The sequence below is a fragment of the Gordonia sp. NPDC003950 genome (assembly GCF_053605205.1).
Genome location: NZ_JBSGIT010000019.1, coordinates 1 through 112,986 on the forward strand (window position 1 = coordinate 1; position 112,986 = coordinate 112,986).

Annotated in this window: 102 protein-coding genes and 4 pseudogenes; 52 read left to right on the plus strand and 54 right to left on the minus strand. The window is 65.7% G+C overall.

What is annotated here, in order from left to right:
• The 4 genes and pseudogenes from ACWETB_RS16700 to ACWETB_RS16715 form a co-directional block, all read left to right on the plus strand.
• Positions 1–518: pseudogene (locus tag ACWETB_RS16700) on the plus strand (hypothetical protein); the annotation flags it as partial.
• A 196-nt stretch (positions 519–714) separates the two neighbouring features.
• Entirely contained in the window at positions 715–2,502 is a 1,788-nt protein-coding gene (locus tag ACWETB_RS16705; RefSeq protein WP_452212361.1) for an oleate hydratase, read from the plus strand.
• Positions 2,503–3,047: 545 nt separating this feature from the next.
• Positions 3,048–4,328 (plus strand): lipase family protein, encoded by a 1,281-nt coding sequence (locus tag ACWETB_RS16710; protein WP_452212457.1) that lies wholly within the window; start codon positions 3,048–3,050, stop codon positions 4,326–4,328.
• 32 nt (positions 4,329–4,360) lie between these two features.
• Positions 4,361–5,089 (plus strand): mycothiol-dependent nitroreductase Rv2466c family protein, encoded by a 729-nt coding sequence (locus ACWETB_RS16715; protein ID WP_449741726.1) that lies wholly within the window; start codon positions 4,361–4,363, stop codon positions 5,087–5,089.
• Positions 5,090–5,164: 75 nt separating this feature from the next.
• On the opposite strand, the gene ACWETB_RS16720 is transcribed toward ACWETB_RS16715, so the two are convergent.
• Both ACWETB_RS16720 and ACWETB_RS16725 read right to left on the minus strand, forming a co-directional pair.
• The gene (locus ACWETB_RS16720; RefSeq protein WP_449741727.1) at positions 5,165–5,401 is read right to left on the minus strand and encodes a hypothetical protein; all 237 of its coding nucleotides are present in this window, start codon (positions 5,399–5,401) and stop codon (positions 5,165–5,167) included.
• A gap of 74 nt (positions 5,402–5,475) precedes the next feature.
• Entirely contained in the window at positions 5,476–6,666 is a 1,191-nt protein-coding gene (locus ACWETB_RS16725; protein ID WP_452212364.1) for an MFS transporter, read from the minus strand.
• 176 nt (positions 6,667–6,842) lie between these two features.
• Here ACWETB_RS16725 and ACWETB_RS16730 point away from each other — a divergent pair, with 176 nt between their 5' ends.
• Complete coding sequence (locus ACWETB_RS16730; protein ID WP_452212366.1) at positions 6,843–7,931, plus strand: alpha/beta hydrolase; 1,089 nt, start codon at positions 6,843–6,845, stop codon at positions 7,929–7,931.
• A 207-nt stretch (positions 7,932–8,138) separates the two neighbouring features.
• Positions 8,139–12,473: an amino acid adenylation domain-containing protein gene (locus tag ACWETB_RS16735; RefSeq protein WP_452212368.1), complete on the plus strand. Its 4,335-nt coding sequence runs from the start codon at positions 8,139–8,141 to the stop codon at positions 12,471–12,473.
• An 11-nt stretch (positions 12,474–12,484) separates the two neighbouring features.
• On the opposite strand, the gene ACWETB_RS16740 is transcribed toward ACWETB_RS16735, so the two are convergent.
• Positions 12,485–12,721 carry a CDGSH iron-sulfur domain-containing protein gene (locus tag ACWETB_RS16740; RefSeq protein ID WP_452212370.1) on the minus strand — a complete coding sequence of 79 codons (237 nt, stop codon included), beginning with the start codon at positions 12,719–12,721 and terminating at the stop codon, positions 12,485–12,487.
• Between the two features lie 26 nt (positions 12,722–12,747).
• Here ACWETB_RS16740 and ACWETB_RS16745 point away from each other — a divergent pair, with 26 nt between their 5' ends.
• Genes ACWETB_RS16745 through ACWETB_RS16755 form a run of 3 tightly spaced genes read left to right on the plus strand, consistent with a single transcriptional unit; the run spans position 12,748 to position 14,723 of the window.
• A complete protein-coding gene (locus ACWETB_RS16745) occupies positions 12,748–13,767 on the plus strand; it encodes an iron-containing redox enzyme family protein (protein WP_452212372.1) in 1,020 nt (339 codons plus the stop codon).
• On the plus strand, positions 13,752–14,342 hold the full coding sequence (locus ACWETB_RS16750; protein ID WP_452212374.1) for a hypothetical protein: 591 nt from the start codon (positions 13,752–13,754) through the stop codon (positions 14,340–14,342). Before ACWETB_RS16745 ends, ACWETB_RS16750 begins: the two co-directional genes overlap by 16 nt.
• A gap of 39 nt (positions 14,343–14,381) precedes the next feature.
• Entirely contained in the window at positions 14,382–14,723 is a 342-nt protein-coding gene (locus ACWETB_RS16755) for a DUF1801 domain-containing protein (protein WP_449741734.1), read from the plus strand.
• Between the two features lie 246 nt (positions 14,724–14,969).
• Here the strand turns inward: ACWETB_RS16755 and ACWETB_RS16760 are convergent, their stop codons facing one another.
• Complete coding sequence (locus ACWETB_RS16760) at positions 14,970–15,485, minus strand: MarR family winged helix-turn-helix transcriptional regulator (protein WP_452212376.1); 516 nt, start codon at positions 15,483–15,485, stop codon at positions 14,970–14,972.
• Positions 15,486–15,613: 128 nt separating this feature from the next.
• Between ACWETB_RS16760 and ygiD the strand changes: the two genes are divergently transcribed.
• The gene (gene ygiD, locus ACWETB_RS16765; RefSeq protein WP_452212459.1) at positions 15,614–16,390 is read left to right on the plus strand and encodes a 4,5-DOPA-extradiol-dioxygenase; all 777 of its coding nucleotides are present in this window, start codon (positions 15,614–15,616) and stop codon (positions 16,388–16,390) included.
• Positions 16,391–16,456: 66 nt separating this feature from the next.
• Here the strand turns inward: ygiD and ACWETB_RS16770 are convergent, their stop codons facing one another.
• Positions 16,457–16,693 (minus strand): hypothetical protein, encoded by a 237-nt coding sequence (locus ACWETB_RS16770; protein ID WP_449741736.1) that lies wholly within the window; start codon positions 16,691–16,693, stop codon positions 16,457–16,459.
• Positions 16,694–16,764: 71 nt separating this feature from the next.
• Positions 16,765–17,418, minus strand: a complete 654-nt coding sequence (locus ACWETB_RS16775; protein WP_452212379.1) for a winged helix-turn-helix transcriptional regulator — start codon at positions 17,416–17,418, stop codon at positions 16,765–16,767.
• A 60-nt stretch (positions 17,419–17,478) separates the two neighbouring features.
• Between ACWETB_RS16775 and ACWETB_RS16780 the strand changes: the two genes are divergently transcribed.
• A complete protein-coding gene (locus ACWETB_RS16780) occupies positions 17,479–18,390 on the plus strand; it encodes an alpha/beta fold hydrolase (protein WP_452212381.1) in 912 nt (303 codons plus the stop codon).
• 4 nt (positions 18,391–18,394) lie between these two features.
• On the opposite strand, the gene ACWETB_RS16785 is transcribed toward ACWETB_RS16780, so the two are convergent.
• Positions 18,395–19,228: an SDR family NAD(P)-dependent oxidoreductase gene (locus ACWETB_RS16785; RefSeq protein ID WP_452212383.1), complete on the minus strand. Its 834-nt coding sequence runs from the start codon at positions 19,226–19,228 to the stop codon at positions 18,395–18,397.
• Between the two features lie 331 nt (positions 19,229–19,559).
• Positions 19,560–20,003: a cupin domain-containing protein gene (locus ACWETB_RS16790; protein WP_449741896.1), complete on the minus strand. Its 444-nt coding sequence runs from the start codon at positions 20,001–20,003 to the stop codon at positions 19,560–19,562.
• A 157-nt stretch (positions 20,004–20,160) separates the two neighbouring features.
• Between ACWETB_RS16790 and ACWETB_RS16795 the strand changes: the two genes are divergently transcribed.
• Together ACWETB_RS16795 and ACWETB_RS16800 are read left to right on the plus strand one after the other, a co-directional pair.
• On the plus strand, positions 20,161–21,171 hold the full coding sequence (locus ACWETB_RS16795) for an acrylyl-CoA reductase family protein (protein WP_449741740.1): 1,011 nt from the start codon (positions 20,161–20,163) through the stop codon (positions 21,169–21,171).
• Between the two features lie 95 nt (positions 21,172–21,266).
• Positions 21,267–22,148 carry a formate/nitrite transporter family protein gene (locus ACWETB_RS16800; RefSeq protein WP_452212386.1) on the plus strand — a complete coding sequence of 294 codons (882 nt, stop codon included), beginning with the start codon at positions 21,267–21,269 and terminating at the stop codon, positions 22,146–22,148.
• A 12-nt stretch (positions 22,149–22,160) separates the two neighbouring features.
• On the opposite strand, the gene ACWETB_RS16805 is transcribed toward ACWETB_RS16800, so the two are convergent.
• Together ACWETB_RS16805 and ACWETB_RS16810 are read right to left on the minus strand one after the other, a co-directional pair.
• On the minus strand, positions 22,161–22,637 hold the full coding sequence (locus ACWETB_RS16805) for a glutathione peroxidase (protein WP_348807367.1): 477 nt from the start codon (positions 22,635–22,637) through the stop codon (positions 22,161–22,163).
• Positions 22,638–22,977: 340 nt separating this feature from the next.
• On the minus strand, positions 22,978–23,460 hold the full coding sequence (locus tag ACWETB_RS16810; protein WP_452212462.1) for a GAF domain-containing protein: 483 nt from the start codon (positions 23,458–23,460) through the stop codon (positions 22,978–22,980).
• 106 nt (positions 23,461–23,566) lie between these two features.
• On the opposite strand from ACWETB_RS16810, the gene ACWETB_RS16815 reads away from it, so the two are divergent.
• On the plus strand, positions 23,567–24,703 hold the full coding sequence (locus ACWETB_RS16815) for a metallophosphoesterase (protein ID WP_452212388.1): 1,137 nt from the start codon (positions 23,567–23,569) through the stop codon (positions 24,701–24,703).
• Here the strand turns inward: ACWETB_RS16815 and ACWETB_RS16820 are convergent.
• The 7 genes from ACWETB_RS16820 to ACWETB_RS16850 form a co-directional block, all read right to left on the minus strand.
• Entirely contained in the window at positions 24,675–26,189 is a 1,515-nt protein-coding gene (locus ACWETB_RS16820) for an APC family permease (RefSeq protein WP_449741743.1), read from the minus strand. The two genes, ACWETB_RS16815 and ACWETB_RS16820, sit on opposite strands and share 29 nt — an antisense overlap.
• Before the next feature lie 61 nt (positions 26,190–26,250).
• The gene (locus tag ACWETB_RS16825; protein ID WP_449741744.1) at positions 26,251–26,754 is read right to left on the minus strand and encodes a flavin reductase family protein; all 504 of its coding nucleotides are present in this window, start codon (positions 26,752–26,754) and stop codon (positions 26,251–26,253) included.
• Entirely contained in the window at positions 26,751–27,248 is a 498-nt protein-coding gene (locus ACWETB_RS16830; RefSeq protein WP_449741745.1) for an NAD(P)H-dependent oxidoreductase, read from the minus strand. Before ACWETB_RS16830 ends, ACWETB_RS16825 begins: the two co-directional genes overlap by 4 nt.
• Before the next feature lie 5 nt (positions 27,249–27,253).
• On the minus strand, positions 27,254–28,441 hold the full coding sequence (locus ACWETB_RS16835) for an LLM class flavin-dependent oxidoreductase (RefSeq protein ID WP_449741746.1): 1,188 nt from the start codon (positions 28,439–28,441) through the stop codon (positions 27,254–27,256).
• 140 nt (positions 28,442–28,581) lie between these two features.
• Complete coding sequence (locus ACWETB_RS16840; protein WP_452212391.1) at positions 28,582–29,658, minus strand: LLM class flavin-dependent oxidoreductase; 1,077 nt, start codon at positions 29,656–29,658, stop codon at positions 28,582–28,584.
• A 92-nt stretch (positions 29,659–29,750) separates the two neighbouring features.
• Positions 29,751–30,761 (minus strand): zinc-binding metallopeptidase family protein, encoded by a 1,011-nt coding sequence (locus tag ACWETB_RS16845; protein ID WP_452212393.1) that lies wholly within the window; start codon positions 30,759–30,761, stop codon positions 29,751–29,753.
• Positions 30,762–30,909: 148 nt separating this feature from the next.
• The gene (locus ACWETB_RS16850) at positions 30,910–31,773 is read right to left on the minus strand and encodes a sulfurtransferase (RefSeq protein WP_452212395.1); all 864 of its coding nucleotides are present in this window, start codon (positions 31,771–31,773) and stop codon (positions 30,910–30,912) included.
• 94 nt (positions 31,774–31,867) lie between these two features.
• On the opposite strand from ACWETB_RS16850, the gene ACWETB_RS16855 reads away from it, so the two are divergent.
• Positions 31,868–32,158: a hypothetical protein gene (locus ACWETB_RS16855; RefSeq protein WP_452212397.1), complete on the plus strand. Its 291-nt coding sequence runs from the start codon at positions 31,868–31,870 to the stop codon at positions 32,156–32,158.
• 108 nt (positions 32,159–32,266) lie between these two features.
• On the opposite strand, the gene ACWETB_RS16860 is transcribed toward ACWETB_RS16855, so the two are convergent.
• Together ACWETB_RS16860 and ACWETB_RS16865 are read right to left on the minus strand one after the other, a co-directional pair.
• On the minus strand, positions 32,267–33,130 hold the full coding sequence (locus tag ACWETB_RS16860) for an SDR family oxidoreductase (RefSeq protein ID WP_452212399.1): 864 nt from the start codon (positions 33,128–33,130) through the stop codon (positions 32,267–32,269).
• Positions 33,131–33,168: 38 nt separating this feature from the next.
• Positions 33,169–33,666 (minus strand): MarR family winged helix-turn-helix transcriptional regulator, encoded by a 498-nt coding sequence (locus tag ACWETB_RS16865; protein ID WP_449741749.1) that lies wholly within the window; start codon positions 33,664–33,666, stop codon positions 33,169–33,171.
• 116 nt (positions 33,667–33,782) lie between these two features.
• Here ACWETB_RS16865 and ACWETB_RS16870 point away from each other — a divergent pair, with 116 nt between their 5' ends.
• Entirely contained in the window at positions 33,783–35,294 is a 1,512-nt protein-coding gene (locus ACWETB_RS16870; protein ID WP_452212401.1) for an MFS transporter, read from the plus strand.
• 130 nt (positions 35,295–35,424) lie between these two features.
• On the plus strand, positions 35,425–36,240 hold the full coding sequence (locus ACWETB_RS16875) for an SDR family NAD(P)-dependent oxidoreductase (protein ID WP_452212403.1): 816 nt from the start codon (positions 35,425–35,427) through the stop codon (positions 36,238–36,240).
• A gap of 8 nt (positions 36,241–36,248) precedes the next feature.
• On the opposite strand, the gene ACWETB_RS16880 is transcribed toward ACWETB_RS16875, so the two are convergent.
• From ACWETB_RS16880 to ACWETB_RS16900, 5 genes are all read right to left on the minus strand, one after another.
• A complete protein-coding gene (locus ACWETB_RS16880; protein WP_449741752.1) occupies positions 36,249–37,355 on the minus strand; it encodes an ABC transporter ATP-binding protein in 1,107 nt (368 codons plus the stop codon).
• Between the two features lie 49 nt (positions 37,356–37,404).
• Positions 37,405–38,292, minus strand: coding sequence for a carbohydrate ABC transporter permease (locus ACWETB_RS16885; RefSeq protein ID WP_449741753.1), 888 nt, complete (start codon positions 38,290–38,292; stop codon positions 37,405–37,407).
• Complete coding sequence (locus ACWETB_RS16890; RefSeq protein ID WP_449741754.1) at positions 38,292–39,251, minus strand: carbohydrate ABC transporter permease; 960 nt, start codon at positions 39,249–39,251, stop codon at positions 38,292–38,294. The genes ACWETB_RS16885 and ACWETB_RS16890 overlap by 1 nt, the downstream gene beginning before the upstream one ends.
• Positions 39,252–39,253: 2 nt before the next feature.
• Positions 39,254–40,579, minus strand: coding sequence for an ABC transporter substrate-binding protein (locus ACWETB_RS16895; protein WP_449741755.1), 1,326 nt, complete (start codon positions 40,577–40,579; stop codon positions 39,254–39,256).
• Positions 40,580–40,641: 62 nt separating this feature from the next.
• Complete coding sequence (locus ACWETB_RS16900) at positions 40,642–41,649, minus strand: sugar-binding transcriptional regulator (RefSeq protein WP_348809931.1); 1,008 nt, start codon at positions 41,647–41,649, stop codon at positions 40,642–40,644.
• 129 nt (positions 41,650–41,778) lie between these two features.
• On the opposite strand from ACWETB_RS16900, the gene ACWETB_RS16905 reads away from it, so the two are divergent.
• From ACWETB_RS16905 to ACWETB_RS16920, 4 genes are read left to right on the plus strand one after another with little or no spacing between them, the layout of a single operon-like run.
• Positions 41,779–42,819: an NAD(P)-dependent alcohol dehydrogenase gene (locus tag ACWETB_RS16905; RefSeq protein ID WP_348809952.1), complete on the plus strand. Its 1,041-nt coding sequence runs from the start codon at positions 41,779–41,781 to the stop codon at positions 42,817–42,819.
• Positions 42,816–44,282, plus strand: a complete 1,467-nt coding sequence (locus ACWETB_RS16910; protein ID WP_348809930.1) for a mannitol dehydrogenase family protein — start codon at positions 42,816–42,818, stop codon at positions 44,280–44,282. Before ACWETB_RS16905 ends, ACWETB_RS16910 begins: the two co-directional genes overlap by 4 nt.
• Complete coding sequence (locus ACWETB_RS16915) at positions 44,279–45,670, plus strand: FGGY family carbohydrate kinase (protein ID WP_449741756.1); 1,392 nt, start codon at positions 44,279–44,281, stop codon at positions 45,668–45,670. Before ACWETB_RS16910 ends, ACWETB_RS16915 begins: the two co-directional genes overlap by 4 nt.
• A 5-nt stretch (positions 45,671–45,675) precedes the next feature.
• Positions 45,676–45,990, plus strand: a complete 315-nt coding sequence (locus ACWETB_RS16920) for a hypothetical protein (protein ID WP_348809928.1) — start codon at positions 45,676–45,678, stop codon at positions 45,988–45,990.
• A 33-nt stretch (positions 45,991–46,023) separates the two neighbouring features.
• On the opposite strand, the gene ACWETB_RS16925 is transcribed toward ACWETB_RS16920, so the two are convergent.
• Positions 46,024–46,746 (minus strand): GntR family transcriptional regulator, encoded by a 723-nt coding sequence (locus ACWETB_RS16925; protein ID WP_452212407.1) that lies wholly within the window; start codon positions 46,744–46,746, stop codon positions 46,024–46,026.
• Positions 46,747–46,872: 126 nt separating this feature from the next.
• On the opposite strand from ACWETB_RS16925, the gene ACWETB_RS16930 reads away from it, so the two are divergent.
• The 5 genes and pseudogenes from ACWETB_RS16930 to ACWETB_RS16950 all read left to right on the plus strand — a co-directional run bounded on the left by ACWETB_RS16930 (position 46,873) and on the right by ACWETB_RS16950 (position 51,089).
• Positions 46,873–48,054, plus strand: a complete 1,182-nt coding sequence (locus tag ACWETB_RS16930; RefSeq protein ID WP_452212409.1) for an acyl-CoA dehydrogenase family protein — start codon at positions 46,873–46,875, stop codon at positions 48,052–48,054.
• Positions 48,055–48,118: 64 nt separating this feature from the next.
• Positions 48,119–48,865 carry a 3-oxoacyl-ACP reductase FabG gene (gene fabG, locus ACWETB_RS16935; RefSeq protein WP_449741759.1) on the plus strand — a complete coding sequence of 249 codons (747 nt, stop codon included), beginning with the start codon at positions 48,119–48,121 and terminating at the stop codon, positions 48,863–48,865.
• Between the two features lie 78 nt (positions 48,866–48,943).
• Positions 48,944–49,294: pseudogene (locus ACWETB_RS16940) on the plus strand (acetyl-CoA C-acyltransferase); the annotation flags it as partial.
• Between the two features lie 19 nt (positions 49,295–49,313).
• Positions 49,314–50,462 (plus strand): CoA transferase, encoded by a 1,149-nt coding sequence (locus ACWETB_RS16945; protein ID WP_452212412.1) that lies wholly within the window; start codon positions 49,314–49,316, stop codon positions 50,460–50,462.
• Between the two features lie 102 nt (positions 50,463–50,564).
• The gene (locus ACWETB_RS16950) at positions 50,565–51,089 is read left to right on the plus strand and encodes a low temperature requirement protein A (protein ID WP_452212464.1); all 525 of its coding nucleotides are present in this window, start codon (positions 50,565–50,567) and stop codon (positions 51,087–51,089) included.
• A 3-nt stretch (positions 51,090–51,092) separates the two neighbouring features.
• On the opposite strand, the gene ACWETB_RS16955 is transcribed toward ACWETB_RS16950, so the two are convergent.
• Entirely contained in the window at positions 51,093–52,157 is a 1,065-nt protein-coding gene (locus ACWETB_RS16955) for a Glu/Leu/Phe/Val family dehydrogenase (RefSeq protein ID WP_348809923.1), read from the minus strand.
• Between the two features lie 111 nt (positions 52,158–52,268).
• Here ACWETB_RS16955 and ACWETB_RS16960 point away from each other — a divergent pair, with 111 nt between their 5' ends.
• The gene (locus ACWETB_RS16960; RefSeq protein ID WP_449741763.1) at positions 52,269–52,703 is read left to right on the plus strand and encodes an Lrp/AsnC family transcriptional regulator; all 435 of its coding nucleotides are present in this window, start codon (positions 52,269–52,271) and stop codon (positions 52,701–52,703) included.
• Positions 52,704–52,996: 293 nt separating this feature from the next.
• Positions 52,997–54,562 (plus strand): annotated as a pseudogene (locus ACWETB_RS16965) (APC family permease).
• 191 nt (positions 54,563–54,753) lie between these two features.
• Here the strand turns inward: ACWETB_RS16965 and ACWETB_RS16970 are convergent.
• Together ACWETB_RS16970 and ACWETB_RS16975 are read right to left on the minus strand one after the other, a co-directional pair.
• Positions 54,754–55,071, minus strand: coding sequence for a putative quinol monooxygenase (locus tag ACWETB_RS16970; RefSeq protein ID WP_348809921.1), 318 nt, complete (start codon positions 55,069–55,071; stop codon positions 54,754–54,756).
• An 87-nt stretch (positions 55,072–55,158) separates the two neighbouring features.
• Entirely contained in the window at positions 55,159–55,956 is a 798-nt protein-coding gene (locus tag ACWETB_RS16975; RefSeq protein ID WP_348809920.1) for a sulfite exporter TauE/SafE family protein, read from the minus strand.
• 98 nt (positions 55,957–56,054) lie between these two features.
• On the opposite strand from ACWETB_RS16975, the gene ACWETB_RS16980 reads away from it, so the two are divergent.
• Complete coding sequence (locus ACWETB_RS16980; protein WP_452212415.1) at positions 56,055–56,693, plus strand: DUF1345 domain-containing protein; 639 nt, start codon at positions 56,055–56,057, stop codon at positions 56,691–56,693.
• A gap of 3 nt (positions 56,694–56,696) precedes the next feature.
• Here the strand turns inward: ACWETB_RS16980 and solA are convergent, their stop codons facing one another.
• Together solA and ACWETB_RS16990 are read right to left on the minus strand one after the other, a co-directional pair.
• Positions 56,697–57,833: an N-methyl-L-tryptophan oxidase gene (gene solA / locus ACWETB_RS16985; protein WP_452212417.1), complete on the minus strand. Its 1,137-nt coding sequence runs from the start codon at positions 57,831–57,833 to the stop codon at positions 56,697–56,699.
• Positions 57,830–58,978 carry a tyramine oxidase subunit B gene (locus tag ACWETB_RS16990; protein WP_348809917.1) on the minus strand — a complete coding sequence of 383 codons (1,149 nt, stop codon included), beginning with the start codon at positions 58,976–58,978 and terminating at the stop codon, positions 57,830–57,832. The genes solA and ACWETB_RS16990 overlap by 4 nt, the downstream gene beginning before the upstream one ends.
• Before the next feature lie 156 nt (positions 58,979–59,134).
• Here ACWETB_RS16990 and ACWETB_RS16995 point away from each other — a divergent pair, with 156 nt between their 5' ends.
• Positions 59,135–59,737: a TetR/AcrR family transcriptional regulator gene (locus ACWETB_RS16995; RefSeq protein WP_348809916.1), complete on the plus strand. Its 603-nt coding sequence runs from the start codon at positions 59,135–59,137 to the stop codon at positions 59,735–59,737.
• 13 nt (positions 59,738–59,750) lie between these two features.
• Here the strand turns inward: ACWETB_RS16995 and ACWETB_RS17000 are convergent, their stop codons facing one another.
• On the minus strand, positions 59,751–60,437 hold the full coding sequence (locus tag ACWETB_RS17000) for a helix-turn-helix domain-containing protein (protein WP_348809915.1): 687 nt from the start codon (positions 60,435–60,437) through the stop codon (positions 59,751–59,753).
• Complete coding sequence (locus tag ACWETB_RS17005) at positions 60,434–61,942, minus strand: APC family permease (RefSeq protein ID WP_449741766.1); 1,509 nt, start codon at positions 61,940–61,942, stop codon at positions 60,434–60,436. Before ACWETB_RS17005 ends, ACWETB_RS17000 begins: the two co-directional genes overlap by 4 nt.
• A gap of 239 nt (positions 61,943–62,181) precedes the next feature.
• Between ACWETB_RS17005 and ACWETB_RS17010 the strand changes: the two genes are divergently transcribed.
• A complete protein-coding gene (locus tag ACWETB_RS17010; RefSeq protein WP_452212420.1) occupies positions 62,182–63,663 on the plus strand; it encodes an APC family permease in 1,482 nt (493 codons plus the stop codon).
• 51 nt (positions 63,664–63,714) lie between these two features.
• Entirely contained in the window at positions 63,715–65,628 is a 1,914-nt protein-coding gene (locus ACWETB_RS17015; protein ID WP_348809911.1) for a primary-amine oxidase, read from the plus strand.
• A 154-nt stretch (positions 65,629–65,782) separates the two neighbouring features.
• Here ACWETB_RS17015 and ACWETB_RS17020 read toward each other — a convergent pair whose 3' ends face one another.
• A complete protein-coding gene (locus ACWETB_RS17020) occupies positions 65,783–66,934 on the minus strand; it encodes an acyl-CoA dehydrogenase family protein (protein ID WP_348809910.1) in 1,152 nt (383 codons plus the stop codon).
• Between the two features lie 3 nt (positions 66,935–66,937).
• Positions 66,938–68,131 carry a thiolase family protein gene (locus ACWETB_RS17025; RefSeq protein ID WP_452212423.1) on the minus strand — a complete coding sequence of 398 codons (1,194 nt, stop codon included), beginning with the start codon at positions 68,129–68,131 and terminating at the stop codon, positions 66,938–66,940.
• Between the two features lie 172 nt (positions 68,132–68,303).
• On the opposite strand from ACWETB_RS17025, the gene ACWETB_RS17030 reads away from it, so the two are divergent.
• Together ACWETB_RS17030 and ACWETB_RS17035 are read left to right on the plus strand one after the other, a co-directional pair.
• Entirely contained in the window at positions 68,304–68,912 is a 609-nt protein-coding gene (locus tag ACWETB_RS17030; protein ID WP_348807032.1) for a TetR/AcrR family transcriptional regulator, read from the plus strand.
• Between the two features lie 95 nt (positions 68,913–69,007).
• Entirely contained in the window at positions 69,008–69,892 is an 885-nt protein-coding gene (locus ACWETB_RS17035; RefSeq protein ID WP_449741770.1) for an oxygenase MpaB family protein, read from the plus strand.
• A 42-nt stretch (positions 69,893–69,934) separates the two neighbouring features.
• On the opposite strand, the gene ACWETB_RS17040 is transcribed toward ACWETB_RS17035, so the two are convergent.
• The 3 genes from ACWETB_RS17040 to ACWETB_RS17050 form a co-directional block, all read right to left on the minus strand.
• Positions 69,935–70,567 (minus strand): TetR/AcrR family transcriptional regulator, encoded by a 633-nt coding sequence (locus ACWETB_RS17040; protein WP_449741771.1) that lies wholly within the window; start codon positions 70,565–70,567, stop codon positions 69,935–69,937.
• 122 nt (positions 70,568–70,689) lie between these two features.
• The gene (locus ACWETB_RS17045; RefSeq protein ID WP_452212466.1) at positions 70,690–72,315 is read right to left on the minus strand and encodes an MFS transporter; all 1,626 of its coding nucleotides are present in this window, start codon (positions 72,313–72,315) and stop codon (positions 70,690–70,692) included.
• A gap of 276 nt (positions 72,316–72,591) precedes the next feature.
• Positions 72,592–72,978, minus strand: coding sequence for a MarR family winged helix-turn-helix transcriptional regulator (locus tag ACWETB_RS17050; protein ID WP_449741902.1), 387 nt, complete (start codon positions 72,976–72,978; stop codon positions 72,592–72,594).
• A gap of 298 nt (positions 72,979–73,276) precedes the next feature.
• Here ACWETB_RS17050 and ACWETB_RS17055 point away from each other — a divergent pair, with 298 nt between their 5' ends.
• The 5 genes from ACWETB_RS17055 (at position 73,277) to ACWETB_RS17075 (ending at position 78,213) form a co-directional block, all read left to right on the plus strand.
• The gene (locus ACWETB_RS17055; protein ID WP_449741772.1) at positions 73,277–74,428 is read left to right on the plus strand and encodes a diguanylate cyclase; all 1,152 of its coding nucleotides are present in this window, start codon (positions 73,277–73,279) and stop codon (positions 74,426–74,428) included.
• A 393-nt stretch (positions 74,429–74,821) separates the two neighbouring features.
• Positions 74,822–75,901 carry an ABC transporter permease gene (locus ACWETB_RS17060; RefSeq protein WP_449741773.1) on the plus strand — a complete coding sequence of 360 codons (1,080 nt, stop codon included), beginning with the start codon at positions 74,822–74,824 and terminating at the stop codon, positions 75,899–75,901.
• Complete coding sequence (locus ACWETB_RS17065) at positions 75,898–76,734, plus strand: ABC transporter ATP-binding protein (RefSeq protein WP_449741774.1); 837 nt, start codon at positions 75,898–75,900, stop codon at positions 76,732–76,734. The genes ACWETB_RS17060 and ACWETB_RS17065 overlap by 4 nt, the downstream gene beginning before the upstream one ends.
• Positions 76,731–77,594, plus strand: a complete 864-nt coding sequence (locus ACWETB_RS17070; protein ID WP_449741775.1) for an ABC transporter ATP-binding protein — start codon at positions 76,731–76,733, stop codon at positions 77,592–77,594. The genes ACWETB_RS17065 and ACWETB_RS17070 overlap by 4 nt, the downstream gene beginning before the upstream one ends.
• Positions 77,595–77,598: 4 nt before the next feature.
• On the plus strand, positions 77,599–78,213 hold the full coding sequence (locus tag ACWETB_RS17075) for a TetR/AcrR family transcriptional regulator (RefSeq protein ID WP_452212427.1): 615 nt from the start codon (positions 77,599–77,601) through the stop codon (positions 78,211–78,213).
• Between the two features lie 141 nt (positions 78,214–78,354).
• Here ACWETB_RS17075 and ACWETB_RS17080 read toward each other — a convergent pair whose 3' ends face one another.
• Both ACWETB_RS17080 and ACWETB_RS17085 read right to left on the minus strand, forming a co-directional pair.
• Positions 78,355–79,209 (minus strand): aldo/keto reductase, encoded by an 855-nt coding sequence (locus ACWETB_RS17080; RefSeq protein ID WP_449741777.1) that lies wholly within the window; start codon positions 79,207–79,209, stop codon positions 78,355–78,357.
• 20 nt (positions 79,210–79,229) lie between these two features.
• On the minus strand, positions 79,230–79,625 hold the full coding sequence (locus ACWETB_RS17085) for a (R)-mandelonitrile lyase (RefSeq protein ID WP_452212429.1): 396 nt from the start codon (positions 79,623–79,625) through the stop codon (positions 79,230–79,232).
• Positions 79,626–79,746: 121 nt separating this feature from the next.
• Between ACWETB_RS17085 and ACWETB_RS17090 the strand changes: the two genes are divergently transcribed.
• The gene (locus ACWETB_RS17090) at positions 79,747–80,421 is read left to right on the plus strand and encodes a TetR/AcrR family transcriptional regulator (RefSeq protein ID WP_449741779.1); all 675 of its coding nucleotides are present in this window, start codon (positions 79,747–79,749) and stop codon (positions 80,419–80,421) included.
• Here ACWETB_RS17090 and ACWETB_RS17095 read toward each other — a convergent pair.
• From ACWETB_RS17095 to ACWETB_RS17110, 4 genes are all read right to left on the minus strand, one after another.
• The gene (locus ACWETB_RS17095) at positions 80,354–80,650 is read right to left on the minus strand and encodes an IclR family transcriptional regulator domain-containing protein (RefSeq protein WP_449741780.1); all 297 of its coding nucleotides are present in this window, start codon (positions 80,648–80,650) and stop codon (positions 80,354–80,356) included. The two genes, ACWETB_RS17090 and ACWETB_RS17095, sit on opposite strands and share 68 nt — an antisense overlap.
• A gap of 34 nt (positions 80,651–80,684) precedes the next feature.
• The gene (locus tag ACWETB_RS17100; protein ID WP_449741781.1) at positions 80,685–80,879 is read right to left on the minus strand and encodes a helix-turn-helix domain-containing protein; all 195 of its coding nucleotides are present in this window, start codon (positions 80,877–80,879) and stop codon (positions 80,685–80,687) included.
• Positions 80,880–80,940: 61 nt separating this feature from the next.
• The gene (locus ACWETB_RS17105; protein ID WP_452212432.1) at positions 80,941–82,125 is read right to left on the minus strand and encodes a 4-hydroxybenzoate 3-monooxygenase; all 1,185 of its coding nucleotides are present in this window, start codon (positions 82,123–82,125) and stop codon (positions 80,941–80,943) included.
• Between the two features lie 438 nt (positions 82,126–82,563).
• Positions 82,564–83,436: a universal stress protein gene (locus ACWETB_RS17110; protein ID WP_452212469.1), complete on the minus strand. Its 873-nt coding sequence runs from the start codon at positions 83,434–83,436 to the stop codon at positions 82,564–82,566.
• A 193-nt stretch (positions 83,437–83,629) separates the two neighbouring features.
• Between ACWETB_RS17110 and ACWETB_RS17115 the strand changes: the two genes are divergently transcribed.
• Together ACWETB_RS17115 and ACWETB_RS17120 are read left to right on the plus strand one after the other, a co-directional pair.
• Positions 83,630–84,283, plus strand: a complete 654-nt coding sequence (locus tag ACWETB_RS17115) for a TetR/AcrR family transcriptional regulator C-terminal domain-containing protein (RefSeq protein ID WP_449741783.1) — start codon at positions 83,630–83,632, stop codon at positions 84,281–84,283.
• Positions 84,280–85,959 carry an acyl-CoA dehydrogenase family protein gene (locus ACWETB_RS17120; protein WP_452212434.1) on the plus strand — a complete coding sequence of 560 codons (1,680 nt, stop codon included), beginning with the start codon at positions 84,280–84,282 and terminating at the stop codon, positions 85,957–85,959. The genes ACWETB_RS17115 and ACWETB_RS17120 overlap by 4 nt, the downstream gene beginning before the upstream one ends.
• A 42-nt stretch (positions 85,960–86,001) precedes the next feature.
• On the opposite strand, the gene ACWETB_RS17125 is transcribed toward ACWETB_RS17120, so the two are convergent.
• Positions 86,002–86,898, minus strand: coding sequence for a LysR family transcriptional regulator (locus tag ACWETB_RS17125; RefSeq protein WP_452212436.1), 897 nt, complete (start codon positions 86,896–86,898; stop codon positions 86,002–86,004).
• A 921-nt stretch (positions 86,899–87,819) separates the two neighbouring features.
• Between ACWETB_RS17125 and ACWETB_RS17130 the strand changes: the two genes are divergently transcribed.
• Entirely contained in the window at positions 87,820–90,213 is a 2,394-nt protein-coding gene (locus ACWETB_RS17130; protein WP_452212438.1) for an acetyl-CoA acetyltransferase, read from the plus strand.
• Positions 90,214–90,304: 91 nt separating this feature from the next.
• Here the strand turns inward: ACWETB_RS17130 and ACWETB_RS17135 are convergent, their stop codons facing one another.
• The gene (locus tag ACWETB_RS17135; RefSeq protein WP_452212440.1) at positions 90,305–91,672 is read right to left on the minus strand and encodes an FAD-binding oxidoreductase; all 1,368 of its coding nucleotides are present in this window, start codon (positions 91,670–91,672) and stop codon (positions 90,305–90,307) included.
• A 129-nt stretch (positions 91,673–91,801) separates the two neighbouring features.
• On the opposite strand from ACWETB_RS17135, the gene ACWETB_RS17140 reads away from it, so the two are divergent.
• Both ACWETB_RS17140 and ACWETB_RS17145 read left to right on the plus strand, forming a co-directional pair.
• Complete coding sequence (locus tag ACWETB_RS17140) at positions 91,802–92,230, plus strand: nitroreductase family deazaflavin-dependent oxidoreductase (RefSeq protein ID WP_449741787.1); 429 nt, start codon at positions 91,802–91,804, stop codon at positions 92,228–92,230.
• 82 nt (positions 92,231–92,312) lie between these two features.
• Positions 92,313–93,221, plus strand: a complete 909-nt coding sequence (locus ACWETB_RS17145; protein WP_449741788.1) for a serine/threonine-protein kinase — start codon at positions 92,313–92,315, stop codon at positions 93,219–93,221.
• A gap of 212 nt (positions 93,222–93,433) precedes the next feature.
• On the opposite strand, the gene ACWETB_RS17150 is transcribed toward ACWETB_RS17145, so the two are convergent.
• Positions 93,434–94,555: an amidohydrolase family protein gene (locus ACWETB_RS17150; RefSeq protein WP_452212443.1), complete on the minus strand. Its 1,122-nt coding sequence runs from the start codon at positions 94,553–94,555 to the stop codon at positions 93,434–93,436.
• Between the two features lie 184 nt (positions 94,556–94,739).
• On the opposite strand from ACWETB_RS17150, the gene ACWETB_RS17155 reads away from it, so the two are divergent.
• Positions 94,740–95,891: an FAD-binding oxidoreductase gene (locus tag ACWETB_RS17155; RefSeq protein ID WP_452212445.1), complete on the plus strand. Its 1,152-nt coding sequence runs from the start codon at positions 94,740–94,742 to the stop codon at positions 95,889–95,891.
• A 50-nt stretch (positions 95,892–95,941) separates the two neighbouring features.
• Here the strand turns inward: ACWETB_RS17155 and ACWETB_RS17160 are convergent, their stop codons facing one another.
• The 8 genes from ACWETB_RS17160 to lon form a co-directional block, all read right to left on the minus strand.
• The gene (locus tag ACWETB_RS17160; protein WP_452212447.1) at positions 95,942–97,123 is read right to left on the minus strand and encodes a hypothetical protein; all 1,182 of its coding nucleotides are present in this window, start codon (positions 97,121–97,123) and stop codon (positions 95,942–95,944) included.
• 148 nt (positions 97,124–97,271) lie between these two features.
• Positions 97,272–97,682, minus strand: a complete 411-nt coding sequence (locus tag ACWETB_RS17165; RefSeq protein ID WP_452212449.1) for a heat shock protein transcriptional repressor HspR — start codon at positions 97,680–97,682, stop codon at positions 97,272–97,274.
• A gap of 3 nt (positions 97,683–97,685) precedes the next feature.
• A complete protein-coding gene (dnaJ, locus tag ACWETB_RS17170; RefSeq protein WP_452212451.1) occupies positions 97,686–98,900 on the minus strand; it encodes a molecular chaperone DnaJ in 1,215 nt (404 codons plus the stop codon).
• 112 nt (positions 98,901–99,012) lie between these two features.
• Positions 99,013–99,666, minus strand: coding sequence for a nucleotide exchange factor GrpE (gene grpE / locus ACWETB_RS17175; RefSeq protein WP_452212453.1), 654 nt, complete (start codon positions 99,664–99,666; stop codon positions 99,013–99,015).
• Positions 99,663–101,516, minus strand: a complete 1,854-nt coding sequence (gene dnaK, locus ACWETB_RS17180; RefSeq protein ID WP_449741795.1) for a molecular chaperone DnaK — start codon at positions 101,514–101,516, stop codon at positions 99,663–99,665. Before dnaK ends, grpE begins: the two co-directional genes overlap by 4 nt.
• A gap of 384 nt (positions 101,517–101,900) precedes the next feature.
• Complete coding sequence (locus tag ACWETB_RS17185; protein ID WP_449741796.1) at positions 101,901–102,257, minus strand: hypothetical protein; 357 nt, start codon at positions 102,255–102,257, stop codon at positions 101,901–101,903.
• A 238-nt stretch (positions 102,258–102,495) separates the two neighbouring features.
• Positions 102,496–104,016, minus strand: a complete 1,521-nt coding sequence (locus tag ACWETB_RS17190; protein WP_449741797.1) for a catalase — start codon at positions 104,014–104,016, stop codon at positions 102,496–102,498.
• A 253-nt stretch (positions 104,017–104,269) separates the two neighbouring features.
• On the minus strand, positions 104,270–106,606 hold the full coding sequence (gene lon, locus ACWETB_RS17195; RefSeq protein WP_449741798.1) for an endopeptidase La: 2,337 nt from the start codon (positions 106,604–106,606) through the stop codon (positions 104,270–104,272).
• Positions 106,607–106,785: 179 nt separating this feature from the next.
• Here lon and ACWETB_RS17200 point away from each other — a divergent pair, with 179 nt between their 5' ends.
• From ACWETB_RS17200 to ACWETB_RS17225, 6 genes and pseudogenes are all read left to right on the plus strand, one after another.
• Positions 106,786–107,511 (plus strand): TnsA-like heteromeric transposase endonuclease subunit, encoded by a 726-nt coding sequence (locus tag ACWETB_RS17200; RefSeq protein ID WP_006369927.1) that lies wholly within the window; start codon positions 106,786–106,788, stop codon positions 107,509–107,511.
• Entirely contained in the window at positions 107,508–109,517 is a 2,010-nt protein-coding gene (locus tag ACWETB_RS17205; protein WP_079931101.1) for a helix-turn-helix domain-containing protein, read from the plus strand. Before ACWETB_RS17200 ends, ACWETB_RS17205 begins: the two co-directional genes overlap by 4 nt.
• Positions 109,514–110,587, plus strand: a complete 1,074-nt coding sequence (locus tag ACWETB_RS17210; RefSeq protein ID WP_006369929.1) for an ATP-binding protein — start codon at positions 109,514–109,516, stop codon at positions 110,585–110,587. The genes ACWETB_RS17205 and ACWETB_RS17210 overlap by 4 nt, the downstream gene beginning before the upstream one ends.
• Positions 110,553–111,035: pseudogene (locus ACWETB_RS17215) on the plus strand (TniQ family protein); the annotation flags it as partial. The gene ACWETB_RS17210 and the pseudogene ACWETB_RS17215, both read left to right, overlap by 35 nt.
• A 159-nt stretch (positions 111,036–111,194) precedes the next feature.
• Positions 111,195–112,247, plus strand: a complete 1,053-nt coding sequence (locus ACWETB_RS17220; protein ID WP_020169780.1) for a hypothetical protein — start codon at positions 111,195–111,197, stop codon at positions 112,245–112,247.
• 296 nt (positions 112,248–112,543) lie between these two features.
• Positions 112,544–112,894, plus strand: a complete 351-nt coding sequence (locus ACWETB_RS17225) for a hypothetical protein (RefSeq protein ID WP_010844931.1) — start codon at positions 112,544–112,546, stop codon at positions 112,892–112,894.
• Positions 112,895–112,986 lie beyond the last annotated feature (92 nt).

Consider the following 112,986-nt stretch of genomic DNA (forward strand, 5'->3'; position numbering starts at 1 on the left):
TGCTCCTCCTCGGCGCCGACGCCACCACCACCTCCACCATCCGCCGACTCTACGTCCGACCCGCCGACGGCACCCTCGTCTCCATGGACGCCCGCAGTCGCTGCTTCCCCAAAAACCTGGCGCACTTCATCTCCCTGCGCGACCAGCGATGCCGCGTCCCCTACTGCGACGCCCCCGTCGAACAGATCGACCACGCCGACCCCCACCGCCGCGGCGGTGCCACCACCGCCATCAACGGAGACGGCACCTGCGGTGACCACAACCACTCCAAGGAAGCCGACGGCTGGACCTACACCGTCCTCGCCACCACCGACGGCCCCCACACCCTCGACATCCGCACCCCCACCGGCCACACCTACCGCAGCATCGCACCACCGCTCATCAGACCCCAACCACCCGCACCACAACCACCACGCCCCCACCCACCGATCCGACGACGACCACGCCGAACCACCCGCAACCGCACCGCCATCCGCAACCGCACCACCACCCGCAGACGACTCCGATCACCAATGTGACCGCGCAACAATGCGACCACGCGAGAACAACCAAAACATGCCGGACCCGAACTCGATCCGCGACATTCGACGCCCATGTACACAACCGTTGACGCACCGGCGCATGCTGGAAGTTGTGGCTGATGTGTCGCCGGCGTGGTCCACCGCCCGCACCTTCCGCCCCTGGAGATTGGGTACTACGGGAAGGTGACCCCAAATGCATTACGACAGCGGCAACTACGAGGCGTTCGCACGTCCCCGGAAACCTGCAGGTGTCGACGACAAGACCGCCTACTTCGTCGGGGCGGGACTCGCCTCCTTGTCCGGCGCGGCCTTCTTGATCCGCGACGGTCAGATGGCCGGCGACAAGATCACGGTTTTCGAGCGTCTCAAGCTGCCCGGCGGCGCTCTCGACGGCATCAAGGAACCGAAGAAGGGGTTCGTGATCCGTGGCGGGCGCGAGATGGAGAACCACTTCGAGTGCCTGTGGGATCTGTTCCGCTCGATCCCCTCGATCGAGGTGGAGGGCGCCAGCGTTCTCGACGAGTTCTACTGGCTCAACAAGGACGACCCCAACTTCACGATGCAGCGAGCCACCATCAATCGCGGGCAAGACGCCCACACCGATGGCAAGTTCAGCCTGAGCGACAACGTCCAGAAGGAGCTCGCGGCGATTTTCCTCGCGACCCGCGAGCAAATGGAGAACAAGCGTATCGAGGAGGTGATGAGCGAGGAGTTCCTGGAGAGCAACTTCTGGCTCTACTGGCGCACCATGTTCGCCTTCGAGAACTGGCACTCGGCACTCGAATTCAAGCTCTACCTGCACCGGTTCATCCACCACATCGTCGGCCTGCCGGACCTGTCGACGCTGAAGTTCACCAAGTACAACCAGTACGAGTCGCTGGTGCTGCCGCTCTACACGTGGCTGCTCGACCAGGGCGTCACATTCCGTTTCGACACCGAGGTCCTCGACGTCGACTTCTTCATCACTCGCGAACACAAGCAGGCGTCGAAGATCTACCTGCGTGAAGGTGGAGAAAGTGGCGAGACCAGCGAGATCGAGCTCACCAAGGACGATCTGGTGTTCATGACCATCGGTTCGCTGACCGAGAATTCGAACACCGGCGACCATCAGACCGCGGCGAAACTCGATGAGGGACCTGCACCCGCCTGGGACCTCTGGCGTCGGATCGCGGCTAAGGACCCGTCATTCGGTCATCCCGATGTGTTCGGCGGCGACATCACCAAGACGAAGTGGGAGTCGTGCACCGTCACCACTCTCGATCACCGCATCCCCGAGTACATCAAGAAGATCTGCAAGCGAGATCCGTTCAGCGGCAAGGTCGTCACCGGTGGCATCGTCACCGCCAAGGACTCGAACTGGCTGATGAGCTGGACTGTCAACCGTCAGCCACACTTCAAGCAGCAGCCCAAGGACCAGATCGTGGTGTGGGTGTATGCACTGTTCGTCGACAAGCCCGGTGACTACGTCAAGAAGACGATGTCGGAGTGCACGGGCGAGGAGATCGTCTCCGAGTGGCTGTACCACATGGGAGTTCCCGAGGACGACATCGCCGACCTCGCCGCGACCGGCGCCAAGGCGGTCCCGTGCATGATGCCGTACGTCACGGCGTTCTTCATGCCACGGCAGGCGGGCGATCGTCCGGATGTGGTGCCCGAGGGTTCGTTGAACTTCGCCTTCATCGGACAGTTCGCCGAGACCGGCCGCGACTGCATCTTTACCACCGAGTACTCGGTGCGCACCCCGATGGAGGCGGTTTACACGCTGCTCGACATCGAACGCGCCGTTCCGGAGGTGTTCGGTTCCACCTACGACGTCCGCAAGCTGATCTACGCAACCAGTCGCCTGCGTGATGGCGCGCCGGCCGAGCTCCCCGGACCGCAGTTCCTGCGGGAGAAGTTGATGGAGAAGTTCGAATCCAACGAGGTCGGGGAGATTCTCGCCGAGTTCGAGCTCATCGACGTGGTCGGCAAGAAGAAGTAGCACCACCTGCGTCGGGCGCGACGTCGTGGTCTGTCCCGAGACCGCGACGTCGCTATCTATCACGCCGTCGCAGCGTGGGGTGCAATGTGGGCCAAGCGAATTCACTCCTCGGTCGGCCAGATGACGCTCGATCGCCGACTGGCAACGGAAGCCGACCTCGCCGTGATCTCACAAGCCTGGACCGACTGGGCCGAGCACCCGGACGGGTGGATCATCATCCCGCACAGCAGGATCGTCGCCCGTGCAAAACCCGGGCTCAACCCACGGATAAATCACCAACCAGCAACGGCACGGTATCCAAACGCTAACAACACTCCCAGGTGAGTCAATCGACCCACTTCGGGCTCCTATCGTGCGACTCAGCGGAACATCGGTCGGGGATGCTTCGCTCACCATCGGGAGGTGGCACGGTGACACGAAGGCAACCGCGACAACGACTGCGCTCCTTGCGTTCACGTGACGTCACGCTCGTCCCGGCGGCCGCGGCCGTGGCTCTCGCGGTGACGCTCACCGCAACACCCGCCACCGCCGACCCCCCGAACTTGATGGGGATCAACCCCCAGATCCCGCAGGCGATCAACGAGGTCATCGGCCCACCGCCCTATCCGCGCCTGGAAACGATCCCGCCGCGCGCGAAATCACCGGGCTTCCCGCGGCGCGTCGAGGAACTCCGCGAGGCCACACTGCCCTCCCCCACCGGCGATCCGCTCTTCGATCGGTGGCCGAGCGACCTCGACACCATGGCACCGGGCACCGTCATCGCCGTCCGCGACGTCACGGCCACCGCAGCTCCGGTCGTCACCGCGCCGATCACCTCGGCGCGTCTGATCAAGTTCCGCAGCACCGACGCCGTCGGCCGACCGAGCTACGGCACCGCAACACTCATCGTGCCGCGCGCACCATCACCGACGCCCGGACCGCGTCCCATCCTGGTGAACAACCTGCCCATCGACTCGCTCGGTTCCGCATGCACACCCGGTTACACACTGGCCCATGGGTTTTCCATCGCCACCGGACCCACAGACATCATCCCGCCGACGACGGCCCTGGCGTTGTCCCACGGTTACGCCGTGCTGATCCCCGATCACCAGGGCCCGCGGATGGCCTACGCCGAACCGATCGTCGCCGGACATGTCGTCCTCGATTCGGTGCGCGCAGTCGCCGCACTGGACCCGAAGCACTTCGCCGGCAGCCGAGTTGCGATGACCGGCTACTCGGGCGGCTCGATCGCCACCAACGGCGCCGCGAAACTGCTCGGCAGCTACGCACCCGAACTGGCACCGCGATTCGTCGGGGCCGCCATGGGCGGTGTACCCGCCGACTTCCGGATACTGGTGGGCAGCATGAACGCCAACCTCGCGACCGGGCTGTTCCATGCCGCGACATTCGGTATCGCCCGGGAACGGCCCGAGATCCTCACGATGGCCAACAACCCCGCGCTGTGGATCGCGACATCGCCGCTGAAGAATGTCTGCTTGATCCCCGAGGCGCTGGCCGGTCAGACCTTCATGCCGATGCAGTTGCTGGCCAACGTCGGCGACCCGTTCCATTCACCGGTCGCCGAGCACATTTATCGGGTGACAAAGATGGCCGACAAGAAATCGGTTGTGCCGCTGTACATTTACAACGGCGCCCAGGAATGGTGGATACCGGCGGCCGGAGCGCGGAACCTCTTCGCCGAGCAGTGCCGGTTGGGTGCCACCGCCGTCTACCATGAGTATTTCGGCGAACACATCACCACCATGTTCACCGGTTTCCCGGGTGCGATGACGTGGCTTGACGCCCGGCTGCGCGGCATCGCGGCAGCCAACGGATGCCCGCACTGATCGACGGACACCTCCCGGAGGACAATGGCCCCATGAGCGATGCGGACATTCACTTCTACTTCGACCCGGTCTGCCCGTTCGCGTGGCTGACCAGCAAATGGGTCCGGATCGTGCAGACCCAGCGCGACTATTCGGTCGACTACCGCTTCATCTCACTGCGCCTGCTGAACGCCCATATCGACTACGCCGCACACTTTCCGCCGGAATACGAGGCGGGGCACTCTGCCGGGTTGCGCCTGTTGCGCGCGGCGGCGAGTGTCCGGCGCGAACACGGTCGCGACCTGATGGGGCCGCTGTACGAGGCGTTCGGCACGCGGATCTTCGATTCGCACACGGGCACATACCTCGTCGACGAGCGAGACTTTCGGGGCACCGAGCAGTTCCTCGGGCCGATCCTCGATTCCCTGCGCCTGCCTCGACATCATGTATCGGCCCTCGACGACGAGTCGTGGGACACCGAGATCCGATCCGAGACCGACGAGGCCCTCGCACTGACCGGCCGCGACGTCGGTACACCGATCATCCATTTTCAGCCACCCGGCGGCGTCGCATTCTTCGGTCCGGTGATCTCCCGGCTTCCCGCGGCCGAAGACGCGCTCGAGTTGTGGGATCACGTGGTCGGTCTCGCCCGCTTCCCGGGGTTCGCGGAACTCAAGCGCAGCCTCCGAGAAAAGCCCCAACTCAAGGCGTTCGGTGTCGACGTCGACGAGGTGGGGGTGGCCGAAGACTGGCATGGCGGCAGCCGACGCGCGAAGCACTGAACCGGTAAGTGGCCACGTGCGGTGTCCCGTCCGCAGATACCGATACTGTGACCGAATGACGACTGGCTGACCCGCTCAGTCGTCCGCCAGCGCGGCGAAGTCCCGCTGCGCCTTGCGGTACCACCGCATCCCCGACACCGGGCGGCGCCATCGACCGGCCATCGCTTCGGCAGCCTCGCGGTGGGAACCGTCGCCGGCGGCAACTGCCTCCTTGAGATGACGGTCCTGGGATTTGATGACCTCGTTGGCATCTCGTCCCTGATGTGCCATATCGCACGGACCGCCGAGTTCGCGGCATGTCATCGTCTTCATGTCAGATCTCCTTCCGATCGGTTTCGACGGCCCTCGACCGTCGGATGACTCGAATCTAGGACGGGACAAGCGCGCTACGCTTCTCGATTCCTGACCGATGACGGTCCGCTCCGGTCGACCGCTCCGTGCACCACCGCTCCCAACACCACCGCGCCGGCCACGACGGCCGCCAGGCCCGCGAGAGCCGCGGGGGTGTGCACCGCCGCCACCAACGCACCCGCGGCCAGACCGACCTGCTGCGCCGCCCCCACCTGCGCAGCCCTGCCCATCGACCGGTCTTGCGCGGACGCCAGGCTTCCGTGGTTGACCAACGGAAAGACGAGACCCACCCCCAGCCCGACCGGGATGGTGGCGGCAACGGCCCACCCGGCCGAACGCGCGGCGACCGCCACCGTCACACAACCCAGGACGAGGAAGACGAAACCGACAAGCAGGGCGCCGCGAGCTGCCGACGGAGATCCCGTCCGCGCGACGACGACGGTACCGATCGCGGCGGCGGCATTGAGCACCAGGAAGCCCCAACCGGTTTCGGCGGCGGACCATCCATACTCCTGCTGCAAAAGAAAACTCGTGTTGATCACCGTGGCGGCGAGCACTGCGTTGGCGCCGATCACGGCAGCGAGCGAGCGGCGTGTTTCCAAATCGATACCGCACCGCCGCCGATCCTGCGCCGGGGCGGTCACCCCGGCCCCGACAACGCGAGGCACCGCGAACACCCCCCACGCCAGACCACCGATGACAGCAGTGATCCCGATGGCCCAGAAACACCACCGCCATGACAAATCCGCCAGCGGTCCGATGACGATCAGTGCAGCGACAGCACCCGACCCCGACATCAGCGAGAACCCGGCAAACGCTCGTAGCCTGCGCGGGTCCTTCCGAGTGAGCACATGGAGACAGGCGAGCACGCTGGTGGTCACAACGGCAGCCGAAAGTCCCTGTACCACAAGGGTAAACACCAGCCATCCCACCGTCGGGACAACTGCGCCCGAGGCGGCTCCGACGCCGAAGAACAGCGCCGCGGGCATCAGAACGCGGCCTGGATCGAACGTGCGCATCGCCAACCCGGCCAGCGGTAGCCCGCAGACGAAGGCAATCGCGAACGGGGTCACGAGAATCTGGCGCGCACTGGCCCCCAGCGAGAACTCGCGTGCCATCGCCGGGGCCAACAGCGCGACACCGGTCTCGTCGACGACGATCACGAACTGAACACAGGCCAAGATCAGGACGAGAACGACGAAGTTCCGGAACCGGCCTTCACCCATGTCACCTCCCGCGGCGTCCAGGATTGTGTTCGTCGCCCGCCGACATGTGTGCCACTATGGCAGAACTGTCAGCGATCCCGGGGTTTCGTCCGCCCCGCGCGAGCACACCGGAATTCGGTCAGTCCACCCCGAGTTCCGTGGAAATACGACGGTCGGGGACGACACCGGAGGTATTCATGCGCCCCACCGTGCTCAGAGTCGGCGGAAAGATCGCGGCGACCGGCGCAGCACTTCTCGTCGCGGCCGGCACGCTGGTCGCCGTCGGCGGGTCGGCGCAGGCCGACACCCTGTTCGGTATTCGCTACGCGCCCGCGAGTGCCGATCATCCCTATCGGGAAACACGAATGTCAGGACGCCGTTCTCTGGTGTCGGTGTGGTCGCCGGCCATGCGTACGCAGGTCCCGATGCTGGTGCAGTCGCCAGCCAACGGGAATCCGTCCGCGCCGGTGATGTACATGCTGAACGGTTCAACCGGCGGCGAGGAGGGCGACGACTGGACGCACGCCACCGACGCCAACGCCTTCTTCGCGGGTAAGAACGTCTGGACGGTGACCCCGATCGGCGGCGCCGCCAGCTACTACGCCGATTGGCGCCGAGTCGATCCGGCCGCAAATTTCCGATTCGGCGTGAAGACCAATCGTCCGCTGCGGTGGGAGACCTTCCTGACCTCCGAGTTGCCGCGGACCTTCGAGAATGCGCACGGCGGGTGGAGTCCGGGCCGCTCACGCGGGATTTCGGGCATCTCGATGTCCGGTACCGCGGTCATCAGACTGGCCGAGAATCATCCGGGGCTCTACCGGGCGGTGGGCGCGTACTCGGGATGTGCTGACACCGCCTCCCCGTTGGGCAACCTCATCGCCCGCACCGTGGCGTTCTTCCCCGGCGGCGCCGACGCGAGCAATATGTACGGCCCTCCCGGTGACCCCGAATGGGCTGCGCAGGATCCGGTCATCAACGCGCACAAGCTGGCCCGGCGTACCCCGGCACTGTGGATCAGCGCAGCATCGGGCCTTCCGGGCGCACACGACACCCTGAGCGATCCGCACATACGCGGCAATGCGGGCGAACTCGCCTCCCAGGTGACCATCGGCGGACTCGACGAGGCGGCCTCCCAGTACTGCACCGCCTCCCTGACGCGACGGCTCTCCGACCTGCGAATCCCGGCGCATGTGCATTTCCGTCCCAACGGCACACACTCATGGGCCTACTGGCAAGACGAAATGCACCGGACCTGGCCGGTTTTCGCCAGCGCACTCGGCGCCTGATCTGTCCACCCTCCGACAGGACACGATGGGTTCCCGAATCTGGTGCCACCGCCTCGTCCGGCGCCATCACCTGCGACTTCAGCGTCCTTTCAACTCTGGAGTCCTACGCTCGCGGAATACGCAATCTGGGCTTGGGAGGTCTCCTGGCGAGGTCGGTACGGTCGGGGCGAGGTCGGTACGGTCGGGTTCGGTACGGGTGAGTGATCTATGACCCTCACCCGACGCTCCCTCTGGCTCGCGCAGCTGATGCATCCGCAGACCTCGTACGTGATCGCGTTCAGCGTGGATCTGACCGGGCCGCTGGACATCTCACGGTTGCATCGGACGGTCGACGAGGTGCTTCGCCATGTCGGCTGGCACGACGTGCACATACCACCGCATCTTTCGCCCGCCGACCCCGACTGTGTCGATCCGGTCCGCGCCGCGCACTCCGGGCAACCGCCGATCATCGGGCTCGACTTCGGCGATCACCCAGATCCGGACACAGCGAGTCGCCTGCGCGCTGAGCATTTCGTGGACTCACCCGACGGGGCCGACCTCACGAAACCGCTGTGGGCCAGCGAACTCCACGTTCTGTCCGACCTGAGGCATCGATGGGTCGTGCGCCTGCATCACGCACTCACCGACGGGGCCGGCGCGCTACGCATCATGCGCCACATCGGAGAGGTGTACGCAGGCAACTCCGGCTCCGATGACCTCCGGGTACCGAGCCCCGCCGACCTGCAGACCGCCGACACGCACTATCTCGACTCCGCGCGCTACCGGTCGGACGAGCGGTTCTGGAGCGACACTCTCGATCTGCATCAGCCCAGCTTTTTGTCCGGCGCCCCGGTCGAGGCGACCTCGGATCTGACGCGGATCACCCGTCGACTCGACGTGCCGCGGCCACCGACCACCGCCGAGATCCTCGCAGCCTTCGCCGGACTCTGCGCACGCCTTCTCGACACCGCAGACGTCGGACTGTCACTGCCGGTGGCCACCCGCACCACGCATCTCCGCAGACAAGCACTTGCCCCGTTGTCCAATGTGGTGCCGATGAGCCTGCCGGGCATCGGGGACCGGACCGCCGAGGGCGCCGTGGAAGACATCGGTACCGCCGTGACCCGAACGCTGCGCCATCAGCTCTTTCATCGGGAAGACATGCTCCGCAGACGCGACGACATCGCGGGATTCGGGGCGGTCGCCAATCTGCTGCCGGCATTCGATCCGCCCACCGACACCGGACTCCACTGGTCGGTCGAGGTGATGCGTACCGGCCCCACCGGTGACGTGACGATGACGCTGCATCCGGACGACCCGACCGGTGGCCGGGCGGTCAGTTGGGAAGCACCGAGCCGCAGCCTCGGTCGCGATGCGCTCGAGGCCCTCTCATCTCGCTTCAACGGCTACCTCGGCGCCTTCCTCACCGAGATCGACACCGGCCGAACCGTACCCGACGACGCGGTGTTCCTCGACGGCGAATGGGCCCGCTCCGCATCGCGATCGGGCCCACCGGCACCCGAATTCACCCCCACCGCAGCACTCCTCGACGAAGTGTGCACCGACGATCCCGGGGCTCCGGCGCTCATCGACGGGCAGATGACGCTGAGCAGGACGCAGCTACGGGCGTGGGCCGACCACGTGGCGCGGCGACTGATCGGTGCCGGTGTAGCACCCGGCGATCCCGTCGGGGTGTGCATCCCGCGTTCGGCGGCCTCGGTCGTCGCGTTCTGGGCAGTCCTGCGCGCCGGCGCGGTGTGGGTGCCCGTCGGCGACCCGTTCTCACCCCAGAGCAGAACTCGAGACATTCTGCAACGCACCGGAATCAAGGTGGGACTGAGCTCTCGGGGCGCGCGTGCGAGCACTCTTCCCGAAGGCGCCGTCGAGTGGCTCGACCTCGACCTCGCCACCGACATCCCCGCGAGAACCACCTCGCCCCTCGACTCCGCGGAGATCACCCCGTCCGCCCACCACCCGCCCGGTCTGGATCGGGGCCCCGACGACCGCGCCTACATCCTGTTCACCTCGGGTTCCACCGGCACCCCGAAGGGCGTGGACATGCCGCACCGCGGGATCCCCTCACTGGTCGCCGAGATCCGCGAACACTACGCCCTCACACCCGCTTCGCGGATGATGCATGCGTCGGCACCCACATTCGACACCGGCCTCGTCGAACTGCTGTCGGCAGTTTCCACCGGCGCGGCCCTGGTGATCGCTCCGATGTCGATACGCGGCGGCGACGAGATGACCGAACTGATTCGGCGGCATGACATCACGCACATCATCGTCACCCCATCGGTACTCGACACCCTCTCACCCGACCTTGCCGATCAGCTGGTTCAGGTGGTTCTCGGCGGTGAGCCGGTGACCAGCGGACTGGTGGCCCGCTGGGGTGACCGGGTGTCACTGCGAAATGCGTATGGGCCCACCGAAACCCGCTGCAGTATCAACTTCTCGGGACTCGTACCCGGCCGGCCCGTCACAGTGGGCGCACCGATGACCGGCGTCACCGAGGCCATCCTGGACCGACGCGGCCGACCTCAGCCGCCGGATGCCCTCGGCGTCTTGCACTGTTCCGGACCGCAAGTGGCCGACGGATACCTCGACGCACCGGAGTTGACCGCCGAAGCGTTCTCCGGCTGCACCTTTTCCGACGACCCGGTGATGTACTGCACCGGCGATCTGGCCACCTGGACCGACGACGGGGAGGTCCGGGTACTCGGACGCCGGGACGGTCAGATCAAGTTGCGCGGCCTGCGAATAGAACTCGGCGAGGTCAACGCGGCGCTGACACGCAGCACTTCGGTCCGGCAGTGCGCAACCGTGATGCGCGACATGCCATCCGGACGTAGGGCATTGGTCTCCTACGTGGTGGCCGCGGATCACGACGCTGCGCTTGATCCGACGGCGCTGCGGCACGAGGTGGCGGCAATTGTCCCGAGCTATATGGTGCCGTCGATCATCGTGCCGGTCGAGGCCCTACCCCACACCGCCAACGACAAACTCGACACCAGGGCCCTGGCCGCGCTGCCACTGCCCGATCGTCGGGGCGCACGTCGCGCGCGCGACGACGGCGAGGAACTGCTGATGCGTGCGGTCGCGGAGGCCCTGACTCTCGACACCGTCGATCCCGATGCAAGCTTCCTTGACCACGGCGGCGATTCGCTCGCGGTCATGGCGGCCGCGCGCCTGATGGCAGCGGCCGGACATCCCGAGGTCACCGCCAACGACCTCCTCGTCGGCGAAAGCCTCGCCGCGGTGGCAAGTGCGATGACATCCGGCCGGCCACCAACTGCAGCGGCGCACGATTCACCGCAGTCACACATGGACCGACGGCGCGCGACAACCCCCGAAACACCGTTGTCGGCGGCACAACGGACCGTTTCCCGCGAGCCCGGCGATCCGTGCGCACAATTGATTCGGCTCGCCTGGCTGCCGACCTCCGGACCGGCCCCCTCGCCCACCGAGATCCGCAGGGCGGTCCAGTCCCTGGTGGATCGCCATCCGTCGCTGCGCTCAACCTTCCCCGACACCCCATCGGGTCCGATTCGTCGTGTGGCGCACCCACTTTCGGCGGACGCCGTCGTCAGCGTGCACCCGGTGGAGCACCCGCCCGACCGCGAGAACCTGCGCACCTGGGCCCGTCGGATGAGCGGTCGCCTCGACGTCCGCTCGGGGCCGCCGATCGCGCTGACGGTCCTCACCACACCCGACGGCCACACCGCCGCAGTCATTCTGGTCCTGCACCATATCGCCGTCGACGGGCACTCTCTCGCAGTGCTGGCCGCCGGCATGGCCGAGAGTCTGTCGGCATCTGCATCTGCATCTGCCACAGTTGCCGCCACGCCGGTGGCAGCGCCCGTTGCGCCGGGCATTCTCACACCGGACGGTGAGCAGTTCTGGCGTGATCTGCTGTTGGCCGAACCCGAGTCGGCCTGGACCCTGGCCGGTATCAAACCGGCCGAGGTGAATCCCGGTTCTCCGCAACGCCGTTCACACACGATTCCACTCGAGGTGGCCAGGCGGTTCCGCGCGGACGCCGCGGCCGCTGGTGTCACGGGTTTCGAGGCATTCGAGTCGGCGGTGGCCAACGCACTTCACGATGTCACCGGGGACTCCCGGGTGGTGTCGGCGACGCCGACCTCATGCCGCCCACCCGATGCGTCGGAGGTCGTGGACGATTTCATCCTGTCGACGATCATTCCGCTGGCCGTTCATCGGGAGGCCGGCGAGGGCGCCCGCCTCTCCCGGCGGTGCGTCGAGGCCGCGGCGGTCCCGATGGAGGACATCCTCGATCTGATCGGCCGTCCCGCGTCAGCACAACGACTGTTCCCGGTCCCGGTGATGCTCGGCTGGTCCGATGCCCCGGCCGATCTCCACGCCGCAGGATCGGTCCATGTCTTCGGGCCGGACAAGACCCGGTGGCTACTCCAGATCGAGGGTACGTCCCTGGCGTCCGGCGCATTGACCGTCGCGGTCACCGGCGTCGCAGGGGGCCTCGGTCACCGCCGGATCGAACAGATCCTGACGGCCGTGGTCGAGCAGATCTCGAGGCCGCGATGACAGCCGCCGTCTCACTCGTCGCGGATCGGCGACCGACCGAGCGCGTGACTGCCGTCGCAATACGGCTGGATACTCGACCGCCCGCACCGACACAGCGCAATGGTGGCGCGACGTCGCGGGATCGGCGCTCCGTCGACGTCGACGAGTTCGACGTCGCCGCGCACCACCAGCGGACCTCCAGGGGTGACGGTGATACTCGCAGGCACGCCGTTGGCGGAGTGGGACCGGCGGGGCTCCGGAGTGGTCATTTCACCATTGTGCGTGACGGGAGGCGATGATGGGGCGACCCACCGTCTCGACGACATGCCCAAAGCTCCCGCCGGTCGGCGAACTCGGCGCGGCCGTCGATGAATTGCTCGCCGGCGACCCGACCGCGCGGCACGGTTGGACACCCGACGTCGAGGGCCCGCTCACACGGCTACCCCACGGCATCGACCTGCTCGCCCACCTCGACGCCCAGCGCACCTGGTTCCTGCTCTGCGAACTCGACGGACGCGGCGTGACCGGTGTCGACGAGCGCTGGACCGAGCATCCGGCGGTCGCGCTGCTACGGAGCAGGCTGGGAGACGCGCTGGAGCACGCCGTCCGCGACCGCGTCGGGCCGGTGTCCCCCTGTGCTGCAACGGATCTACCCGAGCGGGTACGGCTCGAGCTCGACTCCACCGACGCTCCGCCACTGTCCGGGCATCTGCGCAGCACGGGAACCGTGGACCAGTATCGAGAGTTCCTGCGACACAGGTCGGTCTATCACCTCCGCGAAGCCGATCCACACACCGCGGCAATCCCCCGACTCGCCGGGCGCGCGAAGGCGGGTCTGGTGGAGATTCAGAGCGACGAGTACGGCGGAGGAAGGTTCGAACGCATGCACTCGACCCTGTTCTCGTGTGCCATGAACGCCGTGGGCCTCGACACCTCCTACGCCGCCTACGCCGCAATGCTGCCGGCGACGACGCTCGCATGGATCAACGCACTGACACTATTCGCGTCGCGGCGCAGGCTACGCGCCGCTGTGGTCGGGCATCTGCTCGCCATCGAATGCACCTCCTCGCTGCCCAACAAGCGCTACGCACAGGGACTTCGGCGACTGGGATTCGGCGAGAACGCGACACGATTCTTCGACGAGCACGTCGAGGCCGATGCCGTCCACGAACAGATCGCCCTCTACGACATGGCCATGCCGCTGTTGTCCGATGAACCGGGGCTGTCGGTCGACCTGCTCACCGGGTTCCGCGCGGCCCTGGTGCTCGATGCCGATGTGGGTCGACTCCTCCTGCGGTCGTGGGAGAATCGGTAACGATCGTCCGACGCACGACGATCACACCGGTACCGAAGCAGCGCACCCCACCACCGAAGGGCGCCGAGATGACCTCCTCCCATCAGAAGTCGGAAACCTCGAACATCGACGCGCGTATCCAGCGACGCCGCCACCCGATCCGATGGTGCGTGATCGCGGTGTCGTGCCTCCTGCTCGCCGCGATACCGGTGACCGCGAAAGCCGAACCCGTCAACCGCACCGTCCTGGCCGGCCCCTTGTGGACGGTGGCCGACGGCCCGCTGTGCGGCGGGCGGGTCGGTCTGCTCGCAGCGCCCAGCGCACCGGGCACCGCCTCCATCCAGGTGGTCGGCGGATTCTTCGGCATCTCGGGTACCTCGCTGCCGTGCAGCGTCGGGGTGAGCGTTCACTGGCGAAACCTGAACACCGGAGCACACGGTGTGACCACCGGATGGGTATCGGGCACCATGCTGCCGTCGGCGCCGACGCACGTCCTGCACGCCGATGTCCGGACCGGTCCCGGTCTGATCGACCTCCGGATGGACCCGCACCGTCCGAATGTGCCGATCCCATCGGTACGTCTGCAGGTCCCCTGACCGCTGTGCCGCCCGCCTGTCGCGGGTTACTGTGAGCACATGACGACCGACTGGCGAACCGAACGTGCCGACGAGGTCCGCGCACTGATTCTGGCCGCGGAACCCGACATCACCGAAGAGGTCAAGTGGCGCAAGCCGTCGAATCCCGATGGTGTTCCGACGTTTTCGCTCGACGGTATCGTCTGCACGCTGGAGACCTACAAGGACAAGATCAAAGTCACCTTCGCACAGGGCGCGTCATTACCCGATCCGGGAAGGGTGTTCAACGCCAGTCTCACCGCAGGCACTCGTCGCGCGGTGGACATCAAGGACGGCGACGCGCTGGACTCCGATGCCTTCAGCGAACTCATTCGGGCAGCCGTAGCACACAACCGCACGTAGCCGACGCGACGAACCCCGAGCGACGGACCCCGCAGCCGACATCCGGCACACCGTGGTCGACGCCGCTGACGATCCACTTCTTGATCGGACCAGCTCCCAAGTGGCGGAATATCTTTCGGGTCGACGCCGCGACCTCGATCTACCCCTCGCCACACACGGCGACGACTTCTCCGAGCAGACATGAGCACCGGCGCCAGCGTCGTGCCGAGAGACCGTTCTGACGGTTCTCGATCATGCGGCAATCGGTCAGGACGACGATTCACGCCCGTCCCACAGCACCGAATCTTCTTGTGCTGTCGGGAGTTCCAGGCCAATCTCGGCCAGATGCGGTAAGGCCTGGTCGAGCGCCGCGTTGAGCCCGGCCAGCCGCTCGTCGTCCAGGGCGGAGAAGATCAGCCTCCCCGCCTCGTCGGCGTGGCGCGGGGCGGCGTCGCGCACGATGTCCATCCCGGCGTCGGTCAGGGTCACCGACACCGCACGCCGATCGTCGGGATCGGCCGACTTGGTGCGACGCACCCATCCACGCTTCTCCATGGTGGTGACCGCGTGCGACAGCCGGCTCTGCTCGGCATGAGCCAGGACCGCCAGCCGGCGCATGCCCAGCGTCCGCCCCGGCGCCTCCGACAGCCGGAACAAGACGATGTACTGGGAGTGCGTCAAGCCACTGTCACGACGCAACTGGGTGTCGAGCGCACCGTCGAGCAGCATCGACACGACGAGCAGACCTCGAAAGGCCCGCTCCTGATCGGGGGTCAATGCCACCGGACCATCCTATCAACTACTTGAACTTTCATACAGATGGTCGTATCCTCGAAGAAACATGAAGATTCATCCACCCTGGTGGACAGTGAAGGAACAACCCGATGGTCGACAGCACCCCACCCACCGTCATGCCGATGGCGTTCATCGGTCACGGCAACCCGATGAACGCCATCGAGCACAACCAGTTCACGCAGGCGTGGGCGCGGTTCGGAAAGTCGGTACCGCGCCCACGCGCGATCCTGATGATCAGCGCGCACTGGTACATCAACGCCACCGCGGTCACCGCGATGGCCAGCCCCCGCACCATCCACGACTTCTACGGGTTCCCCCGCGAGCTGTTCGACTTCGATTACCCGGCACCCGGTTTGCCCGAATTGGCCGGCGAAGTCGCCGAGACCGTCAAGCCGACCTGGCTCGGCAGCGATCTGGACAGCTGGGGTATCGATCACGGCGCGTGGTCGGTTCTCGCCCACGCCTTCCCTGACGCCGACATCCCCGTCGTCCAGCTGAGCATCAACGGTGAACGCGACCTCGACTATCACTTCGATCTCGGAGCGCGTCTGGCACCGCTGCGCGAATCGGGCGTGCTCATCGTCGGCAGCGGCAACATCGTCCACAACCTGCGTGCCGTCGACTTCTCCCGGCCCGACACCGGATACGCCTGGGCCCAACGCTTCGACGACGCCGCCCGCACCACGATGCTCGAGAACCCGGCCGACTACCTCGCCCTGGCCGAGCATGCCGATTATGCGAAAGCCGTTCCGACACCGGATCATTTCCTGCCGTCGGTGTATCTCGCCGGCATGCTCGCGGCCTCATCGACGTCGACCCAGGACTCTCCGGAGGTTCTCGTGGACGGCTGCTCCTACGGGTCGCTGTCGATGACGTCGTACGTGGCGGGCTGATCGGGTCAGTGGCGAGATCGGCGAGCCCGCCACGCATAGACCCGCGTGGCGACGAGTCGCTCGCCGTCAGTCCTCCGGCAGAGCCGCGAAATCCCTCTGCGCCTTGCGGTACCACTTCATCCCGGACACCGGTCGACGCCAGCGGCCCTTCATATCGTCGGCGGCTGCACGGTGCGTCTCGTCGCCGGCGGCGACCGCATCCTTGAGATGTTGGTCCTGTGCGTGGATCACGTCGTTGGCATCCTCGCCTCGGTGCGCGGTGTCGCACGGTCCGCCCAGTTCACGGCATGTCATGGTCTTCATCGGGTGCTCCTCTGTGGTGTCGATGACTCGGTGGTGTCGATGACCGTCTCGGATCATCGGGTACCGCAAGGCTATGACTGCCGGCCGGTGGGTTGCTTCTTGATTCCTGATCGATCAAAGACGGCCCGCACGGCCGACCGATCGCCGTCGACGTCGAGGGAGTCGACGGGGAGCATCCCCACCGCCACGCCGAGGAGCACGTCCGCGCCAGTCCGGATGACCGCGTCCACCGGGCCGTCCGCGGATCCGCCGATCTCGAATCCCGAACGCGTCGAGGTGATCACGATCGTGCCCTCCGGCAACTCCACTCGGATCGACACCGTTCGGCGAGGCCGTGGCCGATCCGCCAGCACCGCGGGCAGGGCGAGTTCGAGCCACTCGGCACGGAACTCATCACCTTGCGGCCCCCGCGTCATCAGGGGTGTGGACCATCGGATGAGGCCTTCGATCGGCTCGCGAAGCTCCCGGCCCCAGGCGGTGAGCGCGTACTCGATGCCGTCCGCGTCGTCGGCGAGGCGCCGCTCGATCACGCCCGCCGCCTCGAGTTCACGCAGCCGCCCGGCGAGCAGATTGGTGGCCACGCCGGGCAGGCCCGATCGCAATTCGCTGTAGCGGGCCGGGCGGATCAACAACTGCCGCACGATCAAAAGGTTCCACCGGTCACCCACCACGTCGAGCGCCCGCGCAAGCCCGCAGTACTGGCCGTACTCTTTACTCACATCCACCTGCTTGATATTTTAAAGTTGCCTTGATCATATCGGCTCTCGCCGAGAATGGACATCACCATGACTGTCAGCCACCGGCCCGACTGGGTCGACGAATCGCTCTACCCGTTCACCAGCCACGTGATCGAGATCGACGGCAACACTGTGCACTACGTCGACGAGGGTCCCGAGACTGCTCCGAGCGCCACACTGCTCTTCCTGCACGGCAATCCCACCTGGTCGTTCGTCTACCGCGATGTCATCCGCGACCTGCGGGGTCAATTTCGGTGCATCGCACTGGATTATCCCGGATTCGGGCTGTCCGGGGAGTCCGACGAGTACACCGCACTGCCCGACGATCACACCCGCATCGTCACCGCGTTCATCGACCGGTTGGATCTGACCGACCTGACCCTGGTGGCGCACGATTGGGGCGGGCCGATCGGCCTGGCGGCCGTCGCGCGGGATCGATCGCGGTTCACCGGGGTGATCCTCGCCAACACGTGGGCCTGGCCGGTGACCGCAGTACACGTGAAGATCATGTCGTATGTGCTGGGCGGCCCGGTCGGGGCGCTGCTCATCGGGCATCTCAATCTTTTTGTGAACGTGATGATTCCGGCGGGACACAAACTCCGCAAGCCCTCCGACGCCGAGATGAACCACTACCGCAATGCCCTGGACACCGGTCGACGACGGCAGGGGTCATCAATCTTCCCCCGGCAGCTCACCGCCGGACACGATTTCCTCGCCGCCGTGGCGGACGCGTTACCCGATCTGGCGACGCTGCCCGCGTTGATCATCTGGGCCGATGCCGACATCGCCTTCGGGGATGCCGAACTGAAGCGCTGGGAATCGACCTTCGACGACCATCACACCGAGATCATCCACGGTGCAAGCCATTTCGTACAGTCGGATGCACCCGACCAGTTCGCCGCGGCCATCCGCACCTGGTTCGATACGCGCGGGTTCGATACACGCGGGGCAACCGGGTAGCGGGTCAGTCCAGTTCCACCAAATCCGCTGACACCGTCCATAATTGGTCGATCAACTCGGGATCGTGCGCTTGTCGACTCTCCGGGCCGCGTGCCCGATGCCGCGAGAAGTACACGCCGTTGATGTCGGGATCGGCGCCCCGATGAACCAGATCGATCAGTGACGCGGCACCCTGTTCCGGGGTGATCAGACCCAGACGCTTCAGTGGCGTCCGGTACAGGAGTCCGATCAGAAACGAGTCGCGTCCGAAACTCGACGCCACTGCACCCGGATGCACTGCCGTAGAGACGATCCCATCGTCACGCCACCGCTTGGCGATACCGCGGGTGAACATGATGTTCTCCAGCTTGCTGGTGCCGTAGGCGCGGAACTGGGTGGTGCGGCGGCGCCGGAAGTCGAGATCGGTCGGGTCCACCCGACCGATCAGATTGCCGATACTCGACGTGTTGACGACGAGAGCACCCGATTCGGCCGCGCCCAATCGATCGTGGAGCAGGTTCGTGAGCAAGAACGGCGCCAGATGATTGACCTGGAAGTTGGGTTCATGACCGTCGACGGTCGGCGGCGTGGGTTCGAATGTGCCACCGGCATTGTTCAACAGGACGTCGATGGACGTCGTGCGTTCACCGATTCGGGTGGCCAGCGTGCGGACGTCATCGAGGCGGGCGAAGTCCGCGGTCAGCCCGACGGCCCCGGTGTCGGCGGTCACGGCGGCGAGTTTCTCGGCCGAGCGACCCACCAGAATGAGGTCGACGTCGGGCCCCGCCAGTTCTCGGGCGGCTGCCGCACCGATACCGTCGCTGGCACCGGTGATCACGATGGTCCTACGGGTTGGCACGTGCCGTCACCCCTCTCTTCAGAGCTCGTCGTCGCGCTTCGTAAGCTTTCGCCGCGGTTGCCCGCCCCACTCCTGACCGCTCACTCCCGACCCTACAGACCAACCCCATCCTGCCAAGGACGATCGGACCGCCTCGTCGTTGACAGCGCTCGCCTCGTCGTTGACAGCGCTCGCCTCTTCGTTGACAGCGCTCAGCGTAGTGCCGGTTACCAAACCCAAGCGCCGTGAACGTCGACTCGAGCGCTGTCAATGACCTCAAGAGCGCTGTCAACGCAAATGCACGGGCTCTCAACGGAACTCGGCAACCGCGGCGCCGCGCCTACCCGTGCGATCACGTCCCGGGGGCGTCGCATCCAGGGGCCGGTGCGTCCTCGAAGAGCGGCTTGCCCAGCGGAATCAGGTACAGCACGTCCAGGACCACCGGCGTGTTCCCGAGATTCCGGCCGACGTGCGTATTCGACTGTCCCGCCGGTTCTTTGATGATGTCCCCGGTCCGGTAGATCACCGGCTCGCAGTCGGCTCCGGGATGGGTCAGTGTTCCGGCCCGGACCAGTCCGACCAGTTGGCCGTCGTGATAGTGCCAGCCGGTCGTTCCACCCGGAGCGATAGTGATCTCGCGAACGGCGACGTGGACTCCCTCGGGAACAAACGGCAACAGATCTGCCGGGATGTCTCCCTCCGCGAACGTGACCGCGGAGACCCCGGATGACGGCGTCGCCCGCGCGATAGCCGGCACGAGACCGACACACAGCACCACCGAGACCATCACCAGCATGCCGCGTGCGAGTTGCCTCATTCGTCGACGGTACTGCCGTTCACGCCGGTCGGAGCCGTTTCGGCAAGACCCACCTGGTTCGCACGCCCCATCCGGTGGCACGATGTGGACCACGTGACACCCGACGACGTGACACCCCAACTCGAGGAGCACAACGATGAGCACCGTCCCCGACCAATTCACTGCGCTCGTGGCCACGGAATCCGACGGCGCGATCACCGTGGACCGTACCGATTTCGCCGCAGCGGACCTGCCCGGCGGCGACGTGACGATCGCGGTGCAGTACTCGGGCGTGAACTACAAGGACGCCCTCGCGGTGACGCCGCGCGGAGGCGTGGTGCGCAATTACCCGATCATCCCGGGCATCGACATCGCCGGAGAGGTGATCGAATCCACCGACCCGGGCTTCGCCCCGGGAGACCGCGTCGTCGCACACGGCGGCCCGATCGGCACCGAACAGCATGGCGGTTACGCCGATTACGCCCGTGTTCCGGCGGCGCAGGTCGTGAAGCTCACCTCGCTGTCCACCCGCGAGGCTGCGGCCATCGGCACCGCGGGATTCACCGCCGCGATGAGCGTGGCCGCACTCCTCGATCACGGCCTGACACCGGATGACGGCCCCGTCGTCGTCACCGGAGCCAGCGGCGGCGTCGGCGCCGTCAGCGTCGACATCCTTGCCGCACAGGGCTTCTCGGTGACCGCCTCGAGCGGAAAGGCGGAGGCCGCCGAACTACTCACCACACTCGGCGCCGCAGAGGTCGTCGGCCGCCTCGTCGACGACGAGACCAAGATCCGCCCACTCGGCAAGTCGGTCTGGGCGGGCGCGGTCGACTGCGTCGGCGGCAAGACCCTCGCCTACGTGTTGAGCACGATGAACCACAGCGGTGCGGTCGCCGCCAGCGGACTCACCGGCGGTGCCGACCTCCCGACCACGGTGATGCCGTTCATCCTGCGCGGCGTCGCACTGCTCGGCATCGATTCGGTCCTCATCGGTGCCGATCTCCGACGGGCCATCTGGTCGCGAATCGAGGGCGACCTACGCCCGAGGCACCTCGATGCCGTCATCACCGAGATCGGACTCGACGACCTGCCCGCCGCCCTCGACTCGATCCGTGCGGGCAAGATGACCGGACGGACGGTGGTGCGGGTTCTCGGCGACTCCGCCTGAACCCGCAGCCAGGACGGCCACGCGCCCCGACGACGATCGGGGCGTGCCGTCGCAATCGACGAGCACGCACCACCGATGTCTGTCACCGTTGAGGCATGACCGATCCGTCTCCGGCTTTCGACGTGAACAAACTGTTCCCGGGAAAGTTCTTCATCAGCACCACGCTCGACGTGCTCGAGTCGAAGAAGAAGATGACGGGGCACATGCGGCGGCGGTTCCTACAACGCGCAGCGATGGCCGGCGCCATCATCGCCATTTTCTACGTCATCAACTACACGATCGTCGCCGCCTTCGATCAGATGGGATCCACGCCCGAGCAACTACACGCGGTGGGCAAACTCATCGGAGCCTTCATTTTCGGCTGGGCACTGGTGTTCATCTACTACACCAAATCCGAACTGCTCACATCGAACATGATGATCGTCTCCGTCGGTGCGTACTACCGGCGGCTCACCCCGATGCTGTTCATCCGCATTCTGGCGTTCTGCTACCTCGGTAACATCCTGGGCGGCCTGTTCATCGCACTGCTCTTGCGCGGCACCACCCTGATCGAGGGACCGGTCCTCGAGGCCATGCACCATGCCGTCGAGGTGAAGACCGGCTACGTCACCGACGGCTTCTCCGGATGCATGGATCTATTCATCCGCGCCATCCTCTGCAATTTCATGATCAACATGGCGATGCTGCTGGTGTACAACGGCTATCTGGTGGAGGACATCGCCAAATGCATGGCGATGGTCACCTCTGTCTTCGTCTTCGCCTTCCTCGACTTCGAACATTCCGTGGCCAACACCGTCCTGTTCATGATCGTCGGCATGCATGGCAACGTGAACCTGTGGACAGCGCTGGGCAATCTCGGAATCGTGTTGCTGGGCAACTTCGTCGGCGGTGGTCTACTCATCGGCATCTACTACGCCTGGGTCAACGACGAACACGACACCCACCTGCCGCATCTACACCGCCGGCGTAGATCCTGACGCCGGTGGCGTTCAGAGCACCTTGTCGATGTCGTCGGTGAGCTTCTCGGGCTTGACCGTCGGAGCGAACCGGTCCACCACCGCACCGGACTTGTCGACGAGGAACTTGGTGAAGTTCCACTTCACCCGTGAACCCAGAACTCCCGACTTCTGCTGGCGCAGCCACTGATACAGCGGATGCGCCTGATCACCGTTGACGTCGACTTTGGCGAACATCGGGAATGTCACGTCGTAGGTGAGTGAACAGAAATTCTTGATCTCCGCCTCATCGCCGGGCTCCTGATGAGCGAACTGGTCACACGGAAAACCGAGGATCACCAGACCCTTGTCGGCGTACTCGCGGTGCAGCTTCTCCAATCCCTCGTACTGGGGTGTGAAACCACACTTCGACGCGGTGTTGACGATCAGCATCGGATGTCCCCGATACTTCTCGAGATCCACCGGATTGCCGTCGATGTCGGTTGCGGTGAAGTCGTAGGCACTGGTCACGGTCATCCCCTGTTCCGTCGGTGTCACGCTCGTCGGTTGCGGCGCGTCTGGCTTCTCACCCTACGGCCCCGGGTCCCTCGCCGACCACCATTGCACTCACCCCCACGCCGGCACCCCACCCTCGAACACCTCGACCACGTGGACAGCACTCTGAATTCTGTTGACAGCGCACAATTATCCGCTGAACTATCCCCAATGCCGCTGACAGCAAACGACTTCCGCCGGTCGGCCCCGTCGAGTAACGAGACAAGCGCTCGACGGTCAACGACCCCATGGCCGGTGCGCAGCGTGTAATACCCCGACAACCGTCACCGTGCGGCTGCCAACCGGCGTCGTCCGATCAGCCGGTCAGCGACCGCACATACACGGCAGCGACAGCCTCGAGCCCTCGCTGATCGTCGTCGCCGAACCGATCGGCGTCGGGACTGTCGATGTCGAAGACTCCGATGAGTGTGCCGTCGTCGGCGACGAGCGGGACGACCAACTCCGACCGACTCTCCGCGTCGCAGGCGATGTGGTCCGGCACGGCATGGACGTCGGCCACCCGTTGAGTCCGGCGGGTCCGTGCGGCCGCCCCGCACACACCACGATCCAGCGGAATCCGAACACATGCCGGCTTGCCCTGGAACGGCCCCACCACCAATTCGGTGCCGTCGAAGAGGTAGAAGCCAACCCAGTTCAGTCGGGGCACAGAGTGATAGATCAGCGATGAGATGTTGGCGGCATTCGCGATTCGGTCATGTTCGTCGGCGACCAGCGTTGTCGCTGCGGACTCGAGTTCGTCGTAGGTCCATTCCGCATCTGTCGACAGCTCAAAGCTCATCTCCCCATCATGCCCGCCCCGCAGGCGATTGCCGCACTCACCGATCACCGCGATTCCATGCGTCGATCCGCCCATCTCCGACATTCCGGTACGTTGGGAGATCATCATGGTCCTCGTCTTCGCAGCGTTCCTCGCGCTCATCACCTTCTGGCTGCACCGCCGCATCGTTCGTGCCACGGCGATGCCGCGCCCGTGGTCGATCGTCGCCGACGCCGTGCTGGTCATCATGTGGGGATTCGCCGTGGTCGGCATCGCCACCGGACGCGAACTCGACCCGTCCGCCTTCCGAGCCCCCGCATGGCTCGGCCTGACGTGGCTCGCCGTCGTTCTCTACCTGGTCCTCGGCCTCGTCCTGGTCGGGCTGATGTCGCTGATCTGGCGTCTGGTGCTGCGGCTCGCACCCGGTGACACCGGGCGGCACCGCCGCCTCCTCGCAGTACGCGTGACCACCGGTGTCGTCGTCATCGCAGCACTCGTCACCACCTCGTACGGCGTCTGGGAAGCCGCATCACCACGCGTCACCCACACCACGGTCACCCTCCCACGACTCCCCGAACAGTTCGACGGAATCCGCGTCGCACTGATCTCCGACCTCCACGTCGGCCCCGCACGCGGACGTGATTTCACCCAACATGTCGTCGACGAGGTCATGGGCGAAAAGCCCGACCTGATCGCCATCACCGGCGATCTCGCCGACGGCACCGTCGCCGAGGTCGGTGCCGACATCGACCCCCTCGCCCAACTCCGAGCGCCGCTGGGAGTGTTCGGAGTCAGCGGTAATCACGAGTTCTATGCCGACGACGGGGGACGCTGGCTCGACCACTGGGAGCAGCTCGACATCACCACACTGCGCAATCAACGAGTCGAGGTGACCCACGACGGCGCAACGATCGATGTCGTGGGCATCCAGGACTACACGGCACCGCAACCGTATGAACCGGATCTCCCCGAGGCGCTCGACGGCAGCGACCCCGGCAGGTTCCGGCTCCTACTCGCCCATGAACCGCGTCAGGCGCGGCAGGCCTCCGATCTCGGTGTGGACCTTCAATTGTCAGGCCACACGCACGGTGGTCAGATCTGGCCGATCCGCTACGTCGTGCCCCTCCAGCAGCCGTCCGTCGAGGGCCTGGACAAGATCGGCAACACCGTGCTGTACACGACGCGCGGCGCCGGAGCGTGGGGTCCACCGGTGCGTGTCGGCGCACCGCCCGAGGTCACGATCCTGGAACTGCACCGCGGTTGACGTTCCCGGCGCCCGAATCTCGGTCCGCACGAGCCAGATTCGCGTGCGAGCGCCCATAGAAGGCGTAGATGAGCAGTCCGATGACCAGCCACACCACGAACCGCAACCACGTCTCGATGGCGAGGTTGACCATCAGTCCCGCGCAACAGATCGCGGAGACGATCGGCAGCACCGGTGACCACGGAACGCGGAAGGGCCGCTTCATGTCCGGCTGCGTCCGCCGCAGCACCGGAACGGCGATCGAGACCACCAAGAAGGCGAACAACGTTCCGATCGAAACCATCTCGGCCAGTGCGGCCAGCGGGACGAACGCCGCGAGCAGAACCACGACGGCGGTGGTGATCATCGTGATGCGGTACGGGGTCCGCCATTTCGGATGGATCCTTCCCGCCGAATGCGGGATGAGCCCATCACGCGACAGCGCGAAACCGATGCGGGACATGCCGACGATATCGACGAGGATCACCGACGTCAGCCCGGCAACCGCGGCGATCCCGACAAGCACACCGGCCCAACTCAATCCGACCTGGTTGAACGCATCCGACAGCGGCGCCCCCGTGCTGAGATCGGTGTAATGCACCATGCCCACCAGCACAAAGCACACGCCGACGTAGAGGACCGTGCAGATCAACAGGGTGCCCAACAGGCCGCGGGCCATGTCGCGTGCGGGATGCCGGGTCTCCTCACCGAGGTTCGCGACGATCTCGAAACCGCTGTAGGAGAAGAACACCACCGCCGAGGCGAACAGCACCCCGGCCACCCCGAATGCCGTTGCCTCCACTCCGGAGATCCACTGCCACAACGGCTGCCGCCAGCCACTTTCCCCGCCGGTGTGTTGCGCGGGCGGGATGAACGGCGTGTAATTCGCCGCCTTGATGAAGAAGAGCCCGGCGACGATGACGAAGACGCAGATGCTCACCTTCAGGTAGACCAGCGCGTTGGTGACCCAGCCGGATTCCTTGATACCCACGGTCGCCACCACACCCAGGACCAACGCGATCGCGACCGCACCCAGGTTGACCGTCGAATCCTCACCGAAGAACGTCGTCGGCAGGTTGAAGACGTCCTGCAAGTAGCCCGACCACCCGCGGGACACCACCGCCGCACCGAGCGCGAACTCGAGGATCAGATCCCAGCCGATGATCCACGCGATGATCTCGCCGAGGGTGGTGTAGGCGTAAGTGTAGGACGATCCGGCCGTCGGCACCGCGGAGGCGAGTTCGGCGTAACAGAATGCGGCAAACAGGGCGATGACCCCGGCCACCACGAACGAGATCATGATGGCCGGTCCCGCATTGTCTTTCGCCTGCACGCCGGTCAACGTGAAGATTCCCGTACCGATGACCATGCCGACGCCGAACCCGATGAGATCCCGGGCCCGCAGTGTCTGTTTGAGTCGTCCGCCTTCGAGTTGGTGTCCCTCATCGTTCTGATGGATCACCGTGTCGACGGACTTCTTCCGGAAGATGCCGCCCAACTGCGTCATCCCTCCGACGCTAGACCCGTCCGCGTCGGTCGGCAGCCAACACGCCGGAGACCGACATCGCCTACACCAACTCGGCCAACTTGGGAAAGCCACTGCGGTGGAAGATGAGTGGATTGCCCGATTCGGGATGCTCGACGCCGTGCAGTTCGAGGAGAACGATGAAGTGATCGCCTGCCTCGACCTCGCGGTAGATGGTGCAATCGAAGTGCGCCACACCGTTATCGAGGGTGACCGCGCCGTCGTCGGATGCCTTGATCGCAATATCGTCGAATCGGTTGGCGACCGGCCCGGCCAGCTGACGGCACACGGTGGCCTGATGCTCGGCGAGGACGGTGACGCCCAGGTGAGCGGCACGCCGCAGATCCGGCCAGGTCTTCGACGTGTTCGCGATCGAGATCGAGACGAGCGGCGGATCGAGGCTGACGCTGGTGAAAGAGCTTGCGGCAAGCCCGATCAACTCGCCGTCCACCTCGGCGGCCACCGCGACGACACCGGTCGGGAAGACCCCGAAGGCCTTGCGTAGTCGCGCCGCATCGAGATCCTGGTTGGTGGCGAAGTCACTCATGAAAGCACTCCCAGTTGTCGGGACACGATGGGCGCGGTGGCCGCCAACCAGTCGGCGTATGCGGACGGATCGTCGTGACGGGAATCCACCACGTACAGACCGCGACCGGGGACGGTGCCACCGATCTCGGTGAGAACCGGCCGCAGCACCAGTTCCGGAGCCAACGAATGCGCCTCCGAACCACCCAGCATCAGCGGGATGGCCAGACCGGAAAGTCCTGTGCCACCGGCAAATCGGTCCAGGAACAGCTTCAGCAGACCGGTGTAGGCGGCCTTGTAGGTGGGACTGGCGACGACGACGAGGTCGGCCTCGCCGACCTGCCGGACCAGATCCGACACCTTCGGATCGGACCAATCCAGCACTGCCGCACCAAGAGTGGCGACGTCGACGATCAGATCCGGTTCGGCACCGGTCAGCTGGGTGGCCACATATCTCGCCGCGGACAGGGTCCGACTGGCGGGCTTCGGATTGCCCACCACCACAGCTGTTCTCACGATCGTCATGATGCCGACACCGCCGTGGCCGGGCGGCTGTCGGTCCGGGCAGAGACGGGGGCCTGCGCACCGAAGGGCACGGATGCGGCCCGGACGTTCGGCGGAGCCGGGTGCTGCCAGAGACCACGGCGGGTCAACTCCGGCAGCACGCCCTCGCCGAACCAATACGACTCCTCGAGATGCGGGTACCCGGACAACACGAATTCGTCGATACCGACCTCGTGGTAGGCCTCGATGAGGTCGGCGATTTCGGTGTACGACCCGACCATCGCCGTACCCGCGCCGCCACGGACCAGGCCGATACCCGCCCACAGGTTCGGATAGATCTCCAGATTGTCCTTGGAACCGTTGTTGAGAGCCAACATTCGCTGTTGTCCCACCGATGCCGAGCGTTTGAGGCCCGACTGGATGCGCGCGATGTCGTCGGCGGAGATGTGGGTGAGCAGGCGATTCGCCTCCGCCCACGCCTCCCCGGAGGTGTCGCGGGCGATCGTGTGCAGGCGGATGCCGTAGACGAGTTCCCGGCCGTGTTCCTCCGCGGCGCGCCGGACCCGCGCGATCTTCTCGGCCACCGCCTCCGGTGGTTCACCCCAGGTGAGGTAGACGTCGGCGTGTTTGGCGGCCACCGCGATGCCGGCGGGCGAGGAGCCACCGAAGTAGATCTCCGGTACCGGGTCCGGAATCTGGTGCAGTGTCGCGTTTTCCACCGACAGGTACTTTCCGGTGAAGTTCACCGTCTCCCCGGTCCACAGGCGTCGCACGATCTCGAGGAATTCGTCGGCGCGCGCATACCGCTCGTCCTTGGTGGAGAAGTCGCCGAACATGGCCTGCTCGGCATCTTCCCCACCGGTGACGACGTTGAGCAGCAGCCGGCCGCCGGACAGGTTCTGGAAAGTCCCCGCCATCTGCGCGGCCAGGAAGGGAGCGGTCACACCCGGGCGGAAGGCCACGAGAAACTTCAGCCGTTCGGACAGGCTGTTGAGCATGGCGGTGGCCACCCACGCGTCCTCACACCAGGCTCCGGTCGGCGTCAACGCCGCCTCGAATCCCAGCTGCTCGGCGCTGCGGGCGATCTGTCCGAGGTAGGGCACCGTCGCCGCGCGCGACGACGCCTCGGCCGCCAGTCCGTGGCCGCCGCCGACCACGCTGCGTCCGTCACCGCCGTTGGTGGGAAGAAACCAATGAAACTTCACGCCAGCTCAATCCATTTCTCATCGACTTCTCCCTGCGCACTCCTCAGTCGAGGTCGAGGGAGACTTGGGCACAACCACTCGATTGCACCCGACGACGTCGCACCCGCCAAGGTTTTGACCCGCGGTGATCGTGAGTTGGTCTACCTGCGATTCGGTGGCACCCAGCCCAATGCCGGTGCGATCTCCTCGGCGAACAACTGCAACCTGTGGATGTCGAGATCGGCCCCGGGCGTGCCGTTGCCGGCAGCGGGATACAGGCCGACGGTCGGCAAGAAGTGGGTGACCTGGCCGACGAGAGCCGGATCGTCACGCAGATCCCCGATGACATCGGCGACGGTGCCGTATCGCGTGACGCGACGCAGATACTGCGCAGTGTCCAGGGGTGCGAGGTCCGGTTTGTAGGAGTCGGCGAACTCCCGGAAGGCGTTCAGTTCGTTTTCCACCTGTCGCTCGATGGTTTCCCGTGACTCGGCGACATAGGTGAATCGCAGGGCACCGATACGCTGCCGGCGTCCCGAATCGGCATGAGTGTGCGCCCACTGCGTCCGGTAGGCATCGATCTTGGGTCGCTGATCGTGCAGGGCGTGGTCGGCGAACGTGCCGATGAGAAGCCCATCTCCGGCGCGAGCGGCAGCGGCCGCACGTTCGGGGGTCCCCACCGAATGCCACAGCCGTTCCCGCAGGCCCGGCGCCGGCGGATACAACACCCGGGGCTCGGCGGGGCCGGTGATCGAGGCACCGTCGAGCAGTGCGTGCAGCGTGGCGAGCTTCTCGTCGAACAGCCGCCGCCGTTCCTCCAGACCATGCCCGAACGCCCCGAAGGATTCTGCATCGCCGCCGCCTGCGCCGAGTCCGAGATTGATGCGGTCCCCGGCAAGGGCATGCAACGTCGCGGCATCCTCGGCCAGCCGGATCGGGTCCTCGAGCGGCAGGACCGTCACCGCCGTCCCGAGTTCGATCCTGGTGGTGCGTTGCGCGAGGGCCGCGAACAACACCAACGGCGACGCCAGCCGATCCTTGCCGAAGTGATGCTGTCCGACCCACACGCTTTCGTAACCGAGTTCTTCGGCGGCGATGATGGTGTCGGTGAGTTCGGAGTACGTCTCGGTGGCGCCGCGCCCATCGGTGCCGTGAACCTGGGTGAAGAACCCGAGGCGAAACGCCGACGCCCGCTCGGCGTTCGCGTCGATAGCGGAATCCAGGGTCGAAATGGTCATGGCGTCGACGCTAGAACCGCCCACCCCCTTGTCCCAGAATTGAATTCACCCCGATCGAAGCGACCGGGGTGAACTCGGACAACCTGGCTCGATCACTCGTCAGACGTGATCAGCTCGTGCAGAAACTCCATCTTCTCCAGAACCTTCGGCGGCAGCACGAACGGGTACAGGTCCTGATGACCCATCGACCGGTTGATCTGGTTCAGCGCCCAGGTCAACGGCAACCACCATTCGATGATCCGGTCGAAACCGACCTGACCGGGCAGGTCCGCGTCCAGGGTCGCACCGGCCGGGGCGAGAGCAAACGCCGCTGCGGTGTCGAGCGTGTCACGAATGTGCAGGTAGTGCGCGAAAGTCTCGGCCCAGTCCTCGGCCGGATGCATCGTGGCGTAGGAGGACACGTAGTCGTCCTTCCAGTTCGCCGGCGGGCCCTCGCTGTAGTGCCGGTCGAGCGCGGCCTGATAGTCGTCGTCCGGATTGCCGAACAACTCCTCGTAGCGGGCGCGGTTCGGGCCGTCCCCGACGAGCACCATCTGATAGAAGTGCCCGATCTCGTGCCGGAAGTGTCCGATGAGGGTGCGGTACGGCTCGTCCATCGACACGCGCAGTTGCTCGCGGTGGACGTCGTCGCCCTCGGCGAGGTCGAGGGTGATCACACCGTCGGCATGGCCGGTGATGACCGATTCGTTCGCACTCGACAGCAGGTCGAAGGCGAGGCCGACGGCGGGGTCTTGGTCCTTGCCGAAGATCGGCAGGCCGAGTTCGTCGAGTTCGACGATGACACGCCGCTTGGCCAGTTCGGCCTCGGCGAAGGCCTCCATCGCCTTGGTGTCACTGTCTTCCGGCCGGGTACGGGTCAGACGGCAGGATTCGCACAGTGCCGGGAGATTGTCGCCGACGGCGACGAGCCAATTGCAGGCGGCCACAGGCGCGTTCGCGCATCGGGCCACCGGCACATCGTCGACGGTCGTCGTCTCGTTGTCGTCGAGCACCTGAATCGTGCGCGACGGCAGGTGGAAACCCAACTGGCTCTCGCAGTTGAGGCAGAGCGAGTTCTCGAAGATCAGCTGTTGGCCGCATTTACGGCAGTGGAAGTCGCGCACTCTCTTGCCACTCCTTGGTTGTCGATCACGTGGTCATGGGGTCGGTCCGGCGGCATTGTCGATCGCTTCTTGATCGGTGGGCATGACGCGCCCAGTTGTTGGTCGGAACACATGGCCAATCGTGCACATAAAGGTGATGGATGTCACATCAGGTTATCGAATCACCTGCAGCGGGACGGTCGGGATCGGCCGACCACTGCGACCACGACCCGGGATAGAGCACCCCGGAGATCCCGGCAACTGCGAGTGCGGCGATCTCATGGGTCGCGTTGACCCCCGATCCGCAGTAGACGACGGCCTGCTTCCCGTCGGTGATGCCGTTCGCCGCGAACCGGGCACGCAGGTCCGCCGCCGACAGGAAGTGCCCGTCGGAGGTGAGGTTGCCCGCCGTCGGTACGTTCACCGCCCCGGGGATGTGGCCGGCCCGGGGATCGATCGGCTCGACCTCACCGCGGTACCGCTCGTCGACACGCGCATCGACGAGCGCGTCACCTGCCGCGTCGTCGGCGCGCAACCGGTCCGACAACGCCGCGACCTCATCGATGGTGACGCTCGGCAGTTCGCCGGCGCGCAGCGTGATCGTGCCGCGGCGGGGTGCGGTGTCCCCGGTCGACAGGCGCAGTCCGGCCGACCGCCACGCGCCGAGCCCGCCGTCGAGGATGCGCACGTCGGAGTGACCACCCCAGCGCAGCAACCACCACGCCCGTGCCGATGCGAGATTGCCGATGTCGTCGTAGACGACCACAGGCGACGCGTCGTCGACACCCCACCTGCGTGCCGCCTCCTGCAATCGCGACAGCGACGGAAGCGGGTGGCGACCCGCCTCGGGTGTGGGCGGATCGGCGAGTTCGGTGTCGAGATCCACCCAGACGGCACCGGGCACATGACCTTCGCGGTACTGCTCATGACCGTCGGTGCGCCCGAGTTGCCACCGCACGTCCAGGATGACCGGTGGCCGGTCCGACAGCATCTCCTCGGTCAGTGCGTTGACATCGATCAGTACCTCGGTCATGGACGTTCTCCTCCTGATCGGCTGTGCGGTCTCGATTAAACGGGTCGCCCGGATCGATCCGCAATCGAGGGTGACGATCACTACGATCGCAGGCATGAAGCAATCAGATGGCGAGTACTACGTGACGGCCGACGAGGTGGCAGCGTTCGAGCAGTCGGGCAAGCAGTACTGGTACATGCGTGAGGACGGTTCGACGGACCTCTACCTCGACGAACTCGACATCACCCACGGCTGGCCCATCTTCCTGATGAAGCGCGACGATTCCTGGTTCGCCAAGTGGAACGGTGACTACGAGAAGGCCGTGGAGACCGACCTGAATCCGCATCTCATCAAGAACTTCGAAGAGCTGATCACCCAGGGCAACTGGCCGCACGACCAGGACTGAAACGCACACTCGACGCAGCGCAGCGCCCACTCAACGCAAGACAGCGCACACTCAACGCAATTCGACGCACACTCGACGGAAATGGGCGCCCACTCGACGGGGCCCGAGTCAGTACTGCGCGACCTGCCCCTTCTTGGGTGCGCGATACATCTGCCACAGCACCCTCGGCACCGTGTGCAGCGGCACCGCCCGTGGCCAATCCCGTGCCCGCAGAAGTGCTTCGGTCCCACCGTCGACGGTGACGACGGTGCCGCACATGAAATCGGCTGCGGGAGAAAGCATCAGCATCACCCACTGGGCGAGTTGATCGGGAGTTCCGTACTCGCGCACCGGAACCGGGAAGGAGCGCACGTTCTTCGCCGACGGCCCGTCGAGTTGCGATTTCAGCAGCGGGGTCATCACCGGGCCCGGCGCGATGACGTTGACGCGAATGCCCTCACCGGCCCAATCCGGACCGGTCCCGTGCACGCGACACCACCGGGTGACCGCGATCTTCGATGCCGCGTACGCCGCGGGGCCCGAGAGCATCGGTCCACGCCGCCGGAGGATGGCCGTCGCACGTTCGCGGTCGCCAGAAAGCAAGGCGCGCACCGCGCGGGCCGGCACGAACGGTGTGGCCGTCGTCGAATTCGAGCCGAAGACAACGACTTTCGCCTTGTCGGACGCGGCAAGTGCGGGCCGCAATGCCTCCAGCAGATCGGTCACCCCCGCCATGTTGACCTCGACGATGACGCGTTCGCGATCACGTGCGGGACCCACACCCGCGGCGAACACCGCGCCGGCGAGTTCGCCGCCAGATCTCTCGAGGACCGCGTCGATGGCGGCGCGTCGCCCCTCCTCGGTGGACAGGTCGGCCGCCACGTCCGCGGCGTCACGGTCGACGCCGATCACCGACTGCCCCGCGTCGCGCAGCGACTCTGCCACCGCCGCACCCATCCCGGATGCCGAACCGGTCACGACATACGTCCCCATCACGACCCCTCTCGTGTCATGCCCGCTGTGCGACTCGGTCATCCGTGTCGGCGGTGATCACCGTCGGTGCGGGCCTCGGAGCGCAGTGCGCGATCGTAGGCCTCATTGAATGCCCGCAGCTCTCGCAGGAGCGCGTCGGGCTCGCCGGGTGCGAGATCGGCGAAGACCTGCTCGAGGCGCCGCACCCGAAGCATGCCGTCATGGACGAACGCCTGGTGTCCGGCATCGGTGGGGCGAACCATCCGACTCAACGAACCCTCGACCTCGAAGCGTTCCAGGTAGCCCAATTTGATGGCCGCGTTGACCTGACGATTGACCGTCGACTGTTCGAGGTCGAGGTCCTCGGCGAGGTTCCGCAGGGTGCGGGGCCGCCCATCGGAGAGCACCAGCAGGATGGCGAACGCCGAGGCCTCGAGGATCGAATCGACGTGGTACTGCCCCTTGCGGCGGTGCAGCCTACTCAGTTCCTCGACGATGTCGCGATACAGCGGCGACGGCCACGGCGCATGGTCATCGTCCACGTTCGCGTCATCCATTCTCCGACCCCCGGTCCATGATGTTCGGTCCATGATGTCCGATTTGTCGCGGCGCCGTACCGCCGACTTGATTATGTACGGTACATATGTATCCTACACATAGCCAAGGAGGTGTTATGTCCGACGCGAATTCTTCGCCGGGAACAGAGAATCCGGTCCCCTACGCCGATACCCCCCGCGACGGTTCGTCGCAGGGTGCGGCGATCGCCACCGTCGTCGTGCTGTGCTTCGGCGGTCTGATCGCATCGTTGATGCAGACGCTGGTCATCCCGATCCAGCCCGAACTACCCGAGTTGCTCAGCACCTCGCGGTCCAACGCGTCGTGGGTCATCACCGCCACGCTGCTCGCCGCGGCCGTCGCGATGCCCATCGCCGGCCGCCTCGGCGACATGTTCGGCAAGCGACGGGTGATGCTGGCCAGCGCGGTCCTGCTGGTCATCGGATCGATCGTGTGCGCCCTGAGCACCTCGGTGATCCCGATGATCGTCGGTCGCGCCATCCAGGGTCTGGCCATGGGCTTCATCCCGGTGGGTATCAGCGTGATGCGTGAGGTCACCCCACCCCGGATCACCTCGATGGCGATCGCCGCCATGAGCGCGACCCTCGGCGTCGGCGGCGCCATCGGTCTGCCGCTGTCGGCATGGATCGCGCAGAGCTGGAACTGGCACGGACTGTTCTGGATCTCGGCGATCCTGTCCGCGGTGGTCGTCGCGCTGGTCGCGGTGGTCGTCCCGAATGTCTCCGACGCGGTCGGCGGCCGCCTCGACATCGGCGGCGGCATCGGCCTCGCCATCGGCCTGTGTGCCGCACTGATCGCCGTGTCCAAGGGCAATGACTGGGGCTGGGCGAACGGCAAGACCCTCGGCCTGCTGATCGCCGGCGTGATCGTCCTCGTCGCGTGGGGCTTCTTCGAACTGCGCACCACCGACCCCCTGGTCGATCTGCGCACCACCGCCCGCCCGGCGGTGCTGCTCACCAACATCGCCGCCATCGCCATCGGCTTCGGCATGATGGCCCAGTCGATCATCATCCCGATGCTGTTGGAGATGCCGAAGGAAACCGGTGTCGGACTCGGGCAGTCCTTGCTGCACGCCGGTCTCTGGATGGCTCCGGGCGGTCTGATGATGCTGGTGTTCGCACCCGTCTCGGGCACCCTGATGAACAAGATCGGCGCCAAAAACACCCTTGCGATCGGCGCCACCGTGCTCGGCAGCGGATATCTGATCGCGATGTTCCTGATGAACTCACCGTGGCAGCTCATGCTGGCCTCGATGATCGCCGCATCGGGTGTGGGCATCGGCTATGCGGCCATGCCGACGCTGATCATGGGCGCGGTGCCGATGACCGAAGCCGGTGCCGCCGTGGGCCTCAACGGACTGATGCGCTCGATCGGCACCACCATCTCGTCGGCGGTGATGGCCGTGCTGCTGACCACCTCGACGATCTCGATGGCCGGCAGCGATGTCCCGACGCACACCACCTTCAAGCTCTGCTTCCTGGTGGGCGCCCTGGCCGCCTTCGTCGGCGCCGCGATCACCTTGCTCATTCCCAAGCGCGGCCCGCAGCCGGTCCCGTCGGGCGTGGTGGTCAGTGGTGCGGAGGCGAAGTCTCCCGCCACTTCTCACTGATCGGTCATTACCGCCCATCCACTACGACGGCTCCCCGTATCCTGCTCATCGGATACGGGGAGCCGTCGTATCGGGACGGAACCGACGGAGCCCCGGCCAGAAGACAGGACATCCGACGCAGGGGGTAAATGTGGACGCTGCCGGGCGAGTGTTCGTCGTCACCGGAGCCGCGAGCGGCATCGGGCGTTGCGTGGCACAGGAATTGGTACGCCGCGGCGGGTTCGTGGTGGGTGCCGACCGCAACGACGCCGGACTGGCCGAGACCTCGCTGCTCATCGGCGACCGGTCACGCTTTGCAACCCATGTGCTCGACATCGGCGACGCCGACGCGATCGCCGCATTCCCCGACGAGGTGATCGTCGCGCACGGCCGGGTGGACGGACTGTTCAACATCGCCGGTATCCCACAACCGGTTTCGACGATGACCGAGGTCGACGCCGACACCGCCGAGCAGATCCTGCGCATCAACTTCTTCGGCACGCTGTGGATGTGCCGTGCCTTCCTGCCACGCCTCGAGGAGCGTCCCGACGGCGCGGTCATCATGAACACCTCGAGTCTGTCGGCGATCACACCGTTCCCCGGCACGGCGATCTACGGGGCCTCCAAGGCCGCGGTCGCCCTGATGAGTTACGGCCTGGCCCAAGACCTTCGAGGACGTTCGAAGGTCACCGTGACCGCCGCGCTACCCGGAACGGTGTGGACCGGACTGGTCCGCGACGCCGCCCGCTCCCTCGGCACCAGTGAGGCCCTCACGCGACGCTTCGCGATGAACCCGGAGCGCGCGGCCCGCCGGATGGTCGATGCGACGCTCCGGGGACGGCAGCGGGTGGTGATCGGCGCCGATGCCCACGTCTTCGACGCGGCCAACCGACTGAGTACCCATCTGGCAGAACGGATGTCCTACCTACAGGTTGGGTCGTTCGTCTATCGCCGGCCGCGGGACTGACACCTGCATCAGCCGATGCGGTCACCGGTCTGCGGGTGGAACAGGTGCACCGCCCGATCGGCCTGGCGCAGGCGCACTCCCTCACCACGTTTGGCCGGGGCCCGCTCGTGCGAGCGCGCGACGAGCACCATCGGTTCACCGTCGAGGTTGCGTACCGACTGATCGGCGAGACTCGCATAGACGTAGGTCTCACTGCCCAGTTCCTCCAGCAGCGCGACATCCGCCGACAGGCCACGATCGTCGTCGGAGAGCGCGAGATGTTCGGGTCGGATACCGACGATCACCGACGACAGGCCCGCCTTGCGCAGTGCCGCCTGCGATTGTGCGTCGATGTCGATGGACGCTCCCGAGATGGTGATGTCGCCGGCGTCGACCGGGGCGGTGAACAGATTCATGCCGGGTGAGCCGATGAAGCCGGCGACGAAGGCGTTGACCGGATGATCGTAGAGTTCGGTGGGCGTGGAGAACTGCTGCAGTACACCGTGTTTGAGGACGGCCACCCGATCGCCCATGGTCATCGCCTCCACCTGATCGTGCGTGACGTAGACGGTGGTGGTACCCAGCCGCCGTTGCAGCGCGGCGATCTGGGTGCGGGTCTGCACCCGCAGTTTGGCATCGAGGTTCGACAGCGGCTCGTCCATGCAGAACACCTGTGGCTCACGAACGATGGCGCGGCCCATCGCAACTCGCTGTCGCTGACCACCGGAGAGCTTGGCCGGCTTGCGGTCGAGGAAGTCGGTCAGGTCGAGCAACTTGGCCGCCTCGGCCACTTTGCGCTTGCGCTCCTCGGTGGGCACGCCCCGCATCTTCAGTGCGAAACCCATGTTCTCGCCGACGGTCTTGTTGGGATAGAGCGCATAGTTCTGGAACACCATGGCGATGTCGCGGTCCTTGGGCGCGACGCCGACCATGTTGTCACCGCCGATGCGGATCTGGCCGGAGTCGATCTCCTCGAGCCCGGCGAGCATCCGCAGTGCGGTGGACTTGCCCGAACCGGAGGGGCCTACCAGGACGACGAACTCGCCGTCGTTGATGTCGAGGTCGAGGGAGTCGACGGCGAGTTTGTCGGCGCCGGGGTAAACGCAGCACGCCTTGTCGTAGGTGATGGAAGCCATGGTGTTCTCCTTGATGAAAACCGTTGTGGTGAAGAGGTGGACGACGGATCTACTTGATGGCGCCAAAGCTCAGGCCGCGGACGAGTTTGTTCTGGGCGATCCACCCGCAGATGACGACCGGCAGTGCGGCGAGGACCGACGCCGCCGACAGCTGCGCCCAGTACAGTCCCTGGCCGGACATGAATCCGGTGAGGAACACCGGCATCGTCTGGGCGTTGACGGCGGTCATGTTGACGGCGAAGAAGAACTCGTTCCACGAGAAGATCACGCAGATCAGTGCGGTGGCGGCGATTCCGGGTGAGATGAGCGGCAGGATCACCTCGCGCACCGAGGTCCACAGGCTCGCTCCGTCGATGCTGGCCGCTTCGAGGAGTTCTCCGGGTACTTCCAGGAAGAAGGACCGCATCATCCATACCGCGATCGGCAGATTCATTGCGGTGTACAGGATCACGAGTGTCCAGATGTTGTCGAGCATGCCCATCTTGCCGACGATCACATACAGCGGGATGATCGCCGCGACGATCGGCAGCATCTTGGTGGAGATGAAGAAGAACAGGGCGTCCTTGGTCTTGCGCACCGGTCGCAGCGACAGCGCGAAGGCCGCGGGCACACCCAGTACCAGCACCAGGATGGTGGAGGCAATGGTCGCGAACAGTGAATTGAGCAGCGGGGTACCGATTCCCGCGTCGAAGACGTCGCGGAACTGCTGCAGCGTCGGGGTGAAGATGAACGTCGGTGGGTTGGTGGCCGCGTCGCTCTCCTGTTTGAACGCGGTCAGCACCATCCACAGCACCGGGAAGAAGAAGCCGATGGCGAGGATCCAGGTGATGGTGGTCAGTGCCATCCGCCGCGGGTCGCGGCGGCGTTCGATGTCGTCGGGGGTCAGGTGTCCGGCGGACGCGGGTGTTGTCGCTTCGGGGCGGATGTCGGTGCTCATCAGGCCGGCTCCTCTGTTCCGGTGAAACTCTTGAAGATCAGGCGCAGGGCCAGTGATGCGACGACGATGGTGCCGATCACGGTGACCACGCCCATCGCTGCGGCCTGTCCGATGTCGAATCCGAGGAAGGCGCGTTGATAGATGTAGTAGGACAGGTTCGAACTCGACACCCCGGGACCACCGGAGGTCATCATGTACACCGCGTCGAAGGTGTTGACGAGGTAGATCGCGCCCAGCACGGTGCCGAGTTCGATGAACCGCCGCAGGTGCGGCAACGTCAGTTCCCGGAACAGCCGGACGCTGGTCGCTCCGTCCACCCGGGCGGCCTCCTGGATGTCACGCGGCATCGACTGCAGGCCGGCCAGGATGAGCAGCATCATGAACGGTGTCCACTGCCAGACCAATTCGGCCATCACGCTCATCAGCGGGAATTCCGAGAGCCAGTCGGTGTGGATTCCGAACGGACTCAACGCCCAGTTGACCAGGCCGTTGGTGGGTGAGAGCAGGCTGGTCTTCCACAGCAGCGCGGCGGCCACCGGCGTCACCAGGAACGGCGTGATCAGCAGGGTTCGAACCACCCCGCGGCCCAGGAACTTTCGGTCCAGCAGCAGTGCGAAGATCAACCCCAGGACCACCGACACGATGACGGTGCCGACGATCAGCACGATGGTGTTGAGGGTGACCCGCCAGAACTGCATGTCGGCGAACACGGCGCCGTAGTTGTCGAGTCCGACGAATCGTCGCGAACCCGGTCGGACCAGATTCCACGACTGGGTGGAGTAGTACAGGGTGAACACGAACGGGATCTGGGTGACCACGATCATGAAGATCAGCGCGGGCAGGAGTGGACCGCGGCGGCGCCAGCCTTCGGCGCGACTGATGTGGTCGCGTCGCGACGTCAACGGCGCATCATCGCCGGTGTCGGTCTGCGGCCCGGGGGTCGATACTGCGGTGGCCATCGCTATTGCTCCCTCTGGTAGGTCTTACCCACGACCTGGGCGTACTGCTGCGCCTGTTCGAGGGCGTCGTGGACGCTGATCTGTCCGGCGATCGCGGCCGAGATCTGCTGGCTGACGCGGGTTCCCAGGTCCTGGAACTCCGGGATCGCCAGGAACTGAATTCCGGTATAGGGCACCGGGTCCGCGGTGGGCTTCTGCTGGTCGGCCGCCTGCATCGCTTGCAGTGTCTGGGCGGCAAATGGTTTCGAGATCTCCTGGTAGGCGGGCAGCTGGTAGGTCGACAGGCGGCTGCCGGGCGGGATGTGGGTGGCGCCGAGGGTGTCGGCGACGTGCTCGATGTAGTTGCGGTTGGTCATCCAGTCGATGAACTTCCACGCCTCGTCCTGATGACTGCTGCTGGTCGGGATGCCCAGCGACCAGGTGTAGAGCCATCCGTTGTCGCTCTTGGCCATTCGCGGTGCCGGCAGGTAGCCGACATCACCGGCGATGGTGGAGGTGTCCGGGCTTTCCAGCACCGAGACCGCCGACGTGGCGTCGTACCACATCGCCACCTGCCCCTGCGACATCAGATTTCCGCACTCCTGGAAGCCCGACGACGATGCGCCGGCCTCACCGTATTTGCGGACGGTGTCGACGTAGAACTGTACGGCCGCCTCCACCTGCGGACTGGTGAGCTGTGCGTTCCAGTCCTCGTCGTACCAGCGGCCACCATAGGCGTTGATCACCGTGTTCAGCGGTGCGAGGACCTCACCCCAGCCGGGCTTGCCGCGCAGGCAGATACCGGCCGTGGTGTCGGTGGTCAGTTTGCGGGCGGCCTCGGCGACCTGCGGCCACGTCGGGTCCGCGGGCAAACTCACCCCAGCCTGCTGGAACAGTTTCTTGTTGTACATCAGGAACGATGACTCGCCGTAGAACGGCGCCGAGTACATCGAACCCTGGTATGACAGTGCGGTTTTGAGAGTCGGGATGAAGTCGTCGGCCTGATAGCCCGGGTCGGCGTCCATGTAGGGGGTGAGGTTGACCAGCCAGCCGTTCTCGGCCCACATCGGGGTCTCGTAGTTGCTGATCATCACCACGTCGAACTCGCCGCCGCCGGTGGCCACCGATGCGGTGATCTTGGCCCGGGCCTCGTTCTCCGACAGGGTGACGAAGCGGACCTTGACGCCGGGATTCTGCTCCTCGAACTGACTCGAGAGCGAGACCGCGTCCTGCATCTGGGAATTGGAGACCATTGCGACGGTGATCTCACGATCCCCGCCGCCGGTCAGCGAGCCCGCGCCCGCGCAGGCGGTGGCCGTCAGTGCCACCGCGGCGAGGACGGCCGTCACGGCCGCACGCCCGTGCCGCCAGGTCCGGCGCACCGTCGCGCCCGGACGTCGTCGTGAATATCTCACTGTTGACCTTCCTGTTGTGAGACAAGCCATTCCGCGGTGGTGACGTCGGTGACGAGAATGGTCGCGTAGCCGCCGCGGAGGGCGCCGAGAATCGATTCCCGGCGGTGGGTTCCACCGGAGATGAGAATTGCCGTGGGACAGGCCCGGATCGCTTCGAGCGGGACCGACACGGTCCGCTGCACCAGACTGGATTCGACGGGAGCGCCGTCCTTGTCATAGAACCGGCCGCCGATCTCGCCGACGGCGCCGAGGGCGATGAGTTCGTCGAGGACGATCGCATCGATGTAGGCACCCTCGAACAGGGTCGTCGAGGTGGACACCGAGCCGACCCCGAACAGCATCACCTGGGCGCCGCGCGCCGCGGAGAGTGCCTGCGAGAGAATCGAATCCCGGTTGAGAGCGATCACGGTCTCCGGATCGGCGAAGAGCGGGGCGACCAGCCGCAGCGGTTGCGCGTGCAGGCGTTCGGAGAATCGCGCCAGGGCGTGGTCGACGCCGGTGTGATAGTCCACCGAGGTCATCGATCCGTCCATCTGGACCACCCGCTGGCAACTCGATGCCCCGCCCATGGCGTCGGCGGTGGCCACCTGCTCAGGGCCCCAGGTGAAACCGAAGGTATCCGATGCCTGGATTCGGCGTGCCACCACCGACGCACCGGCGCGCCCGAGTGCCGCGTTGCCCGACGCCGATCCGTCGGCCTCCTCGTCGATGATGAGGACCTCGTTGAGTCCGAAGACCTCCTCCACACGTCGTTCGAGGTCGGTGTGGATCGATGCCGACAGGTGTGCCGGGGCGGTCACGCTGACCTGGACAAGGCCCTGCGCGCGGGCCCGTTGGATGAGTCGGCCGGCGGTGGGTCGTGACACGCCGAGCCGGGCGGCGATGTCGGCCTGGGTGAGGCCTTCGAGGTGGTACATGGTCGCGGCACGCACGAGCAGCCGCAGGTCCTGGCCGGTATCGGTGGCCGAACGCACCGTCTCGGTTGTGTGTTTACGAGATGCCATCGGCGGTGATTCCGTCCTATCAGCCTTCGTGAGCATCTGCTCACTAGCGGTGAATGTGCTCAGTACGCTAACATCCTCGATGTGAGCTACGCAACAGTTACCGATCAACGTGAGGCAACCGGCCGCACCATGCGAGCGGCGGTTCTGACCCCCGGGCGCACCATCACCACCGAGGATCGGCCGATCCCCACTCCGGCACGTGGCGACGTGTTGGTGCAGGTCAGCGCGGTGGGTGTGTGCGGTTCGGACACCCACTACCTGCGCCACGGCCGGATCGGCGAACACGTCGTCACCGAACCGCTGATCCTCGGACACGAGGCTTCGGGCGTGATCACCGCGGTCGGAGCCGACGTCGACCCAGGTCGGATCGGCCGGCGCGTCTCCATCGAGCCCCAGCGCCCGGACCCCACGACCGCGGAATCCCTGCGCGGCGACTACCACCTCTGTCCGCACATGCGGTTCTTCGCCACTCCCCCCGTCGACGGCGCGCTCGCCGGGTTCGTCACGATCGGTTCGGCGTTTGCGCACGACATCCCCGACGAGGTGAGCGACGAGGCGGCCGCACTCCTCGAACCCCTGTCGGTGGGAATCGCGTCGATCACGAAGGCCCACGTCGGGATCGGCGACTCCCTGCTCATCGCCGGCGGCGGACCGATCGGCCTGATGTGCGCGCAAGTGGCCCGCGCGGCCGGGGTATCACGAATCGTCGTGAGCGAACCGGATGCGGATCGACGCTCGCGCGCCGCGGAGTTCGGCGCCACGCTGGCGGTGTCCCCGGACGACGAGGTCGAGCCCGTCGACGCCTTCGTCGATGCCAGTGGCGCCCCCGCCGCGGTGCGTGCCGGACTCGCGGCGCTGCGCCCGGGTGGCCGGGCCGTCCTGGTCGGCATGGGTGCCGACACCATGGAACTACCCGTGTCGCTGATCCAGAACCGCGAGATCGTGCTGACCGGAGTGTTCCGCTACGCCAACACCTGGCCGACGGCACTCGCCCTCATCTCGTCGGGGGCCGTCGATCTCGACGCCATGGTCACCGCACACTACGGACTCGACGACACCGAGGCGGCACTGAACTCCGATCGGATGGCCGGAATGATCAAAGCCGTTGTCCACCCACAGATCTCACATCACCCCGACACCCCCGGCACATCCCGAAAGGCCGAATCGTGAGCACCGCGCTGAGCGCCGACAACCTCCCCACCATCACCGGGGTGCCCATCCCCGACTACGACCGAGGCAGGGTCACCGCATCGATCGTCCACTTCGGGGTCGGCGGATTCCACCGCGCCCATCAGGCGATGTACCTCGACCGCCTGCTCTCCCACGATCCGTCGTGGGGAATCCGCGGCGTCGGTGTACGACCCGCCGACGCCCGCATGCGTGATGCGCTGCTACCACAGGACTGCCTTTACACCCTGACCCTCAAGCATCCCGACGGAAAGGTCGAGACATCGGTGATCGGGTCGATCGTCGACTACCTCTACGCCCCCGACGATCCCGAGGCCGTCATCGAGGCGCTGGCCGATCCGGCCACCCGTATCGTGTCGCTCACCGTCACCGAGGGCGGATACAACTTCTCGCCGGTCACCGGAGAATTCGACGCAGCCAATCCCGACATCGTGGCCGACCTGACCGGAAAGCGGCTTCCGACAACGGTGTTCGGCCTGGTCACCGAGGCTCTCGCCCGCCGCCGCGACCGAGGAATCGACTCCTTCACCGTGATGTCGTGCGACAACATCGCGGGCAACGGCCACGTCGCAGGAGCCACCTTCCTCGCCTACGCCCGGCTGCGTGATCCCGCTCTGGCGGAATGGATCTCCGAGCACACGACGTTCCCCAACTCGATGGTGGATCGGATCACACCGGCCACCCCACCGGATCTCGCCGACGAGGTGGTGGCACGGACCGGCATCATCGACCGCTGGCCGGTGGTGGCCGAGCCGTTCACCCAGTGGGTGCTCGAGGACGACTTCGCCTGCGGACGACCACCTCTGGAGACGGTGGGCGTGCAGGTCGTCGACGATGTGGAACCGTATGAACTGATGAAGTTGCGGCTGCTCAACGCCGGCCACCAAGCACTCTGTTACTTCGCGTATCTCCTGGGGTACCGCTACGTCCACGACGCTGCCATTGACCCTGATCTGCGAACCCTGCTGCGCCGCTACATGTCCGAGGAGGGCAAGCCGACGCTCGCGCCACTGCCGGATGTGGACGTCGACACCTACATCGACACCCTGCTGGAACGATTCGCCAATCCCGCTGTCGCCGACACGATTGCACGACTGTGTCAGGACTCGTCCAATCGGATTCCGAAGTGGCTGGTACCGGTGATCCGCGATCGCCTCGACGCCGGCGGTTCGGTGGATCTCGCGGCCGCGGTGGTGGCGTGCTGGACGCGCTATGCCGAAGGTGTCGACGAGAACGGTGAACCCATCGACGTCGACGACCCCATCGCCGATCGGCTTGTCCCGCTGGCCCGGCAATCCCGCAACGATCCCCTTGCCTTCCTCTCCGAGCAGTCATTGTTCGGCGATCTCGGCACCCGCGAGGCATTCACCGCGCCCTACTCCTGGGCGCTGGAATCACTGCGCAGCAAGGGAGCTCGCGCCACTCTCGCCGAGTTGCTGTCATGACGCTGGTCGCCGGCGTCGACTCGTCGACGCAGTCGTGCAAGGTGGTGGTGTGCGACGCCGACACCGGGGTGGTGGTCCGCATGGGTGGCGCACCGCACCCCCAGGGCACCACCGTCCATCCCGATCGATGGTGGGATGCGTTGTGCAGGGCGATCTCCGATGCGGGCGGCATCGACGACGTGGCGGCACTGTCGGTGGCCGGACAACAGCACGGCATGGTGTGTCTCGATGACTCCGGTGCGGTGGTGCGAGATGCGTTGTTGTGGAATGACACCCGATCCGCACCCGCTGCAGCGGAGTTGATCGGGGAGTTCGGCGGGGCAGGTTCCTGGGCCGAGCAGATCGGCGTCGTCCCGGTGGCCTCGATCACCGCCACCAAACTGCGGTGGCTCGCCGACCACGAACCGGAACACGCCGACGCCACCGCCGCGGTGTGCCTGCCCCATGACTGGCTGACGTGGCGGCTGTCGGGCACCGGTGACATCGCGACACTCACCACCGATCGCAGCGACGCCTCCGGCACCGGCTATTTCAGCGCCGATTCCGGCGAGTACCAAAAGGACATCCTGGCGATGGCTTTTCGGGGGCGTACCCCCGCGCTGCCCCGGGTCCTCGGTCCCGCGGAGTCCGCGGGACGGACGTCGACCGGATCCCTGCTCGGCGCGGGTGCGGGTGACAATGCCGCTGCCGCATTGGGTTTGCACGCAGGACCGGGCGACGCCATCGTGTCGCTGGGCACCTCGGGGGTGGTCAGCGCCGTCACCGAGGTGGCACCCCACGACGCGAACGGCCTCGTCGCAGGATTCGCCGACGCCACCGGACGACACCTTCCCCTGGTGTGCACGCTGAACGGCGCGCCGGTACTGGCCGCCGCCGCGCGAGCACTGGATGTCGACCTCGCGACGTTCGCCGACCTCGCGCAGTCGGCGCCGTCCGGAGCCGGCGGCCTGACGATGGTGCCCTACCTGGGCGGTGAACGCTCACCGAACCTGCCCGACGCCACCGGAAACCTGGGCGGGATCACCGCCACCAACTTTCTGCCCGCCAACATCGCACGAGCCGCCGTGGAGGGGTTGCTGTGCTCGTTGGTGTACTGCCGCGAACAGATCGAGGCCCAGGGCATCGCGCTGCGCCGGTTTATCACGATCGGCGGCGGCACCAAATCGTGCGCGGTGCAATCGATCGCCCCCGGACTCTTCGGGGGATCGATCGTCCTGCCCGCCGACGGCGAGTACGTGGCGCTCGGCGCCGCCCGCCAGGCCGCCTGGGCGCTCACCGGCGATCTGCCCGACTGGGAGATCGGGTCCACACTGATCAGCGCGGACCCCAGACCCGACGTCTACCAGCAGTATCGCCGACACGCGGACGTCGCCTTGTCGTTGCGCTGACCACCGTGCCGGCGTCTCACCGTCATCTGTCGGTCGTCCTCGAGGTCAAGGCCGATCCGAAGCACGAGTATCGGGACTGGCTCGGCGAACATGCCGACACCTTCGATCCCGAGGCGTTCGACGTCGACGCGGTGAATCGCCGCATTTCATCGGAAGCTGAGACCAACAGCGGCAACATGAGCGACGACGACTACTCCGAACTCCACCGACTGTTCACCATCCTCGGCGTCGAACGGCCGTCGACGATGGAAGAAGCGGCCAACGCCGCCGATCTCCGACACCGCCCGGATGTTCGCCCGCACGGCACTGTTGATTCTTGATCTCCCTGCATTCTTGATCTGCCATGCCGCCACTCACGCCCAGAAGCCGCGTTCCTCGAGCAACGCCACCGCACGGTGACCGCCACGCAGGAAATGCCCCTCGGTGAGGGTGCGTGCCATCCCCGGCGACCGGCTCGCGAGCGCATCGACGATCTCACGGTGATCGCGCAACGACGATGCGACCGACTCGGGATGGGAGTCGAAGAAGCCGTCCGGGATGGCTCCGCTGAGGAGCCGCAGTTCGGCGACGAGCCGCCGCGACCGCGCCCCCAGATTGACGACCCGGTGGAATCCGAAGTTGAGGCGCTCCAACGCCAGGAGGTCGTCGGCGGACTCCATCCGGGTGGCCAGCGCGCTCAGTTCGGCGAGTTCGTCGTCGGTCAGGTTCATCGATGCACGTTCGGCGGCCAGCCCGGAGATGACGCCGAGCATCCAGTAGTGATCCCGGATGTCCTCGCGTGCGAGGTCGGCGACGAAGGCACCGCGCCGCGGAATGGTCTCGATGATCCCCTCGCCGGCCAAGGAGATCAGCGCTTCGCGGACAGGGAGTTTGCTCATGCCGAGCCGATCGGCGAGCGCGTCCTGATCGACCTTGGTCCCGGGCTTCATCTCGCCGGAGAACACCCGTCGCCGGATCTCCTTGGCGGCGGTCTGCTTGAGCACCGAGGACGAGGAGACCGAGGACGAGGAGACCGAAGACAGGGACGCCGGCGACGAGGAGTCGCCGGTGGCGTGATGCGGTTCCGCGCGGGTCATGGTCTCTCTTCCGTTGCTGGTAGGCGACGCGTATAGATTATCAGCTCTTGGCCGCACAGGCGCAGTCTTGCAGGCCTTTTTCGAGTCCATCTGGTTTGCGCGCCACCTTTTTGATAATTTCGGGTCATGTCAGTCACGACTCAGCCACACACCCCCGCCGTCGGCGCCGACGATTTCGAGCAGATCCGCGCGGTCGTCCACGACTTCATCCGCACCAAGGTGGTGCCCCGCGAAACCGAGATCATGGAGACCAACGCCATCCCCGACGACCTGCGCGCACAGGCCGCCGAGATGGGGCTGTTCGGCTATGCGATACCGCAGGAATGGGGCGGCCTCGGCCTCGACCTCACCCAGGACGTCGAACTCGCCATGGAATTCGGCTACACCAGCCTCGCGCTGCGATCGATGTTCGGCACCAACAACGGCATCGCCGGGCAGGTGCTGGTGAACTTCGGCACCGACGGGCAGAAGAAGCAGTGGCTCGAAGGCATCGCCTCCGGCGAGGTGGTGGCATCGTTCGCGCTGACCGAGCCCGGCGCCGGTTCCAATCCGGCGGGTCTGCGCACCAAGGCCGTCCGCCACGACGACGAGTGGGTCATCGACGGACAGAAGCGATTCATCACCAACGCCCCCATCGCCGATCTGTTCATCGTGTTCGCCCGCACCCGTCCCGCCGACGAATCCGGCACCGGCATCGCGGTGTTCCTCGTCCCCGCCGACACACCCGGTATCGAGGTGGGCGTCAAGGACAAGAAGATGGGCCAGGAGGGTGCGTGGACCGCGGATGTCTCCTTCGACGGTGTCCGCGTCCCGGCGTCGGCCCTCGTCGGCGGCAAGGAGGAAGCCGGCTACAAGGCGGCAATGACCTCCCTGGCCCGCGGACGCGTCCACATCGCGGCTCTCGCGGTCGGCGCGGCGCAGCGTGCGCTCGACGAGTCGGTCGAGTACGCCGCCAGTGCCACCCAGGGCGGAAAGCCCATCGGCTCTTTCCAATTGGTGCAGGCGATGCTCGCCGATCAGCAAACCGGCGTGATGGCCGGCCGCGCACTGGTCCGCGACGCCGCCGCCAAATATGTCTCCGGCGAGGACCGCCGAACCGCACCGTCGGTCGCGAAACTTTATTGCAGCGAGATGGTCGGGAAGGTCGCCGACCTCGCGGTCCAGATCCACGGCGGCACCGGCTACATGCGTGAGGTCCCGGTCGAACGCATCTACCGCGAGGTCCGCCTGCTTCGCCTCTACGAGGGCACCAGCGAGATCCAGCGACTCATCATCGGCGGCAACCTGATTCGCGCGGCGTCCAAGTAGATCCCGCCAGTCGGTCGTTGAACCCCACCACCCGCACACCACCGCAACCCCGAAGGACCCACCCATGCCCGGACCACTTCTGAACAACCAGACCGCCGTGATCACCGGCGCCGCACAGGGAATCGGCTTCGCGATCGCCCAACTGTTCGTCGACGAGGGTGCACGCGTCGTCATCGGCGACGTCAACGCCGAGGCCGCCGAGAAGGCCGCCGCCGAACTGGGCGGCCCGTCGGTCGCGATCGGCGTGCGCTGCGACGTCACAAAGGGCGACGAGGTCGACGCCCTTCTCGCCGCCGCCGCGGACACGTTCAGCCCGGTCGACGTCATGGTCAACAACGCCGGTATCACCCGGGACGCGACAATGCGGAACATGACCGAGGAGCAGTTCGATCAGGTCATCAACGTGCACCTCAAGGGCACCTGGAACGGCACCCGCAAGGCCGCCGCGATCATGCGGGAACGTAAGAGCGGCGCCATCGTCAACCTCTCGTCCTTGTCGGGCAAGGTCGGCATGGTCGGGCAGACCAACTACTCCGCCGCGAAGGCCGGCATCGTCGGCATGACCAAGGCCGCCGCCAAAGAGCTTGCCCATCATGGTGTTCGGGTCAACGCGATCCAGCCCGGCCTGATCCGGTCGGCAATGACCGAGGCCATGCCGCAGAAGGCGTGGGATCAGAAGATGGCCGAGATCCCGATGGGCCGCGCCGGTGAGGTCACCGAGGTGGCCACGGTGGCACTGTTCCTGGCCACCCATCTGTCGTCCTACATGACCGGCACGGTCATGGAGGTCACCGGCGGGCGGTTCATGTGAGCGCGCAACAGCTTCGGCGGGCCGCGATCGTCGCTGCGGTGGTGGCCTGCAGGCCCTGGCGACCGCGGCGATGATGGTGCAGGCGGCGGATGCGATCCGTCCCGGATGGGGGCCGGCCCGGTTCCGGCCACCGGCCGACGCGGATTCGACTCCGCGGCCACACCTCCCGAATCGGTCGACCTGGTGGAGCTGAACGAGGCATTCGCCGTCCGGTTGTTGCGCGTGCTGGAGCGCTGGAAATGGAATGATCAGGCCCGGCTCAATGTCAACGGCTCCGGCATCTCGCTCGGTCATCCGATCGGCGCCACCGGCGTTTGCATTGCCACCACCCTGCTACACGAGTTGCATCGCCGTGGCGGCGGTCGCGGCCTGGTCACCATGTGTATCGGTGGCGGTCAGAGATTTGCCGCCATCGTTGAATCCGTCTGAGAATCAAGGAGATCTGACAATGACGTCGCCCGATTCCCATGTCCGTCCGCTCGCCGGTGTACGCGTGGTGGAGGTCTCCAGTTTCGTCGCCAACCCACTGTGCGGGCTGACACTGGCCCAGTTGGGTGCCGAGGTGATCCGCGTCGATCCCATCGGCGGGGCCGCCGACGTGAATCGGTGGCCACTCACCGATGACGGCACCACCTCCATCTACTGGACCGGACTAAACAAGGGCAAGAAGTCGGTCACCGCGGATCTGCGATCACCCGACGGGCAGGCCTTGGTCCAGCGGCTCGTCACCGAATCCGGTTCCGGTGGCGGCATTCTCGTCACCAACGCGGGTGGTCGCGACTGGATGAGCCACGACACCCTGGCCGCACTGCGACCCGACGTCATCACCCTGGAACTCCTCGGCGGCTCCGACGGCACCCCCGCCGTCGACTACACCGTCAATGCGGGACTGGGATTCCCACTGATCACCGGCCCCCTCGACCACGACGGCCCGGTCAACCACGTGCTCCCGGCGTGGGATGTGGTGTGCGGACTCTATGCGGCGCTGGCGATCACCGCCGCCGTCCGGCGCCGTGAACAGACCGGAGTGGGCAGCCGGATTCGGTTGCCGCTGGCGGACACCGCCCTCTCCATCGCCGGTACACTCGGCTATCTCACCGAACCGCAGGTCAATTCGCAGTCCCGCCCGGCCACCGGCAACGACGTGTACGGCACCTACGGCACCGATGTGGTGACCGCCGACGGTGACCGGTTCATGCTCGTCGCGCTTACCGGCCGCCATTTCCGCGACCTGGTCCGGATCACCGGAACGGAGGCGGTCGTCGACTCCCTCCAGCAGTCGCTCGGCGTCGACTTCTCCGCCGAATCCGATCGCTTCACCCACCGAGCCGTGCTGAACGCGTTGTTCGGCAAGTGGTTCGCCGACCATTCGACCGACGAGGTCGCCGCCGCACTGGCCGGATCATCGGTGCTGTCGCAGCGGTACCGCAGCTTCGACGAGGTCGTCGCGTCGGGTGAGCTCGCGAGGAATCCGCTGTTCGCCGAACTCGATCAACCCGGAATCGGCCGATATCTCGCGGCCGGGCTGCCCGCGTCATTCGACGGGCAGCAGTATTTCGTCGGTCCCGCCGTACCCTTGGGCGCCGACACGCCCTGACCCGATTCGCCCGCACCGACCCGGTCCGGCCGGCTCCGAACGATGCATCCGCCATATGGATAAACTTCGCCGAAAAAGGAGAGGCCGTGGCGGATCGCCCAGATCGGTTGGGTGACATGGATTCTGCTACCACTGTCGTTCACCGCTGCGCTCGTCCGGCTGGTGATCATCTGGATCCTCGATTTGGGCGGACCGGTCATCGCCGAGTTCAACGACCGCCGACGCGGCGGCGGCTTTCCGTGGCATGCGCACCACATCGCCGAGCGTTACGGCCTGCTCGCCATCATCGCGATCGGCGAATCGATCACCGGCGCTCTGGCTGCCGCCCAGATGATATCGAACGCACAGGGACGGACGGTGGAATCGATGGTCGCGCTCGCCGCCGGCGTGCTCATCTCGTTCTCGTTGTGGTGGACGTACTTCGTCATTCCCTCGGGTCCGATCCTCGATGTTCGGCGGGACAACGTGATTCCGTGGGCATATATGTGCACATCGCCGGTCGTGGCCACGGTGTTGGCGGCCGTCGGTTGGCCGCTGTGGGCCTGTCTGCTGGTCGTGCTCGTCTCGCCGCTGTCGGTGATCGTGTTGTTGGACGTCGTGATCAACGACGCCGCCGATAACCGGTGACGTTCACTCCGTCCGGAAGTACGGCCGGTGCTTCCGGTTGGCCTCGACGATCTCTCCTGCCATCGTCAGCGCCACCGAGACGGTGTCGGTGCCGGCCGCCGTCGAGCGATTGAGCACCTCACGGGCGGTGTCGGCGATGGCGTCGACCCGTTCGGTGAGCCCGGTCTCGTCGTCGCGTACCTCGGCCTCGACGGCGAGCAGTCCGCCGGCGTTGGCGACGAAGTCGGGGACGTGGATGATGCCGCGTGTGCGGAGTTCGGCCGCAAGGGAATTGGCGCTCAGCATATTGTTGGCCGCACCGACGAGCGCGGTAGCACGCAGCGCGCCGACCGCATTCCCGTCGATGACACCACCACCGGCACACGGCGCCACGACATCGACGTCGAGCTGCAACACATCCTCCAGATCGACTGCGATGATTCCGATCTCGTCGACGGCGCGATGCATCCGGTCGGCATCGATGTCGGCGCCGAAGACCTGCGCGTCGACCTGGGTCAGCATCCGCGCGACGTGCAGGCCGACGTTGCCGAGTCCCTGCACCGCCACCCGGGCGCCGGCGACGGTCCGGCCGCAGGCCTCCAGGGCCACCTCGATGCTGCGGACCACGCCGCGAGCGGTGAAGTACGACGGGTCGCCGCGTTGACTGGAGACGACGGGTACGTGGCGGCCGATCAATTCCAGGTCGCGCACCGAGGTGCCCATGTCGACGCCGGGGATGTACCGGCCATTCAGTGAGGCAATGTATTTGGCGTGGGCGATGAGCACCTCGTCCCGATTGGCCACTCGCGGATCGATGTTGATCACGCTCTTGCCGCCACCGAGTGGCACTCCGGCGAGGGCCGCCTTGTAGGTCATCGCCTGGGCGAGGTTCATCGCATCGGCAACGGCGTCCGCGGGCGAGGCGTAGGAACGCATCCGGACACCACCCAATGACGGTCCGAGCGTCGTATCGTGCACGGCGATAACGGATTCGAGACCTACCTCGGGGTCGCGGCAGAGCACGATCTGCTCGAAGTCGCGATCATGCAGCGCGGTGAGGAATCCAGTGGTCGATGTCTGTGATGTCATGGCGCAGGACGCTATTGGCGCGGCGCGGTCCTGCACAAGGACTTGGCGCGAAATAGCGACGAGTACGCAAATCTTTGTCACAGGGACGATCTTCGCGATAGATTATTGCGCATGGTCCAGCTCGATGACGTTGATCTCCACCTGCTCGCGCTGCTGTCCGACGACGGTCGGGCGACGTTCTCGGATCTCGCATCACGGGTGAATCTGTCGGTGGCCGCCACCAAACGGCGCGTCGACCGGCTTCGCGCACAGAATGTCATCACCGGTTTCACCGCGACCGTCGACCACGCCGCGCTCGGACGCCCCGTCGAGGCCTTCACCGAGGTCCGCTACGTCGGCAACTCCCAACCGGACGAGATGATGGCCGAGATGACGCAGATCCCCGAGGTGGAGGCGGTCTACACAATCGCCGGCGACCCCGACATGCTCGTCAAGGTGCGCGCCCGCGACCACAGCCATCTGCAGCAGGTGATCAACCACCTGCGGCGAGGCGGCAAGGCGACCGGCACGAAGACGATGATCGTGCTCGGGTCCTGGCATCGCTGAGCGAGACCCACCCGGACCTGTCGCCGTCGAACACAAGAATTTTCACCGGTTGCGGCGGCGTGCTCGACTTCTTTGCGTATCGGCACCGGGATCGCCGTTCTCCTTGGCGTGGCCCAGGTCACACTGATTGCATGACGTGCACTGCCGATCATCGTCTGCCCGCACCGGCCACAGCCCTCGTGCGCGCAGGCACCCCAGTGCGTGCCACGGGTACCCCCGTGTCAGGTCGGCAGTCAGAGATGCACTGCGCGTAGCGAACTCGCAACGAGGAGAACACATATGCCGGAACCGGGATATGGCGGACAAAATCCGTCGAGCAATCGATCGCCGAGACCGACGAACCGCGCAGCAAGCTGCGCAAGGACCTGACGACCAAGGATCTCACGGCCTTCGGGGTCGCCGTGGTGATCGGAGCGGGCATCTTCACCCTCACCGCCCGCACCGCCGGCGACATGGCCGGGCCGTCGGTGTCCTTGGCGTTCATCCTCGCCGCGGTGGCGTGCGGTCTCGCGGCGTTGTGCTACGCCGAGTTCGCGTCCACCGTCCCGGTCGCGGGCAGCGCCTACACCTTTTCCTACGCCACCTTCGGCGAATTCATCGCCTGGATCATCGGGTGGGACCTCATCCTCGAATTCGCCTTGGCCAGTGCGGTTGTCGCCAAAGGATGGTCGCTGTATCTGTCGGACTTCATCGGTCTGCCGACGACCATCTCGATCGGCGGGATCGACACAGACTGGGGTGCGGTGGCGGTGATCGGCGCGATCACCCTGACCCTGGCGTTCGGGGTCAAGTTGTCCTCACGCGTCTCGACCGTCATCACCGCCATCAAGGTGGCGGTGGTCCTGCTGGTGATCATCGTCGGCGCGTTCTTCATCAACACGGCGAACTATCATCCGTATGTGCCTGCGGCAGAACCGAACACCGACAGCAACGCGGGACTGCAGCAGACCCTGTTCGCGGCGCTGAGCGGGTCGGACGGCAGTAACTACGGCTGGTACGGACTGCTGGCCGCGGCAAGCCTGCTCTTCTTCGCGTTCATCGGCTTCGACGTCGTCGCGACCACCGCCGAAGAGACCAAGAACCCGCAACGCTCCATTCCGCGTGGCATCCTCGGGTCCCTCGCAATCGTCACCGTGCTCTACGTGGCGGTGACCGTTGTACTGACCGGCATGGTCGGATATCAGGAACTGCGGACCGGCAGCCCGCTGGTCGGCGACGGCAGCGCCACCCTGGCCACCGCATTCGAGGGCGCATGGCATCACCTGGGCACAGACCGCGATCAACGTCGGCGCCCTGGCGGGCCTCACCACGGTCGTGATGGTGATGATGCTGGGTCAGAGCCGTGTGCTGTTCGCGATGTCACGCGACGGCCTGATCCCGCGATCGTGGGGAACCACGAACGCGTCGGGAAATCCGGTGCGCGTCACCATGATCGTCGGCGTCGTGGTCGCGGCGATCGCCGCATTGTTCCCGATCGGTGTGCTCGAGCAGATGGTCAACATCGGCACCCTCTTCGCCTTCGTGCTCGTCTGCGCCGGTGTGCTGATCCTGCGTCGCACCCGACCAGATCTCAAGCGCGGCTTCCGGGTTCGGCAAGCCCATTCGTCCCGATCCTCGCGATCGTCGCCTGCGGGTGGCTGATGATCAACCTGTCGGTGGAGACCTGGATTCGGTTCGTCGTCTGGATGCTGATCGGCGTCGTCGTCTACCTGCTCTACGGCCGTCGTCACTCGGTCCTCGCACTCCGGTCCCGACAGGCCGCGCAGCCCGACACCGTTGACAGCGTCCTCGCCCCCACTGACAGCGCCCTCGTCGTCGTTGACAGCGCCCGGTCCGACGTTGACAGCGCTCACCGATGACGTGACAGCGCTCGCTTGACGTCCGACGGCGCCAGGCTCACACCGGCCGGGCGCCATCAGCGTCGAACAAAGCGCTGTCAACGTGGAAGAGAGCGCTGTCAACGCAGTGAGAGAGCGCGGGTCGGGGAATCCTCACAAGGAACGGCCGTCTGCGAGACGGCCGTTCCTTGGTCGACTGCGGTCGACGGAACCTAGAGGGCGCCCTTGTTTGCGTCGCCGGCCGGGACGGCGGTGAAAGTCTTCACGTCCAACGGCCCCGCGAGGAGGGGACCGATCGCGGCGCCGAGTTCGGCGAGCGCCGGTGCGCTGCCATGCACCTTGAGGGCGTCGGCCGATTCCCACTTCTCGATCATCACGAAATCGGTGCCGACGGCCGCTTCGTGCAATGCGTACAGTTCGCAGCCCGGCTCGCCGTGGACCTTGTCGATGGCAGTCAGGATCGCGTCCTTGACCTCGGCTTCCTTGCCCTCCTGCGGGCTGATTGTCGCCACCACGATCACCTCGGACATCTCGTGTCACTCACCTTCGTCTCGACTGCAGTTTGACCTGTCGCACGCTACCCGGTGGCCATCCCATCGACGGTGAAACCTCAGAACTCAGGCGAGCAGCCGCCACAGGCCGACGAGACCGACGACGACGATCACCACGCGCAGCGTCCACGGCGACAACCGCCGCCCGTACCGCGCACCCACCACGCCGCCGATCAGCGAACCGACGGCGATCATCCCGGCCGCCGCCCACTCGATCCGGTCAAACGCGACAATCGTGTAGGTCACGGCGGCAACGACATTCACGATCAACGACAGCAGATTCTTGGCCGCGTTGAGGCGCTGGATGTCGTCCGGGGCGATCACACCGATGGCACCGATCAGCAGGATGCCCTGCGCGGCGGTGAAGTAGCCGCCGTAGATGCCGATGAGGAAGGTGGCCGCCGTCATCGCGGCGAGGCGCGTGGGCGTCAGCGGAAATGCCTGGGAGATCGGCACATCCGGGTCATGGCCTGCCCTCGACCGCTGCAACGACCACCGTTGGATCCGGGGTCCGAGAACCACCAGGATCAGCGCACCGATGAGCAACACCGGTACGACCGCCTCGAACACCGTCTCCGGCAGATGCAGCAACAGAAAGCATCCCAGCAACGCACCGAGGAACGACCCGGGGATCTGCCACCGCAGCCTCGGCCACTGCCCATCGAGTTCTCGCCGGTACCCCCACGTTCCCGACACGCCGCCGGCGACCAATCCGATCGCATTGGAGATGGTCGCACTGACCGGGGGCACCCCGAACGCCACGAGCGTGGGGAAGGTGATGAGTGTTCCGCTACCGACCAGAGCGTTGATGGCTCCGGCGCCGAACCCGGCGGCGAGCACCGCGATCAATTCCCAGGTGGACATGCCTCCAGGGTGCCGGGAGACCGGATCCACACGGCATCGGGGTGCCACACGCCGCGTCGTACAGCCGCAAACGGCTGACGAACCACTATCACTGAAGCATGCAGATAACGCCGATCGCCGCGACCCACCGCATCCTCACCGCGGTGGCCGTAGGAGTCGTGGCCGGCACCGCCACCGGCGTGCTCATCGACGACATCGGACACGGACTGCTCGTCGGCATCGTCGGGACCGCGGGAGCGTTCGTGCTGATGGGCTGGCTCGCTCTGTGGCCGATGGACGGCGCCGAAACCAAGGAGCATGTGGCGCGCGAGGATTTCCGGCCGCAGGTCGACGAGATCATCGTCATCGCCGCCGCCCTCTCCGCTCTCGGCGGCATCGTCGGATTGCTCATCGAGGGTGGTTCCCACGCGCAGTGGCCTCCGGCGGCACTCGCTCTGGCCGGCGTCTTCCTCGCCTGGGCGAGCGTGCACCTGATGTTCGCCACCCGGTACGCCTACATGTACTACGCCGACGCCACGCCCGGCGGCATCCACTTCAACTCCGACGACCCGCCGGCGTTCCGCGACTTCTTCTACTTCAGCTACAACCTCGGCATGACGTATCAGGTGTCCGACACGTCGGTCTCGGACTCCGCGATCCGTGCGGTGGCCCTGCGTCACTGCCTGATCTCCTACGTCTTCGGTGCGGTGATCCTGGCCACCACCATCAACCTCGTCGCGGGTGTGGTGACCGGGTAGTGGTCAGGACACCGCCACACTCCGGTGCCCGTCGACGGTGAACGCATCCCCGACGAACCGCACCGGCTCACCGAGCGCCATCGCCGCCAGTTCCTCACCCCACACCGGTGCGAACTTGAAACCGTTGCCGCTCATCGCCGTTGCCACAACGACCCGGTCACCGACTCGATCGATGACCGGCATCTTCGTCTGCGTCCACGAATCCGCGTGCAGCGACCACCGGACGACCTCGGGGATGAGATCGGGCATCAGCCGCTGTGCCTGCTCGCCGACCCAGCGCAACTGATCGCCGTCGAGTGTCGTGGGATGCTCGGTGGCGGTGTCGAAGTCGAGATGCGGGCAGATCTTGATGCTGTACCCGTCGAGTGTCGGCACGCCGAACGCATGCACGTCGTCGCGGTCACGCATGAAGCCGGGCAACCGATCCGGGGTGAACAGGTCGACGTGGCGCGGCATCAGCCAGGTGAGCGCGAACGTCTTGGACGTGACGATGTCGGCGAGGCCGGGCAGTACCTGTGTGGTCCACGGACCGGCGGTGACGATGACCTGATCGGCGAGGTACTCACCCCGGGTGGTGCTCACCCTGACCCCGTGCCCGGTGTCCTCGATGTCGAGCACCGTGGTGTCGTAGAGCATCGAAGCACCGTGCGCAACTGCCTGATCCGTGGCTGCCGCGACGGCCATCTCGGGCCGCGTCGCGCCGCCCAGTGTGTCGAGAACACCCACGTCGCCGTCATCGATGGCGAACTGGGGGAACCGTTCTCGCAATGACGCGGCATCGAAGACCTCATGCGGCAGATCGAACTGGTCGATCGCGGCGAGGGTCGGCACCAGATCGGGGTGGTCGGCGGGCGCCACGCTCAGCGCACCCACCGGCAGCAGGACGTCGCTGCCGTAGGCGGCACCCAACTGCTGCCACAGTTCCCGCGAGCGCAACAACGCCGGGGTGAACAGTTCGCCTTCCTTGGCGGCGACCCGGAACAGTCGGGATTCCCCCGCGTAGGCCCCATTGGGGTGGACACGCCCGTACTGTTCGATACCGAGCACATCCACACCCCGGGAGGCCAACTGCCACAGCGTCATCGACCCGATGGAGCCGAGTCCGACGACGATCACCGAACGTCGCGCGGCGGGACTCACGCCAGCACCGGGCTTTCCCACAGGTTCAACGAGGTCCCAATGCCGCGTTCGACGGCGTTGCGGTACACCACCGTTGCCCACGCGACATCCTCGACAGGCATGCCGCCCACCGACATCAGCACGATCTCGTCGTCGCTGCGACGACCGACCACATCGCCCGCGGCCACCGCACCGAGGTCGATGAGTTCGTCACGGTCCATCGTGCCGTCGTGGATCATGTCGAGGAATTTGCAGCCGATGATCGGGATCACGTTGTGCGACGGGTGTCCGGCCTCCTCCGCCCAGGCCTCGTAGAGGCGGGTGTTGTCGACGACCTTGCGCACGTCGGGACCCCGGAGGGTCTCGTCGATGTTGCAGCCGGCCGGCATGCTCAGGAAGGCACCGGGCTTGATCCAGTCGCGGGTCAGCGTCGGATAGGTCGACGGATCACCGGCCTCACCGGAGGTGCAGAAGGTGACGATGTCGCTGTCGCGGACGGCCTCTTCCAGGGTGTCCACCTCGATCACCTCGATCTGCGGGAACTGCTCGGCGACCCAGGAGGTGTAGGTGTCCAGGCTCTTTCGGCCGCGGCCCTTGATCTTGACGGTGTCGATCTTGGGGCAGGTCGCCACGAACGCGGCCAGTGAGGTCTTGGCCATCACGCCGGGTCCGACGATGCCGATGACCTGCGAGTCGGGTTGGGCGAGCAGTCGTGCGCCGACGCCGGGAACCGCGCCGGTGCGATACGCCGACAGCAGATTCGCCGACATGAGTGCCAGCGGGGCACCGGTGTCGGTGTCGTTCAGCATGAACATGAGAATCGAACGGGGAAGCCCCTTCTCGCGGTTGGCGATGTTCGATCCGTACCACTTCATTCCACTGGTGCCGAAGCTGCCACCGAGGTAGGCGGGCATCGCCATGAAGCGACGGTCGGCGGTGTTGGCCGGCATCGTCTCGAACTCGGATTCATCGGGGAAGGTGATCATCGCACCGTGCGAGTCCGCGTTGGGTCCGGCCATCCGGTAGTCGCCACGGTGCAGCAGCACGAAGGTCTCAGCCATGGCGTCCACGCAGGCGGCCATGTCGGTGACGCCGGCGGCGATCATGTCCTGCTCGGACAGGTAGCGGAAGTCGATGGCGGTGGTCGGTCGGGTCGTTTCGGTCATGATCGTGGGTCCTGACGTGTGGGTGAGGTCATCGGTCGCGCAGTCGCATCGACGTCGATACCCTGCGGTTGCCAGCAACATTACAAACGTAATGTTTCGGATGAGTGCTGGTATGTTCCCTTTGGGTAAACCGCATCGGGAGGAGGAGCCACCGTCGTGAACAACGTCTCCACGCCCACCTCCGGCGCCCGTCCCGGCTACGGCACCGGCCGGGATGCCCTGGTGTCGGCTACCATCACCATCGTTGCCACACAAGGCATTCGGAAACTGACCTACCGTGCGGTGGCCGCGGCCGCCGGCGTCACCCACGGCACGGTGCAGCATCATTTCGCCAATCTGGACACCCTCCTCGAGGCCGCCCTCGAGCATTGCGTTGACGTCAGCATCGCCGATTCGGCCCTATCCGGCGGCCATGACAGCGTCGACAGCTTCATGGCGGGACTGTCGCGCCTGGTCCGCGATACCCTCGACGAACAGGTCTTCCAGTACGAACTCGTGCTCGAGTCCCGTCGCCGTCCCGAGCTACGGCCGCACGTCGAGCGCTATTACGCGCGATATGCCGAGTCCATCGGAGAATCGTTGCGGCGGATGCACCTTCCCGACGACGACACCACCGTGGAGGTGGTCTTCTCCGCCGTCGACGGCCTCGTGTTCCGCGCCCTCACCCTCGGCGACGGCGATCTCTCCCACCTCGACGTGCATCTCGGCCGGCTCCGGGAGTTGTTGCACGCGTTGGGTGAACGCGCGCAGGAGACATAACCCGAATCCGAGCTCAGCCCTCGGCCCGCAGGATGGCCCCCACCCGGGCGGCCGGCTCGCTCAGCAACCGCGCCAGCGCGTCGGCGTTGTCGATGTGCTTGGCCGGCGCCGAGATCACCAGCACGGCACTCAACTCATCGTCCCGCCCCCAGACGGGCACCGCCACGCAGCCGAAATTGTGGATGAACGATCCGACTTGACTGACGAATTCCGGTGCCGCCGAGGGATGTCCCGATCCGACGGCGAGTACGAGACGTCCGGCGGCCGAGGCGGTCAGATCGTGCAGGAGCCGCCCGGGATCGCTGAGTGGATAGTCGGGGTCGATGTCGATCAGACTCAGACGCGCACGCGCGGTACCGGGCCGGTGACAGCCGAACAGGTGCACGCCGAAGCGCAACCCACCCCGGAGCTCATCCAGGGTGGTGCGCAGTTGTTCCGGCACCGTCGAGCCCGACGCGACTCCGACGAGACGCTCGATCTTGGCACCCAGCGCGAACCCGCCGAGATCGGGAGTCCGGACCAGATACTCCTCCTGGGCAAGCAGATTCACCAGCCGGTAGATCGCCGACTTCGACAGTCCCAGATGCCGCGACAGTTCGGCGGCACTGACACCGGGCCCGATCGTGGCCACTTCTTCGAGGATCTGCAGCGCGTTGATCACCGACCGCGACGACGAATCGCCGGCGAAGGCCGGGCTCATCGGGTCGGCCCGACGACGGCGATGTCGTCGGTGTCCAGATGCCCACTCCAGACTTCGGAACGGGTCGGCGTTTCGTGAATACCGACCCGAGCCAACAACTCCGGCCGCACGACACGCAAGACCACGCAGCCCAGCGCCGCGATCACCAGCCAGGCCACCGCCGCCAGGATCCCCGGCCACCACACCCCACCGATGTTGGTGACGATGAAGACCACGAGGATCGCGACGATCCCGACGGAACCGAGCGCGGCGGCGACGACGATCCGCGGCTGCAGTTCACCGGTCCGATAGAGGAATACCGGCGCCGCGACACACACCAGGGCGTACGCCACGAGAAACGCGATCGCCGGCGCCGACGCCATCGACCCACGGACGCTGTTGGCCGACGCCCCCGCAAAGATACTCACGACCACCACCGCGGCGATCAGCGCCACCGACATCACCACCCCCACCACCGGGGTCTTGTATCGCGGATGGGTGCGCCCGAGCGGCGCGGGCACGACACCCTCACGCGACAGCGACAGCAATGTCCTCGTCAACGCCGTCGTGCTGGCGAGCATGCACGCCAGGAACGACGCGCACACCCCGATGTAGACGATCGGCGTGACCCACCCGACCCCCAGTTCCCGGGTGAGAACACCGAGGTCGCCGCTGCCGAGGCCCGCGATGGCCTCCAACACCGACAGGTTGCCCGCCTGTGCCGCGGTGGCGAGAACCACGACGACGACCCCGATGCCGAGCGAGACGCGCATGGCCCGCGGAACGGTGCGCAGCGGTCGCCGCGCCTCCACCGACACCGTTGCCGCGCTCTCGAATCCGATGAGTCCGCACACGCCGATGGCAACGCCGCTGAACAGATCGGTCATGCGTTCCGGGCCGGCCACCATCGCCGACAACGACGAATGCGGAGAGGTTCGGACGAGCAGTGCGACCACGACGGCCAACAGCACGACGACGGCGACGGCCTCCACCACCAGTCCCACCCTGGCCGAGAAGCGTATTCCGCGAATGAGCAGGACCGCGCACAGCACGGCGAGCGCGGTGGCGGCGACGCAGATCTGCACGGGTCCGGGATCGTCGACACCGATCAGGCGCAGCCCGTACCAGGACATCTGCGACAGCATGAGTACACTCAACGCGCCGTACCCGAGCACCATCGCGGCGGCCGTGATCAGCCCGCTCGTCGATCCCAATCCCTTGGCGACGTAGGTGTAGAGCGCACCCGGGGCGGCCATCCGCGACGCGAACGCGCCCAGGGTGACCGCGACCAGCGCCGACAACACCGCGGCGCCGAGGACACTCCAGACCAGCGGCCCGCCGGATTGGCTCACCAGCATCGGTATGGTGGCGGCCGCGGCACACGGTGCCATCACCGCCACCGACTGGGCCACGACGTCGCCGAAGCCCAGGGTGCGGCGGTCGAGGCCCGCAAGTTGCGTCCGGGCACCCAACCGCAGGCGCACCCGAGCGCGGCGCCCGGCACCATCGGCTACGGGCTCGGACATAGGGCGCGACGCTAGTGACGCGGTGTTGCCGCCGTGTTTCGGGCCCGTGTTCGCGCGGTGACATGCAACGGGTCGTCGGGCCCGGCCGATTCCCGATGGGGTGTCACAACGGTTAACGGCGGAGCAACTCCGTGGCGATGAGCGACCGTGATTCTGGATGCACGACGGGCATTGCGGCCCGATGCGTTCATCCCCGGCGCCCGATCCCACTGCGCGCCCCTGCCACGAAAGACACACCCATGACATCCATCGACGCCGGCGCGGCCTCCGCCGCGACGACCTCCCCGGGGACAGCCTCGGCTCCCACCGCCCAATCCTTGTCCGGTTCCCTCGGTGTGGGGGCGATCGTCTTCATGGTCGTCGCGGCGGCCGCACCGCTGACCGTCGTCGGCGGCGGCGTGCCGATCGCGTTCCTGCTGGGCAACGGGCCCGGTGTGCCGGCGATGTTCGTCGTCACCGCCGTGGTGCTGCTGCTGTTCGCGGTCGGCCTGTCGACGATGGCCCGCCATATCCCGCGTCCCGGCGCCTTCTTCACCTACGTCGGCTACGGCCTCGGCCGGCCTCTCGGCCTGGGCACCGCCCATCTCGCACTGCTCACCTACACGATGGTGCAGGTCGCGGTGTACGGGCTGATCGGTGTGCTGATCTCCTCGGGCATCGTCGACCTCGGTGGCCCGGACATCCCGTGGTGGGCCTGCGCGCTGGCCGTCGCCGCGTTCACCGGAGTACTCGGCTACCGCCACATCGAGCTCAGCTCCAAGGTGCTGGGACTGCTGCTGATCGCCGAGATCGGCATCGTGCTCATCCTCGACATCGCCATCATGGTTCAGGGTGGCGCACAAGGGTTGTCGCTGGAATCGTTCACCCCGTCGGCGGTCTTCTCCGGCGCTCCCGGCATCGGTTTGATGTTCGCCGTCGCCGGCTTCATCGGCTTCGAGGCGACGGCGATCTTCCGCAATGAGGCCCGCGATCCCGACCGCACCATCCCGCGCGCCACCTACGTCGCCGTGCTCCTGATCGGCGTGTTCTACGCCTTCACGTCGTGGGCGCTGGTGATGGCGTGGGGCCCGGACAATGTGGTGGCCGCGGCCGCCGAGGATCCGGCCGGCATGATCATGGCCACCGCGCAGACCTACCTCGGCACCTGGGCGTCGACGACCGTCAACATCCTGCTCATCACCAGCCTGTTCGCCTGCATCCTCAGTTTCCACAACGTGATCTCCCGCTACCAGCATTCGATGGCGAACGCGACGGCGATGCCGTCCCGCCTCGGCACCATCCACCCGACGCACCTCTCACCGCACGTCAGTTCCTTCGTGCAGACGACCACCGCGGTGGCGCTGGTGGCACTGTTCGCCGCCCTCGGACTCGATCCCGAACTGCAGGTCTTCGCCTGGTTCTCCGGTGTCGCGACGCTCGGCATCGTGGTGCTGATGGCACTGACCTGCGTCGCCGTCATCGTCTACTTCCGGCGCAAGAAGATCGCCGCCGGCGTGTGGCGTTCGGTCGTCGCACCCGTCCTCGGTCTCCTCGGCCTGGGGGTCACGCTGATCGCCGTCGTCGCCAACTTCCCGACCCTCATCGGTGGGTCACAGTCGCTGGCCGACTTCTTCTTCGCCCTGGTGGTCGCCGCGGTCCTCATCGGCGTCGTCCAGGCGTTGATCCTGCGCCGTCGCAACGAGACCGCCTATGACTCACTGACCTCCGCCATCGCGGCCTGACCTCGCCACTCACCAGGAATCGGCCTCCCACCACCAATTGAGAGGAACACCATGACCATCGCCCCCGAGACCGTCACCGCCCCGGTACTGGGCAGCCTCACTGCCGACGAGATCACCGCCGCCCGCGACATCCTCAACGGCGCCGGACTCGTCACCACCACGACCCGCTTCGTCTACGTCGGACTCGACGAACCGGACAAGGCCGCCGTGCTGGCGCACCGCTCCGGCAACGGCCCGGCAATTCAGCGCCGTGCCCGGATCATGCTGCTGGACATCGTATCCGGTGCAGCCACCGACAATCTGGTGTCGCTGACCGACGGGAGTCTCGTGGCCAGCACCCCGGTCGATCCCGAGGTGGGCCAACTCCCCATCCTCGACGAGGAATTCGCGATCGTGTCGGAGTTCCTCGCGACCGAACCCCGCTGGGGTGAGGCGCTGCGGGCACGCGGCGTCGACCCGGCCACGACGGTCGCCGTGCCGCTGTCGGCGGGTACGTACGACAACCCGAATGAGAAGGGCCGCCGAATCATTCGTTCCTTCGCTTTCGTCCAGGAGCACGAGAGGGACCTGCCCTGGGCCCATCCCGTCGACGGATTGTGCGCCTACGTCGACATCGTGAACCGCGAGATCATCGACATCGTCGACTACCGGATCTTCGACGTTCCCGCCGAATCGGGGAACTTCGACACCACCGAGATCGCCGGAGAGCCGTTGCAGGGCCTCAAGCCGATCGACATCACCCAGCCCGAGGGGCCGAGTTTCACCGTCACCGGGGAGCACATCGACTGGACCAACTGGTCCCTCGACATCTCCTTCGACGCCCGCGAGGGACTGATCCTGCGCAACCTGCAGTATCAGAATCGCGACGTGGCCTACCGCGCGTCGATCAACGAGATGGTGGTGCCGTACGGCGATCCGTCACCGAACCGCTACTGGCAGAACTACTTCGACACCGGCGAGTACGTCTACGGGCGCTACACGAACTCACTGACCCTGGGCTGTGACTGCCTCGGCGAGATCTACTACTTCGACGCCACCCTCGCCGACGAGCAGGGCTCGCCCCGCACGATCACCAATGCGATCTGCATGCATGAAGAGGATTACGGCACGCTGTGGAAGCACACCGACATCTTCACCGGCATGAGTGAGATGCGGCGTCAGCGCCGCCTGGTGATCAGCTTCTTCACCACCGTCGGCAACTACGACTACGGCTTCTACTGGTACCTCTACCTCGACGGCACCATCGAACTCGAGGCGAAGCTCACCGGCATGGCCTTCACCGCCGCCTACCCGGAGGAGGGGTCGGATTACCAGAGCCACGTCGCGCCCGGTCTGGGTCTGCCCTATCACCAGCACCTGTTCAGCGCACGCCTGGACATGACCGTCGACGGCGTGACCAACGCCGTCGACGAGATCGACGCGGTGAGTGTGCCGATGGGAGAGGGCAATCCGTGGGGTAACGCGTTCACCGCGCAGACCACCCGTATCAGCTCCGAGGCCGACGGAGTGCGGCAGGCCAATGCGGCGGCGGGCCGCACCTGGCACATCGTCAACACCGAGAAGACCGGCCGGATGGGTCACCACCCGGCGTACGCACTTCACGCCCATCAGACCCCGATGCTGCTCGCCGACCCCGCGTCATCGATCGCCAAGCGGGCCGCATTCACCACCAATCAGGTGTGGGTGAGCGCCTACGATGCGTCGGAACGTTATGCGGCAGGCGATTTCGTCAACCAGAGCTCGGGCACGGACGGCCTACCCGCCTATCTCTCGGCCGATCGCCCCCTCGACGGCGAGGACATCGTGGTGTGGCACACCTTCGGGATCACCCACTTCCCGCGTACCGAGGACTGGCCGATCATGCCGGTCGACTACGCCGGATTCACGTTGAAGCCCTACAACTTCACCGACAAGTGCCCGGTGATGAACGTGCCGCCCAGCACGGCCAAGCACTGCTGCGGGTAGTCGGTCGGCGGTGACCGAAGCGAGGGATGGCGGAAGTGGGGGACGAACACTCCTCCCCCACTTTCCGATTCCCCGGCCGGAAACTCTCGGCCGAAGACGAAGAAACCCGCGGAAGCACATTCTTCCGCGGGTTTTCGTCGACGGCGCGGGTCTACTACAGCCCCATGTCGCGGCCGATGAGGTCCTTCATGATCTCGGTGGTGCCACCGAAGATGGTCTGGATACGGGAATCGGTGTAGGCCCGGGCGACCTTGTACTCGTTCATGTACCCGTAGCCGCCGTGCAGCTGCACGCAGCGGTCGATGACCTTCTTGGCGGTTTCGGTGCACCACCACTTGGCTTTGGCGGCGTCGACCGCGGTCAGGTCGTCGTCGAGCACCGCGCGCAGGCAGCGGTCGATGTACTGCTCGGCGATGTCGAGTTCGGTCGACATCTCGGCAAGGTAGAAGCGGTTGGCCTGGAACGAGCCGATCGGCTTGCCGAATGCCTTGCGGTCCTTGGTGTACTGCAGGGTCTCCTCGAAGACCCCTCGGGCACCGGCGGTGGCACCGACGGCGATCGACAACCGCTCCGAGGGCAGGTTCTGCATCAGGTGATAGAAGCCGCGGCCCTCGACACCGAGCAGATTCTCCTTGGGCACACGGACATCGGTGAACTGCAGTTCGGCGGTGTCCTGGGCCTTGAGGCCCATCTTGTCGAGCTTGCGTCCGCGCTCGAAGCCCTCCATGTCGCGTTCGACGACGAGCAGCGAGAAGGCCTTGTGACCGGCGGCCGGATCCGGATTGGTGCGGCACACCACGACAACGAGGTCGGAGTTGATGCCGGCCGAGATGAAGGTCTTCGATCCGTTGAGGACGTAGTGATCGCCTTCGTCGCGTGCCGAGGTCTTGATACCGGCCAGGTCGCTTCCGGCACCGGGTTCGGTCATGGCGACGGCGAGAATCGTTTCGCCGGTGGCCATTCCGGGCATCCACCGGGCCTTCTGCTCGTCGTTGGCCAGGTCCAGAAAGTACGGGACGAGCACGTCATTCTGCAGGCTCAGACCGGGCGCGGCACCACCGAACCGGGAGAATTCTTCCACCACAACGGCATTGAAACGGAAGTCGTCGGTGACTCCACCGCCACCGAACTCCTCGGGGATGTTGAAGCCGAGCAGTCCGGCGTCGCCGGCCTTACGGTAGGCCTCGCGGTCGACCTGCCCCGCGGCCTCCCACTTCTCGACGTTCGGCGCGCATTCGCGGGCCAGGAACTCGCGCGCGCTCTCACGCAACTGCTCATGTTCGGTTTCGAAGATGGTGCGTTTCATGGGTCAGATCCGTTCGATGATGGTGGCGTTGGCCATTCCGGCGCCTTCACACATGGTCTGTAGACCATAACGGCCGCCGGTGGCCTCGAGATGATTGACGAGCGTGGAGAGCAGTCGGGTTCCCGACGATCCCAGCGCGTGGCCGAGTGCGATCGCCCCGCCGCGCGGATTGAGCTTGGCCGGGTCGGCACCGAACTCGTGTGCCCACGCCAGCGGTACGGGTGCGAATGCCTCGTTGACCTCGTAGGCATCGATGTCGTCGATCGACAGGCCGGCCCGGGCAAGCACCTTGTGCGTCGCCGGGATCGGCGCGGTCAACATGAAGACCGGATCGTCGCCGGCCACCGAGAAGGAATGGAACCGGGCCCGCGGCGTCAGACCCAGCGTCGAGGCCATGGCGTCGCTCATGATCAACGCGCCGGACGCGCCGTCGGTGAGCGGCGAGGAGTTGCCGGGCGTGATGTGCCAACCGATCTCGGGAAATCGCTGCGCATACTGCTCGCTGTAGAAGGACGGTTTGAGTCCGGCCAGCCCCTCGGCGGTGGTGGTGGCTCGCACCGTTTCGTCGACGGCGTGGGTCGAGCGGTTGCCGTCGGCGTCGACGACGTCGATCGGCAGGATCTCCCGACCGAAGAAGCCGTCGGCGGCGGCCTGCGCCGCACGCCGATGTGACTGCGCCGCAAAGGCATCGAGAGCCTCACGATCGAGCTTCCACTTCGCGGTGATCAGTTCTGCCGAAATACCCTGGCCGACAAGACCATCAGGGTATCGGGCGGCGATGCTCGGACCGTAGGGACTCTGGCCGGCAGTGGAGAATCCCATCGGCACCCGGCTCATCGATTCGACGCCCGCGGCGATCACGATGTCGTAGGCGCCGGCGATGACGCCCTGCGCGGCGAAGTGCGCGGCCTGCTGACTGGAGCCGCACTGACGGTCGACGGTGGTCGCAGGCACCGACTCCGGGAAGCCCGCGGACAGCAATGCGGTGCGCGAGATGTTCAGCGCCTGCTCACCGGCCTGGCCGACGCATCCGCCGATGACGTCGTCGACGCGGGCGGGGTCGAGGTCATTGCGCTCGACGAGCGCGCGCAGCACGTGCGCGAGCAACTCGACGGGCTTGGTCTCCGACAGGGCGCCACCGGGCTTGCCCTTCCCGGAGGCGAGGCGGACGACGTCGACGATGACGGCTTCGGGCATGAGGCGATCCTCCCAGGAGTGACGACTTTGGTGGCCCGATTGCCGCACGGAACCACCGACTGATCGTTCGCTAAGTAGTAACACATAGGTGTGATCCAGATCAATCACAACCGCACAACCAGCCGAAACGGGTGATCCGGGTGGTCCCGTCGATGAACTAGGATCGGCTTCCATGGCCCGCGAGCGCAGATCCACACCGTCGCGGTACGCGCGTGTGCGCTTCCTCGAGGCCGGCCTGACCGTTCTCGCCGAGGACGGGTACGGCGCCCTCAAACTGGCCGCCGTCTGCGCCCGGGCCGACGCCACCACCGGCAGCTTCTACCACGCCTTCGACAACTGGGCCGAGTTCACCTCCGCTCTCATCACCTTCTGGCGGAAGGAGAAGAGCCAGCGCCCGATCGCCGAGGCCCGCAAGGTGGCCGATCCGCGCGCGCGACTCGCGGTCCTGATGGACATCGGCCTGACCCTGCCCCACGACTCCGAGTCGGCCATTCGCGTGTGGGCGGCCCAGGACCCCGAGGTGCGGGCACTTCAGGAGGAGGTCGACCTCGAGCGCCGCGATTTCATCGCCGAGACCTACCGCGATGTGCTCGGCGACGACGCGAAGGCCGAGGTCTACGCCACCATCTCGATGTACCTGCTGGTCGGATACGAGAGCGGCACGCTGCGCTCCTACGACGCCCTCGACCAGGGATTCCATCTCTTCGTCGAGAGCGCGATCGGACCACTCGACGACGCGCCGGCCCCGGAGTCGACGACGCCGTCCGCCACGTCCGACTAGTCGATCACCTCACGACACATCTCTGGTGTGACCCCTTGCACATTAGTGTAAGTCTACTTATAGTCGACGACACCGGCCCGACGTGAGGAGCGCGTGTGTACACCATCGATCGCAATGGAGGACTCGATCCCGACACCGAGTTCGAACTCGTCTACCGCAACCTGACCACCTTCGAGTTCCCGTGGGACATGAATCAGGCGTTGAGCTTCGCTCTGTTCCGCACCTATGCCGTTCCGAGCATCGGCCGACTTCTCGACGACACCGGCGAATTCACCGGCCGAGTCCAGAAACGTTACGACGACACCGGCCTCCTCCTGGAAGTTCCTCTACTCGAAGGATTCTCGAGTCCCAACGGTCGCGCCGCGATCCGTCGGATCAACCAGATGCACCACAACTACGACATCAGCAACGACGACATGCTCTACGTCCTGGCCACCTTCGTCGTAGTCCCCAAACGGTGGATCGACGACTTCGGTTGGCGTCGAATGACTCACGAGGAGGTCCTCGCCTCCGTGCGCTACTACCGCACACTCGGCAAACACATGGCGATCACCGGAATCCCGGACACCTACGAGCAGTTCGCCCGACTGATGGACACCTACGAGGCGAAGCACTTCGCCTACGACGCGGGCGCCCGGCGGGTCGCCGACTCGACGATGCGCCTGATGCAGACCTTCTATCCGAAACCACTGGCTCCCGCGATCGACATCTTCAGCCGATCGGTGATGGACGAACCGCTGCTCGCCGCATTCCGCTATCGCCGGCCGGGTCGGATCGCACGGGCAGCGTCGGTGGCGGGTCTGCGGGCCCGGGCACGTCTGGTGGCTGCCCTGCCGTCTCGGCGCAAGCCTCGACTGGTGCGCGACATGCCACGAATCCGCAGCTACCCCAACGGCTTCGACATCGAGAAGCTCGGCACGTTCGCCCCCGGCTGCCCGGTGCACCACGTATCGGAGAAACCGGTCGCGTCGGCGGGGTAGGACCCCTCGCCCACTCGACCAGCGCCGAATCCCTCCGAAAGATCAAGCAGGATACGAGAATTCGACGGCCGCCAAGGCGATGTGCACGTAGTCGCGGGCCGTCTCGGCCGGGGTCCGGGGACCGTCGGGGCGGTACCAGCCGGCGATTCCCTGACACATCGACAGGATCGCGCGACGCGCCGAGTCGGGCACCCTGGTGGCGAAAACACCGGCGCGGCAACCATCTTCGATCGCCTCGCGCAGCTGCTGGTCGATGGTGTCACGATGTTCGCGATACCATCTGCTGTTGTCGTCGGTGAGCGAGCGGTGCTCGGAGTCGAGGAAGGCCAGGTCGCGATAGTTGGCCATATACAACGAGATCGCCTCCACCATCGCCGACAGCCGCCGGACCGGGTCTGTCCCGGCCTCGACCAGCGCAGCGTCCACGTGGGCGCTCACGGTGGCCATCGCGTGGTCGAACAGCGCGACGAGGATCGCCTGCTTGTTGTCGTAGTGGTAGTACAGCGCGGGGACGGTGACCCCGACGGCCGCGGCGATCGTCCGGACGCTGGTCGCGTCGTAGCCGTGTTCGACGATCTCGGTGAGCGCGACGTCGAGGATCTTCGGGAGGTTCAGCGGCGGGTAGTGCCGCCAATCGTCGAAGGCGGGCGCCACGGCCGCCACGGCGTCGCTCATCGCACCTCCCCGCGGTCGTCCGGTATCCGCGTCATCGACTGCTGGGGAGTTGCACGCGCAACTCCCACCTGCGCGGAATGCATTGTACGCAGGTGGGAGTTGAGGGTGCGGGAGGCGAGGGGTCAGCGAGCGGGTGCTCCGACGGGCACGTTGGCGACGCCGATCTCGTCAACACCGCCGATCTCGTCGATCTCGTCAACACCGCCGATCTGGTCGACCTCGGCGTCCACGGAGATCTCGTCGACCTGCTCTTCGAGGGCGCTGGCCGTCTTCAGGGCGACCTCCTTGATGAACAGCACCGCGACCAGACTGATCGCCGCCATCACGGCCGACACCAGGAAGATCCGGGCAGTGCCGTCGCCGTAGGCGCCGCGCACGATCTCGGCGATCGGGCCGGGCAGTTCGTTCAGGTTGGACAGTCCGGCCGTACCGCCGCCGGTTCCCGCGCTGATACCGAGCGCACCCAGCCCCTTCGCGATCAGATTGGTGACGTGGTTGGACAGCACCGCACCGAGGACGGACACACCCGCGGCACCACCGAGGGAGCGGAAGAAGGTGATGGTCGAGGTGGCCACACCCAGTTCGGTGGGCTTGACGTTGTTCTGCACGGCCAGCACCAGGTTCTGCATGCTCATCCCCATGCCGACGCCGAGGACGAACAGGTAGGCACCCACGAGCACCATGTCGGTGTGCGCCCCGATGGTCGACAGCAGACCGAATCCGACGGTCATCAGCGCGGCACCGGCGACGATGAAGCCCTTCCACCGACCGAAGCGGGTGATCAATGTGCCCGACACGGTTGCCGACAGCATCGATCCGACGATCATCGGCAGCATCAGCAGGCCGGCGATGGTCGGCGAGTAGCCGCGGGCGATCTGGAAGTACTGGCCGAGGAAGACCGCGCTGCCGAACAGCGCGACGCCGACGGCGATGCTGGCGACGGTCGCCAGCGCGATGGTGCGGTCGCGGAACAGGCGCAGCGGGATGATCGGGTCCTTGGCCTTCGACTCGACGAACACGGCCACCGCGAGCAGGATCGCACCGAGCGCGACCAGACCGAACGACATGCCCGACACCCAGTCAAAGTTCTTGCCGGCCAGGGTGACCCAGATCAGCAGCGTGCTGACGCCGGCGGCGATCAGCGCGGCACCGGTGTAGTCGATGGTGACGTCGCGCCGGATCACCGGCAGGTTCAGCGTCCGCTGGATCACCAGCAGGGCGATCACCGCGAGCGGGACGCACACGTAGAAGGTCCAGCGCCAGCCGAGCCAGCTGGTGTCGACGATGACTCCGCCGATCAGTGGGCCGGCGACGGTGGCCAGCGACATCACCGCGGCGATCGGCCCCTGGTAGCGGCCACGTTCACGCGGGCTGAACATCGACGCGATCACGATCACGACCAGCGCCTGCAGACCACCCAGACCCAGACCCTGGACCACGCGGAAACCGATGAGCATGCCCACCGATTGCGACAGTCCGGCCAGGACCGACCCGATGACGAAGACCGTCAACGCCGCCTGGACCAGCAGTTTCTTGCTGATCAGATCGGACAGTTTGCCCCACAACGGGGTGGTGGCCGTCGACGCCAGCAAGGTGGCGGTGACGACCCAGGTGTACTGATCCTGCGTGCCGCGCAGATCGGTGATGATCGTCGGCAGCGCATTGGACACGATGGTCGATGACAGGAGTGCGACGAACATTCCCAGCAGCAGCCCGACGAGCGCTTCGAGGCGCTGACGGTGCGTCATCGGCGACGGCGCTTCGGCGACGTGTGAGTCGCTCTGCGACACAGTCGAACTCATGCGAAAACCTCCCTGGATTTCGGTCAGTTCACTCCACCGCGTCGGCGGAGGAAGAAGTGTGAGTGCGTCGGTGGTGACACCGACGCAGAAGGTGTGGCCCCTCGGACGCACCACTTAGTTGATTAGTGCAACTTTATAGCCGATAGATGCAACATGCAACTATCTGTCGCTATTCCCTGCGCGGTCCAACCCGGGGGCACCGCAGATCCGTGCCCGGTGTCGTCAGTCGCTGCTGGTCTCGAGGCGCCGAAGCAGTTCGGTGAGAGTGCGGATGTCGTCCGGGTCCCATTTCGACAGACGCGCACGCCACTCGGCCACCGCCGACGCGACGACGGCATCGACACGTTGCCGGCCGACCTCGGTCAGCGACACGACGCGGGCCCGGGCATCGTCCGGATCGGGATGGCGCTCCACCAAACCCAGTCGCACCACGGCGTCGACCTGCCGGGTGACCGTCGACTTGTCGAGTTCCAGGGCCGTCACCAGCTGCGACATCGGCACGGAATCGTGCCGCGCCAGGATCGTGAACAGCGGATACGACGAGGGGTCGAGCGCCGGATCGATCGCGTGGGCGCGCAGCCGGGCCCGACCGCGACCCTGGCGCCACATGTCGGCCAGCGCGTCTTCCAACCGCGTGATCGGATCCGCTGCCGTCCGCACGGATTCGGCTGCTCCCGACTCGCGATCGATACCGTCGCTGCTCACGGGAAACAGACTAGCCATCCACGTGCCACCGGCATCCGTCGACGACACCGAACGTCCGGTTGGCTACACTTCACTATTGGAAACACCCTTCGATGACACTGTTCGGGGTCGGTTGTCAGATGTGCGCTGGGGAGGGCTGCACATGTGGATACACCGTTCCGCCACCGCTGGATCATCGGGCGGTGCCGCCGTACCGTCACCCTTGCCCGATCCTTCATCCGATGGCGTCGACCGCGAGCCCGCGTTCCTACACGCACGCCACGCCCTGCAGAGCGCGGGCGGACACGAGACCCTGGCCCGCTACGGAATCGCCGCTCTCACCTTGCTGTGCGGTGTGCTGGGTACGATGAGCATGTTCACGCCGGACGGATCGGCGGGGTCACCGCCACGCATGATCGCCATGGCGATCATCGCCGCGTCGACCGTGCCGTTCGCCGTGCTCGTCAGTCAGATGAGCCTGGACACGGCATGGTGGAGCAAGTCCGGACGACTGCGTGGCTTGAACAACAGTTTCGCCATCTACGCCGACGTCGGTCTGGCGTTCGGGCTCGCGACATTTCAGAGTCCCGTCCTCGTCCTCGCCGCCTCGTCGCTGTTCGGCGTCATCGGCGGGTATGTCGCGAATTTTGTGCACCTGCGCATCGTCATCGTCCACATGGTGTTCACCACCGCGATCATCGTCACCACGGCAGCCTTCGCGGTGGCACAGGGTGTCGGCGTCGCCACCGTGGTCTATCTCGCGCTGGTGGCGCTCACCTCGGCCAACGGGCTGGTGCTGCTGCTGCGCAACTACTCGCTGTCCTTCAAGCGCGCGCTGCAGATCCAGCTCGCCTACACGACCACCGATCCGTTGACCGGCGTCCTCAACCGGCGCGGGTTCACCGCCGCGATGGAGGGTGTGGCCGCGCGGCCCGGCCGACCGTTCGCGGTGGTGATGATCGACATCGACCACTACAAGTCGATCAACGACCGCTACGGCCACGCGGTGGGTGACGCCGTACTCACCCGGCTCGCGCAGCGCATCCGGTCGACCGCCGGACCCGACGCCGTCGTCGGCCGCCTCGGCGGGGACGAGTTCGCCATCGCCGCCCAACTGGGTCACGACGCGCTGGAGCGGATGGCCCGCCGGCTCAGTGTTCCGGCATCGGGTCTGGTGGGCGGACGCATCGTCACGATGAGTATCGGTGCCGTCTGCGTCGATCCGCTGCCGCCGTTGCCGAAAGGTCGAGCAGACGCGGTCCTCGCCGCGTACCTCAACCAGGCCGACACCGCCCTGCTCGCGGCCAAACATTCCGGCCGCAACACCTACGTGGTGGCCGCGGCAGACTCCGCGCAGGCCGCGGACACCGCGTGAGCCTTCACGACCGGTGCCGGCCACTGGACACTCAACGACGGTAAGTCGACCCGCGACCGGCTTCTGGGCCGAGGCGGCGGTGGCGCCCCCTCCCCGAAATCCTGCGCGAGGTGATCCAGACGGTCACCGAGTCCAGTCCCCCATCGCGCTGTCCGATGTGAACCTCGCCGACGACGTTCTGCGCGTGACTGTATGTGCCGTCTTTGCAACGGATTCCGCTCGCGGTCTCGTCGGGACGGAGGGTGCAGACCCCGTCGGAGTTCTCGTAGTCCCTCAGTCCGGCCTGGTCACTGCGTCGTATCCGGCGTCCGCCCACTCGACCGGCAACGACAACAGCATGACAAATATTCACCAACTGATGACTTTTTGTGGTTCTGGTTCTATGCTCAGGCCATGCGCGCAATGATCCTGAAAGAGTTCCGCGAACTCCGGCGTGATCCGCGAACGCTGGCCATGCTGATCGCACTGCCACTGTTGTTGCTGATCATCTTCGGTTATGCCGCAAACTTCTTCGTCGGATCGACGGAAACGGCGGTCGTCGGCCCGCAGGCCAAGCAGGCTGCCGCCGCGTTGCCGTCCTACTTCGATGTCACCATCGTCGAACCCGGCGACACCCAGCAGGATGCGGTGAACCTGTTGAAGGAGAACAAGGTTGACGTCGCATTCGTCACCGGCCAGACCCCCACCCTGGCATTGATCGACGGCTCCAACCTGTTCTCGGCCCAGTCCACCGTGGCGGTCCTCAACAAGGCCGGCGCCGCGGTGAGCACCGACGTCCTGTTCAACCCGAACCTCAAGACCTCCTGGGTGATGGTGCCGGCGCTGATCGGTCTGATCCTCACCTTCATCGGTACCATCATCACCAGCATCGGCCTGGTCCGCGAACGCGAAGCGGGCACCCTGGAACAGTTGGCGGTGATGCCGATCAAACCCAGTCAGGTGATCCTGGGCAAGATCGCCCCGTACTTCCTGCTCGCCGCGATCGACATGGCCATCGTGACCCTGCTGGGCATGTGGCTGTTCGGAGTGCCGTTCAACGGCAACGTCTTCGCGTTCATCCTCGGCAGCGGGATCTTCCTGTTCGTCGTCCTCGGCCTCGGCGTGTTCATATCGACGGTGTCGCAGACCACAGGCCAGGCCATCCAGACCGCGTTCATGTTCATGTTGCCGCAGATTTTGTTGTCGGGCATGATCTTTCCACTTGACGCGATGGCGGCTGGGGTGCGCTGGATCGGCTACATCCTGCCGTTGACGTATTTCAACATGATCGCTCAGGGCATCATGCTGCGCGGGGCGCCGATCACCTCACTCTGGCTACCTTTCCTGGTACTGGCGGCGATGGCGGTCATCGTGTTCACCGGTGCGACATTGCGGTTCCGCCGTGACCTCGCCCCCAATGCCCCCAAGGCCCCCAACACCCCGAGCGCTCCGAAGACCGGACCGACCGGCGCCCCGGCCGAGGATGCGTCATGATCGCCTCTGCCACATCGGTTTCCGTGCAGTTCGGCAACACCGCCGCCCTCGACGAGGTGACCGTCGAACTGCGCCCCGGCACCGTGGTCGCGGTTGTCGGCGGCGACGGCGCCGGCAAGACCACTCTGCTGCGCACGTTCGCCCGGGAGATCATCCCGGCATCCGGACGGGTGATCGCCCCGGACAAAGCCACCATGGGCTTTCTGCCTGCCGGCCCGGGTAGCTGGAGTGCCCTGACCGTGCGTCAGAACCTCGATTTCGTCGGCGGCATCTACGGGCTGTCCGGCGACGCGCTGACCGAACGCCGAGAGGAGATGATCACCCGCGCCGGGCTCGGTGTCGCCGCCGATCGCCCCGCCTCGGCGCTGTCCGGCGGAATGCGCCGCAAACTCGCCGCGTCGATGGCGATGATTCACCGACCGCAGCTGATCATCCTCGACGAACCCAGTACCGGCGTCGACCCGGTGAGCCGAATCGACCTGTGGCGGATGATCTCCGAGAGCGCCGCCGACGGTGCCGCGGTCATCATGTCGACCACCTACCTCGACGAGGCCGAACGCGCCGGCGAACTCCTCGTCCTCGACGCGGGCCGCACCCTCGCACAGGGTTCGTACGACGCAGTACGCGCCGGGTTCGCCGGCACCGTCACCACCGCACCGCAACCCGCGCGACGGGAATGGTCGTGGCGGCGTGGGCACGACCGTCACGAATACTGGCCGCCCGGAACGACACCCACCGACCCCGAGCAGCGGACCACCATCACACCGGACCTCGAGGACATCGTCATCTCCCTGTCGCTGGAACGACAATTGGCGTCCGGGGCGAGCACATGAGCGAGCACGCCGTCATCCGCGCCACCGCGGTGACCAAGAGATTCGGTGACTTCACCGCCGTCGATACCGTCACCATGGACGTCCGGCCCGGCGAGGTCGTCGGGCTCCTCGGCGCCAATGGTGCCGGCAAGACCACCCTGATCCGCATCCTGCTCGGCCTGCTCCGCCCCACCGAGGGCAACACCACCCTGTTCGACGGCCCGCCCGATCGAGGGCGCCGCGCCCGATTGGGTTATGTCCCACAGAACCTCGGTTTGTACCGGGATCTGACCGTGGCCGAGAATCTCGACTTCTCCACCGGAGCGTACGGCGTGCCGACGCCCACGCTGCCCGAAGACCTCCGATCCCATGCGGGCACCCTGGTCGGCGACCTCCCCCTGGGTGCGCAACGACGCATCGCGTTCCTCGTCGCGCTCGCCCATTCTCCTGCCGCCCTGGTACTCGACGAGCCGACCTCCGGCGTGGATGCGCTGTCCCGCGCCCGACTGTGGGACACCATCCGCGGCGAATCCGACAGGGGCACCGGCGTTCTCGTCACCACGCACTACATGGAGGAGGCGCAGGAATGCGACCGACTGCTGCTGATGTCGGCGGGCGAACTCGTCGCACACGGCAGTGAGGCCGACATCATCGGTGACACCCGCGCGGTGTCGGTGACGACCGGCGACTGGCAGCAGGCGTTTGCCGCCCTCAACTCGGCCCACGTCCCGGTCATCCTGTCCGGCAGGTCCATTCGGGTCGCCGACACCGCCCCCGACGACCTCCATGCGATCCTCGATCAGGCGGGAATTGCCGCCACCATCACGCCGGTTCCGGCCACCATCGAGGAAAAGATGCTGGTTCTCGCCCGGAACGCCTGATGTCATGAGCACACGATCACGAGGCCGACCACGTTTGGATTCCGCGCGGCCGGAGACGCGGACGGCAATCCTGACCGCGGCCCGCGAGATCTTCGCCGAGCGGGGTTTCGAACGAGCCACCATGCGCGCCATCGCCTCTCGCGCCGGTGTCGATGCCGCATTGATTCACCACTACTTCGGCACCAAGGACACCCTGACCGTCGAGGCGCTGCGCCCCGACATCGATCCGACCGCCGTCTTCCGCGGGCTCACCGTGGACAACCCGGGCCTGGGCACCGAGTTCGTGACGCGGGTACTGACCGTCTGGGAGAACGACGTCCCGCAACGTGAACGCGGTATCGCACTGCTGCGCATCGCCGTCACCCATGATCCGGTGGCCGAACGGATGCGCACCTTCTTCTTCGGGCTGGCCCGACAGGTGCTCGGCGACATGGCCGCCGACGACGAGCGGGATCTCCGCATCGCACTGATCACCAGTCACATTCTCGGCATCCTGATGATGCGCTACGTCCTCCGCCTCCCCGACATCGCCGACGCCGACATCGACGTGCTCGCCCGACGGGTCGGTCCGGTGATCGAGCAGTACCTGACGGGACCACCCGGATCACCGGCCGCGTGATCCCCGTACCGTCCTTTCAAGTCTCTTTCAAGTCCTCGCCGTGCGGTATGCGATGACCGAGGCCGACGACCATCTTCGCGCGGCAATGCCCCGGGGAATAGGCCACGGCGTCAGGTGAGTTCGCTCGACGGCGGCAGGAACTCACTTTCCCCTGAACACCGGGAACGCACCGGCATCTCCGTAGTCCCGAATATGCATGGCACGCAACAGGTCCATGTCCGCCTCGGCGATGGTGAAGTCGACGTCGGCGTTGCTGCGCATGTGGTCGGGGTTGGCGGTCTTGGGCAGCGCCACCGTCCCCAACTCGATGACGTAGCGGATGCACAGCTGCGCAACGCTCACGCCGTACCGCTCGGCCATCGCCGCGACCTCAGGGTTCTCGAGAATCTTCCCGTGGGCGATGGGCGAATAGGCTTCGACCAGAATGTCCTTGCTCGCACAGTAGGCGATGAGATCGCTTGGGGTGGAGCCGACATGGACGAGAATCTGGTTGACGTGCGGTGCCACGGTGGAGCTGGTGAGAATGTTCTCGAGATCTCCCTGCTCGAAGTTGGAGACGCCGATCGACCGGAGTTTGCCTGCAGTGTAAGCCTCTTCGAGTGCACGCCAGGCCTCGCGGTTACCCTCGGCGTAGTCGCCGCCGCGGAAGTCGGCCCACGGCTGCGGGCTGTGGATCAGCATCAGATCGAGGTACTCCAGGCCCATCGTGGACAGCGAACCGTCGATCGCTGCGACGGCGTCGTCATAGTTCTTGATCTCGGCGGCCAGTTTCGTCGAGACGAACAGATCGTCGCGCGCCACCCCACAGGTGCGGACGCCCTCCCCGACACCGCGTTCGTTCCCGTAGGCCTGCGCTGTGTCGATGTTGCGGTAGCCGACCTCGACGGCGTCGCACACCGCCCGGGCGGCCTTGTCGTCGTCGATGAACCAGGTGCCCAAGCCCAGCTTAGGGATCGTCACGTCGTTGGAGAGGGCGCAGGTGTCGTTGAGAATCATCGCTTTTCGCTCCTTCGTCGTCACGCGTGGTATTCGTCGTCGGTGACGTGATCGAGCCAGGTGACCACCTCACCGTTCTCGTCGGCTTCCGCGATGGCAACATGCGCCATGAACCGGTCGGGCGTGGCTCCGTGCCAATGGTCTTCGCCCGGTTCGATGTAGACCACATCACCCGGGCGGATCTCCTGCACCCCGCCGTCGCGGGTGGCGACCAGACCGATGCCGTCGGTGACGTAAAGGGTTTGCCCCTTCGGATGGTGGTGCCACGCGGTGCGCGCCCCGGGCGAGAACCGCACGTGCCCGCAGCTGATCGCCGTCTGCTCGTCGGGAGTGCTGATGCCGTCGATCTGGACCGTGCCGGTGAACCAGGCCTCGGGTCCAGCCCCTATCTGTCCACCGCTCTTGGTGTACTTCATCTTTCGTGTCCTCTCGGGATGAACTCGCCCTCCCACCGGTAAACGGATTAGGCGCATCCGGTTAGCACCGTACCGCCGTAACCGGATACAGTCAATCCGCTTAGTCTGCTACCGTGAGCAGATGGCCGCGAATGACGCCACACGACCGTTGCGCAAGGACGCGTCGATCAATCGCGAACGACTCCTCGATGCAGCGCGAGAGTTGTTCGCCGAGAGAGGGCTTGGTGTCACCCTCAACGACATCGCCCACCACGCCGGCGTCGGGGTGGGCACTGCGTACCGGCGTTTCGCGAACAAGGACGAGATCATCGACACCCTCTTCGAGGAGCGTTTGGAGGCCGTCGAGGCCGTCGCCCGCGAAGCGCTCGAGGAGGACGACCCCTGGATCGCCCTCACCGATTACCTACGTCGCACCCTGAAGATGCAGTTCGGCGATCGCGGTCTGCATCAGATCCTCGACGATCCCACCCTCGGCGACGAACGCATCGGCGACGTGCGGCGGCGCATCGCCCCGCTGATCGTCGAACTGGTCCGGCGCGCACAGGACGCCGGCGTCCTCCGCGACGATTTCGCACCCACCGACGTCACCTTCATCCAGTCCGCCATGGCTCCCATCATGAACAGCACCCGTGACGTGGCACCCGAGTTGTATGAGCGCTACCTGACCTTCCTCCTCGACGGAATCCGCAGCGATACGCGGGAATTCACTCCGCTGCCGGTGCCCGCACTCAACTCCGAGTCCACCCACTCGGCCATGACCCGGAAGCGGCGGGCGGTGAAGCGGCCGGCCAGGTGACGACCCGAAGGGTGCCGGCCGACAGCCGCGAGACGCCCCCTTGGGTCGCCGACGTGGAGGGCACCACGACGCCGAGCGCGGCGACGACGTCGTCGGCCGTGCGGATCGGGACGGCGATGGAGCAGGCACCGAGGGTCATCTCCTCGGTGGTGGTGGCGTAGCCGAGGCGCCGGATTTGGTCCAGTTGCCGATCCAGCACGCCGGGCGCGACGACGGTGTGTGTGGTCATCGGCCGCAGATCAGACAGGACGGCGCGGCGCACCTCACCGGAGGCGTGCGCGAGTTGCTCCCCAACTCACAAACTCCCGGGCGAGTCGATGGGCGGTGGGTAGCGGCAGATCGGCGCGATCGGCGATCTCGGTCAGGGTCAACCAACGATGGTCACGGTCGAATGCGGCCAGCACGGCGAGAGTTCGCGCTGCGACCGTCTGGCCGGGAGCACTCGTGTTGCCCGCCATCGACGTTCCCCACTTTCACTCAGCAAATTGATAGGACATCACGCCGCCGACCTGGGTGGCGTCAGTGCTGCGGCCACCCGGTGTAGCCTTCGGCGAGATAGGTGGAGCCGGCCTCGGAGGCCACCAACGTCTCCAACTCACCGAGTTGGCGTTGTTCGTCGAATTCCGTTGCATCCGCGGCATTGTGCAGCATCGTCGTCATCCAGTACGAGAAGTGCTGGGCCTTCCACACCCGCGACAAAGCCCGCTCGGTGTAGATGTCGAGTGCGTCGGCGTCATTGGTGCGCAGGGCGCGTTCGATGACGTCGGCCAGAACCCGGACATCCGCCAACGCCAGGTTCAGGCCCTTGGCGCCGGTCGGCGGAACCGTATGGGCCGCATCGCCGGCCAGCAGCAGCCGCCCGTGCCGCATCGGCGACTGGACGAAACTCCGGAAGGGCAACACCGTTCGCTCGATGACCGGTCCTTCGATGAGCCGGAAGCCATCCGGCCCCGACAGCCGCGTCTGGAGCTGATCCCAGATCCGGTCGTCCGACCAAGCGGCTGGGTTCTCGGTCGGATCGCACTGAAAGTACATGCGCTGCACCGTCTCCGTGCGCTGGCTGATCAACGCGAACCCCTGCGGGGAGCGGTTGTAGATCAGCTCTGGAGCACTCGGTGGAGCCTGCACCATCACCCCGAACCAGGCGAACGGATACTCCCGGAAATACCGATGCGGCCGGGCCACCAGATCGCGGCAGATGCTGCGCGACCCGTCGGCACCCACCACCAGATCGGCGGTGATCTGCTGTCGTGACCCATCTGCGGCGGTCATCCGCACGACCGGGCCATCGACCACCTCGGCGACCTCGGTGTCGGTGACCCCATAGCACAGATCCCCGCCGTCACGAAGGCGTGCCCGATGCAGGTCGATGAAGACGTCGGTCTGCGGATACAACCAGCACGACGCCCCGGCCAGCTTCTGGAAGTCGATCCGGTGACTCACCCCGCCGAAGCGCAGATCGATGCCCTCGTGTTCATGACCGTCGGTCAGCACGCGGTCTGAGACCCCGGAATCGACGAGGAGGCGCACGCTGTCACGTTCCAGAATTCCGGCGCGATGCGTCGTTTCGATCGCCTCGATCGTGCGGTTGTCGACCACCACGCTCTCGATTCCCGCGACGTGCAGCAGGTGCGACAGCATCAACCCTGCCGGCCCGCCACCGACGATGGCCACCTGTGTCCGCGTCGAGGCCACAGTGCTCATGAGTGTCTCCATTTCCTGTGAGGCATTGCGTGTGCCCGACGGTACGAGGCACCGATCACACCTGTCGATAGACGGCTTTCACTCAGTGAAATTCCAGGGCGAGGTCGTGCGTCACCCGATCCGGCATCGATGTGACCGCGGTGTTGGCGGGCGCTCGTGTCCACATACGCCGCGAAGGGCCCTCTTACACCGTGTGTACATCAGCATTCGGGGGCGGGATCGGGCGGCCAAGCAATATAACCGGGATGGCTCAGCGGATCAGAAACAATTATTGCTTCCGCTACCCTGAGCGATCCCGATTATATTTGCGCTCCGGCGGATTCGTCCTCGGCGAACGCCCCGACGACCCGCCCAACTACTCGAGTTGTCGAAAACGAACGACCCGTCGTCCTGCCGTTGAACACGGTCGACGAATGGGGCGAAGCGCCCTGACCGTATCTAGCGCGAACCGTGCACCACCATCACGGGACACTGCGCGACATGCAGTACCGCCTGGCTGGTCGAACCCAGCATCAGTCCGCGAAATCCGCCGCGCCCACGGCTACCGACCACCACGAGTTGTGCGTCCTTCGACAATTCGGTGATGCGGTCCGACGGGGAGTCGGATGTCACGACGGTCTCGACATCGACGTCGGGATAGTCCTGGGAATACCCCGCGAGCCGCGCACCCAGGGTCTCACGGGCTTCGTCGTTCAACTCGCGCAACACGTCTTCACCTGACTCGTAGAACGCGGCGCCCGAGAATCCGCCGTAGGCATGAACCGCAATCAGAGAGGTGTCGAGGTATCCCGCCTGAGCGAAAGCCTGCGTGATCGCATCGGTCGACGTCGGCGAACCGTCCACACCCACCACCACCGGCCCACTCGATGGCAGTCGATCCGACACCACCACGACCGGACACTCGGCATGTGCTGCCACATCGGTACTGACCGAGCCAAGGAGCAGCCCCCTGACACCACCCAAACCCCGTCGGCCGACCACCAGAGCGTTTGCACGGCTGGAGATCTCACGAAGCGTCAGCGCCGGCCTGCCCTCGATCACCTCACCATTGACGGTGATTCCCTCCGCGGTGTCCTCGGCCAGGCCCTTCGCCAACTCGACTGCCGCTTCGGCGAAGGCACGTCCCGCGGCCGCCGCGGACTGCACTGCGGACACCGCGGCAAGGGTGAAGGCCGGCTCCGGCGGCGCCGCAACGCTCACGATGTGCAACGGACGATTCTCCCGGAGCGCGGCACGCGAACCCCACCGCACCGCATTGGACGCCTGTTCCGATCCGTCCACCGCGACCACGATCGGCGCGTTGACCGGCATTGTCACCACTTCCTTTCCTCGGGTACACCGTCAGCATCCCAGAAGGGACGCCGCCAGATGCCTGAACGGGCGGCTGAGAATCATCAGCAGCGTCGACGTCGTCGTCGCTTTGTTGTTGTTCTTGTTGACCCCCACTCCCCTGCCCGTTATTGTCGGCCATACAAACTTGTACGACCGACAAACTCGGAGCCCGGTGACAGCGACACCCACCCCACGCAAACGTGCCACCCGCACCAGCGGCAAGGCGACGCGATCGACCCTGCTGCGCGCCGCCGACGAGGTGTTCCGCGAGCACGGCGAGACCGCTTCTGTCGCATTGATTTCTGAACGCGCCCAGACGTTTCCGAATCAGGTCACCTACTACTTCGGATCCAAGGAGCAACTCTTCGTCGAGGTGGCGTGCGCCGCGGTGCTGCGCGCCGGGCGTCACGCCGAGGAGTCGGCGTCGGCCGCTGCGACCGTACGCGAGTATGCCGCAACCCTGGTGACGACCCTGCTGGGACCCGAAGCGCGCAGCGTCGAGATGTTCACCACCGCCATGCTGCTGGTGTCCCGCCGCACCGACCTGCGCGACCACATCACGGGCACCCTGCGCACACTGCATGAACGTGGCGCCGAGGCACTGATGCAGACGCTGGTCCGCACCGGCTGGCAGCTGCGCACTTCCATCGAGGTGGAGGCCCAGGCGTTCTGGTCGGCGATTTTCGGTCTGGCCGTGCAGAAGTCGGCCACCGGCGACGCCTTCGGCCCCACCCTCACCGACGCGGTGACCGTCATCTTCACCAATCTCGGTGTCCCCGAACAGATCCTGGACTCGCCCCTCACCATCGAAAGGCCATCGGCATGACCTCCTCGTCGATCACCCACCCGCAGCCGCATGTCACGCACTCGGTGTTCAATCAGTCCACGCCACGTGTCGACGTCAACGAATACGAGCTCAACACCGTCCTGCAGGAGTCGGTCACGCGCCACGACGCCTCCTGGGCCGCAACTGAACTCGCCGAGGTCGGCGCCCTCGTCGGCAGCGCACAGTTCCAGCATGACGCACACCTGGCCAACACCATCACCCCGGAACTGCGCACCTTCGACCGCTGGGGCCACCGGATCGACGAGGTCGAGTACCACCCGTCGTATCACCGCATCATCTCCGCCGCGATGGCCCACGGTGCACACACCCGGTGCTGGGACGACCCGCAACCCGGGTCACATGTCGCCCGGGCCGCGATCTTCATGCTCTTCGGCCAGATCGAACCGGGCCACGCCTGCCCGGTCTCGATGACCCACGCGGTGATCCCGTCGCTGGAACTGCAGCCCGACGTGGCCGCGCAGTGGGTACCGAAGGCGCTGTCGCGCAGCTACTCTCCGGATCTGTCAGCAGACAAGACCTCGGCGATCTTCGGCATGTCGATGACCGAGAAGCAGGGCGGTTCCGATGTTCGGGCCAACACCACCGTCGCCCGACCGGTCGGTGCCGGCGGACCGGGCGCCGAATACCTGTTGACCGGGCACAAGTGGTTCTGCTCGGCGCCGATGTCGGATGCCTTCCTCGTGCTCGCGCAAGCCGAAGGCCCAGGCGGAGAAGGACTCTCCTGCTTCCTGCTGCCACGCGTGCTGCCCGACGGTACCCGCAACGTCTTCCGCATCCAACGCCTGAAGAACAAGCTGGGCAACAAGTCCAATGCATCGAGTGAGATCGAACTCGACGGCACCGTGGCACTGATGGTCGGCGAACCCGGCCGGGGCGTGCGCACCATCATCGAGATGGTCGCCCAGACCCGACTCGACTGCCTCCTGGGCAGCGCGGCAGGTATGCGGCAATCCGTCGCCGAGGCCCTCTGGCATGCCCGCCACCGCGCCGCGTTCGGCGCCACCCTCGCCGACCAGCCGGCGATGACCGCCGTCCTCGCCGATCTGGCCCTGGAATCCGAGGCCGCCACTGTCACCGCGATGCGGCTGGCCCGGGCCCACGACGAGGACTCCGACGACGCCGAACGCGCCTTCCGCCGCCTGGCCACCGCCGTCGCCAAGTACTGGATCTGCAAACGTGGACCGCACCACGCCTACGAATCGCTCGAATGCCTCGGCGGCAACGGCTACACCGAGGACTTCCCCCTCGCCATGCGCTACCGCGAACAGCCGGTGATGGCCGTGTGGGAGGGCTCAGGAAACGTCATCGCCCTCGACGTCCTGCGCGCGATGACCCGCGAGCCCGAATCGGTCGGCGCCTTCGACGCCGAGGTCAACCTGGCCCGCGGCGAGAACCCGGTACTCGACGCACACCTCGACGCCCTCCGCACCCAACTCGGCGAACTTGCCGCCCTCGATGCCGCCGGCGCCCAACGCCGCGCTCGACGGGTCGTCGAATCGATGGCCCTGGCGTTGGAGGCGTCACTACTGGTGCGGTTCTCCCCGGCACCCGTCGCCGACGCCTTCATCGGCGCACGACTCGGCGACGACCGTGCCTTCGAGTACGGCGCGCTGCCGACCGGGGCGGACCTCACCGCGATCCTGTCGCGGCACTGATCGTCGCAGAGGATCGCCACATGAGCGTGGAGACGGAGCGCCTCAGATCAGCTCGGTCTCCACGCTGACCCCCACCGCGTCGAGGATCAGGTTCCGAATCCTCGGCGCCGTGTTCGGCAGCCACAGCGCCATCACCGGGGTCATCGGCGGATCGTCGAACTCGACGATCCGAATCTGATTGCCGTACAGCCAGCCCGGCTGATTGGTGACGAACGCACACGCCTCCGGGTGAGTGATCACCGCCATGTGCGGCGGCGTCCCCCTCAGCGTGGAGGCGATGATCTTCGGCTCGAACCCGGACCGTCGGCAGTAGGACACGAGCATGTTGACGTAGTCCTCCTCCAATTCCGACACGACGATCTGGCAGGACTCGAGATCCTTCATCGCGCACGTCGCATTGGCGGCGAGCGGGTGATGGGCATTGACCGCCAACCGGAGTTTGTGCCGAGTCGCCGTCGCACCCGCGAGATCGGGCGGCACCTCGCGGCTACGCGCCAGCGCGAGGTCGATGTTGCCGCCGAGGATCTCCTCCCGGATGGCCGACGGTGACAACGGCCGCACCGTGATCGGCAGTGACGGATCGGCCAGCACGGCACCCTCGATGATCTCGAAGACCTCCGACGGCGCCAGCCCGGGAGTGTGCCCGATCGTGTACGGATCGGGATTGCTGGCATCGATCATCCGCACCTCCGACGCCAGGTGCGCACCACCGGCCAACAGCGGCACGGCACCCTCGTAGAGGGCCTTACCCGCCGGCGTCGGCGTCAACGAACGCCGGGACCGCGAGAACAACTGCACCCCGAGTTGTCGTTCGAGGTCCCGGATGGCCGCCGACAAGGCCTGCTGCGAGATGAACAGACGGTCCGCTGCCACTCTCAGCGATGGCGCCTCGACGACCTCGACGAACATCCGGAGACGTCGCAGATCGAGATCACGCATGATAACCCTTTCCCCAGCCTAACGATGTGAACGAATCATCAGGCACAGATTGTCAAAACTCCTGATCTTCATACTCGATGATTGACATTAGTTGCTCTAAAGTCGTTCCTGCACGATCAAAAAGGAGACAAGAACAACTGATCGGCGCACGCAGCCATCGCGGCTCGTGACGCAGCACCGAGGGGGTGCTACGTCACATCGGGGGGATCACGGACTACGTTTCCGCGGCACGGAGGGGATGCCGCGGCGACATGGCAGCAACACTGTGGACCGCACACCGCGACGCGGAGGGGATGTCGCGGCGTGCGGTCCACCACCTCGGGGCGGCAGGTCTGCCGACCACCACTCGCGGAGACCGCATGACGCCGTCGAACCACGCTCACCTGCCCACCTCTCGGATCACAACGGCTGTATCGGACATCGGTCCGTCGGCGTCCGCTGCCACCTGCTATGCGGCACACGAGCTCGGCCGGCCATCGTCTCGCGTGTCGGTATTGTCTCCGTCTTCGCTCCGTCCGACATCCCCGTTACACCCGGGTGTCGTGACGGAACCCACCTCTTGCGAGAATTCTGCACCATCGGCAGCGGTACGGCAGCGACCGACCGCCATGGCGTCGCGGTCACCGGGAACCACCACCGAATCATTATGAAGTTCCTCGCAATTCACCGATCACCGCAATTCACCCCCCGTTTCCCGAGACGTTTCCATTTCCGTGATCTTGGTTACTCTGAACGTTTCTTGCGCGCGGTTTTCGGACATTTCCGGTAACGCCCCGATGCCGCCTCCGGTACTCCGACGACGGCGAGCTCTGTCGACAGGGACGTATCGAATGCTCGGTGACGCGGGGTGACCGCCGGCGTTCCCGACGCCGCATGACACGATCATGGCGACCTGTCTCAACCCCGTCCGAGAGGACACACATGCGCGACGACGTGCCCGTGAGCGAACTCGACCCGTCCACCCCCGTCATCGTCGGGGTCGGTCAAGCCTCCGAACGTCTCGACGATCCCGACTACTGCGCGCTCGGCGAGGCCGATCTCGCCGCGCGTGCGGTCGTAGCGGCACTCGCCGACTCCGGGCTCGACGCCGATGTCCTCGCGCCGCGGATCGACACCGTCGCCGCGGTGCGGTCGTTCGAGGTGTCCAGTCCGTTGTCGTCGTCGCCGCTGGGACGCCCCGACAACATGCCCCGTGCCGTCGCCACCCGGACCGGGATGAATCCGGCCGGCGCGATCACCGAGGTGGTGGGCGGTCAGAGCCCGCAAAAGCTGGTCACCGAGTTCGCGCAACGCATCGCCGACGGCGACAGCGACGCCGTGGTGGTCTTCGGTGCCGAGGTCATCTCGACGGTGCGTCATGCGCGGTCGGCCGACGCGGCCGACCGGCCGGACTTCACCGAGCAGGTGCCCGGCTCCCACGAAGACCGTGGCTTCGGGCTCGCCGGCCTGACCTCGGTGCAGGAGGCGCGGCACGGGCTGCTCGAACCGATCACCCAGTACGCGCTGCTGGAGAATGCGCGACGACATCGTCTCGGCTCGTCGCGCTCCGGGTACGCCCGGTCGATGGCGGAGTTGTTCGCGCCGATGTCGGTGGTCGCCGCCGACAATCCGCATGCCGCCTCGCCGCAGCGCCGTACCGTCGACGAGGTCGCCACCGTGTCGGCGGGCAATCGGGTACTGGCCGATCCCTACACCCGCCTGCTCGTCGCCCGTGATCAGGTCAATCAGGCCGCGGCCACCGTCATCATGTCGGTGCGCGCCGCCCGTGACCTCGGCATCGAGGAGTCCCGCTGGGTGTTCCTGCACGGTCATGCCGATCTGCGTGAACGCCCGCTGATGCGGCGGCCGGACCTGTCGACGAGTCCGGCATCCATCGCGGCAGTGCGCTCGGCATTGGACATGGCCTCCGTCGGCCTGAGCGACGTCGACGTCCTCGACATCTACAGCTGTTTCCCGATCGCCGTGTTCAACGTGTGCGACGCATTCGGGCTGGCCGCCGACGATCCGCGCGGCCTCACCGTCACCGGCGGCCTGCCCTACTTCGGCGGTGCCGGCAACAACTACTCGATGCACGCGATCGCCGCGATCGTCGAGCGGGTCCGCCGCACACCGGGCAGCACCGGTCTCGTCGCGGCCAACGGCGGCCTGATGAGCAAGTACTCGGTCGGCGTGTACTCGGCCACCCCGGCGCCCTGGCAGCGCGGCGACGACGCCGGCCGCCAACGTGAACTCGACTCGGTACCAACGGTTCACGAACGACGGCTCGCCGACGGTCCGGCTGTCGTCGAGAGTTACACCCTGACCGAACCCGACAAGCAAGGACGCCGCCGGGGCATCGTCGTCGGACGCCTCGACGACGGTAACCGCTTCGTCGCGAATACCGCCGAGGGTGATGACGACCTGATCGACCTGCTCGCGACCGCCGACGAGCCCATCAGCACTCGCGTCTTCGCCCGTTCGTTCGCCCGCGGTAACCGGGTATCGATCTCGGCTGAACGGATGGCGGAATTGTTCCCGCATCGGGAACCGGCGCTCCGGGATCGGTACGAGCACATCGACGTTCGTCGCGATGGTCGCATCCTGGAGGTCACGATCAATCGTCCGGAATCGCGGAATGCGCTGAACCCCAAGGCCAACGAAGAACTGGATGAGATCTTCGACGCGTACTTCGCCGATCCCGAGCTGTGGGTGGCGATCCTGACCGGTGCCGGCGACAAGGCGTTCTCGTCCGGGAACGACCTGGCGCACATGGCCGGTGACGCCCTGCTCGCCGTCCCGAAGAACGGCTTCGGCGGGCTGACGTCACGGCGCGACCGCCCCAAACCGGTGATCGCCGCGGTCAACGGTGTGGCGCTCGGCGGCGGCCTGGAGATCGCGCTGGCCTGCCACATCATCGTCGCCGACGAGAAGGCGAGCTTCGGACTACCCGAGGTCAAGGTCGGATTGGCCGCGGCCGCAGGCGGATTGGTCCGACTTCCGCGAGCGATCGGGCTGGCACTGGCACGCGACATGATCCTGACCGGCCGTCGCATCGACACCGCCGAGGCCTACCGCATCGGACTGGTCAGCCGCATCGCCGACCACACCCGCGCCCTCGACGTCGCCCGCGAGGTGGCGCAGGAGATCCTCGCCGCCTCACCCACGTCGGTGCGGGCCTCGCTCCAGGCGATGGCCGACGCCGAGCGGATCGACGACCCCGACGACGCGATCGACGAGACCTCGAACGTGCTCGACGCGCTGTTGATCAGCCAGGACACGATCGAAGGGATCAGTGCCTTCGTCGGTAAGCGGCCGCCGCGGTGGACGGGCCGCTGAGACTCGAATAGTCGATTAGCCCAACCTTTTTCGCCGATTGGGCGACCCCACTGCTGCCGGTCGAGCCGCTGGGCCCCCAAGCCGGCGCGAACTACAGCAGCACGCCGGGATTGAGCAGACCGTCCGGATCGAGCGTCTGCTTGATCGCGGCCGTCAGGGCCATCACGTCCGGGCCCACCTGGTTGGCCAGCCAGGCCTTCTTGAGCCGACCGACCCCGTGCTCACCGGTGATTGTGCCGCCCAACGAGATCGCGAGATCCATCACCTCACCGAAGGCCTGCTGCGCGCGCTGCGCCTCATCGGCGTCCTCGGGATCGAAAACGATCAACGGGTGCGTGTTGCCGTCACCGGCATGTGCGATGACCGAGATCATCACGTCGTTCTGGTCGGCGATGGACGCGACGCCGTCGATGAGGGCGGGTAGCGCGGGCAGTGGCACCCCGACATCCTCGAGGAGCAGCGAGCCCAGCTTTTCCACCGCCGGGATCGCGGCGCGTCGTGCGGCGGTGAACGCCTCCCCTTCGGTGGCGTCGGAGGTGTCGAAAACGTCCGCGGCACCATGGGTTTCGAAGGCCTCGCGGATGATCCCCACCTCGGCGACGCCGGCGGGTCCGGGTGCGTCGGATTGGGCGACGAGCAGCGCGCCGGCCTCACGATCGAGCCCCATGCGCAGCATGTCCTCGACGGCGTTGATCGAGACCTTGTCCATGAACTCCAGCATCGCCGGTCGGATCTTCGAGGTGATCGCGAGAACCGCCTCGCTGGCGTCGTGAACCGAGGAGAACGTGCCGACGACGGTGCACGCCGACGCCTGCGGCGGCAGCAGACGCAGCGTCACCTCGGTGATGATGCCGAGCAACCCTTCGCTCCCGACGAACAGCTTCGTCAGTGACAGTCCCGCAGAATCCTTGAGTTGCTTGCCGCCGAGGCGCAATGCCCGCCCGTCGGCGAGGACTACCTCCATGCCGAGCACGTAATCGGTTGTCACGCCGTACTTCACGCAACACAAGCCGCCCGCATTGGTGGCGACGTTGCCGCCGATGGAGCAGATCTCGAACGACGACGGGTCCGGCGGGTACCAGAGATCGTGTGCCGCCGCAGCCGCCTTGACCTCGGAGTTGAACAGGCCCGGTTGCACCACCGCGGTACGGGTCGCGGTGTCGATGGTCAACTCGCGCATCTTCTCGGTGGAGATCATCACCGCGCCGTCGACCGCCGTCGACCCACCCGAGAGGCTCGTGCCCGCGCCACGGGTGATGATCGGTATCGCGTGTGCGGCGCACCACCGCACCGTCGTCTGGACGTGCTCGGTGGTCGTCGGGCGGATGAGCGCCAGGGGTGTTCCGGCGCCGGGATCTGCAGCACGGTCCTGGCGGTACCCGGCGAGGATGTCCGGATCGGAGACCACCATCTGCTCGGGCAATTCGGCACGCAACTCGCTCAGATCCACTGTGGTCATGGATCAAGGGTAGGCGTCCGGAATCGTCGCGTTCGTCGCGTGGTGAGATTCGAGGTGTTCTCCCGGTTGCTCGCGGACCATTTCCCCGAGTTCACGACACGATCCCGACGATCGCGCACACTGGAGCAGGTGAGCGACTTCAACCAGACCATCATCGATGAATTCCGCGCCAACGACGGCACCGTGACCACTGCAGGCTTCGGTCGCCATCTCGTCCTCGTCCACTCGATCGGTGCGAAGTCCGGCGCCGAACGCGTCAACCCGCTGATGTCCCTGCCCGACGGCGCGGGCGGTCGATTCATCATCGGCAGCGCGGCCGGCTCACCGAAAGATCCCGCCTGGGTGCACAACCTGCGCAAGCACCCGAACATCACCATCGAGGTGGCCGGGGAGAAGGCCGGGATCGAGACCTTCCCCGCGACCGCGACCGAACTCAACCCTGTCGAGCGTGAACAGGCGTGGCAGGGCTTCGTGTCCGCGTCGAATCAGTTTCTGAAGTACACCGAGACCGCGGAGGGCCGCGTCTTCCCCATCTTCCGGCTGACCCCCAAGACGTAGCCCACGCCGTCCGCGCCCACGCCGTCCGCGTCCCCGACTCGTCGGATTCCTCAATCGCACGGTCCTGGCTACTCTTGTGCGCATGTTCACCTCGGGTGAGGTGGTGGCGGGGTTCACCATCGATGCGGTCGTCGGCCACGGCAGCAGCGCCGACGTCTACCGCGTGCATCGAGATGACGAGGCGACTCCGTTGGCGTTGAAGGTGCTGCGCACCGACCTTCACGGCGTGGAGCACGCCCGCGAACGCTTCGAGCACGAGTTCGCGATCGCATCGCTGCTGCATCACCCCAACATCGTGGCGATGGACTCCAGTGGCGAAGTCGCCCTCGGTGATCATGGACATCCCCGGCACACCGCCCTGTGGTTGGCGATGCAGTATGTGGCCGGGCCGTCGGCGATCTACCTGATCCCGCGCTACGACCAGCAACCCCAGGTGTCGGCGGTGCTGCGGGTAGCCCAACAAATCGGTGCCGCGCTGGACTACGCCCATTCCAAGGACATTCTGCACCGCGACGTCAAACCCGCCAACATCCTGCTCACCACCACCGACGACACCACCGATGCCCTCCTCACCGACTTCGGCATCGCCCGGTTCCTCGACGACACCCGCCCCCTCGCCCGCAACGGCCGGGTGCAGGGTTCGGTCGCCTACGCGGCGCCGGAATTACTTCAAGCACAACAACTCTCACCGGCAACCGATGTCTACGCCTTCGCGTGTTCACTGGTCGAGCTGTTCACCGGGTTGCCGCCGTACCCGCGCACGACCCCCTTCGCGATCACCTACGCCCATATCCGCGACGAACCTCCGAAGCTCACCGGCCGACGGGATTGGCTCCCATCGTCGTTGAACTCGGTGTTCGCCAAGGCCCTCGCCAAGAATCCCGCGGACCGCTATCAGACATGTGGGGAGTTCGTCGAGATCATCTCGCGGGCGTTGCGTGACGTTCCCGTGCCCGTCGGGGTGACGCGTCGTCGCGGTTGGTTGCGTTGAGGTGCAATGTCTTTGGTGGTTTCCAGCGTTGCTCTCGGAAGTCTCGACACCTCCTCGGCCGGCGCCTCGTCGGGCTCGACCGGCGGGAGGACGGCCGCACCAGCGGGAAAGATGGGAGCTGTCAACGAGATTGAGAGCGCTGTCAGCGGGGAGGTGAGCGCTGTCAGCGGGGAGGTGAGCGCTGTCAGCGAGAACGGGGGCGGGAGTGAGGATCAGTCGTCGCCGATCCGATATACGCGCCGTGCGGTGTTGCGGAAGACGTTGCGCACCACGGTATCTCCCCAGGGTTCGAGGACGTCGAGCAGGCCGCCGACGAGCATGTCGACGGATGCATTGGGCTTGTCGATCGGGAAGTTGGACCCGAACATCACGCGGCTGGCACCGAAGTGGGCGACGATGTGCTGCATCAGCGGCCCCACCATCTCGACCAGCGTCTGCCGAGTCCCGATGTTACCCATGGACTGTCGACCGTAGCCGAGCACCGGCAGCGCCAAACCCGACATTTTGATCACCACGTTGCGCTGTGAGGCGAGCGTCGTCATGCGTTCACGCCAGAGACGCAGAATGTCGGCACGTGCGGCCGCGGTGGTGCCGGTCCGGGTGCCGACCGGCCCGAAAGCACCTACCGGACAGCCAAAATGGTCGACGATGATGGTGGTGTCCGGGAACTCGCGAGCCAGGGTGACCACGTCGTAGAGCTGATGCGAATACACGAACACCTCGACAGCGAGGCGTCGTTGCGCGACCGCCTCGATCCCGGTGAGGAAGGCCGCCGATGCCAGCACACCGTCGACGGCACCACCGGAACGTACTTTTGGATCGGGATGGCGGGTCGCGGTGGTCTGAATGCCGCGGATGCGATCACAGACCTCGATCTGCGCGTCGAGGCGCTCGCCGAAACCCGCCGAACGTGGATCGGCGCGCACCATGACCGCCCCGAGGGCGGGTGCGACCCCCATTCCGAACGGCAAACCCATCAGGTACCGGGCCTCGTCGACAGCATTGCGCGTCGCCTCGGGTTCTTCGGACTCCGGCAGCCGCCAATACGATTCGGAGATGACGACCGATTCGATCGGCACCCCGATCGCACCGGACACGGGAGCGATGTCGGCGCCGTAGTGTCGGGGTTCGTAGGCCCGCGCGACCGATCGTGGCGTCAACAGGTATTCCCGTTCGGATTGCGGCACCGCGACCGAGAACACCCGGTCACCCATGCCCGGCACAAAACGGTATCCGCGTACCAATCGGCTACCCGACCAGGGCGCCTGGCGTGGATTCCACTGTTGGACGTGCGCGTCGACGATCCCGGGGATCAGGTCGTCGATGGTGGCCATGCCCCGACATTGCCATAGTCACGGGTTGATCACATCTGTTCGGCCCGGCATGCGGCCGTTCGCGGTACACGCGAGAGGGGCGGGTTCGCCGTCACATCCGAGCCCACGAGGCACAATGGGTGGGCGCCGCACGCGGACAACCGTTGGACCGTCCGGCGCAACAACGACGTTTGGGAGGTGGACCGTGGCGAATCACTCGCGCCATGTGCTGCATCACCTCCGTGAGCTGATCAACCGCGATCCGGAACGCTTCACGTCGAACCTGTACACGCGCCTGTTCGCCGTCGACCCGGACCTGCGGGAACTCTTCGGCGTGATGATGTCGCTGCAGCGGCAGGCGTTCTATCACGTCATCGACCACGTCCTCGAGGTGATCCCCGCACCGTCGGGGCAGCAGGAACTCGTCGAGTTCCTCGGCCAACTCGGACGTGACCATCGCAAGTACGGGGTCCTGCCCGAGCATTACCAGGCGATCTACCAGGCGTTGATGGGCGAGTTCGCCTCGCTGCTTCGGGACCAGTGGGACGAGGACGCGCAGCGCACGGTCGGTCAGGCCATGATGCTGGTGACCGGAGTGATGCGCGGTGCCGCGCAGACCGCGGCGGGCCCGGCGACGTGGACGGCGCAGGTCGTCGAGAAGTTCCGCATCACCCGCGGACTGGCTGCCGTGCGGCTGGTGTCGAAGACGCCACTGACGTTCAACACCGGGCAGTACCTGGAAACGCAGATCCCGCAGTGGCCCAAGACGTGGCGCAATCTGTCACCGGCGATTCCGCCCAACCCGCACGGCGAACTCGAATTCCACGTCCGGGCGGTACCGGGCGGCAGCGTCAGTGCGTCGATCGTCCAGGAAACGCAGGTCGGCGACGTGTGGACGTTCGGGCAAGCGCACGGCACCTTGCACATCGACCGTGACCGTGAGGTGCTCATGGTGGCCGGCGGAACCGGACTCGCACCGTTGCGCGCCTTGTTGATCGAGATGTCGACCCGGGGCGACACCCCGCCGACACATGTCTTCTACGGCGCCCGCCATCCCGGCGAACTCTACGACCTGCCGGTCCTGCGGCGGATCGCCTCGACCAATCCGTGGCTGACGGTCACGGCGGTATCGGAGGAGACGACCAATCCCTGGTGGCTGGACCATCCGGTGAATCCGGCGGCTCTCGGCATCGACCACCGCATCGGCACGCTCGTCGACGTGGTCGCCGCGGCCGGCCCGTGGGAAGACCGCCAGACGTTGATCACCGGGTCACCGGCGATGGTGGAGAACACCCGCCGCGGCCTGATCATCGCCGGTGTCCGGGCCAGCCTCATCCAGCACGACCCGATGTTCTGAATACAACCTTTCCGACGTCCGCTCCGCGTGAGGTACGGCTCACCCGCCGATCAGGGCGGCCCCTCGGTGACAGTCGTGGTCTCGTAGATCGTCTCGTTCTCGGTGACCGTCGCGGTCGCCGACTCGGTCACCGTCGCCGTCGCTGTCTGCGTCTGCGTCTGTGTGACGGTCTGCGTCGTGGTGCGCGTGACCGTCGGCGGTGTCGCCGTCTCGGTGACGGTCTGCTGATCGACGACGGTCTGCGTCACCGGCTCCCCCGCGCGGGTCACGGTGACCTCGCCGGTGGTACCGGTGACCGTCGTCGTCGACGTCACCGCCGCCGGGCTCTCGGAGCCGACGCCGGTGAACAGCGCCACCAGCACCGCAAGGCACAACAGTGCCGCGACTCCTGCCGCGCCGCCGATCGCCCACCAGCGCAGGCCGTGCGACCCGAGGGCGGTGGTCGGCGCCGCGTCGTCGGCGAAGGCGGGTGCCGTGTGCCCGAGGGCAGCACCGCCAATGGCAGCACCGCCGAGCGCGGCACCGACGGGGATCGCCCGGGTATCGGCGAGCACCACCGCGGTGGCGCCCTGGGCGACGGCGAACACCGGTGCGGCGACCGCGTTGGTGGGTCGGTTGGTCGCCGCGGCCACGGCCGAGACCACCTCGGGCAACTGCGCCCCCGACCCGACGCACAAGAATCTCGCCGGGCTGGGATCGACGGTCAGGGGACGCAGCAGATCCGCGGCCGCGGTGGCACCGGCGGCATCACTCAACGAATGCGCATCGGCAGGCGACACCTGGGCGGTCCGGATCGTGCGTGCCGCCGTTGCGTCGACCAACGCGAGAGTGTCCCCGGTGGCGAGCGCACCGGACTGATCCAGCGCGACGACACCGACGATGCCACCGGACTCCCGCCCGGCCACCTGCACCAACGCGGCGGGCAGGTCGACGAAGACGACCGCGGTGGCCCATGCCGGGGCGCTCGGACTGTGTAACGCAAAGTCGAGGTGGGCGCGGACGTCGGGGCGTGCGCAGGTGGTGACGATGTGATCGATCTCGAAGGGTGCGGAATCGACGAGCTCGGTGAGCGCGGTCAATGCCGATTCCGGGGAGTCGTCGGCGAGGTCGACGAAATTGCTCGCGACGATCTCACCGGCCGCGCCCAGCACGACCGAGGCGACCTCCTCACCCAGCACCGACACCCCGAGCACCGCGGGCCCGGTGATGTTGAGATCCGGGGATTGGCTCACCGTCGCCTCCTTCATCCAACCGGTGTTCGACGCCACACACTAACGTGCGACCCCGGTGGGCAACAGATCAGGCCGCCGGGAAAGCGGACAGATCCGGTGTAACCGGAGTCGCACGTTCATTCGGTTGTGAGGGTGGTGATCGTTACGCTCAGTCGTCGCCGCGCCGTCGACGCGGTTGCCACACGACGAGCGCGTTGGTCCGCGGGACGGGGACCAACTCGCCGCCGCGGCGGGCTCGGTGGACCTCGACCTCGCGTTGCAGTTCGTGCAGTCGTTGCTGCAGGGCATCGACCTGATTGGTCAGGTCGATGATCCGCTTGATCCCGGCGAGGTTGACGCCTTCCTCCTGGGAGAGGCGCTGGATCTCGCGGAGCACCTCGACGTCGCGCGTCGAGTAGCGACGCCCACCGCCGCTGGTGCGTTCGGGCGTCACCAGTCCGAGCCGGTCGTAGGTGCGCAGGGTCTGCGCGTGCATACCGGCCAGCTCGGCGGCGACCGAGATCATGAAGGTCGCGCTGGTTTCCCGGGGATCAGGTCCGGGTCGGTTCTGTTCGGCCATGACTCATCGCCCCCAGCCCGCCCGTGGGTCGAATCCGCTGGACTTCTCGGCCTCGGCGTAGGCGTGCATCGCCTCGACCGCGGCGTCGTCGAGCTTGCGGGGAACCTCGACCTTGACGGTCACCAGCAGGTCACCGGAACCACCGGCGCGCTTGGGGACTCCGCGTCCACGGACGCGCAGGGTGCGGCCGTCGCTGGTGTTCGGCGGGATCTTGACGCCCACCGAGCCCTCGAGGGTCGGCACCGACACGGTGGCCCCGAGCACCAGCTCGGAAATGCTCACCGGCAGCTGCACACGCAGGTCGTGGCCGCTGCGGGTGAAGACCCTGTCGGGCGTCACGTGGACGACGACGTACAGGTCACCCGACGGCGCACCGCGTCGCCCGGCCTCACCCTGTCCGGCGAGCCGGATGCGTTGGCCGTCCTCGACGCCCGACGGGATGCGGACGTTGATGGTGCGCGAACGCACCTTGACGCCGCTGCCGTCGCAGTCGGCGCACGGATCGTCGATCCGGGAGCCGGTGCCCTGGCAGTCCTGACAGGGTTCGCTGAATCCGAACGCGCCCTGATTGCGGCTGACGAAGCCGGAACCATTGCAGTTCGGGCAGACCCGCGGGCTGGTGCCCGGCTTGGCGCCACTGCCGTGGCAGGTGGTGCACGGCGCCGGGCTGGTCACCCGGAGTGGGACGGTCGTACCCAATGCCGCGTCCGCGAACGACAACGTCGTCTCGGTCTCGAGGTCGTTGCCCCGACGCGGCCGGGTCGCCGTCGACGTGCGGGTGCCGCCGCCGCCACCGGAGCCGCCGCGGTTGAACAATCCCTCGAAGAGATCGCCGAATCCGCCGGCACCCTCTCCGCCACCACCGCCGAACAGGTCACCGATGTTGAAGTCGGCGCCGGTCTCGGTGGAGTACCGGGTTCCGCCGCCGCCGGGGAATCCACCGGGAAAACCGTTGCCGCCGCCGCGGAATCGGCCGCCGGCGAACATGGCGCGCGTCTCGTCGTATTCCTTGCGCTTGTCGGCGTCGGCGAGCACGCTGTGGGCTTCGGACACCCGCTTGAAGCGCTCTTCGGCTTGCGCGTCCCCGGGATTGGCGTCGGGGTGCAGCTCGCGGGCGAGCTTGCGGTAAGCCTTCTTGATCTCTTCAGACGAAGCATCAGAAGCAACGCCGAGGTCCTTGTAGAAGTCGCGTTCAAGCCATTCTCGTTGTGGAGCCACCAGACGTCACCTCCTTCGTTATGAACATGTCTGGTTGAAGTATGTGTGCGCCCCCGGTGACGCGCGGTTCGCCAGTGGCGTTCCGCGCATCACCGGGGGAGCGTGTAGGTGCTTATTGTGCACCAGTGGGCGCGTCCTGGGCGCCCGATGCGCCGGCCGGCGCCGGGTCGGTGACCGTGACCATCGCGGTCCGGATCACCTTGTCACCCAGGCGGTACCCGCTGCGGTACACCGCACCGAGGACCGGCTCGGCACCACTGCCGTCGTTCTGGACGGCTTCGTGCAGTTCCGGATCGAACACGTCGCCGGGTTCGCCGAACTTGACGAGTCCTTCCGAACTCAGGCTGCCGGCCAACTTGTCGGCCACCGCACGCAGCGGACCCGACTCGAGGTCGCCGTGCTCGCGGGCCCGGTCGAGATCGTCGAGGACCGGCAGCAGCTTCTCGATCAACACCTGTTTGCCGTAGGCGACTCGCCCCTGCTTCTCCTCCTCGGTCCGCCGCTTGTAGTTGGCGAACTGTGCGCGTTCACGCTGGAGGGCGGCAGTGAGTTCGGCGACCTCGTCGGTCGCCGGGGCCTTCGCCTCTTCCAAGGCCGGCTCCTCGCCGGAAGCAGGTGCGCTTCCGGTGTCGGGGGTCGGTTCACCCTCGGGGCGCACCTCACCGGTTTCCGGGTCGATGCGCCGACGATCGGTGACCGTGATCGGCTCGTCGCCGGGGGCACTACCCCCGGCGGCCGAACCGGCCTCGGGCCCACTCTGGGTCACTTGGTGTCCCCGGAGTTCGGCTCGTCGACAACCTCGGCGTCGACGACGTCGTTGTCACCGGCGGTCGCGGAGCCACCGTCGGCGCCTGCGGCCTGGCCCTCGGCCGCGGATGCGGCGTAGATAGCCTGACCCATTTCCTGGGACTCCGCCGAAAGCTTCTCGATCGCGCTCTTGATGGCCGCGATGTCGTTGCTCTTGAGAGCCTCGTTGGCCTCGCCGATGGCGGTGTTGACCTTGTCCTTGACCTCGGCCGGCACCTTGTCCTCGTTGTCCTTGAGGAACTTCTCGGTGTGGTTGACCAGCGACTCGGCCTGGTTACGGGTCTCGGCCTCCTCGCGACGCTTGCGGTCCTCGTCGGCGTGGGCCTCGGCGTCCTTGATCATCCGGTCGATCTCGTCCTTGCTCAGGCCGGAACCTTCCTGGATGCGGATGGAGTTCTCCTTGCCGGTGCCCTTGTCCTTCGCGGTGACGTGCACGATGCCGTTGGCGTCGATGTCGAAGGTCACCTCGATCTGCGGAACGCCCTGCGGCGCAGGCGCAATGCCGCCAAGCTCGAAGCTGCCGAGCAGCTTGTTGTGCGAGGCGATCTCACGCTCGCCCTGGTACACCTGGATCTGCACCGACGGCTGGTTGTCTTCGGCCGTGGTGTAGGTCTCGCTGCGCTTGGTCGGGATGGTGGTGTTGCGCTCGATCAGCTTGTGCATCACGCCACCCTTGGTCTCGATACCGAGGGACAGCGGGGTGACATCAAGCAGCAGAACGTCTTTCACCTCACCGCGGAGCACACCGGCCTGCAGTGCGGCACCCACGGCGACGACCTCGTCGGGGTTGACACCCTTGTTGGGCTCACGTCCACCGGTCAGTTCCTTCACCAGTTCGGTGACGGCCGGCATACGGGTCGAACCACCAACGAGCACAACGTGATCGATGTCGCCGACGGAGATCCCGGCGTCCTTGATGACCGCCTGGAACGGAGCGCGGGTGCGCTCGAGCAGGTCCGAGGTGATCTTCTGGAACTCGCTACGAGAGAGCTGCTCGTCGAGGAACAGCGGGTTCTTGTCGGCGTCGACGGTGATGTAGGGCAGGTTGATCGAGGTCGACTGCGAGGCCGACAATTCGATCTTGGCCTTCTCGGCAGCCTCACGCAGACGCTGCATGGCCATCTTGTCCTTGGTCAGGTCGATGCCCGAGGAGCTCTTGAACTTCTCGACCAGCCAGTCGACGATGCGCTGATCCCAGTCGTCACCACCGAGGTTGTTGTCACCGGAGGTGGCCCGGACCTCGACGACACCGTCGCCGATCTCCAGCAGCGAGACGTCGAAGGTACCGCCACCGAGGTCGAAGACCAGGATGGTCTGTTCCTTCTCGCCCTTGTCCAGGCCATAGGCCAGGGCAGCGGCGGTCGGCTCGTTGACTATGCGCAGGACGTTGAGGCCGGCGATCTGGCCGGCTTCCTTGGTGGCCTGACGCTGGGCGTCGTTGAAGTATGCGGGCACGGTGATGACCGCGTCGGTGACATCCTCACCGAGGTAGGCTTCCGCGTCGCGCTTCAGCTTCATCAGCGTACGAGCGCTGATCTCCTGCGGGGTGTACTTCTTGTCGTCGATGGCGACGCTCCAGTCACCCTCGCCCATGTGGCGCTTGACGGAGCGGATGGTGCGGTCGACGTTGGTGACCGCCTGGTTCTTGGCCGGCTGCCCGACGAGCACCTCGCCGTTACGCGCGAACGCGACGACCGACGGGGTGGTACGCGAGCCTTCGGCGTTGGCGATGACGGCGGGCTCGCCGCCTTCGAGTACCGCCACCACGGAGTTCGTGGTGCCGAGGTCGATTCCAACAGCACGAGACATCTTTGCGATTCCTCCTAGTTCATGGGTGTGCACCCAAGGTCTTGGTCCCGCGGTCGAGTTCGGTGAACTCGGCACGCAGGGGTCTGGCAAACCTGACCGCCAGACCCAGACTTCAGTGCGTCCGACTCATGTCCTACTGGTTGAGTCGGTCTCAGTCAAGTCGAGTTGAGCCTGTATGGCTCAGGTTCTCGATGGTTTCAACGGGGCGTGGTGCGAGTATGTTCCCGGAATCGACAAAAAAGTTGAGCGAGTTTCGCTCAACTTTCTTTCATGGCGCGTATCTGCTGGTTCGGACGGGTTTCTGAGGTTGTTCGCGCGGGTGGGTTCGGCTCGCACGGGTGGGTTCGGTTCCCCGCGAACGATGCCGTCAGGCGTTTCGGGCGGTTATTTCGACGCCGGGGGCAGCGCGTCGCCCGGAAAACCCTGGACGGGATGCACGTCGAAGGTGAAGACGCCCGTCTGCACCGCCGGATCGTCGTTCATGAGCTGGGTGACCGTCTCGACGGAGCGGTCGAAGACGCCGACACCGCAGAAATCGGTGTCGTCCTGGGCCGGCAGCACGACCACCAGGTCACCGGCCTTGCGCAACGCGATCAGTCGACGACCGTGCTCCCGGATGATGCCCGGTGCCTCGTCGCTCCCGTACGCCGGCCCGGCTTTGAGGACGGCCACGACGTAGGGCTGGGCGTACTCGAGGACCGTCTGCATCTCGGCGTCGGTGATCTCGGGCAGGGTGGTCATGGCGAACTCCTTCGACTGCGCCGACGAGTCCTTCGACCACGGCGACGAGACAACTTTCCGCCTCAACCGTATGCGGACACGACGTCGGAGGGAACCTCTCCGTTGATGCCCTGCGGCACTCCTTCGGATCGAAGGCAGGTGATCATTGCTGCGCTGTCCCCGTCCGGCGACGGTAAAACCCGAGGATGAACCCCTCGGGTCTCCCGCGGTGTTCGACCATCAGGTCGCCGACGTCGGACTACACCTTCTGCTGCATCGACGTGCGCGCCGGATTACCCTGCTCGGACTTCTTGGGATCGGGCTCGTCGGCCTTGGCCGCCACGCCCTCTTTGATCCGTGCCCCGACACCGGGATCGATGCGGCCCCAGTATTCGAAGGCACGCGCCAGTACCGGGTCACTGACCCCGTTGAGCAGATGGCCCACCACGTTGTCGACCAGCCGGTCGCGGGCCGCGTCGTCGAGAACCTCGCGGACCATGGTGCCCGCCTGTCCCCAATCGTCGTCCTCGGGATGGTCGACATAGGCACTGCGCACGATTTGCCCGTCGGCGGCCCACTGTGGTTCCGGCTGGCCGCTGTAAGCCGCCGCCGGTCCGCCTTTCGAGTTGGGCGCGTACACCGGGTCGGAGACCGGAACAATGCGCATAGCACCATCTTTGGAGTAGCTGTGTACCTCGTTGCGGGGCGCGTTCACCGGAATCTGTTTGTAGTTACCACCCAATCGGGCGCGGTGCGCGTCGGCATAGGCGAACACTCGGCCCAGCAGCATCCGATCGGGACTGAACCCGATGCCGGGCACCACATTGTTCGGTTCGAACGCCAACTGCTCGATCTGTGCGTGATTGTCGGTCGGATTGGTGTGCAGGGTCATTCTCCCGACCTCATGCAGTGGATAGTCACCATGCGGCCACACCTTGGTCAGATCAAACGGATTGAACCGGTAGGACACCGCATCGTCGAACGGCATCAGCTGCACCTTGAGGGTCCAACTCGGATGGTCGCCCGCGGCAATCGACTCGAACAGATCACGAGTGTGGAAATCGGTGTCGGCCGACGCCATCTGATCCGCTTCGTCCTGGGTGAAGAACTCCACGCCCTGGTCGGTGATGAAGTGATACTTCACCCAGTGCTTCACGCCTTCGGCATTCACCCACAGATAGGTATGCGAGCTGTACCCGTTCATGTGCCGCCACGTCTTCGGGATACCACGGTCACCCATGAGCCAGGTGACCTGGTGCGCCGACTCCGGCGACAGCGTCCAGAAGTCCCACTGCATATCGTGGTCGCGCAGGTTGTTGTCGGCTCGCCGCTTCTGCGACCGGATGAAGTGCTGAAACTTCAACGGGTCCTTGACGAAGAAGACCGGCGTGTTGTTGCCGACCATGTCGTAGATACCTTCGTCGGTGTAGAACTTGAGGGCGAAACCCCTCGGGTCGCGCCAGGTGTCGGGGCTGCCGCGCTCACCGGCGACGGTGGAGAATCGGGCCACCATGTCGGTCTTGATGCCGGGCTGGAAGATTCCCGCGCAGGTATACGACGATACGTCGGCGGTGGTCTCAAAGCTGCCGAATGCGCCGCTTCCCTTCGCATGTGGCTGGCGTTCGGGGATGCGTTCTCGGTTGAACTGTGCCATCTGCTCGATCAGGTAGTGATCATGCAGAACGATGGGGCCCGCGGCGCCAACGGTGAGTGAGTGCTCATCACTCCCGGCAGGAGCACCCGAATCCCGGGTCGTGTACAGATTCTCGTTCTCGGACATATTGCCTCCAGGGATGGATCCCGGCTTCGGCCATGGGTGTCAGCGGCGGCGGGGCTGTGCCACCGGATGCGTCGCGGATACGAGCGCAGCGGTGCCAGGCTGCTCTAACACCTGCAACCGACTGTAACGCCTGGGTCGTTTGCGCGTCACCCGTTGCATCCCATACACAGCTGCATCTCATACACAGCTGCATCTCAAACACAGCAAAGGCCGCCGGGCGAAACACCCAGCGGCCTCTGCAGGTTCTACCGTGTCAGGCGGCCGTCGTCACCTCATCGGCAATCGGCTCCAACGCAGCCGCGACGATGTCGGCGACGTCGGCGATCGGCGTGACCGTCACGGCCTCGAGGATCTCCGCGGGGACGTCGTCGAGATCGGCCTCGTTACGGGGCGAGATGAACACCTGGGTCAACCCGTTGCGTTGTGCCGCAAGCAGTTTCTGCTTGAGCCCACCGATGGGCAGGACCCGTCCGTTCAACGTCACCTCGCCGGTCATGCCGACCTCGGCGCGCACCTTGCGGCCGGTCGCCATCGACGCCAGGGCCGTCACCATCGTGATGCCGGCACTCGGGCCGTCCTTGGGGACCGCACCCGCGGGCACGTGCACGTGGATGGTGCCCTCGAGGTTACGCGGATCGATGCCCAGTTCACGTGCGTGGGCACGGACGTAGGACAGTGCGATCTGCGCGGACTCCTTCATGACGTCGCCGAGTTGGCCGGTCAGTTGCAGCCCACCCTTGCCCTCGCCGGCATCGGTGCGGTTGGCCTCGATGAACAGCACGTCGCCACCCATTCCGGTGACCGCCAGACCGGTCGCGACGCCGGGCACCGCGGTACGCTCCTCGGATTCGGGAGTGAACCGCGGCCGACCCAGATCGTCCTTCAGATCCGCCGTGTCGACGATGACCGGTGTTGTCGCCGTGCCGTTTTCGATCTTTGTGGCCTCCTTGCGCATCAGCTTGGCGAGCAACCGCTCGAACTGACGCACACCCGGTTCGCGGGTGTAGTTGGCCGCGATCTCCCGTAGCGCGTCGTCGGTCACCGAGATCTCCTCGTCGGTCAGCGCCGCACGCTCACGCTGCCGCGGGAGCAGGTAATCGCGGGCGATGGCCACCTTGTCGTCCTCGGTGTAGCCGTCGATGGTCACCAGTTCCATCCGGTCCAGCAACGGTCCCGGGATGTTCTCGACGACGTTGGCCGTCGCCAGGAACACCACGTCGGACAGGTCCAGATCCAGATCGAGGTAGTGATCGCGGAAGGTGTGGTTCTGCGCGGGGTCGAGGACCTCGAGCAGCGCCGCCGCCGGGTCACCCCGGTAGTCAGAGCCCACCTTGTCGATCTCGTCCAGCAGCACAACGGGATTCATCGATCCCGCCTCGCCGATGGCACGCACGATACGACCGGGCAGAGCACCGACGTAGGTACGCCGGTGACCGCGGATCTCGGCCTCGTCGCGCACGCCGCCGAGGGCGACGCGCACGAACTTGCGGCCGAGGGCACGGGCCACGGACTCACCCAGAGACGTCTTGCCGACGCCGGGCGGACCGGCCAACACCATCACGGCTCCGGAACCACGTCCGCCGACGACCTGCAGGCCACGTTCGGCACGCCGGGCCCGCACGGCCAGGTATTCAACGATGCGGTCCTTGACATCCTCAAGCCCGTGGTGATCGGCGTCGAGGATTTCACGCGCACCCGTGATGTCGGTGGAGTCGGTGGTGGTGACATTCCACGGTAGATCCAGGACGGTGTCCAACCACGTTCTGATCCAACCACTTTCAGGTGATTGATCGCTGGATCGCTCAAGCTTGCCGACCTCACGTAACGCCGCTTCGCGGACGTTGTCGGGCAGGTCGGCGGCTTCGACGCGGCCGCGGTAGTCGTCGGCGCCGTCGGGCTCGTCCTCGCCGAGTTCCTTGCGGATGGCGTTCAACTGCTGACGCAGCAGGAATTCCTTCTGCTGCTTCTCCATTCCGTTGCGGACATCGTCGGCGATCTTGTCGGAGACCTCGGTCTCGGCGATGTGTTCGCTGGTCCAGTCGATGAGCAGCCCGAGCCGTTCTGCGACGTCAGAGGTTTCGAGCAGTTGCCGCTTCTGGGTGTCGTCGAGCCACGACGAATAGCCGGAGGTGTCGGCGAGATCAGACGGGTCGGTCATCTTGTTGACCGCGTCGATGATCTGCCAGGCCTCGCGACGTTGGAGCATGGCCAGGACGAGCTTCTTGTACTCGGCGGCAAGGGCTTTGGTCTCGGCGGTGGCCTCACCGTCATCGACCTCGGTCACCTCGACCCACAGCGCATTGCCGTGACCGGGTGCGCCGCTGCCGATGTGTGCACGCTTCTCGCCCTTCACCACGGCAGCCGTCTGGCCGCCGGGGATGCGACCCACCTGCACGATCGAGGCGATCACGCCATGGGTCGGGTACCGATCGTCCAGGCGCGGAGCGATCAGCAGTTTGCCGGACTCACTGGCCCGGGCCGCGTCGATCGTCGCCTGAGCCGCGTCGTCGAGCGGGATCGGCACCACCATGCCGGGCAGGACGACCAGGTCAGGGACGAACAGGACGGGCACTGAGTATGTCTGTGACATCTAACTAACCTCCAAAGTTCAGTCTGACCGACTCAACCTCGGTGGCGGGTTCTTTGTTCCCGGCGATATTTCGCCAGGGGTGAACAGGTGTAGCTTCTCACCGAACGTGTCATTTTCTCATCGGCTTGTCATAGGCGTGTCATCGTTCTCATCGGGCTGTCATGCGGCACGATAGCAAAATGCCTGATCAGATCGGTGCGACCGAGATTCGCTTCGTTACCGAAGCCGGTGACGAGACCATCAGTCAGGTCAGGGATCACTCGATCAGCTCGATGGCCCGAGCCCAGCCAGTGCGCCTGCCACCGTCCCACGCCGGCCAACGCCACTATCCAGGTCTTTTTTGGACCCGTACAACAGCCGACCACGTGGTTTACGAAAGCCTTCTCGAACGCGACCGCATCTTGCTTGCCGACTTCGATCCCGAAGTCGTTTGGATCACGGCGCAACCTTTCTGGATCACCGGCGACGACAGAGGTACCGGCCGACGCCACTGTCCCGATCTCCTACTGACGCGGGCTGATGGGTCATATTTGGTCGTGGACGTCAAGAATCCACGAATCGCGCAGAAAGACGAGGTCAAGGCCGTGTTCACGTGGACCAAGGTGGTGTCCAAGCGCCTCTCCGCCGATTATGAGGTTTGGACCGGCGAGGACTCGGCGTTGATCAACAACATCAGATTCGCTTCTCAGGCTCGCCGCGAGTCGCGCGCGGCCCTGTTCCAGACGGTGCTCGAACGATTTCCAGAGGAGCTCTCAATCGCGCACGCTGAAGCCACACTCGCAGCCGAGCGGATTGCACGGCCTCGACACATCGTCCTCGAGCTTCTGTGGACGGGCACCTTCACGGCCGATCTCACCCGGCCATTCGGCGACAACACCTTGATCCATCGAGCCGAGGCCGTATGAGCAACACTTATCGACTTGCTGTTGGCGATCGGGTGTGGATCGACGGATCCGTGGTCCGCATAGTCGAGATCAGCGACAGTCGGTCGATAGTCGAATCGGATCGCGGCACACGAGCGGTGAGCACTCCACACCTCGTGAGGTCTTCTCAGCCGCTCGACGCACCTCGCAGGCCCTGCGAGACGTCCGGACAACTGCTTTCGAATCTTACGAAGAAACAGCAAGAGACTTACAACGCACGGCTCGCCGTCGTCGAAGCAGTACTGGAGATGCATCACAACAGCGGCGACTCTATCGGTCGCAGCTCCGAAACGGTCGCTCTCGCACACAACATGTCTGACCGCACCGTCAAACGCTGGGTGAAGGCGTATCAAGAGTCAGGACCAGCCGGCCTCGTCGAAGCAAGGAAGCAGCGCTCGCCGATCGACCCACTCTGGCGGGAGGCGTGCCTCGACGTACTCAATCGGTACACACGCGAATCCACACCCAGCAGAAACATAGTAATCGACCAGGCCAACAATCTGCTGACCGAGCGGTGTGGCGCCGATCTGGCGCCCACCCCATCCAATGCGACCGCCTACCGCTGGCTGGACGAGCTCTCCAAGGGTCGCTATTCATTTGGCAGCGGAAAGGCACGGCGAATCGCCGCCGACCGGCCGGAGGCCCCGTATGGCCGTTTGCGCGCCACGCGCCCCGGAGAGTACTTCGTACTCGACACAACGCGCCTCGACGTGTTCGCGATGGAGCCGATCACGCTGCGTTGGGTGCCGGTCGAACTCACTGTGGCGCAAGACCTCTATACACGCTGCATTGTCGGTCTGCGCCTGACCCCGATTTCAACCAAGGCAATCGACGTGGCCAATGTGTTACACCAGTCGGTCACGCCCCAAGAACCGGTCGACGACGGAGCGTGGCCGTTTCACGGCGTGCCTAGTTCGATCGCAATCGAACGCGACGACCCGACCGCAGACGATGCCACTCCGAGCATCCCAGGCTGCCTACCCGAGTCAATCGTTGTTGACCATGGCAAGATCTACCTCTCGCACCATGTCAGATCCGCCTGTGCGCGACTCGGAATCTCGATTCAGCCTGCGATCGTAAAGAAGGCGTCAGACAAGCCAACTGTCGAACGCTTCTTCAAGACCATTCGGCTCGGCCTGCTTCAGCAACTGCCGGGCTACAAGGGACCCGACGTCTATCACCGCGGTGAAGACATTGAGAGTCAAGCGTTCTACTACGTCGCCGAGCTTGAGTCGATAATTCGCGAGTGGACAGCTCGGGTGTACCACCGGTCGAAACACGAAGGCTTGTGTCTCCCTGAGACGCCCGGCCTCGAGCTATCACCGCTCGAAATGTACGAGATCGGCCTGGCTCGCGCCGGTGGACTCACCATCCCGTCCTCACCGGACCTTGCGTACGAGTTTCTCAATGTGGAGTGGCGCACGATCCAGCACTATGGCATAGAAGTGGATGGGCGCCGATACGATGGCGCGGCGCTCAACCCTTACCGGAATAGCAAGTCCAACTTCGGTGGTCCGAAGGCTAGAAAATGGCCAATCCACATAGACAGCGGCGATGTTCGACGCGTGTACTTCCGCGACCCCTCATCTGGCAAATGGTCGCCTCTGGTCTGGGAGCACGCAGGTGGACTCGACCAGCCCTTCTCCTCGGACGCCGCCGACTACACCAAGCTTCTGGCCGTCCGCGAAAACCGGCATGTCGACCCACAGGACGCCGTCCGCAACCTCCTCGATGAGTGGTCCAAAGGCAACACCAAATCCAAGCGCGACCGCGCCCTCGCACGACGCCTGGCCAGCACCCGTTCCACGGCAAGCGATACTGGCGATGGCCAACCTGACGACGAGATTGCATCACTGCCAGGAGTTATCGACCTTCTCGCGAGGAGAGCAGAACGTCGCCCTCCAGGTTGGGATTTGGACGATGACCTCGATGTGTTTGAGAAGTACCAAGGTGCAGACGATTCGAGCTATGAGGTATTCGACGAATGAGTAACCCATGGGCACTATGGCTTCGAAACAATCAACCGCATCGCTACAACCTGGCGTCAAAAGTGGGCTGGCACGACTTCGTGCATTCGCCGCCGCGCGCGAGCCTGGAACTCCTCACGAAGGGACAGATCGCAGCGCTCAGCGACGACGAGCGCGAAGACTACAACGAAGCTCGCTTTGTATGGAATGCCAACCTCCCGACTGTCAAGACAGCTCAACTCACGCACGCCTTCGCTGTCATCGATCAAGTCATGGCGTCCAACCGTCGCGATGGCGACCGCCTCCGCGGATCGGTCGTGATCGACGCCCCGCCAGGTCTCGGTAAGACCACCATCGCCATCCGCTACGCAAGGCAGTTCCATCGAACTGCAATTCGCCGCCTCAGCAGCGAGACCGCCGCAGGCGATCAGCGTATTCCGGTCGCCTTCATCCCGCTCGATGCTGGAATCACCCTCAAGGGCCTGAACAGAAAGATCCTCGCCTTCTATGGCCATCTGGGGGTAGCTGGTGCGAATACTTCTGGTTTGGGTGCGCTCGCGGTCGACTGCGTACGGAGCTGCGAGACTCAGATAATTGTCATCGATGACCTTCACTTCATCGACTTTCGAGACCGTCACGGTCGCGAAGTAAGCAATCATCTGAAGGGCTTGGCCAACGAAATGGCGGTCACGTTCATTTACGTCGGTGTACGCCTCACAGAGAAGAAGTTCTTCGACGAGGGCCTGGGAGGCGATGACGGTGCCGTGTACGCACAGACTGCCCGCCGTGCCACACGTGCACGCGTCGCGCCGTTCAACACCGACTCCGATGCCAGCAACGTCGCCTGGATCTCGCTTCTCAACGCCCTCGAATTGCACCTAATGCTCGCCGCGCAAACGCCTGGGACACTATCCGATTTCGGCAAGGAACTCTTCCGCCGAACGCAAGGGCACATCGGTTCACTGACGAACCTGCTCGATCGGGCCGCCTATCTGGCTATTAAGACGGGCACCGAGCAAATTACTGCGAGCATCCTGGAGGAGGTCGTCGTTGACAATGCCGCTCAGCGGCTCACCACTCCCAAGAGGTGAGAGAACCGACGCGGAGCAACTACCCTCCGCAATTGCGATACCAGACGGGTACAACCCGCGGCGGCTTCCCATACTCGTCGCCCCCAGGGACGATGAGACCGCACCGAGTTGGCTGCGCCGTTTCGGCCACCGCTACGGACTCACCGCACGCGCGCTACTCCGAGAACTCGGGATTCCAACGAGTGCCTGGTCCCCCACACGAGTCTCTGCGCATATCGCTGAGCACAGTGATTTGATTGTGGATACGGTGGGGCTACCGGACGAACGAGCCCGATACCTCCGGGCAGGACTCATATCCGAGGCTGTTTCCGCATTTCGCACGCACTGGGAACGGTACGGTAAGTCTTCGGAATCGATGCCCCTCGACCCTTCCTACTGTCCCGAATGCCTTGCTCAGCAAGGATACTGGAACTCGACATGGTCACTGCCGCTACACCGCGTCTGTGTCGAACATGCGATCTTGATGCCTACCAACTGCCCTCGGTGCGCCGAGACGCCGTGGGCGGGCACGAGTTGGCCCAATAGCACCGACCCCAACTGGGCCTGTCCGCAGCGCGACAATCGCCCCCGAACACCAAGAACTCGACACGCATACTGCGGCCACGACTTGCGCGACGTCGAGTTCCGTAGGGTTGCCCCCGAGATCGTTGAAGCTCAGGTTTGGATTCTCGAACTCGCACGCGGTGCATCAGAGCCTTCGACGAACAGCTTTGGCGGTCAGCGGTTCAGTACACGCGAATACTTCGACGCGGCTCTGACGCTGGGCAAGCCCATTATGAGCTGTCAAGCAGCAAGCGACCCTGACGCCGCGTGCCTCGAGCAACTCCTCAAGGTAAAGTCCATCCTCTGCGAGGAGGACGTTCATGCGGCTCATTCGCTCGCCGTAGAGCAGAGCGTCCTTACTCCAGGAACCTGGCTTCTCAGGGACGGCCGAGATTTGCCCCGTAGTCGGACGAATGCGGTTATCGGCCACCTCGCCATCACCCCGCTCGCCGAAAAGCTATCGCCGACGGCACAACTGACGTTTCGAGTTGCTAGTGGGTGTGCCCGTTATCCGACGGCCCACGAGATCCCGGGCAACCACATTCCTCTCTCGTCGATACCTCAAGTTCACTGGACGGGATTCCGCGACTACACGACTGCGAAGGATCGCGCCGTCCTTTCCATGCTCCTTGCACGGTCTGGGACCGCGAGACCTTGGGGCCATATCGCTTTCGCGCTAGGACTGCCTCACGAATTCTCGCGCTACCCACCACTACTCATCCGCCAGATCAAGCGCAGCGGCGATTGGACCGACACCCTGGATCAGATCGAGAACCAGACCCGGGAACTGCTCACCGGCCCGCCTCCTATCGATTACCACCGCCGGCGGCTTCAACTTGCCAATCCAGATCTCACGATCTCCATTGCGAGAATTCTTAGCACGAGCCGCACGTTCAGAGCAGTGACTCCACACGCGCTAGCCGTCGCGATTTGGGAGGTCTACACCGGCGGGGCCGCCGAGTTCGCGACAGAATCGCTCTACTCTGAGGATTCCAACGACGGCGATCTCAGCTCGGCGCGCAACCTGGTACGCGAGCAGTGGTCCACAATCCGATCAAACAGCCTGTTGCCTGACCTGGGATTCGGCGAGGAGCCACTTGAATGGCGCCCACCTTGAAGGAGCTACGTGCAGACAGGACACTCCGGCAACAGATCTGACTCGCGCTCGTCAGTGGCTTCGAGAATGCCCTCACTCTACCGCGGAACGCTTGAGGCGGATCAGCACATGTGCCGCGCAGATGTCTACGAGGCGAATGAGTCATACCGACGCCACGGGCTCAAAGGAGTCGGGCAACTCAACTCACTGATGGAAATCCTCCTGCAGCACACCTTCAACGCCGCAAGTCCACGCTATACACCGTGGGAAATTGATCGAGAACCACCAGGGCGTGCAATCTCCCTGCCGCCGACGGCATGGCCGCCGAGTTCGGAACCGACCCTTGCGACACGCTACCCGGATGGTCCGACGAACTGGTAGTCGAACGCCTCGGTCTTGATCGGGCATCGCCCGCAGGGTCGCGCGAGGTGTGGGCATTCGTCGGCGTCGCTTGCAACAATGCCCATGTGAAGTTCCGTCGCCGCAACCTCGAAGCTCTTGGAAACCTCGTCGTGGGCAACCTCGGACGCGACGATGCCCAGAACGTCGACGAAGTTCGGTACTTCCCGTATCGCTCCAGCATGTACATCACTGAGTTCTTTCAAGAGTTGGAGACGGAGTACCAGCACGACGGCTCCACCCGCCACCGGTGGGTTGCCGACGTGTGACGTGTAAGGGCTCGGGACATGCTTGACGTCGTGTCGTCGGGACATCGTTGACGTCTCACGCTTGTCGGTGGTCGCAGTCAGAGTGTGGGGGG

Excerpts from the sequence above, each read along its gene's own strand:
- ACWETB_RS16705 (WP_452212361.1), top strand. The coding sequence starts at position 715 with ATGCATTACGACAGCGGCAACTACGAGGCGTTCGCACGTCCCCGGAAA.
- ACWETB_RS16710 (WP_452212457.1), top strand. The coding sequence starts at position 3,048 with ATGGGGATCAACCCCCAGATCCCGCAGGCGATCAACGAGGTCATCGGC.
- ACWETB_RS16715 (WP_449741726.1), top strand. The coding sequence starts at position 4,361 with ATGAGCGATGCGGACATTCACTTCTACTTCGACCCGGTCTGCCCGTTC.
- ACWETB_RS16720 (WP_449741727.1), bottom strand. The coding sequence starts at position 5,401 with ATGAAGACGATGACATGCCGCGAACTCGGCGGTCCGTGCGATATGGCA.
- ACWETB_RS16725 (WP_452212364.1), bottom strand. The coding sequence starts at position 6,666 with ATGGGTGAAGGCCGGTTCCGGAACTTCGTCGTTCTCGTCCTGATCTTG.
- ACWETB_RS16730 (WP_452212366.1), top strand. The coding sequence starts at position 6,843 with ATGCGCCCCACCGTGCTCAGAGTCGGCGGAAAGATCGCGGCGACCGGC.
- ACWETB_RS16735 (WP_452212368.1), top strand. The coding sequence starts at position 8,139 with ATGACCCTCACCCGACGCTCCCTCTGGCTCGCGCAGCTGATGCATCCG.
- ACWETB_RS16740 (WP_452212370.1), bottom strand. The coding sequence starts at position 12,721 with ATGACCACTCCGGAGCCCCGCCGGTCCCACTCCGCCAACGGCGTGCCT.
- ACWETB_RS16745 (WP_452212372.1), top strand. The coding sequence starts at position 12,748 with ATGATGGGGCGACCCACCGTCTCGACGACATGCCCAAAGCTCCCGCCG.
- ACWETB_RS16755 (WP_449741734.1), top strand. The coding sequence starts at position 14,382 with ATGACGACCGACTGGCGAACCGAACGTGCCGACGAGGTCCGCGCACTG.
- ygiD (WP_452212459.1), top strand. The coding sequence starts at position 15,614 with ATGCCGATGGCGTTCATCGGTCACGGCAACCCGATGAACGCCATCGAG.
- ACWETB_RS16770 (WP_449741736.1), bottom strand. The coding sequence starts at position 16,693 with ATGAAGACCATGACATGCCGTGAACTGGGCGGACCGTGCGACACCGCG.
- ACWETB_RS16780 (WP_452212381.1), top strand. The coding sequence starts at position 17,479 with ATGACTGTCAGCCACCGGCCCGACTGGGTCGACGAATCGCTCTACCCG.
- ACWETB_RS16790 (WP_449741896.1), bottom strand. The coding sequence starts at position 20,003 with ATGCTGGTGATGGTCTCGGTGGTGCTGTGTGTCGGTCTCGTGCCGGCT.
- ACWETB_RS16795 (WP_449741740.1), top strand. The coding sequence starts at position 20,161 with ATGAGCACCGTCCCCGACCAATTCACTGCGCTCGTGGCCACGGAATCC.
- ACWETB_RS16800 (WP_452212386.1), top strand. The coding sequence starts at position 21,267 with ATGACCGATCCGTCTCCGGCTTTCGACGTGAACAAACTGTTCCCGGGA.
- ACWETB_RS16810 (WP_452212462.1), bottom strand. The coding sequence starts at position 23,460 with ATGAGCTTTGAGCTGTCGACAGATGCGGAATGGACCTACGACGAACTC.
- ACWETB_RS16815 (WP_452212388.1), top strand. The coding sequence starts at position 23,567 with ATGGTCCTCGTCTTCGCAGCGTTCCTCGCGCTCATCACCTTCTGGCTG.
- ACWETB_RS16820 (WP_449741743.1), bottom strand. The coding sequence starts at position 26,189 with ATGACGCAGTTGGGCGGCATCTTCCGGAAGAAGTCCGTCGACACGGTG.
- ACWETB_RS16825 (WP_449741744.1), bottom strand. The coding sequence starts at position 26,754 with ATGAGTGACTTCGCCACCAACCAGGATCTCGATGCGGCGCGACTACGC.
- ACWETB_RS16840 (WP_452212391.1), bottom strand. The coding sequence starts at position 29,658 with ATGACCATTTCGACCCTGGATTCCGCTATCGACGCGAACGCCGAGCGG.
- ACWETB_RS16850 (WP_452212395.1), bottom strand. The coding sequence starts at position 31,773 with ATGACCGAGGTACTGATCGATGTCAACGCACTGACCGAGGAGATGCTG.
- ACWETB_RS16855 (WP_452212397.1), top strand. The coding sequence starts at position 31,868 with ATGAAGCAATCAGATGGCGAGTACTACGTGACGGCCGACGAGGTGGCA.
- ACWETB_RS16860 (WP_452212399.1), bottom strand. The coding sequence starts at position 33,130 with ATGGGGACGTATGTCGTGACCGGTTCGGCATCCGGGATGGGTGCGGCG.
- ACWETB_RS16865 (WP_449741749.1), bottom strand. The coding sequence starts at position 33,666 with ATGGATGACGCGAACGTGGACGATGACCATGCGCCGTGGCCGTCGCCG.
- ACWETB_RS16870 (WP_452212401.1), top strand. The coding sequence starts at position 33,783 with ATGTCCGACGCGAATTCTTCGCCGGGAACAGAGAATCCGGTCCCCTAC.
- ACWETB_RS16880 (WP_449741752.1), bottom strand. The coding sequence starts at position 37,355 with ATGGCTTCCATCACCTACGACAAGGCGTGCTGCGTTTACCCCGGCGCC.
- ACWETB_RS16885 (WP_449741753.1), bottom strand. The coding sequence starts at position 38,292 with ATGAGCACCGACATCCGCCCCGAAGCGACAACACCCGCGTCCGCCGGA.
- ACWETB_RS16890 (WP_449741754.1), bottom strand. The coding sequence starts at position 39,251 with ATGGCCACCGCAGTATCGACCCCCGGGCCGCAGACCGACACCGGCGAT.
- ACWETB_RS16900 (WP_348809931.1), bottom strand. The coding sequence starts at position 41,649 with ATGGCATCTCGTAAACACACAACCGAGACGGTGCGTTCGGCCACCGAT.
- ACWETB_RS16905 (WP_348809952.1), top strand. The coding sequence starts at position 41,779 with ATGCGAGCGGCGGTTCTGACCCCCGGGCGCACCATCACCACCGAGGAT.
- ACWETB_RS16915 (WP_449741756.1), top strand. The coding sequence starts at position 44,279 with ATGACGCTGGTCGCCGGCGTCGACTCGTCGACGCAGTCGTGCAAGGTG.
- ACWETB_RS16925 (WP_452212407.1), bottom strand. The coding sequence starts at position 46,746 with ATGACCCGCGCGGAACCGCATCACGCCACCGGCGACTCCTCGTCGCCG.
- ACWETB_RS16930 (WP_452212409.1), top strand. The coding sequence starts at position 46,873 with ATGTCAGTCACGACTCAGCCACACACCCCCGCCGTCGGCGCCGACGAT.
- fabG (WP_449741759.1), top strand. The coding sequence starts at position 48,119 with ATGCCCGGACCACTTCTGAACAACCAGACCGCCGTGATCACCGGCGCC.
- ACWETB_RS16945 (WP_452212412.1), top strand. The coding sequence starts at position 49,314 with ATGACGTCGCCCGATTCCCATGTCCGTCCGCTCGCCGGTGTACGCGTG.
- ACWETB_RS16955 (WP_348809923.1), bottom strand. The coding sequence starts at position 52,157 with ATGACATCACAGACATCGACCACTGGATTCCTCACCGCGCTGCATGAT.
- ACWETB_RS16960 (WP_449741763.1), top strand. The coding sequence starts at position 52,269 with ATGGTCCAGCTCGATGACGTTGATCTCCACCTGCTCGCGCTGCTGTCC.
- ACWETB_RS16970 (WP_348809921.1), bottom strand. The coding sequence starts at position 55,071 with ATGTCCGAGGTGATCGTGGTGGCGACAATCAGCCCGCAGGAGGGCAAG.
- ACWETB_RS16975 (WP_348809920.1), bottom strand. The coding sequence starts at position 55,956 with ATGTCCACCTGGGAATTGATCGCGGTGCTCGCCGCCGGGTTCGGCGCC.
- ACWETB_RS16980 (WP_452212415.1), top strand. The coding sequence starts at position 56,055 with ATGCAGATAACGCCGATCGCCGCGACCCACCGCATCCTCACCGCGGTG.
- ACWETB_RS16990 (WP_348809917.1), bottom strand. The coding sequence starts at position 58,978 with ATGACCGAAACGACCCGACCGACCACCGCCATCGACTTCCGCTACCTG.
- ACWETB_RS17000 (WP_348809915.1), bottom strand. The coding sequence starts at position 60,437 with ATGAGCCCGGCCTTCGCCGGCGATTCGTCGTCGCGGTCGGTGATCAAC.
- ACWETB_RS17005 (WP_449741766.1), bottom strand. The coding sequence starts at position 61,942 with ATGTCCGAGCCCGTAGCCGATGGTGCCGGGCGCCGCGCTCGGGTGCGC.
- ACWETB_RS17010 (WP_452212420.1), top strand. The coding sequence starts at position 62,182 with ATGACATCCATCGACGCCGGCGCGGCCTCCGCCGCGACGACCTCCCCG.
- ACWETB_RS17015 (WP_348809911.1), top strand. The coding sequence starts at position 63,715 with ATGACCATCGCCCCCGAGACCGTCACCGCCCCGGTACTGGGCAGCCTC.
- ACWETB_RS17020 (WP_348809910.1), bottom strand. The coding sequence starts at position 66,934 with ATGAAACGCACCATCTTCGAAACCGAACATGAGCAGTTGCGTGAGAGC.
- ACWETB_RS17025 (WP_452212423.1), bottom strand. The coding sequence starts at position 68,131 with ATGCCCGAAGCCGTCATCGTCGACGTCGTCCGCCTCGCCTCCGGGAAG.
- ACWETB_RS17030 (WP_348807032.1), top strand. The coding sequence starts at position 68,304 with ATGGCCCGCGAGCGCAGATCCACACCGTCGCGGTACGCGCGTGTGCGC.
- ACWETB_RS17040 (WP_449741771.1), bottom strand. The coding sequence starts at position 70,567 with ATGAGCGACGCCGTGGCGGCCGTGGCGCCCGCCTTCGACGATTGGCGG.
- ACWETB_RS17045 (WP_452212466.1), bottom strand. The coding sequence starts at position 72,315 with ATGACGCACCGTCAGCGCCTCGAAGCGCTCGTCGGGCTGCTGCTGGGA.
- ACWETB_RS17050 (WP_449741902.1), bottom strand. The coding sequence starts at position 72,978 with ATGTGGCGCCAGGGTCGCGGTCGGGCCCGGCTGCGCGCCCACGCGATC.
- ACWETB_RS17060 (WP_449741773.1), top strand. The coding sequence starts at position 74,822 with ATGCGCGCAATGATCCTGAAAGAGTTCCGCGAACTCCGGCGTGATCCG.
- ACWETB_RS17065 (WP_449741774.1), top strand. The coding sequence starts at position 75,898 with ATGATCGCCTCTGCCACATCGGTTTCCGTGCAGTTCGGCAACACCGCC.
- ACWETB_RS17070 (WP_449741775.1), top strand. The coding sequence starts at position 76,731 with ATGAGCGAGCACGCCGTCATCCGCGCCACCGCGGTGACCAAGAGATTC.
- ACWETB_RS17075 (WP_452212427.1), top strand. The coding sequence starts at position 77,599 with ATGAGCACACGATCACGAGGCCGACCACGTTTGGATTCCGCGCGGCCG.
- ACWETB_RS17080 (WP_449741777.1), bottom strand. The coding sequence starts at position 79,209 with ATGATTCTCAACGACACCTGCGCCCTCTCCAACGACGTGACGATCCCT.
- ACWETB_RS17085 (WP_452212429.1), bottom strand. The coding sequence starts at position 79,625 with ATGAAGTACACCAAGAGCGGTGGACAGATAGGGGCTGGACCCGAGGCC.
- ACWETB_RS17090 (WP_449741779.1), top strand. The coding sequence starts at position 79,747 with ATGGCCGCGAATGACGCCACACGACCGTTGCGCAAGGACGCGTCGATC.
- ACWETB_RS17095 (WP_449741780.1), bottom strand. The coding sequence starts at position 80,650 with ATGACCACACACACCGTCGTCGCGCCCGGCGTGCTGGATCGGCAACTG.
- ACWETB_RS17100 (WP_449741781.1), bottom strand. The coding sequence starts at position 80,879 with ATGGCGGGCAACACGAGTGCTCCCGGCCAGACGGTCGCAGCGCGAACT.
- ACWETB_RS17105 (WP_452212432.1), bottom strand. The coding sequence starts at position 82,125 with ATGAGCACTGTGGCCTCGACGCGGACACAGGTGGCCATCGTCGGTGGC.
- ACWETB_RS17110 (WP_452212469.1), bottom strand. The coding sequence starts at position 83,436 with ATGCCGGTCAACGCGCCGATCGTGGTCGCGGTGGACGGATCGGAACAG.
- ACWETB_RS17120 (WP_452212434.1), top strand. The coding sequence starts at position 84,280 with ATGACCTCCTCGTCGATCACCCACCCGCAGCCGCATGTCACGCACTCG.
- ACWETB_RS17125 (WP_452212436.1), bottom strand. The coding sequence starts at position 86,898 with ATGCGTGATCTCGATCTGCGACGTCTCCGGATGTTCGTCGAGGTCGTC.
- ACWETB_RS17130 (WP_452212438.1), top strand. The coding sequence starts at position 87,820 with ATGCGCGACGACGTGCCCGTGAGCGAACTCGACCCGTCCACCCCCGTC.
- ACWETB_RS17135 (WP_452212440.1), bottom strand. The coding sequence starts at position 91,672 with ATGACCACAGTGGATCTGAGCGAGTTGCGTGCCGAATTGCCCGAGCAG.
- ACWETB_RS17145 (WP_449741788.1), top strand. The coding sequence starts at position 92,313 with ATGTTCACCTCGGGTGAGGTGGTGGCGGGGTTCACCATCGATGCGGTC.
- ACWETB_RS17150 (WP_452212443.1), bottom strand. The coding sequence starts at position 94,555 with ATGGCCACCATCGACGACCTGATCCCCGGGATCGTCGACGCGCACGTC.
- ACWETB_RS17165 (WP_452212449.1), bottom strand. The coding sequence starts at position 97,682 with ATGGCCGAACAGAACCGACCCGGACCTGATCCCCGGGAAACCAGCGCG.
- dnaK (WP_449741795.1), bottom strand. The coding sequence starts at position 101,516 with ATGTCTCGTGCTGTTGGAATCGACCTCGGCACCACGAACTCCGTGGTG.
- ACWETB_RS17185 (WP_449741796.1), bottom strand. The coding sequence starts at position 102,257 with ATGACCACCCTGCCCGAGATCACCGACGCCGAGATGCAGACGGTCCTC.
- ACWETB_RS17190 (WP_449741797.1), bottom strand. The coding sequence starts at position 104,016 with ATGTCCGAGAACGAGAATCTGTACACGACCCGGGATTCGGGTGCTCCT.
- lon (WP_449741798.1), bottom strand. The coding sequence starts at position 106,606 with ATGTCACAGACATACTCAGTGCCCGTCCTGTTCGTCCCTGACCTGGTC.
- ACWETB_RS17200 (WP_006369927.1), top strand. The coding sequence starts at position 106,786 with ATGCCTGATCAGATCGGTGCGACCGAGATTCGCTTCGTTACCGAAGCC.
- ACWETB_RS17205 (WP_079931101.1), top strand. The coding sequence starts at position 107,508 with ATGAGCAACACTTATCGACTTGCTGTTGGCGATCGGGTGTGGATCGAC.
- ACWETB_RS17210 (WP_006369929.1), top strand. The coding sequence starts at position 109,514 with ATGAGTAACCCATGGGCACTATGGCTTCGAAACAATCAACCGCATCGC.
- ACWETB_RS17225 (WP_010844931.1), top strand. The coding sequence starts at position 112,544 with ATGGCCGCCGAGTTCGGAACCGACCCTTGCGACACGCTACCCGGATGG.